The organism is Providencia sp. R33 (assembly GCF_019343475.1).
Taxonomy (GTDB): domain Bacteria; phylum Pseudomonadota; class Gammaproteobacteria; order Enterobacterales; family Enterobacteriaceae; genus Providencia.
Genome location: NZ_CP072453.1, coordinates 1,952,390 through 2,067,732, shown reverse-complemented (window position 1 = coordinate 2,067,732; position 115,343 = coordinate 1,952,390). Strand labels below are relative to the sequence as shown.

General features: G+C 41.5%; 122 protein-coding genes, 1 pseudogene, 1 riboswitch and 1 other annotated feature. Of the genes and pseudogenes, 60 read left to right on the top strand and 63 right to left on the bottom strand.

What is annotated here, in order from left to right; all coding sequences use genetic code 11:
• Positions 1–5: 5 nt before the first annotated feature.
• From J6836_RS09800 to J6836_RS09685, 24 genes are all read right to left on the bottom strand, one after another.
• Positions 6–1,112: a phage late control D family protein gene (locus tag J6836_RS09800; RefSeq protein ID WP_219248886.1), complete on the bottom strand. Its 1,107-nt coding sequence runs from the start codon at positions 1,110–1,112 to the stop codon at positions 6–8.
• Entirely contained in the window at positions 1,109–1,555 is a 447-nt protein-coding gene (locus J6836_RS09795; protein WP_219248885.1) for a phage tail protein, read from the bottom strand. The genes J6836_RS09800 and J6836_RS09795 overlap by 4 nt, the downstream gene beginning before the upstream one ends.
• Before the next feature lie 2 nt (positions 1,556–1,557).
• A complete protein-coding gene (locus tag J6836_RS09790; protein WP_219248884.1) occupies positions 1,558–4,257 on the bottom strand; it encodes a phage tail tape measure protein in 2,700 nt (899 codons plus the stop codon).
• Positions 4,250–4,369 carry a GpE family phage tail protein gene (locus tag J6836_RS09785; RefSeq protein WP_217008467.1) on the bottom strand — a complete coding sequence of 40 codons (120 nt, stop codon included), beginning with the start codon at positions 4,367–4,369 and terminating at the stop codon, positions 4,250–4,252. The genes J6836_RS09790 and J6836_RS09785 overlap by 8 nt, the downstream gene beginning before the upstream one ends.
• 14 nt (positions 4,370–4,383) lie before the next feature.
• On the bottom strand, positions 4,384–4,692 hold the full coding sequence (locus J6836_RS09780) for a phage tail assembly protein (RefSeq protein ID WP_219248883.1): 309 nt from the start codon (positions 4,690–4,692) through the stop codon (positions 4,384–4,386).
• 9 nt (positions 4,693–4,701) lie between these two features.
• Positions 4,702–5,217 (bottom strand): phage major tail tube protein, encoded by a 516-nt coding sequence (locus J6836_RS09775; RefSeq protein WP_219248882.1) that lies wholly within the window; start codon positions 5,215–5,217, stop codon positions 4,702–4,704.
• Between the two features lie 2 nt (positions 5,218–5,219).
• Positions 5,220–6,392 carry a phage tail sheath protein gene (locus J6836_RS09770; RefSeq protein ID WP_219248881.1) on the bottom strand — a complete coding sequence of 391 codons (1,173 nt, stop codon included), beginning with the start codon at positions 6,390–6,392 and terminating at the stop codon, positions 5,220–5,222.
• 124 nt (positions 6,393–6,516) lie between these two features.
• Positions 6,517–7,137 (bottom strand): tail fiber assembly protein, encoded by a 621-nt coding sequence (locus tag J6836_RS09765; protein ID WP_219248880.1) that lies wholly within the window; start codon positions 7,135–7,137, stop codon positions 6,517–6,519.
• A complete protein-coding gene (locus J6836_RS09760) occupies positions 7,137–8,852 on the bottom strand; it encodes a phage tail-collar fiber domain-containing protein (RefSeq protein WP_255586377.1) in 1,716 nt (571 codons plus the stop codon). The genes J6836_RS09765 and J6836_RS09760 overlap by 1 nt, the downstream gene beginning before the upstream one ends.
• The gene (locus J6836_RS09755) at positions 8,849–9,460 is read right to left on the bottom strand and encodes a phage tail protein I (RefSeq protein WP_219248879.1); all 612 of its coding nucleotides are present in this window, start codon (positions 9,458–9,460) and stop codon (positions 8,849–8,851) included. The genes J6836_RS09760 and J6836_RS09755 overlap by 4 nt, the downstream gene beginning before the upstream one ends.
• A complete protein-coding gene (locus J6836_RS09750; protein ID WP_219248878.1) occupies positions 9,453–10,364 on the bottom strand; it encodes a baseplate assembly protein in 912 nt (303 codons plus the stop codon). The genes J6836_RS09755 and J6836_RS09750 overlap by 8 nt, the downstream gene beginning before the upstream one ends.
• A gap of 2 nt (positions 10,365–10,366) precedes the next feature.
• Positions 10,367–10,708, bottom strand: coding sequence for a GPW/gp25 family protein (locus J6836_RS09745; RefSeq protein WP_219248877.1), 342 nt, complete (start codon positions 10,706–10,708; stop codon positions 10,367–10,369).
• Positions 10,705–11,328, bottom strand: coding sequence for a phage baseplate assembly protein V (locus tag J6836_RS09740; protein WP_219248876.1), 624 nt, complete (start codon positions 11,326–11,328; stop codon positions 10,705–10,707). The genes J6836_RS09745 and J6836_RS09740 overlap by 4 nt, the downstream gene beginning before the upstream one ends.
• Before the next feature lie 3 nt (positions 11,329–11,331).
• Entirely contained in the window at positions 11,332–11,715 is a 384-nt protein-coding gene (locus tag J6836_RS09735; RefSeq protein WP_219248875.1) for a hypothetical protein, read from the bottom strand.
• Between the two features lie 88 nt (positions 11,716–11,803).
• Positions 11,804–12,436, bottom strand: coding sequence for a phage virion morphogenesis protein (locus J6836_RS09730; protein ID WP_255586375.1), 633 nt, complete (start codon positions 12,434–12,436; stop codon positions 11,804–11,806).
• Complete coding sequence (locus J6836_RS09725; RefSeq protein ID WP_219248874.1) at positions 12,418–12,846, bottom strand: phage tail protein; 429 nt, start codon at positions 12,844–12,846, stop codon at positions 12,418–12,420. The genes J6836_RS09730 and J6836_RS09725 overlap by 19 nt, the downstream gene beginning before the upstream one ends.
• On the bottom strand, positions 12,830–13,381 hold the full coding sequence (locus J6836_RS09720) for a DUF2570 domain-containing protein (RefSeq protein WP_219248873.1): 552 nt from the start codon (positions 13,379–13,381) through the stop codon (positions 12,830–12,832). The genes J6836_RS09725 and J6836_RS09720 overlap by 17 nt, the downstream gene beginning before the upstream one ends.
• Complete coding sequence (locus J6836_RS09715) at positions 13,378–13,785, bottom strand: structural protein (RefSeq protein ID WP_219248872.1); 408 nt, start codon at positions 13,783–13,785, stop codon at positions 13,378–13,380. The genes J6836_RS09720 and J6836_RS09715 overlap by 4 nt, the downstream gene beginning before the upstream one ends.
• Positions 13,778–14,083, bottom strand: coding sequence for a phage holin family protein (locus J6836_RS09710; protein ID WP_048606846.1), 306 nt, complete (start codon positions 14,081–14,083; stop codon positions 13,778–13,780). The genes J6836_RS09715 and J6836_RS09710 overlap by 8 nt, the downstream gene beginning before the upstream one ends.
• A gap of 3 nt (positions 14,084–14,086) precedes the next feature.
• Positions 14,087–14,290: a tail protein X gene (locus tag J6836_RS09705; protein ID WP_217008253.1), complete on the bottom strand. Its 204-nt coding sequence runs from the start codon at positions 14,288–14,290 to the stop codon at positions 14,087–14,089.
• The gene (locus J6836_RS09700) at positions 14,287–14,763 is read right to left on the bottom strand and encodes a head completion/stabilization protein (protein ID WP_219248870.1); all 477 of its coding nucleotides are present in this window, start codon (positions 14,761–14,763) and stop codon (positions 14,287–14,289) included. The genes J6836_RS09705 and J6836_RS09700 overlap by 4 nt, the downstream gene beginning before the upstream one ends.
• An 87-nt stretch (positions 14,764–14,850) precedes the next feature.
• The gene (gpM, locus tag J6836_RS09695; RefSeq protein WP_255586374.1) at positions 14,851–15,507 is read right to left on the bottom strand and encodes a phage terminase small subunit; all 657 of its coding nucleotides are present in this window, start codon (positions 15,505–15,507) and stop codon (positions 14,851–14,853) included.
• 10 nt (positions 15,508–15,517) lie between these two features.
• Complete coding sequence (locus J6836_RS09690; RefSeq protein ID WP_219248868.1) at positions 15,518–16,726, bottom strand: phage major capsid protein, P2 family; 1,209 nt, start codon at positions 16,724–16,726, stop codon at positions 15,518–15,520.
• 12 nt (positions 16,727–16,738) lie between these two features.
• Positions 16,739–17,566, bottom strand: coding sequence for a GPO family capsid scaffolding protein (locus J6836_RS09685; RefSeq protein WP_219248866.1), 828 nt, complete (start codon positions 17,564–17,566; stop codon positions 16,739–16,741).
• A gap of 156 nt (positions 17,567–17,722) precedes the next feature.
• Here J6836_RS09685 and J6836_RS09680 point away from each other — a divergent pair, with 156 nt between their 5' ends.
• Complete coding sequence (locus J6836_RS09680; RefSeq protein WP_219248864.1) at positions 17,723–19,480, top strand: terminase ATPase subunit family protein; 1,758 nt, start codon at positions 17,723–17,725, stop codon at positions 19,478–19,480.
• Positions 19,480–20,517: a phage portal protein gene (locus J6836_RS09675; protein WP_219248862.1), complete on the top strand. Its 1,038-nt coding sequence runs from the start codon at positions 19,480–19,482 to the stop codon at positions 20,515–20,517. The genes J6836_RS09680 and J6836_RS09675 overlap by 1 nt, the downstream gene beginning before the upstream one ends.
• A 777-nt stretch (positions 20,518–21,294) precedes the next feature.
• On the opposite strand, the gene J6836_RS09670 is transcribed toward J6836_RS09675, so the two are convergent.
• From J6836_RS09670 to J6836_RS09630, 9 genes are all read right to left on the bottom strand, one after another.
• Positions 21,295–21,912: an HNH endonuclease gene (locus tag J6836_RS09670; RefSeq protein ID WP_219248860.1), complete on the bottom strand. Its 618-nt coding sequence runs from the start codon at positions 21,910–21,912 to the stop codon at positions 21,295–21,297.
• Positions 21,909–23,561: an AAA family ATPase gene (locus J6836_RS09665; protein ID WP_219248858.1), complete on the bottom strand. Its 1,653-nt coding sequence runs from the start codon at positions 23,559–23,561 to the stop codon at positions 21,909–21,911. Before J6836_RS09665 ends, J6836_RS09670 begins: the two co-directional genes overlap by 4 nt.
• Before the next feature lie 156 nt (positions 23,562–23,717).
• The gene (locus J6836_RS09660) at positions 23,718–26,123 is read right to left on the bottom strand and encodes a replication endonuclease (RefSeq protein ID WP_219248857.1); all 2,406 of its coding nucleotides are present in this window, start codon (positions 26,121–26,123) and stop codon (positions 23,718–23,720) included.
• Positions 26,116–26,439, bottom strand: a complete 324-nt coding sequence (locus tag J6836_RS09655; protein ID WP_219248854.1) for a DUF5405 family protein — start codon at positions 26,437–26,439, stop codon at positions 26,116–26,118. The genes J6836_RS09660 and J6836_RS09655 overlap by 8 nt, the downstream gene beginning before the upstream one ends.
• Entirely contained in the window at positions 26,439–27,257 is an 819-nt protein-coding gene (locus tag J6836_RS09650) for a DNA adenine methylase (protein ID WP_219248852.1), read from the bottom strand. Before J6836_RS09650 ends, J6836_RS09655 begins: the two co-directional genes overlap by 1 nt.
• A 1-nt stretch (position 27,258) precedes the next feature.
• Positions 27,259–27,480, bottom strand: coding sequence for a TraR/DksA family transcriptional regulator (locus J6836_RS09645; protein WP_048606886.1), 222 nt, complete (start codon positions 27,478–27,480; stop codon positions 27,259–27,261).
• A complete protein-coding gene (locus tag J6836_RS09640; RefSeq protein WP_255586372.1) occupies positions 27,473–27,733 on the bottom strand; it encodes a DUF2732 family protein in 261 nt (86 codons plus the stop codon). The genes J6836_RS09645 and J6836_RS09640 overlap by 8 nt, the downstream gene beginning before the upstream one ends.
• A 68-nt stretch (positions 27,734–27,801) precedes the next feature.
• Positions 27,802–28,209: a DUF5347 family protein gene (locus tag J6836_RS09635; protein ID WP_255586371.1), complete on the bottom strand. Its 408-nt coding sequence runs from the start codon at positions 28,207–28,209 to the stop codon at positions 27,802–27,804.
• Between the two features lie 211 nt (positions 28,210–28,420).
• Positions 28,421–28,633 carry a hypothetical protein gene (locus tag J6836_RS09630; RefSeq protein ID WP_219248846.1) on the bottom strand — a complete coding sequence of 71 codons (213 nt, stop codon included), beginning with the start codon at positions 28,631–28,633 and terminating at the stop codon, positions 28,421–28,423.
• Between the two features lies 1 nt (position 28,634).
• Here J6836_RS09630 and J6836_RS09625 point away from each other — a divergent pair, with 1 nt between their 5' ends.
• The gene (locus tag J6836_RS09625; protein WP_219248844.1) at positions 28,635–29,060 is read left to right on the top strand and encodes a hypothetical protein; all 426 of its coding nucleotides are present in this window, start codon (positions 28,635–28,637) and stop codon (positions 29,058–29,060) included.
• A 16-nt stretch (positions 29,061–29,076) separates the two neighbouring features.
• On the opposite strand, the gene J6836_RS09620 is transcribed toward J6836_RS09625, so the two are convergent.
• Together J6836_RS09620 and J6836_RS09615 are read right to left on the bottom strand one after the other, a co-directional pair.
• On the bottom strand, positions 29,077–29,307 hold the full coding sequence (locus J6836_RS09620; protein ID WP_219248842.1) for a hypothetical protein: 231 nt from the start codon (positions 29,305–29,307) through the stop codon (positions 29,077–29,079).
• Positions 29,304–29,579, bottom strand: a complete 276-nt coding sequence (locus tag J6836_RS09615) for a Cox family DNA-binding protein (RefSeq protein WP_219248841.1) — start codon at positions 29,577–29,579, stop codon at positions 29,304–29,306. Before J6836_RS09615 ends, J6836_RS09620 begins: the two co-directional genes overlap by 4 nt.
• A gap of 102 nt (positions 29,580–29,681) precedes the next feature.
• Here J6836_RS09615 and J6836_RS09610 point away from each other — a divergent pair, with 102 nt between their 5' ends.
• Both J6836_RS09610 and J6836_RS09605 read left to right on the top strand, forming a co-directional pair.
• Positions 29,682–29,981: a helix-turn-helix domain-containing protein gene (locus tag J6836_RS09610; RefSeq protein ID WP_219248839.1), complete on the top strand. Its 300-nt coding sequence runs from the start codon at positions 29,682–29,684 to the stop codon at positions 29,979–29,981.
• Positions 29,982–30,047: 66 nt separating this feature from the next.
• Complete coding sequence (locus J6836_RS09605) at positions 30,048–31,061, top strand: phage integrase (RefSeq protein WP_219248837.1); 1,014 nt, start codon at positions 30,048–30,050, stop codon at positions 31,059–31,061.
• Positions 31,062–31,167: 106 nt separating this feature from the next.
• Here J6836_RS09605 and J6836_RS09600 read toward each other — a convergent pair whose 3' ends face one another.
• Positions 31,168–31,470 carry a hypothetical protein gene (locus J6836_RS09600; protein ID WP_219248836.1) on the bottom strand — a complete coding sequence of 101 codons (303 nt, stop codon included), beginning with the start codon at positions 31,468–31,470 and terminating at the stop codon, positions 31,168–31,170.
• Positions 31,471–32,574: 1,104 nt separating this feature from the next.
• On the opposite strand from J6836_RS09600, the gene J6836_RS09595 reads away from it, so the two are divergent.
• Entirely contained in the window at positions 32,575–32,901 is a 327-nt protein-coding gene (locus tag J6836_RS09595) for a hypothetical protein (protein ID WP_255586370.1), read from the top strand.
• 54 nt (positions 32,902–32,955) lie between these two features.
• Here J6836_RS09595 and J6836_RS09590 read toward each other — a convergent pair whose 3' ends face one another.
• Together J6836_RS09590 and J6836_RS09585 are read right to left on the bottom strand one after the other, a co-directional pair.
• Positions 32,956–34,575, bottom strand: a complete 1,620-nt coding sequence (locus J6836_RS09590) for an FGGY-family carbohydrate kinase (protein ID WP_219248833.1) — start codon at positions 34,573–34,575, stop codon at positions 32,956–32,958.
• A gap of 40 nt (positions 34,576–34,615) precedes the next feature.
• The gene (locus J6836_RS09585) at positions 34,616–35,344 is read right to left on the bottom strand and encodes an SDR family oxidoreductase (RefSeq protein ID WP_219248831.1); all 729 of its coding nucleotides are present in this window, start codon (positions 35,342–35,344) and stop codon (positions 34,616–34,618) included.
• A gap of 234 nt (positions 35,345–35,578) precedes the next feature.
• On the opposite strand from J6836_RS09585, the gene J6836_RS09580 reads away from it, so the two are divergent.
• Complete coding sequence (locus J6836_RS09580) at positions 35,579–36,607, top strand: LacI family DNA-binding transcriptional regulator (RefSeq protein ID WP_219248829.1); 1,029 nt, start codon at positions 35,579–35,581, stop codon at positions 36,605–36,607.
• A 60-nt stretch (positions 36,608–36,667) separates the two neighbouring features.
• On the opposite strand, the gene fetB is transcribed toward J6836_RS09580, so the two are convergent.
• Both fetB and fetA read right to left on the bottom strand, forming a co-directional pair.
• Positions 36,668–37,399, bottom strand: coding sequence for an iron efflux ABC transporter permease subunit FetB (gene fetB / locus J6836_RS09575; protein ID WP_442959475.1), 732 nt, complete (start codon positions 37,397–37,399; stop codon positions 36,668–36,670).
• 54 nt (positions 37,400–37,453) lie between these two features.
• Entirely contained in the window at positions 37,454–38,107 is a 654-nt protein-coding gene (gene fetA / locus J6836_RS09570; protein ID WP_219248825.1) for an iron efflux ABC transporter ATP-binding subunit FetA, read from the bottom strand.
• Positions 38,108–38,599: 492 nt separating this feature from the next.
• Here fetA and J6836_RS09565 point away from each other — a divergent pair, with 492 nt between their 5' ends.
• Positions 38,600–39,361 (top strand): SDR family oxidoreductase, encoded by a 762-nt coding sequence (locus J6836_RS09565; RefSeq protein ID WP_219248823.1) that lies wholly within the window; start codon positions 38,600–38,602, stop codon positions 39,359–39,361.
• Positions 39,362–39,498: 137 nt separating this feature from the next.
• Here the strand turns inward: J6836_RS09565 and tkt are convergent, their stop codons facing one another.
• Together tkt and rpiB are read right to left on the bottom strand one after the other, a co-directional pair.
• Positions 39,499–41,508, bottom strand: a complete 2,010-nt coding sequence (gene tkt / locus J6836_RS09560; protein ID WP_219248821.1) for a transketolase — start codon at positions 41,506–41,508, stop codon at positions 39,499–39,501.
• 32 nt (positions 41,509–41,540) lie between these two features.
• Positions 41,541–41,993: a ribose 5-phosphate isomerase B gene (gene rpiB, locus J6836_RS09555; RefSeq protein ID WP_219248819.1), complete on the bottom strand. Its 453-nt coding sequence runs from the start codon at positions 41,991–41,993 to the stop codon at positions 41,541–41,543.
• Positions 41,994–42,316: 323 nt separating this feature from the next.
• Here rpiB and J6836_RS09550 point away from each other — a divergent pair, with 323 nt between their 5' ends.
• The 6 genes from J6836_RS09550 to crcB all read left to right on the top strand — a co-directional run bounded on the left by J6836_RS09550 (position 42,317) and on the right by crcB (position 48,440).
• Entirely contained in the window at positions 42,317–43,429 is a 1,113-nt protein-coding gene (locus tag J6836_RS09550) for an MDR/zinc-dependent alcohol dehydrogenase-like family protein (RefSeq protein ID WP_273804641.1), read from the top strand.
• A gap of 123 nt (positions 43,430–43,552) precedes the next feature.
• Complete coding sequence (locus tag J6836_RS09545) at positions 43,553–44,818, top strand: MFS transporter (RefSeq protein ID WP_219248816.1); 1,266 nt, start codon at positions 43,553–43,555, stop codon at positions 44,816–44,818.
• 11 nt (positions 44,819–44,829) lie between these two features.
• Positions 44,830–45,831 (top strand): dihydroxyacetone kinase subunit DhaK, encoded by a 1,002-nt coding sequence (locus J6836_RS09540; protein WP_219248814.1) that lies wholly within the window; start codon positions 44,830–44,832, stop codon positions 45,829–45,831.
• 11 nt (positions 45,832–45,842) lie between these two features.
• A complete protein-coding gene (gene dhaL / locus J6836_RS09535) occupies positions 45,843–46,496 on the top strand; it encodes a dihydroxyacetone kinase subunit DhaL (protein WP_219248812.1) in 654 nt (217 codons plus the stop codon).
• A 157-nt stretch (positions 46,497–46,653) separates the two neighbouring features.
• On the top strand, positions 46,654–47,616 hold the full coding sequence (locus J6836_RS09530; RefSeq protein WP_219248810.1) for a sugar-binding transcriptional regulator: 963 nt from the start codon (positions 46,654–46,656) through the stop codon (positions 47,614–47,616).
• 194 nt (positions 47,617–47,810) lie between these two features.
• Positions 47,811–47,882, top strand: a riboswitch (Fluoride riboswitch).
• A 177-nt stretch (positions 47,883–48,059) separates the two neighbouring features.
• A complete protein-coding gene (crcB, locus tag J6836_RS09525; protein ID WP_206083973.1) occupies positions 48,060–48,440 on the top strand; it encodes a fluoride efflux transporter CrcB in 381 nt (126 codons plus the stop codon).
• 51 nt (positions 48,441–48,491) lie between these two features.
• Here crcB and J6836_RS09520 read toward each other — a convergent pair whose 3' ends face one another.
• On the bottom strand, positions 48,492–49,442 hold the full coding sequence (locus J6836_RS09520; protein ID WP_219248807.1) for a sugar-binding transcriptional regulator: 951 nt from the start codon (positions 49,440–49,442) through the stop codon (positions 48,492–48,494).
• 176 nt (positions 49,443–49,618) lie between these two features.
• On the opposite strand from J6836_RS09520, the gene dalD reads away from it, so the two are divergent.
• The 8 genes from dalD (at position 49,619) to J6836_RS09480 (ending at position 60,293) form a co-directional block, all read left to right on the top strand.
• Positions 49,619–51,007 carry a D-arabinitol 4-dehydrogenase gene (gene dalD / locus J6836_RS09515; RefSeq protein WP_219248805.1) on the top strand — a complete coding sequence of 463 codons (1,389 nt, stop codon included), beginning with the start codon at positions 49,619–49,621 and terminating at the stop codon, positions 51,005–51,007.
• A gap of 11 nt (positions 51,008–51,018) precedes the next feature.
• The gene (gene xylB / locus J6836_RS09510) at positions 51,019–52,485 is read left to right on the top strand and encodes a xylulokinase (protein WP_219248802.1); all 1,467 of its coding nucleotides are present in this window, start codon (positions 51,019–51,021) and stop codon (positions 52,483–52,485) included.
• A 91-nt stretch (positions 52,486–52,576) separates the two neighbouring features.
• Positions 52,577–53,866 carry an MFS transporter gene (locus J6836_RS09505; protein WP_219248800.1) on the top strand — a complete coding sequence of 430 codons (1,290 nt, stop codon included), beginning with the start codon at positions 52,577–52,579 and terminating at the stop codon, positions 53,864–53,866.
• A gap of 611 nt (positions 53,867–54,477) precedes the next feature.
• Positions 54,478–55,701, top strand: a complete 1,224-nt coding sequence (locus tag J6836_RS09500) for a hypothetical protein (protein ID WP_219248798.1) — start codon at positions 54,478–54,480, stop codon at positions 55,699–55,701.
• A 6-nt stretch (positions 55,702–55,707) separates the two neighbouring features.
• The gene (locus tag J6836_RS09495; RefSeq protein ID WP_219248796.1) at positions 55,708–56,943 is read left to right on the top strand and encodes a Zn-dependent hydrolase; all 1,236 of its coding nucleotides are present in this window, start codon (positions 55,708–55,710) and stop codon (positions 56,941–56,943) included.
• A gap of 51 nt (positions 56,944–56,994) precedes the next feature.
• Positions 56,995–58,179 carry an amidohydrolase gene (locus J6836_RS09490; RefSeq protein WP_219248794.1) on the top strand — a complete coding sequence of 395 codons (1,185 nt, stop codon included), beginning with the start codon at positions 56,995–56,997 and terminating at the stop codon, positions 58,177–58,179.
• Positions 58,180–58,406: 227 nt separating this feature from the next.
• A complete protein-coding gene (locus tag J6836_RS09485; protein WP_219248792.1) occupies positions 58,407–59,072 on the top strand; it encodes a hypothetical protein in 666 nt (221 codons plus the stop codon).
• 99 nt (positions 59,073–59,171) lie between these two features.
• Positions 59,172–60,293 carry a hypothetical protein gene (locus J6836_RS09480; RefSeq protein WP_219248790.1) on the top strand — a complete coding sequence of 374 codons (1,122 nt, stop codon included), beginning with the start codon at positions 59,172–59,174 and terminating at the stop codon, positions 60,291–60,293.
• Between the two features lie 60 nt (positions 60,294–60,353).
• On the opposite strand, the gene J6836_RS09475 is transcribed toward J6836_RS09480, so the two are convergent.
• Together J6836_RS09475 and J6836_RS09470 are read right to left on the bottom strand one after the other, a co-directional pair.
• On the bottom strand, positions 60,354–60,530 hold the full coding sequence (locus J6836_RS09475) for a DUF2526 family protein (RefSeq protein WP_219248788.1): 177 nt from the start codon (positions 60,528–60,530) through the stop codon (positions 60,354–60,356).
• A 67-nt stretch (positions 60,531–60,597) separates the two neighbouring features.
• Positions 60,598–61,158, bottom strand: coding sequence for a helix-turn-helix domain-containing protein (locus J6836_RS09470; protein ID WP_219248786.1), 561 nt, complete (start codon positions 61,156–61,158; stop codon positions 60,598–60,600).
• Positions 61,159–61,239: 81 nt separating this feature from the next.
• On the opposite strand from J6836_RS09470, the gene J6836_RS09465 reads away from it, so the two are divergent.
• Positions 61,240–61,908, top strand: a complete 669-nt coding sequence (locus J6836_RS09465) for an AzlC family ABC transporter permease (RefSeq protein WP_219248784.1) — start codon at positions 61,240–61,242, stop codon at positions 61,906–61,908.
• A gap of 2 nt (positions 61,909–61,910) precedes the next feature.
• On the top strand, positions 61,911–62,228 hold the full coding sequence (locus tag J6836_RS09460; protein WP_219248782.1) for an AzlD domain-containing protein: 318 nt from the start codon (positions 61,911–61,913) through the stop codon (positions 62,226–62,228).
• Positions 62,229–62,285: 57 nt separating this feature from the next.
• On the opposite strand, the gene J6836_RS09455 is transcribed toward J6836_RS09460, so the two are convergent.
• Both J6836_RS09455 and J6836_RS09450 read right to left on the bottom strand, forming a co-directional pair.
• Positions 62,286–62,474: a YegP family protein gene (locus J6836_RS09455; protein WP_219248780.1), complete on the bottom strand. Its 189-nt coding sequence runs from the start codon at positions 62,472–62,474 to the stop codon at positions 62,286–62,288.
• 293 nt (positions 62,475–62,767) lie between these two features.
• Positions 62,768–63,085 carry a hypothetical protein gene (locus tag J6836_RS09450; protein WP_219248778.1) on the bottom strand — a complete coding sequence of 106 codons (318 nt, stop codon included), beginning with the start codon at positions 63,083–63,085 and terminating at the stop codon, positions 62,768–62,770.
• A gap of 275 nt (positions 63,086–63,360) precedes the next feature.
• Between J6836_RS09450 and J6836_RS09445 the strand changes: the two genes are divergently transcribed.
• Positions 63,361–64,365, top strand: coding sequence for a luciferase-like monooxygenase (locus tag J6836_RS09445; protein WP_219248777.1), 1,005 nt, complete (start codon positions 63,361–63,363; stop codon positions 64,363–64,365).
• Positions 64,366–64,460: 95 nt separating this feature from the next.
• On the opposite strand, the gene J6836_RS09440 is transcribed toward J6836_RS09445, so the two are convergent.
• From J6836_RS09440 to hxpB, 4 genes are all read right to left on the bottom strand, one after another.
• On the bottom strand, positions 64,461–64,847 hold the full coding sequence (locus J6836_RS09440; protein WP_219248775.1) for a YkgJ family cysteine cluster protein: 387 nt from the start codon (positions 64,845–64,847) through the stop codon (positions 64,461–64,463).
• Positions 64,848–65,094: 247 nt separating this feature from the next.
• The gene (locus tag J6836_RS09435; RefSeq protein WP_219248773.1) at positions 65,095–66,486 is read right to left on the bottom strand and encodes an L-cystine transporter; all 1,392 of its coding nucleotides are present in this window, start codon (positions 66,484–66,486) and stop codon (positions 65,095–65,097) included.
• Between the two features lie 180 nt (positions 66,487–66,666).
• Positions 66,667–67,242, bottom strand: a complete 576-nt coding sequence (locus J6836_RS09430; protein WP_219248771.1) for a metal-dependent hydrolase — start codon at positions 67,240–67,242, stop codon at positions 66,667–66,669.
• A 191-nt stretch (positions 67,243–67,433) separates the two neighbouring features.
• Positions 67,434–68,099 carry a hexitol phosphatase HxpB gene (gene hxpB / locus J6836_RS09425; protein ID WP_219248769.1) on the bottom strand — a complete coding sequence of 222 codons (666 nt, stop codon included), beginning with the start codon at positions 68,097–68,099 and terminating at the stop codon, positions 67,434–67,436.
• Between the two features lie 365 nt (positions 68,100–68,464).
• On the opposite strand from hxpB, the gene J6836_RS09420 reads away from it, so the two are divergent.
• Complete coding sequence (locus tag J6836_RS09420; RefSeq protein WP_219248767.1) at positions 68,465–69,004, top strand: YniB family protein; 540 nt, start codon at positions 68,465–68,467, stop codon at positions 69,002–69,004.
• 432 nt (positions 69,005–69,436) lie between these two features.
• On the opposite strand, the gene J6836_RS09415 is transcribed toward J6836_RS09420, so the two are convergent.
• Complete coding sequence (locus J6836_RS09415) at positions 69,437–70,303, bottom strand: fructosamine kinase family protein (protein WP_219248765.1); 867 nt, start codon at positions 70,301–70,303, stop codon at positions 69,437–69,439.
• 268 nt (positions 70,304–70,571) lie between these two features.
• On the opposite strand from J6836_RS09415, the gene J6836_RS09410 reads away from it, so the two are divergent.
• The 4 genes from J6836_RS09410 to J6836_RS09395 are packed head-to-tail and all read left to right on the top strand — an operon-like array spanning position 70,572 to position 80,687.
• Positions 70,572–72,410 (top strand): AAA family ATPase, encoded by a 1,839-nt coding sequence (locus tag J6836_RS09410; RefSeq protein WP_219248763.1) that lies wholly within the window; start codon positions 70,572–70,574, stop codon positions 72,408–72,410.
• A gap of 4 nt (positions 72,411–72,414) precedes the next feature.
• Positions 72,415–73,044, top strand: coding sequence for a 4Fe-4S single cluster domain-containing protein (locus J6836_RS09405; RefSeq protein WP_219248761.1), 630 nt, complete (start codon positions 72,415–72,417; stop codon positions 73,042–73,044).
• Between the two features lie 15 nt (positions 73,045–73,059).
• The gene (locus J6836_RS09400; protein WP_219248759.1) at positions 73,060–79,338 is read left to right on the top strand and encodes a protein kinase domain-containing protein; all 6,279 of its coding nucleotides are present in this window, start codon (positions 73,060–73,062) and stop codon (positions 79,336–79,338) included.
• Positions 79,335–80,687, top strand: a complete 1,353-nt coding sequence (locus J6836_RS09395) for a hypothetical protein (protein WP_219248757.1) — start codon at positions 79,335–79,337, stop codon at positions 80,685–80,687. Before J6836_RS09400 ends, J6836_RS09395 begins: the two co-directional genes overlap by 4 nt.
• Before the next feature lie 85 nt (positions 80,688–80,772).
• Here J6836_RS09395 and J6836_RS09390 read toward each other — a convergent pair whose 3' ends face one another.
• The 4 genes from J6836_RS09390 to J6836_RS09375 are packed head-to-tail and all read right to left on the bottom strand — an operon-like array spanning position 80,773 to position 84,313.
• Positions 80,773–81,639 carry a metal ABC transporter permease gene (locus J6836_RS09390; RefSeq protein WP_206083998.1) on the bottom strand — a complete coding sequence of 289 codons (867 nt, stop codon included), beginning with the start codon at positions 81,637–81,639 and terminating at the stop codon, positions 80,773–80,775.
• On the bottom strand, positions 81,632–82,513 hold the full coding sequence (locus J6836_RS09385; RefSeq protein WP_219248755.1) for a metal ABC transporter permease: 882 nt from the start codon (positions 82,511–82,513) through the stop codon (positions 81,632–81,634). Before J6836_RS09385 ends, J6836_RS09390 begins: the two co-directional genes overlap by 8 nt.
• A complete protein-coding gene (locus J6836_RS09380; RefSeq protein WP_219248753.1) occupies positions 82,510–83,400 on the bottom strand; it encodes a manganese/iron ABC transporter ATP-binding protein in 891 nt (296 codons plus the stop codon). The genes J6836_RS09385 and J6836_RS09380 overlap by 4 nt, the downstream gene beginning before the upstream one ends.
• Before the next feature lies 1 nt (position 83,401).
• A complete protein-coding gene (locus J6836_RS09375; protein WP_219248751.1) occupies positions 83,402–84,313 on the bottom strand; it encodes a metal ABC transporter substrate-binding protein in 912 nt (303 codons plus the stop codon).
• Positions 84,314–84,598: 285 nt separating this feature from the next.
• On the opposite strand from J6836_RS09375, the gene J6836_RS09370 reads away from it, so the two are divergent.
• The gene (locus tag J6836_RS09370; RefSeq protein WP_219248749.1) at positions 84,599–85,258 is read left to right on the top strand and encodes a transglycosylase SLT domain-containing protein; all 660 of its coding nucleotides are present in this window, start codon (positions 84,599–84,601) and stop codon (positions 85,256–85,258) included.
• On the opposite strand, the gene J6836_RS09365 is transcribed toward J6836_RS09370, so the two are convergent.
• The gene (locus J6836_RS09365) at positions 85,252–85,956 is read right to left on the bottom strand and encodes a MarC family NAAT transporter (protein ID WP_219248748.1); all 705 of its coding nucleotides are present in this window, start codon (positions 85,954–85,956) and stop codon (positions 85,252–85,254) included. The genes J6836_RS09370 and J6836_RS09365 overlap by 7 nt on opposite strands.
• Positions 85,957–86,418: 462 nt before the next feature.
• Here J6836_RS09365 and fos point away from each other — a divergent pair, with 462 nt between their 5' ends.
• The 14 genes from fos (at position 86,419) to ihfA (ending at position 97,489) form a co-directional block, all read left to right on the top strand.
• Positions 86,419–86,832, top strand: a complete 414-nt coding sequence (gene fos / locus J6836_RS09360) for a fosfomycin resistance glutathione transferase (RefSeq protein WP_219248747.1) — start codon at positions 86,419–86,421, stop codon at positions 86,830–86,832.
• A 17-nt stretch (positions 86,833–86,849) separates the two neighbouring features.
• Complete coding sequence (locus tag J6836_RS09355; protein ID WP_219248746.1) at positions 86,850–87,359, top strand: GNAT family N-acetyltransferase; 510 nt, start codon at positions 86,850–86,852, stop codon at positions 87,357–87,359.
• A 149-nt stretch (positions 87,360–87,508) separates the two neighbouring features.
• A complete protein-coding gene (locus tag J6836_RS09350; protein WP_219248744.1) occupies positions 87,509–87,910 on the top strand; it encodes a hypothetical protein in 402 nt (133 codons plus the stop codon).
• 100 nt (positions 87,911–88,010) lie between these two features.
• Positions 88,011–88,460, top strand: coding sequence for a methyltransferase family protein (locus J6836_RS09345; RefSeq protein ID WP_219248742.1), 450 nt, complete (start codon positions 88,011–88,013; stop codon positions 88,458–88,460).
• A 69-nt stretch (positions 88,461–88,529) separates the two neighbouring features.
• On the top strand, positions 88,530–89,117 hold the full coding sequence (locus J6836_RS09340) for a hypothetical protein (protein ID WP_219248740.1): 588 nt from the start codon (positions 88,530–88,532) through the stop codon (positions 89,115–89,117).
• Positions 89,118–89,375: 258 nt separating this feature from the next.
• Complete coding sequence (gene thrS, locus J6836_RS09335) at positions 89,376–91,304, top strand: threonine--tRNA ligase (RefSeq protein ID WP_219248738.1); 1,929 nt, start codon at positions 89,376–89,378, stop codon at positions 91,302–91,304.
• Positions 91,305–91,307: 3 nt separating this feature from the next.
• A complete protein-coding gene (gene infC, locus J6836_RS09330) occupies positions 91,308–91,847 on the top strand; it encodes a translation initiation factor IF-3 (protein WP_219249471.1) in 540 nt (179 codons plus the stop codon).
• A gap of 381 nt (positions 91,848–92,228) precedes the next feature.
• Entirely contained in the window at positions 92,229–92,768 is a 540-nt protein-coding gene (infC, locus tag J6836_RS09325; protein ID WP_219249470.1) for a translation initiation factor IF-3, read from the top strand.
• 95 nt (positions 92,769–92,863) lie between these two features.
• Entirely contained in the window at positions 92,864–93,061 is a 198-nt protein-coding gene (rpmI, locus tag J6836_RS09320; protein ID WP_004263702.1) for a 50S ribosomal protein L35, read from the top strand.
• A gap of 45 nt (positions 93,062–93,106) precedes the next feature.
• Positions 93,107–93,463, top strand: coding sequence for a 50S ribosomal protein L20 (gene rplT, locus J6836_RS09315; RefSeq protein WP_219248736.1), 357 nt, complete (start codon positions 93,107–93,109; stop codon positions 93,461–93,463).
• Positions 93,464–93,551: 88 nt separating this feature from the next.
• Positions 93,552–93,679 (top strand) — a sequence feature (Phe leader region).
• Positions 93,558–93,602, top strand: a complete 45-nt coding sequence (gene pheM, locus J6836_RS09310) for a pheST operon leader peptide PheM (RefSeq protein WP_219249469.1) — start codon at positions 93,558–93,560, stop codon at positions 93,600–93,602. Its footprint overlaps the feature before it by 45 nt.
• Positions 93,680–93,802: 123 nt before the next feature.
• Entirely contained in the window at positions 93,803–94,786 is a 984-nt protein-coding gene (gene pheS / locus J6836_RS09305; RefSeq protein ID WP_219248734.1) for a phenylalanine--tRNA ligase subunit alpha, read from the top strand.
• Positions 94,787–94,800: 14 nt separating this feature from the next.
• Positions 94,801–97,188 (top strand): phenylalanine--tRNA ligase subunit beta, encoded by a 2,388-nt coding sequence (gene pheT / locus J6836_RS09300; RefSeq protein WP_219248732.1) that lies wholly within the window; start codon positions 94,801–94,803, stop codon positions 97,186–97,188.
• A 4-nt stretch (positions 97,189–97,192) separates the two neighbouring features.
• Positions 97,193–97,489 (top strand): integration host factor subunit alpha, encoded by a 297-nt coding sequence (gene ihfA / locus J6836_RS09295; RefSeq protein WP_206084012.1) that lies wholly within the window; start codon positions 97,193–97,195, stop codon positions 97,487–97,489.
• A 219-nt stretch (positions 97,490–97,708) separates the two neighbouring features.
• Here ihfA and J6836_RS23170 read toward each other — a convergent pair whose 3' ends face one another.
• The 3 genes and pseudogenes from J6836_RS23170 to J6836_RS09285 all read right to left on the bottom strand — a co-directional run.
• Positions 97,709–97,924 carry a tyrosine-type recombinase/integrase gene (locus tag J6836_RS23170; protein WP_255586367.1) on the bottom strand — a complete coding sequence of 72 codons (216 nt, stop codon included), beginning with the start codon at positions 97,922–97,924 and terminating at the stop codon, positions 97,709–97,711.
• 186 nt (positions 97,925–98,110) lie between these two features.
• A complete protein-coding gene (locus J6836_RS23330) occupies positions 98,111–98,224 on the bottom strand; it encodes a hypothetical protein (protein WP_425299666.1) in 114 nt (37 codons plus the stop codon).
• A 504-nt stretch (positions 98,225–98,728) separates the two neighbouring features.
• Positions 98,729–99,301: pseudogene (locus J6836_RS09285) on the bottom strand (phage portal protein); the annotation flags it as partial.
• Positions 99,302–99,422: 121 nt separating this feature from the next.
• Here J6836_RS09285 and J6836_RS09280 point away from each other — a divergent pair.
• Both J6836_RS09280 and J6836_RS09275 read left to right on the top strand, forming a co-directional pair.
• Positions 99,423–99,611 (top strand): hypothetical protein, encoded by a 189-nt coding sequence (locus J6836_RS09280; RefSeq protein ID WP_219248730.1) that lies wholly within the window; start codon positions 99,423–99,425, stop codon positions 99,609–99,611.
• A complete protein-coding gene (locus tag J6836_RS09275; RefSeq protein WP_219249468.1) occupies positions 99,554–99,823 on the top strand; it encodes a tail fiber assembly protein in 270 nt (89 codons plus the stop codon). Before J6836_RS09280 ends, J6836_RS09275 begins: the two co-directional genes overlap by 58 nt.
• Positions 99,824–99,866: 43 nt before the next feature.
• Here J6836_RS09275 and J6836_RS09270 read toward each other — a convergent pair whose 3' ends face one another.
• On the bottom strand, positions 99,867–101,378 hold the full coding sequence (locus tag J6836_RS09270) for a phosphoethanolamine transferase (protein WP_219248728.1): 1,512 nt from the start codon (positions 101,376–101,378) through the stop codon (positions 99,867–99,869).
• Positions 101,379–101,702: 324 nt separating this feature from the next.
• On the opposite strand from J6836_RS09270, the gene J6836_RS22735 reads away from it, so the two are divergent.
• Both J6836_RS22735 and J6836_RS09260 read left to right on the top strand, forming a co-directional pair.
• Positions 101,703–102,038, top strand: a complete 336-nt coding sequence (locus tag J6836_RS22735) for a phage tail tape measure protein (RefSeq protein WP_255586366.1) — start codon at positions 101,703–101,705, stop codon at positions 102,036–102,038.
• Entirely contained in the window at positions 102,035–102,250 is a 216-nt protein-coding gene (locus tag J6836_RS09260) for an ogr/Delta-like zinc finger family protein (RefSeq protein ID WP_219248726.1), read from the top strand. Before J6836_RS22735 ends, J6836_RS09260 begins: the two co-directional genes overlap by 4 nt.
• Before the next feature lie 113 nt (positions 102,251–102,363).
• Here the strand turns inward: J6836_RS09260 and J6836_RS09255 are convergent, their stop codons facing one another.
• Positions 102,364–103,293 carry a Rho GTPase-activating protein gene (locus tag J6836_RS09255; protein WP_219248724.1) on the bottom strand — a complete coding sequence of 310 codons (930 nt, stop codon included), beginning with the start codon at positions 103,291–103,293 and terminating at the stop codon, positions 102,364–102,366.
• Between the two features lie 115 nt (positions 103,294–103,408).
• Between J6836_RS09255 and btuC the strand changes: the two genes are divergently transcribed.
• The 11 genes from btuC to J6836_RS09200 all read left to right on the top strand — a co-directional run bounded on the left by btuC (position 103,409) and on the right by J6836_RS09200 (position 114,395).
• A complete protein-coding gene (gene btuC / locus J6836_RS09250; RefSeq protein ID WP_219248722.1) occupies positions 103,409–104,410 on the top strand; it encodes a vitamin B12 ABC transporter permease BtuC in 1,002 nt (333 codons plus the stop codon).
• 5 nt (positions 104,411–104,415) lie between these two features.
• Positions 104,416–105,183: a vitamin B12 ABC transporter ATP-binding protein BtuD gene (btuD, locus tag J6836_RS09245; RefSeq protein ID WP_219248720.1), complete on the top strand. Its 768-nt coding sequence runs from the start codon at positions 104,416–104,418 to the stop codon at positions 105,181–105,183.
• A 128-nt stretch (positions 105,184–105,311) separates the two neighbouring features.
• Entirely contained in the window at positions 105,312–106,457 is a 1,146-nt protein-coding gene (gene arnB / locus J6836_RS09240) for a UDP-4-amino-4-deoxy-L-arabinose aminotransferase (RefSeq protein ID WP_219248718.1), read from the top strand.
• Positions 106,457–107,449 (top strand): undecaprenyl-phosphate 4-deoxy-4-formamido-L-arabinose transferase, encoded by a 993-nt coding sequence (gene arnC, locus J6836_RS09235; protein WP_219248717.1) that lies wholly within the window; start codon positions 106,457–106,459, stop codon positions 107,447–107,449. Before arnB ends, arnC begins: the two co-directional genes overlap by 1 nt.
• Positions 107,449–109,434, top strand: a complete 1,986-nt coding sequence (gene arnA / locus J6836_RS09230) for a bifunctional UDP-4-amino-4-deoxy-L-arabinose formyltransferase/UDP-glucuronic acid oxidase ArnA (RefSeq protein WP_219248715.1) — start codon at positions 107,449–107,451, stop codon at positions 109,432–109,434. Before arnC ends, arnA begins: the two co-directional genes overlap by 1 nt.
• Positions 109,434–110,327, top strand: a complete 894-nt coding sequence (gene arnD / locus J6836_RS09225) for a 4-deoxy-4-formamido-L-arabinose-phosphoundecaprenol deformylase (protein WP_219248713.1) — start codon at positions 109,434–109,436, stop codon at positions 110,325–110,327. The genes arnA and arnD overlap by 1 nt, the downstream gene beginning before the upstream one ends.
• Positions 110,328–110,334: 7 nt before the next feature.
• Positions 110,335–111,993 (top strand): lipid IV(A) 4-amino-4-deoxy-L-arabinosyltransferase, encoded by a 1,659-nt coding sequence (arnT, locus tag J6836_RS09220; protein WP_219248711.1) that lies wholly within the window; start codon positions 110,335–110,337, stop codon positions 111,991–111,993.
• Complete coding sequence (gene arnE, locus J6836_RS09215) at positions 111,990–112,337, top strand: 4-amino-4-deoxy-L-arabinose-phosphoundecaprenol flippase subunit ArnE (protein WP_219248709.1); 348 nt, start codon at positions 111,990–111,992, stop codon at positions 112,335–112,337. The genes arnT and arnE overlap by 4 nt, the downstream gene beginning before the upstream one ends.
• Positions 112,334–112,738 (top strand): 4-amino-4-deoxy-L-arabinose-phosphoundecaprenol flippase subunit ArnF, encoded by a 405-nt coding sequence (gene arnF, locus J6836_RS09210; RefSeq protein ID WP_219248707.1) that lies wholly within the window; start codon positions 112,334–112,336, stop codon positions 112,736–112,738. Before arnE ends, arnF begins: the two co-directional genes overlap by 4 nt.
• Positions 112,739–112,826: 88 nt before the next feature.
• Positions 112,827–113,315: a C40 family peptidase gene (locus tag J6836_RS09205; RefSeq protein ID WP_219248704.1), complete on the top strand. Its 489-nt coding sequence runs from the start codon at positions 112,827–112,829 to the stop codon at positions 113,313–113,315.
• Between the two features lie 63 nt (positions 113,316–113,378).
• Entirely contained in the window at positions 113,379–114,395 is a 1,017-nt protein-coding gene (locus tag J6836_RS09200) for a lipoate--protein ligase A (protein WP_219248702.1), read from the top strand.
• Between the two features lie 87 nt (positions 114,396–114,482).
• Here the strand turns inward: J6836_RS09200 and J6836_RS09195 are convergent, their stop codons facing one another.
• Positions 114,483–114,854, bottom strand: a complete 372-nt coding sequence (locus tag J6836_RS09195; protein ID WP_206084025.1) for a helix-turn-helix domain-containing protein — start codon at positions 114,852–114,854, stop codon at positions 114,483–114,485.
• Between the last annotated feature and the right edge of the window lie 489 nt (positions 114,855–115,343).

Sequence of the window (115,343 nt, the reverse complement as noted above, 5' to 3'; positions counted from 1 at the left end):
AAAAATTATTCATCAGCGATATCCAAATCCGAAATTTTTACCTCTAACTCCAAAGCTGAAGTAAAGCCACTATCATTCAATGAATGGACTATTCGCGTTAATGTCCAATCTGCATTGTCAATTTCAGGCTTAAACCCACTGACTGTGATCGGCATTTCAGGGTAAAGCTCTGCGCGGCCTACTGCCAGTTGAATTGAAAATGAAGCCACACCACGTTGGATTTTTTCCCATTGGGCTTTCGCTGCCCTAGCGGCGTTCTCTTTCGTGGCGTAAGTGTGGGATAGCGTTAAGACATTCCCTTGTTCACCTGCTAAATATTCCCCTTGTTTTTCTTTAGGTTCTGTCGGCTTTGCAGGTTTAGTAGGCTTTTTGCTTTTTCGTTTTCGCTTTACTGTGACTTCTTTTTTCTTTTTGGGCTCGCGGGTGTTTAGCCAATTAGCCACAACGCCAGTGTATGCGCCGCGGTCTGCCAGTGAAAAGCGGTGTCCGTCTCCCACTGAACGGGTAATGTGCATGGCCTGAATGGGCTGACCACTGGCGGTTAAGCCTTGACCTTGCTTCATAAACAGTAAATTTCCATTTTTAACCGCGACGATTGCCCCCTCGGGTTTCGCCACTCGCGTTAAAAATGAACCGTCCGATTCGTTGGTTTGGTCAATATGGGGAAGCTTGATTTTATCTAATTTTTCATCAATGACAGGCTTCAGCTTGTTTCGCTCTGCCAACGTTCGCACAATATCGCCAAGTGTTTTTTGATGATAGGACTGCTCGCGCTTAACGTTTAAGGTGTCCCGAAAATCCGCACTGCGCCCACGAATAGTGAGTTTATCAGGCACGCCGCTATGCTCAACCTCATCAACGGTAAATGTGCCCTTGTAAATCAACGGTGAATTTTTCCAGCCAAGGTGTAATGACAGGGTTTCGCCTCGCTTGGGTAAGGCGAGTTGTCCGTCGCTGTCGTCCAATTCAATATCTAACTGATCAGCTTCAAAGCCGCGATTGTCCGTCATGGTTAATGACATTAAACGCCCTTGAATCTGAGCATTAATATTTTCACCACCTGCCGCAAGGGCGAAAGCGGGGGTTAGCTCATCTTTGGTTAAAAAACTCATAGTGGCAGAGCCCCGCGAATATCATTTAATTGTTGATTTAAATCCCCAAGCATTTCAGACAGTGACTCATCCGTGCGTTTAAGCTTTAAGGTGAAATCAATTTTTCTGGGGGCTCCATCAACAAAAAACTCACTTTTTGACTGAGTGATTTCTTCAATCACATACATACCGTAAATATTTCCCGTTCCATCAATCAGCGACCATGCGCGGCCTGTTTCTGCCATTTGCTCTAGTACGAGCAATGATAACCTACCGCCTGTCAGTGATGGCAATAAGGTGCCACTGAGGGTGATATCGTCGTTATCAAGGCCAATAAATTGAACCGCGGGGCGCTTCCCAACACGGTTATTCACCCCATAACGGTATTTTTGGTTAATCTGCATCATTTGGTAGGGGGTTGTATTGAGCTGAAAAACGAACAAGCCCAGCGCTGCCATTGCCATAATTAATCGTCCTCACTGTCTTGGTAGCGGCTTAATTGCCTTGCTTGCTCTCGCCGTTGGTTTTGCGCTAATTGCTTGGCTACTTCACGGGCAATATCGTTTGCTGACTGGTTAGGTAATGGGTAAACATTAATAGTCACTGACGCCGCATTTGTCCTATGACTATTCTGATTAACGGTGACAGGGGCGGACTGATATTCTCTGGCTGGCAATGCATAAGGGTGGGTAGGCTTAGCAATGGCATTCATTGAGCCGAAAGTCAGCGCGGCGGCTGCAAGGGCGGCAGTGCTTTTTCGACTGGTAATATGTGCAGGCCCATTGACAATTTCAGGGCCATATTCCCCCGCAATGCCAAATTGACCACGGGGAATAAACCCGCCGCTGTCGAACATGCCCGCATTCTTCATGCCTGCTTGAATGACGGTGACTTGTGACATGGCACGAACCGCCTTGGTTTCATCTGAAAGCATCCAGTCTGGCAAAATATTCGTGGCCATTTGCTTAAGCTCGGCAAATTGTGCTTTCAGTGCGTCCCATTTTTCAAGAATACCGTTTTTTAGGCTATCGATAATCTCGCCGCCGATTTGTTTGAAACGTTCGGGCAGCGCTTGTACATCAGCAACAATCTGATCCCATTTATCCGAAATGGTTTTCTTGACGAGCGAACACATACGGATGGTAATAGACACAATGCTATCCCAATGTTTATAAATCCACCCAGCTGGCGTCCAATTTAAAATGAGTGATTTTATCGCCTCAAATGCATCTTTAAAAATGGTCGTAACTAAATTCCACAGCCCTTTCGCGTAAGGAACAATATCATCCCAATATTTATAAATTAGGTAAGCCGCGCCAGCAATGGCGGTAATAATTAAGATAATCGGGTTAGCTAATAGCGCACGGCCTAGCATCATAAATGCCACCCCAATTAACTTAATCGGCTTAATTAGTAAGGCAAGAAATCTGCTCCCCTTGATACCCAAAACAGACAGGCTTAATTTCGCCATGGCAAGTGGCCCTATTAACGCCGCAATCATGAGTGAAATACTCCCACCAACGGCTAACACGGCACCTAAACCTAACGTGATTAAGGTAATTTGTTTAACCAGTTCAGGGTTTTTCTTCGCCCATTGACCAAATTTTGAAATCAAATCTGTCACGCGCTTGGTGATATCTCGCAACGGGCTATCCGCACCACCGAAAACCTGTATCCCCACATCTTCATAGGCAGAGGTTAAGTTTTTTAAATCACCGTCAAGGTTATCCGTCATGGTTTTAGCGACTTTTGCCGTTTCCCCTTTGGCTGCCTTGATTTCGGCAATCATGGCTTGCAATTGACCGCTTCCCGCTTGGTCAACTAATACTGAGAGGGCAGAAAAAGCCTCTTCGCCTGCAATGTGCTTGAACAATCCCGCACGCTCAGCCGTTCCCATTTTTTTAGTTTTCTTGTCTAATTCGGTGAGTATGTCAGTAAATTGGCGCAAGTTACCTTTTGCGTCACGGGTTTTGATTTTTAGCTTATCAAGGGCTTCACCTGCCATTTTTGGCGGCTCCGCTAATCGGCCAAGAATAGAGCGCAACCCTGTACCTGCCATGCTACCTTGAATACCTGCATCACCCAATTTACCTGCAGCAACGGCGGCGGTTTCTAAATCAACACCAAGGCCTGACGCCACGGGTGCCACGTATTTCATGGTATCACCAAGCATCGTAAGGTTGACGTTTGAACGGGTAAAGGTAGCAACAAGGGCATCACTCACGCGGTTCATCTCGTTAGAATTCAGCTTAAATCCCGTCAGAATATTTGAGCCGATATCTGCCGTAGTGGCTAAGTCGATATCACCCGCCAGTGACATGGATAATGTCCCCGACATGGCATTTTTAATTTGCTCAGGTTTAAACCCTGCCATGGCATAGAATGCTTGGCCTTGGGCAACTTCATTGGACGTAAACGCCGTGGTTGCCCCTAATTCGCGCGCTTGCTCTCTCAGCATTTTATAGTCGGCTGAATCTCTATCAAGGCGAGTTAATGCCTGTACTTTCGACATGCCGATTTCAAAGTCATAGCCTGGTACTAATACTTTTTTAGCGGCATAGCCTAAGCCCACGCCTGAAGCGAGCATACCCGCGCCGCTACCCGCTATTTTATTGCGCATGCCCATGGTGTTTTGATAGCTGTTTTTTGCTGCCGACATGCGTTTTTCTTGGCTGGCAACCCGTTTTAGTTGCTGCTCTTGCTGCTGCAATCGCCGACTGGTGCTGGCAATGTCGCTATTTAATTTTACTTGGGCTTGGCTTAACTGGCGCGTTGAAATCCCACTGCCTTTTAACGCTTCCCGTTGGCACTGCAATGAGGTACTCAGCACGCCCGTTTCGGCTTTGAGTTTCGCAGCGGCAGCTTTTGCGCGGTCAAGCTCCCGTGACTGGGCTTTTGTTGGGTTCTGAATGGTGGATAATTCACGCGCAAGCTGGCTTACTTTTGCTGTTGCTTGTTGGTAGGCGTTATTGGCTGCATCAAGGGATTGTTTAGTTTTCTTAAACCCATCAACTTGCTTGGCTTGGTTATTCAGCTCTTTAAGTTGCTGGCGAGATTGGCGGAGAGTTTCCGCCAGTTTTTTATTCGAGGCTTGGGCGCTCTTAAACGGCTTTGTGAATTTATCAACGGCGCTTAAAATTACCTGTAAACGCAAATCTTTACTCATCTTCTGCACCGCTACGTTTAAGGGCGTGATAACGCCATTCTAATAATTCGGTTAGGGAAAATTCATCTGTGACAGTCGGTGACCAGTGAAAAATAGTGGCAATATCTGCCACTAAATCATTCACAGTTAGTCGTTCTGGAAATCCATAGTCACCGACTTCGGCAACAAAAAAAGCACTAACTCTTTGGTTAAATTGACCATGTCAGCGGGTGCCATCATCAGTAATTCGGCTTTGGTCAGCGCTGGCGCGGTGACACGTGGTAACACTAAGATTGCAGAGTCCACATCCATTTCCATCAGCGCCGCTAAGCGAACGCCGCGTAACGCACCTGAATTGGGCTTGCGCACCACAACCTCTGTTACGGTGGTTGTTCCTCGCGTGATAGGCTCATCTAATGTGATAGTGATTTGATTTTTTTCTACTGGTTCAGTCATTTACTTTTCCTATAACCCTAATGCGGCGCGTTGTTCGGCTAGACGGTCAATACCGTCAACGTTTTCAATCATATTGAGTAAATCAATTTCAATAAGCGTTTCACCATCCCAAATAAGTTTGTAATAGGTGGCATTAAAGGGGGTTTTGACTTGGGTATTTTCGCCCGCTTTGCCATTACCTGAATCAATTTCACTGAATCGACCACGCAGTACCACCTCAACGGCAGTTACTTCTGCAGTATCTTCACGTTGATACGCGCCATTAAAACGCAACATCACGCCGTCAATTTGCGTAACGCCCCATTGCTTATAGAGCTGCGCTTCTAGTCCACCAAAAGTAATTTCCGATGAAAGCGCATCCGCCTCCAACCCCATATCCACTTTAACGGCACCATTCATGCCGCCCCCGCGATATTCTTCGAATTTACGGGTGATTTTTGGGAGTGTCATTTCTTCGACACGGCCTAAGTAACTTTGCCCGTCGTTGAATAAATTCATGTTTTTAAGCTTGCGTGGTAAGGCCATGGTTATCCCTTAATTTTTGAGCCAAAATCTAATAAATAGCGGTCTGTAATACGCTGGCGTAATAGCAGATTTTCCATTGGTGGCACTGCCGTATAGTCATAATCAATGTATAACTTGCCGCTTTTCAGCTCTTCTTTGGTGTTCACGTCAGGGTCGAACCAACATTCACCGCCCAATAAATAACCCTGCGTTGTCATGCTGCGCAGTTTTGCATTGATACTTTCAATAATATCGCGAGCCAGTGAGGGATTGAGCGCACCGTCAATTGACCAGTCGAGCCCCTCGGCGATGGTGTCGGATAACACCTGCGCGGTGCGGGTGTAGGACTCAAAGGCAAATAACGGATCATCTGAGCAAGTACGGGAGCCCCAAAACTTGAAGCCGTTATTGCGAATTAGCGTGGTAATGTCGTTTTCGTTGAGCAGGCCAGCATCGGTGGCGGGGTCTTGTAAATCCCATGACACATCGGCAGAAATGCCCGTAACACCATTAACACCAACGTTTGATAGGGTTTTGTGCCAGCCGATGTCATTATCAATTTTGGCACGTAAGCCCAAGGCGCATGCGGTGGCGTAGGTATTACTCTCTGCGTTCGCGACGGTGTCCCAGCTTTGAAATTCAGGCCAAATTAACATTAATTCGCGCTGACTGAAGTTTTTACGGTAATCAATCGCATCGGAAATGGTTTTACTGCCATAAGCGCTGACATAGGCCATGGCGCGCATTTTTTGCGCGATACCCGCAAGCGTTGAGGAAACGGCCTGTGTATCGTGAGCGGGCACGGCTAAAATGCGAGGTTCAACACCTAAGCGGCTTTGCGCCACAGTTAATGCCTGCAAGCCTGTTTTGCGTCCATCAGGCGTGGTGCCACCAATGATATTCGACGTGGTTTCTGCTTCGCTTTCGCCTTGCTCAACACGAACAATGACTGTGACAGGTTTTGATTGGTTGCCAATGGCATCTAATGAGCGAGCCAGCGTGCCTGTTTCGCCCGCTTTACCCGCGGCATTTTTAACATCAGTAATTAAAACGGGGGTATTGAGTGGAAAGGCTTTTTCGTCTGCATCATCGGCAGTACACACCATTCCGACAATGGCAGTGTTGATGGTGCGAATAGGTCGCGTGCCTTCATTGAGTTCAATCACTCGCACGCCGTGGTGATAATCTTGAGCCATTACTTAGCGTCCTCTATTTTGCAATGGCTTAATTTTGGGTTGGGGTTAATGCAAATGCACGGAATGGGCGTTGTGTGGGGGATAGAACAAAGCCCCATTGATTGGGGCTCAGAATAGATTAATCTTATTCGGGTTTTACAGGCCAATCAATGTCAGGGGCGAGGGAAGTATCAACACGATTGAGATAAACACGGTATCTTTTCCAAGCTTTCAATTTTGCTTGGTAATCGTCATCATCAAGACCGACTTCAATCGCATCTTGTAAATATGTGATAGTGCTATTCGCTTCATCTAATCGCTGCGCCTTTTCCTGCTCTGCTTGTGTAACCAATGCCGCTTTTTGTGCTTCGGTATCCGTCACCCATTTTTTGCCATTCCACTTATCAAATTCAGTTTTAGGCTCTAACAACGTTAAATTTGCTGGCAATTCACCAATAAAATCAATTTCCAGTGGTTGACGATTTTCCGAGTGGTAGGCTGTTTTTCCTCTGTTATCTGTGACAATTTCCCACTTAGCACCATCTTCACTGCGTACAACCGCAAAACCTGCTTTTGTTGGTAATTCTGGCGCGTCAACATAAGCGCCTGCCGACACACTCACATCAAAATAAATATTTTCCATGCCTGCGCTTAAATACTCACGCGTTTGTGGGTCTGCGATATAGACTTTAATCCAACCCGCTTTTGTTGCTAATCCATTAATACCGATTTCGGCTTGTTCAATCTCTAATTTATAGTTTTTCATTATGCTGCTCTCACAATATATAAAAATGCAATGTTGCGTGATCGATTTTCGTTCGCTGTAGGAACGACGCGGGAAGCATCGAAAGAATAAGTACAACCAACAAAGTCGACTTCTCTATTAGAACGTACATTAGATGACCGTTTTTTAGCGAATGCGCCAACACCTGCCGAATATGAGTCATCGGACATAGTGTTACCATTATTAGCAAACTCACCTGTGATATTTCGAATTGCATCCCCCTGTGCTGATAATACGACTCGGTTTGCATCGACGCCGCGCCCGTAGTCGACACCGCGAATAAACTCGCCTCGGAGGTCAGGCAAAACCCCTGTTGGGTATGCTTTTGCTAGAAGTGGATACGTTGTTTTATTAAACGACTGACCGTTACAGACTAAATAACCAGCGGGCGCTGTTGATTGAGGCCATGGTATCGGGGCACCGACAAGATAATCTTGTCGCTCAAGATAACCCTTGATTTTTACATTACCGTTATGGTCTGTTTGCGTGTTCTTCTCAGTATAGAAACGGAAGAAATCTCCCCATCCCGTTTCTGCGGTTTTAACACGCACAGCAATATCATCTCTATGTGCCGTGATGATAAAGCCTTCGTTTGCGTATCTAAACGCTGCTATGGCGCCGCCATATCGAATTTGTCCCGGTGGTAAGTTAGCTCCATTAGCGCCAGTTCCACCATAAAATCCTGATAGTGCAATGTTGTCATAATCAGCGTCTGGAATTGGCTTCCCATATCCAGAACCGAGACCGAAGTCACCTTGTTGTAAAAGTGTCCCTGTTGCATCTGGAAGGGTGTGTGTAAACCATGTTCCCCCATTTTTTCTATGTTCAATACGAGGGCCTGAATCAATCGGATTTAATTGAACAGCGCTGTTATTTATTGTTTTCGCTGCAATTTGTGATGCGATGACAGCTGAACTTACATTAACTTGCCCTGTGATATCTCCACCTGTTTTATCAAACTTCTTACTGAGTCCATCACTCAAAGCTTGGCTTGTTGCATATTCCGCTTTGGGTTGATATCTACCGTCTGATTCAGTTTTAGAATAACTGTATCCAGTAGGGGCATAATCGCCTTTAGGCTGTAGCTTGCCAATCTCGCCAGTGAACAAATGTAAACTAGGAACTTTAGCTGTATCGTTGCCTTTAACGTCAGAAATATTCTCTTTATCGAATTTTTTATTTAAATCAAGCTTGGTTTGCGCGGATAGTGCATCAATCTTTTTATCAATAATGGTAATTTCAGTATTCACATACTCGCGGGTTGCCAGTACAACTGATGGGTCAATTTTTAACGTGACCGATTCAGTGTGACTGACAATTAATACCATTCGGATAGATTGCGTACGGCCTGAACCTTCCTCTAATTGAGGTTTATAGGTCTCGGGGCAGTTTGCTACCGCAATTAAATTACCTGCTTTATCAAATAATCCAATCTCGCGTATCCACCAACCGCCGTCTTTTTCAGGGATAATTTGCTCTGCAATGATTTGATTTTTATTTTGTTCATCAATAAACAGCGTATTAATGGCAGCTCGGCGCTGTTCTTTAATCAGCTTAGTTTGATTGGTATCTGGCGTCGGTAAACTCCCGCCACCATCGCCAACCGCCATATGTGTTAATTCAAGCTTTGTGCCTAACGCTGTCGCTTGGGCTAATAAGTTCTCACCTAATTTTGTGAGTAAGGCAAAGTATTTCATTGTGGATTAATCCTCATTTCATCAATTAAGTGAATTGCAACGCCTTGAACGTCAAGGCCAGAAACAGAAATCAAAGGCGGCGTATACGCATAAACTGTCAGTGAATCACCCGCGTAACTGGATGCCGCGCAATAAAATTCACCTCGGGTTTCAAGTTGAATAGTGAGCCCAACTAAATGACGGCTTGCAGGCTTCGCATCAAAAATTAACGCTTCTAACTCTTGATACATTTCTTCAGTGATACCCGTTTCAAGTACGCCAATATCAAGGCGAAACGTGCCCGCGGTTTCATTGGTTTTCCACCACTCAATCACTCGGATTAAATAGCCCAATGGCTCAACAACACGGCGCAATGCGCCGATCGTGCCTTTGTGTTTATGAATAAACATCGCGGCTTTAACGGCATCACGCTTGGCTTTTTCCGTCCAGTCTTTATCCCATCGGTCAACACTGAACGCCCACGCCAAATACGGTAGTAAGTGCACAGGGCATAAATCAGGATTCCAAAGTTTACGAATGGGTATGGGGACGCGCTCAATCTGTGCTAGTGATTCAGCGGCTGCAAGCTCGAACGGGGACGAACCCACAGGCAATAAACGATTATTCATCTGAGCCCCCTAATGCCACATTGATTTGTGTGCAGAAGCTTGCCTGTGTTTTATCTAGCTTGATATCTGCGGTGGGCTTTTTTAGCTCGACACGTTGCACACCCTGAACATGCAATGCGGCATAAATAGCACTAAGCACAATGTCACGGCCTAAGCGGTGTTGCTGTGTCGCATAGCGTTTCACTTGTTCCTCTGCCTCCGCCATAATGGGTTCGTATTCTGGCGAGGGATAGCAGTAGATCATCGCGTCGATTTCATAGTTAACGATAGTTGCTGATTGCACGGTCACGCGGTCAGCAACAGGCCTAACATCCTCATCGTTTAATGCAATATTCACTTTTTCGATTAAATCCGCTGGCGCACTGCCGTTCCCCTCGCGGGATAAAACGGTAACCGTGACGTGAGCAGGTAATGGGCTAATGACAGAAGCGTCAGAAACCCGACCATCGGCAGAACGGGCATGATATTCATAACTGCCAATAGGACCCGCAACGCTTAATGCCTCAAAAGCTGCAGGGATACGCAAGCGTAAATTGGCATCAGACTCATACACTGGCGCAATCGGTGGAATAGCGTTTTCATCGCCCGCTGATAACATCAGGCGTTTCACGTCATTATTGGCGGCGAGCTGGTCAAGGTCGGCACCCGTAGCAAAGGCCACCATACTTGCGCGAGCGGCTTCATTGACGCGCTGACGTAAAATCAGTTCACGGTAACAGTTTTCTTGCAACAACTTGGTTAGCGGATCAGATTCTAATTCTAATGTACGGGCGATAACTTCCCGTTGCTCTTCTGGCATTGCAGCGATTAACGCGGTTTTGCGCTTGGCAAATAGCGCCTCAAAATCTAATAGTTCGACAACATCGGGGGCGGGTAACAAACTTAAATCAATACTGGCTGCCATAGTTACCTCACATTGACCGAAAAATTAAATGACTGGTTGGTGTCTTGGTTTGTGGCTTCAATATCAATCACCATTTGCGCGGCCTCGGAGCTGCTTAAATTAATTCGGGTTAACAAAATGCGCGGCTCCCATTTTATGAGTGCGGTATAACAGGCTGACATCAGCTGCAATTTCAGGGCAGGATTTTGGGGCTGGTCGATAAGCTCTGATAATAGCGAGCCATAATTTCGCCGAGCGATGCGTGAGCCAATAGGGGTGATCAAAATATCGCGCACGGATTGGCGTATGTGGTCAATATCGGAAATGAACATTCCATTCTCTCGACTCATACCGCAATATCTCATTGTGGTTTTCCTGTGGATTCACCACCGCTACGCACGCCGCCATGAATATGATCATGCACCGTAACACCATTGGATGTAATTGCGCCGCCAGTGTGTGTGAAATCGCCCGTCATTTCACCGCCCTCGGTGACATTGAGCGTGGCGCAGGTCAGATTTTCTGAACAAATCACCGTTGGTGTGGTGAGCTCAATTTGTTTGCTGGCATTGACGACAACCACTTTTGTGGTGGCGTTGATTTGCTCACTGGCCTCAATCGTCGCAGTTTTAACCCCTGTTGCTTTCAGTGCACCCGTGGCAGGCTCATACTCAATGATTGCCCCATCTGAATAGGTGCAATGGTCTGCTGTCAGTGAATCCGTCGGTTCGGCATGCTCATCGGAGAAAATGCCTGTCAGGACAAATGCCGTGGTAAGCTCACCACCTATCGCCAAAATAATCACTTGCTCGCCCACACTAGGGGCATTCATGGTTCGAGTTACACCAGCACGTAAGGTGATCCAATTTAGCCAGTCGGTTTCTAGGTTTCCAATTTGCACCCGACAGCCTTTTTTGGCATCAACGGCAACCACCACACCTACGCGGATAAGATTATTAATAAGGCGGCGAATTTCGGCAGACATGATTTATTTACTCTCTGCCTTGACTGCGGATAAGAGTACTCCACGAGCCAGCCCCTGCCAAAAACACCAAAATACAAAGAACGGCACGACAACCCACTGACTTGTTATGATTAAGATAATTACACCAATCGTTGTCAATAAAATCGCCATTCGATAAATCCACTCATCAAACGGTATGAGGAGTTTTTCTGCACCCTCAAATGTATATTCATAATCTTTATTGGATAAAAAAGGTGCGAGAGTGAAAAACAATTTAAAGCCGTGAAGTGAAACGCAGGTATTGATGATCACCACAGAAATATAGTTTCCTACACCCATATCAAAAAAAACAACCAGTGAATAAAAAATGACAAATAGAGCAGGGATCAGCGGAATGTATTTGCGCATGGCAACCTCAAAAAAATAATTTTCTTAAGCGTGCCATTGATAGCGCATTGATTGCAGCCAATGCCTTTTGTGCTGTCTGTGATACAAATTATCGTGAGAGAAAATCAATAATCTGGCTTTCGATATGCCTGATTTCTTGTGGCGTCAGCCCTAGCAACTGGCGGGATGGGTAGGTGATTTTTGCATTGCCAATACGTTCTGTTAAGCCAAATTGATGCACGCCTGCAATATTTCCCGCAGAGGGTAAAAAATAAATCGCGGCTTCTTTATCGCTGCTAAAGGCACGTAAAAAACGGGCAGTGGCGAGCTTTTTAAACATGCGGGTTTGCTTGGTTTTACGCGCTGTACTGATTTTATCTTTCTTGATGCTGATATAACGCTGAATATCTGACTTGCGAAATGAGCGTTGGGCTTTTTTATTCGCATCTTGCCCTGTGATTGTTTTGCTATTACCGCGCCAGTTACGCAAGGTACGTTTTTGACCGTGCCACATAAATTGGATTTCGCGCTGCACGGTGACAAAGCTGGCCTTGCGTTTGGTGTATGGGCTACCATCGGGGTTTTTCTGCTGTTGAATGCGCCTAATTTGAGAACGACGTAAATCTCGGGTGATTTCTTTGGCAAGCTGCCTGCGCTGGCCTTGTGACATTCGATTTAATAAATGTGTTAACTCACTATCAAGCTGCCGCAATGTGTCGTCATTCATCGTGTTGTTTGCCATTCATCAAAGGGATCCACTGGCTCAGGTATTGCCTCAATCACATATTTACCGTCTTTATCAATAGCAAGCACACGCTCAGTAAGATTTAATTCAATACTGATATGGGCAGTGGTGTTATCTAAAATCACGGCTTCAAATTTAAAGTCTTGTTGGCGCTTTGTCGGGTTTGCTGAAATATCGGATTGATTTTTTCTTAGCCAATCATTTACCACGGCAATTAACACATTTTGGTCACCGCTGTAGTGTTCGATAATAATATTGGCGGTGTATTCATATTCAAAGCTGGGCGTTTCTTCCAACGTGGAAATAATCCGTCCATTTTCAACAAATAAATACAGGTTTTCAGGGTTATCTTTGAGAAAAGGGACTTTGCTGTCTATGTAGCCCCTCAAGCTAGTGAGTTTTTTCACCGTTCCGCTCCTCATCAAATCGCTCAATCGCACCCAGTTGAATATTGGTGGTTTCTAAGGCCGCGAGCAAAGGGTCAACCATCAACGCTAAATCGCAATAGGTTAGAACCCGTCTGGTAACGGCGGCGGGACTTGTTGCGTTAAGGTTTTCGGGATGGGGACGCATTGCGCTTGCACGGATACGGTAGGCGTTGTTGAGCACCCGATCAGAAAGAGACTCAGGCACAGGTAAATCACACGTTGGCTCGTTTTTAAGAATGGTTCTATATTCAATTTTTCTTTCCTCGGCGGCGGCACGTTGAATAATGCCGCGGCGATAGGCATCACCCGCGATTTGATTCGCACGGTGAAAACTTAAAGATTGGTCAGTGATCAGTGCGGATTTTTTATCCACGTCTAACAATAGCTGTTTGTTGTCTGCAGTTAATGTGCCGACTATTTCATTAAGCCTTTCTATTTTATTGATACCTTGCCAGCCTGCGATAACCAGACTGGCAACAAGGAAAACCGCGGTTCCTATCGCCCATTTTTTCATAGCAATCGATAGGCCTCATCGTACTGAGTCACGTTGTAAGGGTGCTGATTGCTGTTTTCCATTTTAATAATGGCCTCAGATAGTGCATAAAGCGTGGTTTTGTCTCCCACTCTAATTTCATCATCTGCACTGACCTCTAATTTTTTTGCTACAAATTGAATGTAATTTTCCGTATGGTTTTCATTCGGTGGGGCGTAACGGTCAATGATTTGGCGGATGGTTTTTTTATGGTGTTTATTTTGGTATGTAAACAGCACTTTAAATAATGCACGAATACCCCATACAGGGTTGATAAACTGACAAAAATCCTTATCGGTTTGGGTTGGGCTTAGCCCTTGCCATTTTTCGCCATGGCGAATATTGCCCGCATTATTGTTGCGTATACCGCGCGGTAGGTTAGACATGTTTTCCTCCTGTAAAACGTGACCAGAAATAAGTGAGGGCGACACTCCCCATAGCGCCACAAACGCCAGTTGCAAACAGCGTAATGTATTGGCTTTGGTTGTACTCTATGCAGAGTAGCCCACCGAGTAACCCTGTGAAGCCAGAAACAACCATTTGCATAAAAGCCGCAAACCAGCTCCACGGGGCATTATTTGTTTTAACATCAATGATGTATCTCACAACACCTCCCCACATTGAAATGAAGAGCATCAATAACCACTGTGCGATACCGAAACTGTTCGGATCTTTATCAAACATGTATCAATCCCATAATTGTATAAGTGGCTGTACTGGCTCTTCGGTGACTTCAGGTAATTCAATCACTATCCCCGCAGGCATCACGGCACCTTGTTCGGCAAGGTTGGGATTCGCCAACAAGACAGCCTCAGTCATGCCCGTGGTTCTGCCATAAAATCGCCAACATATCCCATCCACGGTGTCACCTTTCATCGTTCTGATTTTCATATCAGCTCAACAATGTTATGTGTCGTTCCCTTAATGCGCTGGATAGCCCAAATCGCATCACGCTGTAAATCATCAATATTGGGCTCAAGGGCATCGGCTTTTTTGCTGCCGTTTGGCGTGGTATCAATATCGCGGTAACGCTCGGTCAAATTTGCTTTGGCGGTGCTGAATACCGCGCGGCGATAAAGGATCACTAATTCGGATACGTCAATCTCCCCATGCGTGATTTTACTGGCGGGGACGGCCTCTAAGGTTGCATAACCTAAGTGGATTTCTTGCTGTTGAAAGCTGGACAGTTCACGATTGGTTTCAATGATGGCGTTTTTTAACGCTTCAATTAACCGACTTTGGGTAACTGTGCCGTCAACTCGCATTGACTCGCGAAATGCACGAGTCTTAATCTCAGGCCAAAACACACCACTGGTGAGCGTTTCGTCTTTTTCGTTGGCGGGTTCGGGTGAAACAAAATCCATAAAGGCACCTTTAAAATAGGTAGGCGGTGGGCGAGAGTCCGAAAACAAATTTCTTATCTCGCGCCGCCTTGCGCGTTGGCACGTTCTTTATTCGTCAGCGCTGTTTTTCACTGACAAAAATTTTTCAATATTCTTAATGTCCTGCTTAACACCGCAGCGTTCATTAAGCTCAAGGGCACGCATTAACTCACATAAGGCTGGCTGTGGAAAATCGTTGTCTCGCAAGCTGTAACCGAGCCATTTATGCAGTTCACCACGCACTTTATCGGGCATATCTTCATGCTCAATCAATGACATGGTGCGCTGCAATATATCCAATGGAATGGGATTTTTTGCGGTATAGGATTCTTTAGCTCTATCGCCCATTTCCTCGGCAATGGCGCACCCCGTTGTGCGGGATTGACCTGCGGGCATGTTAAGATTGTGCTGAAGGGCATACTCCGCAATATCGAGCCCTTGCACATAAACGCCCGCGTCAAAACTCCACAACATCAGATACATCAACACATCATCTTGAACGCCTGAATTCCCCTTAAGGGTTTCCGTGATCCACGTTTCGTAAAGCGGCAAGGCTTTTCGCTTATAGACCGCTTTGCGTTCAAATGACTGTGTTTTACTGAGGTCTCGCATGTGCTGGCGTAGCATCAATTTAACTTGCGTTGCTACCGATGGGTCAGCAAGAACGCCATAGGCGCTGACGTTCTTGGCTTCCACTTGCATGCGCTTTTTTTCCCACAGGTTCACGACTTACCCCTTATGCGCCTTTGTTTTCTTTACCTGTTTTTTCGGATTCTGCATTTTTCGGTTGCTCAACGCCTTTTTTCAGCGCGTCCAGTTCCGCTTTCAATGCTTCGTTTTCTTCCAATGTCGCGAGCATCTTTGCTTTTTGCTCTGCATCATCACCCGTCGGTGCATCTGGCTCTTGCTTGCCTTTTGTAAGCTCAATGTTTTCAATCAGCGCTACGCAGTCGTAATCTTCAATGATGTAATCTTCATTCACGGATTCGTAGTTTTCGATACGATCACGTTTTGCATTATCAACCACTTGGCGGCGGCGTGAGTCGATTTGCCAGTAAATGGATAAATTATCTAATCGCGTGATAAGCATTCCATTTTTTGGGAAATAAGGCACACGCACTGCGGGCAATCCACCGAGGCGTTTTTGGCTAATAATCACATCGGCAGCTAACGCCTCGGTATTGGCCTGATCACGATTGACGATAGGGAAATATTTATCGGCTAATAATGAACGACCACAGATAACCACTAAATCAGTATCATCGGCATACACTTCGGAAATGGCGTGGTCGACAGCTTGCATAACTAGTGCATCAAGGTTTTCATAATCTTCACCTTTACCCACTTTGATTGGCTCAGGTGTGATTTTGTTGGTGTCTTTATCCGTGGATGAACCTAAAACATGATCAGGGGCTTCAAGGCGGATTTTATGTAACCAACCGACATTCACGTCCTGTAGTAGCTTGTTGACTTTGCGGTCTGACGTTGCCGCGCGGCTCGTACCGTTAAAGCCAATCATGATTCGGTCAAGGGCTTGGCGTTGGATAATCGCATCGCGGATACGGCGCTGGAAATCTTCAAAAATTGCCCACATATCCAGTTTTTCATAACGAATAGCGGTATCGAAATTTGTTTGGCGGCAGTGATAACCTTGTTTTTCCAATTGTGTCGGGTCAGTCGGTTCACGGTCTTGTTTGTTGGTGTCTGTCGTGCCTGCAATGGTTGTTCCAATACCGATGCCTATTTTGTCACCGACTTGGTCTTTTACTGGCACGATATTAATTTTGGTCAGAAAGACGGCGCTTAACTGAATTTTACTTTCCAGCTTTTGGGCTGCTGAAGGCTCAATTTCCACTTTTGCTGCGAATTCGTGTGGCTGAACACCGTAAATTTCACCAAGGCGGGTCATGTAACCGTTAAATTTAACTTTTGTTTCTTTTCTCATTATCGTTCCCGTTTAGCAATCAGTCAGGTTTTCAGTATTAGTCGTGTTACCACCAAAAGACGTGGGGCGATGTTGCCCATTATCTTGCTGGCTTAAGTCTTTTTTGAGTTGGTCCAACTCGCTGCGCAGGGTTTCATTTTCTTTTTTGACACCCGATAACGCTTTGACTTGCGATTGAAGCTGGCTGACCTTTTCCGCAGTTTCGGTCTGCTCTTCTGCGCAAAGTTCAATAGCTTGATGCACATCATCTAGATTGGCATCACTGCGTTTACGCTCTTGGCTAAACTTGGCTTTGATGCGTTCAAATAAATTGGGCTTATCGCTTTTGTCTTCTTCATCAGTAAATTCAATGGACGTTTCTTCCGCCGCCGTAAAGACGTTGTCCTTATCTTGCTTACGTTCAGAGAATGCAGTCGTTTTGCCTGAGCCTGCACTAAACTCAAGCATGCTCGTGCCAAGACTTGCAGGGTTATCGGTGACCGCCAAACCCACTAAATAAGCAGCGTTCATATCGGAGAAATTCGGATTGATTTCGACAGAGGTATAGACTTTCTGGCGTTTTTTATTCATTTCGATTAATGAATCAGTAGGCGTTAACACGCCATACAAAGCCAGTTTGCCTTTTAATGCCCCCTCGCTTATTTCTTCGGTATAGACCGACTCCACATCGCCATAACGTGGCATCCATGAGTAATTCATATGCTCCATGTTGATACGGGCACCGTAGACATTTTTGTCATAATTTTTTTCGATGTCCGTTAACCATTGGCGCTGTACTTTGCGTCCATCTGTAGTGGCTCCCTCAACACAAAGGCGCACGGGTTTGGATTTTTTTGTCATTGCTTAGGCTCCAGCAATTAAATGGATATGAATATAAAAAATTGTGAGCCTATGTGTTCAGGGATGGGGGTTAAGAAACAATGCTTTGCCATTGTGTGGGAAATGGTACAACGGCGACACAGGGCGAGAGGACGAGTGAGTCAGTAATCTGGCGACATGAAAACATTACACGATTTTGACCCAAGAAAACGCGCTATGCACATGTACTTTAGTGGGTATCGCATCGCGCGTATTGCCGAGGCTCTCAAGGAAAAAGCCGCGACAATCCACAGTTGGAAGCGCCGCGATAAATGGGATGAAATCACCCCCGTTGAGCGCGTGGAAATGACGCTGGAAATGCGACTTTGTACGCTAATTAGTAAAGAAAATAAAGAGGGTAAAGACTATAAAGAAATTGACTTGCTTTACCGCCAAGTCGAACGACACGCCAAAATTCATAAGTATCAAAACGGTGGCAATGAAGTGGATTTAAACCCCAAACTTGCCAATCGAAATAGTGGTGAGCGCCGCGCTCCTGAAAAGAATCTGTTTAGTGAAGAGCAGATCGAAAAGCTGGAAGAAATCTTTCGTGAAAATATGTTTGCCTACCAAAAGGTTTGGTATGGCGCAGGCCATCAACACCGCATTCGTAATATCTTAAAATCACGTCAAATCGGGGCGACTTACTTTTTTGCCCGTGAAGCGTTTATGGATGCACTCACCACAGGCCGAAACCAAATATTTTTATCGGCGAGTAAAGCCCAAGCGCACGTATTCAAAGGCTACATTATTGACATGGCGCGGGAAGTGGATGTGGATTTAAAAGGCGACCCCATTGTTTTGCCCAATGGCGCGACAATGTATTTTCTTGGCACCAATGCTCGCACCGCCCAGAGCTACCACGGTAATTTGTACCTTGATGAATATTTTTGGATACCCAAATTCCAAGAGTTACGCAAGGTAGCGTCGGGTATGGCCATGCACAAAAAATGGCGTCAAACCTACTTTTCGACCCCATCGGCTTTGACCCACAGTGCGTATCCGTTCTGGTCAGGAAAATTATTTAATCGTGGTCGCCGTAAAGGGGATCACGTTGAGGTAGATATCAGTCACCAAGCGTTAGTAAATGGCATGATGTGCGGTGATGGTCAGTGGCGGCAAATTGTCACCATCGAAGATGCCATGCGGGGTGGGTGTAATTTATTTGATATCGACCAGCTGTATTTAGAATACAGTCCTGATGAATTCGAAAACTTACTGATGTGTGAGTTTGTTGACGATATCGCGTCCATTTTCAACTTGCAGTTAATGCAAAAATGCATGGTGGACAGCTGGGAAATATGGGACGACGTTCAACCGTTAATGATACGCCCTTATGCCTATCACCCTGTTTGGATTGGTTACGACCCCGCGAAAGGCACGCAAAATGGCGACAGCGCAGGTTGCGTGGTGATTGCGCCACCACTACATAAAGGCTGTAAGTTTCGCATTCTTGAACATCATCAATGGCGCGGCATGGATTTTCGCGCGCAATCGGATGCGATAAAAGAACTTACCGAGCGTTACAACGTGCAATACATCGGGATTGACTCTACGGGTATTGGTCACGGAGTCCTGAAAAATGTGCAGGAATTCTTCCCTGCCGCAAAAGAATTTATCTATAACCCTGCATTAAAAAATGCCTTAGTGCTTAAGGCCTATGACGTGATTAGCCATGACCGCCTTGAATATGATGCGGGAAGCAATGATATCACCCAATCTTTCATGGCTATTCGCCGTGCGACCACTGCCAGTGGTAACCGCCCAACCTATGAAGCAGACCGCAGCGAAGAGGCCAGCCATGCTGACTTAGCGTGGGCGACCATGCACGCCCTTTATAACGAGCCAATCACTGGTGAAAATCACAATCAACACAATATTGTCGAGGTATTTTAATGAGCCGTAGAAATAAAAAACGCCAGCCACAAACACTGGCACAAGCCGCAGACCATGCACCCGCTGAGGCGTTCACCTTTGGCAGTCCAATACCCGTGTTAGACAAGCGTGAGATTTTTGATTACCTCGAATGTGTACAAATTGATAATTACTATGAGCCGCCCATCAGTTTTAATGGCCTTGCGCGCACGTTCCGCGCAGCTCCACATCATAGCAGTGCGATTTATGTAAAACGTAATATTCTTACCAGCACCTTTATTCCCAATAAATATTTAAGCCGTCAGGCGTTTGATAGCTGGGCGTTAGATTTTTTACTGTTTGGTAACGGCTATCTTGAATTGCGTGATAACCGATTAGGGCAAGCATTGAACTTTAAGCACACCCCCGCAAAGTTTACCCGCCGCGGTGTTGACCTTGAAACTTACTGGTTTGTGCAATATGGGTATGATATCAAACCGTATGAATTTCAAACGGGCAAAGTGTTTCACTTAATTGAGCCTGATATTAATCAGGAACTATACGGCTTACCTGAATATCTTGCGGCAATCCCATCGGTGCTACTGAACGAGGCCGCAACACTATTTCGCCGCAAGTATTATCTCAATGGTTCGCACGCGGGTTATATCTTGTATATCAGTGATGCGGCACAAAAAACTGATGATGTGGATAAAATTCGTGAAGCCCTGAAAAGCAGCAAGGGGTTGGGTAATTTCCGCAATTTATTTTTGTATGCACCAGGGGGAAAGAAAGACGGCATCCAAACAATCCCACTTTCTGAAGCAGCGGCAAAAGATGAATTTCTCAATATCAAGAATGTGAGCCGCGACGATATGTTAGCGGCACACCGTGTGCCACCACAAATCATGGGGATCATTCCTGAAAACGTGGGCGGCTTTGGTGATGTTGAGAAAGCGGCAAAGGTGTTTGTGCGTAATGAGTTGATGCCGTTACAAAGTAAGATGATGCAATTGAATGATTGGTTTGGCGGGGAGATTATTAAGTTTAATAAATACTCGCTGGATTTAGACGATGAATAATATTACTCGTTAATTCAATGATGCCGCCCACTGAGGCGGTATTTTTTTACCTGTAGGTCGGCTTTCTCGATGCTCTAAATAATAATAAGACCCCACTTTATTATACCAAACCTATCTCACCAAGACGAATTCGCCAGAAATCAGGCCCATCAAATAGTGGTTTAAACGCACCATACGCCACCACAACACACGCAAAAATAATTGCTATCTAGTTATATAAATTTGATTTTAACGCCGTGACGGCTCGGAGATTTTGCGGACGGATATTTAACAATAAACACCTCGCCGCGCAATCGTGACCCCGCCACGCCTGCCCACTAAATAGGTCGGTTTTCATGCACTCGCAAGAAATCGTCTGAACTGCGCCAGTGGTGGCGCTTCGCACAGGTAACGATCCTTTTTTGTTCATGCAGATTTGGGCGGGAAATTGCGAATTGACACAAATATAATTTGAAATTATACGAGTAAATTAAAAATCTATTATAAAAATAGGAGGGGCAAGAGGGAATGACAGCAGTAATTAGAAATTTTAATATTTGAGTATTCATTTAAAAATAGAAAATATAGAAATGAAATAGTGAAAGTTAGGCTTAAGCCACTATATTGAGGCTTAAGCTATATTAGTTCGTCAGTTTTTCCAGACAGAATATTGTATAATCTGACAGTTGGTTTTGAACGTGAAGCCGAAATTGCTCACATCGCGCTATGTTAACCAATTAGAAGTGTGTCATAACTTATTGATAAAGAAATTTCTATCAAATTTACTCAACAAAACGACTATTCTCCTTGAACACTCTTCAAAAGAAAGTTAAGAGCATTTTGCAGTGCTTCTGGTGTTTGTATGTTAGCAGCATAAGATAGTACGGCCTGTAATGTTGGGTCTATATCCTTCCTATCGCCTATTTTATGGTACCTAAGAAGGCCACAAATCTCTATCGTACGCTTCCCTTTTTCTGTTTTATATCGATAAGTTACACCTGGAACAGCAGCCTCAATATGATCCACGTAATTATCAAAATGAGCATGAACTATATAATAATTAGCATCTTTACTAGGGAATTTTTTATAATAATTTGATTTAATTACATTTTTATTCCATTTGGCCTGATTGCAATCCTTACATGAAACACATAAGTTTAGAGACTCGAATGTCCATTGAGGGAAAGAATCTTTATCAATAATATGTTCAGTATCCCACACCATTCCATGGTTAGTGTGAAGTTCCACTTTACAGTATGCACACTTCTGTTTTTGCTCCATGATATAGTGTTTTTTTAGGCGTGATTTTATATCACTTACACTATTATCTTCCCACATGTCTTTCGAAGATAGGTTTTTGCTTTGCAATGCAGTTATAATTTTCAATTCTTCTGCATTAAATAAATATGGATTCATTTTATTTTTAATGCCTCCATTGTCTTTTTTAAAATATTTAACAGTGTTTTTACCTTATCATCATCCTCTAATTTATTTTCAAAAGTCAAAAGCCACTTTGCCGTAGTTAACGACTCATCATCAAATTCTTTCGATTTACATAGATTATCTAACACCTCAATAACTTGACTAAGCAGATATTCATTGTTGTTACCGGGTGAGTTAAATACCTTCGCAAGTTGAAAGTCCGCTGACCTATTGTGGTACAATTTTGAAGGCATTAAATCTGTTTCATCTGTTTCAATATTGACAATATATGCATCATTTTCTGGGAGAGACGAAATTATATTTGGAGAGTGTGTGGCTATTATAAAATGACAGGCTTTGTAATTAGAAAAAACATCTGTGAGTAAAGATAAAAACTCCAATTGCCATTTGGGATGCAAGCTTATTTCTGGTTCATCAATTAAAATAAGTGAGCCATCTTGTATTTCACCAGCAATGGAGGACATGGTAAATAGCAGGCTAAGTTCTCCAGAACTTGCTTGCGAAAGTAAAAATTCTTGCTTTGATTCTGATTTAGAGAAAATGACATCATCAAGCTCAACTATCCCATACTCAGATAAAAGCTCTAATGCGTTTAAACGTAACCTATCATGCCCTCCTTTAGTCAAGTCAACTTCGTATGAAATTTCAATCGGGTTAAAGTAATGATCATCTTTTCCTAATTCGTCACCACCTATATATCTTACGGCTTCAAGAAGGCGTTTCGATAATTCATCTTCATCAATTTCATTACTTTTTATTTCATGGCCTTTGCCTTTAAAGAAACTAATACTACGAACAGACTCAAGAATATTTTCTTGGGTCAAATCCTCTTTTCCAACTCTTTCACTTAAAAATAGTTTCAATGTAAAAGAGCTGGATATATTTAAAAAATCAAGCATTTTTGAAAAGTCAAAATACTCTTGTTTCGGTTTTAAAAGTAACTTAATAAAAGATGCACCTAATTGATCAAATTTATAACTGAGATAACCATAATTATGTCTGTATCCTGCTCGTTGCTTTTCTCTTGCTCCCAAATAAACATATGGAGATAAGCTGAATGATCCTGAATGCGAGTTTAAAAATGGAAATTTGTCGTATGGACTACTTGTAACTGCTAAAACTTTATTAGGCATATTAAGCCTGCTACATACTTCTCCATTTTTATTAAATTGAAAATTTTTGCTGTGGCGTTTAACATCTTGAAGAAAAATATAGCTTAACTCGTCAATAAGATTTTCTTCAATTAGCTTATCTGCGTTATATTTACGAATCTGTTCATATGGATACAACGACATGAAAGTAATGGATGCATTGTCGCCAATACTATACGTACAAGTAATCGGAGCACTAAAGCGGCTTAGAGAATAAAGGTCACCATCTTTCTTATAAGATAAACTGCCAAACCCATCTAGATGAGAATGATTAGTTATATTTTTCAAGTTATACGTAATTATGTCATTGTGGAGGACGTGTATAAATGCTGAACATATTGTCTGGAAGATCCTGCTTTTTCCAGAACCATTATTTCCCATTAGTATAGTTATAACATTTGAATCCTCATGAGATTGGTCATCGGCAAGATTGATAGATTTTCCTAAAAAAGAAATATTCTTCAACAACATTGTACTTTCCTAATTTGTCATGATATCTATAGCATAAAGCTTTTTTTACATAGTTGCTATTGTGATTCAATATGACTTGCTTCCTACTAATTAATGAAAAGTTGACTCAGCAACAAGCCCCCAAACGATTAAAAAAATAATCATTCCATCACTCATTTACTTTCCTCTCAATTTATTAATTCTGACCAATGCATGCTCATATCGTTTCCGATGTTTATTACTGACAGATGCTTTCTGCACCTCCAACTCGTGCCTTTGCACTTCTTTCCCGTCCTCGTTTAAACTCAATCTCAATCGTTTCCCATCAACTTTTATAAAATGGAGCCCATCACTCACGCCTAAACCGTTAATGAACATGGTTTCAATCTGTGGAATATCGAAATTAATGCCGACTTCGTTGGCAAAATTGATAATTTCCGACTGAATTTCTTTATCGACCTCACTTACTTCAATGTTTGAAATCTGTCTTTGTTGATTTCCCTGTGATATTTCGCTCTCTGCTGTGTTCTGTGCGTTTGTTTCTATAAACGCGAAACCATATTCCTTAATGTTGCATACTTCACCTGAGCCGTGCTCAGGCTCGTAAAATTGCACATCTGATAGATTGGATGTGATCCGCGATCTACAGTTATTGACAGGACTCCGAGTCGCTCCGCTGTCGCTCTTTAAAAGATTAAAATCAACGTCAACGGCACTTTTCTTGACGATTTGGTACTTTCTTTCACGGGTTTTAAGTACTGGTGCATCGGCTTTGAGTTGATGGTAAACACCCACAACCTTTTGAACCTCCTCTCCATAAACATTCACGTCACTGACTTCACGGGCAACACGGATGGTTTCTTCTCTTCGGCGAATACATGGGCCACCTTGTGACATGATGTATTCATCAAATTTGCCTTGGTCTGCGGCAGCTCTAACACGCTCAGCAACATCACCAAGCTTGTCAGCAATAGATACACCACGAGGCAAGCGGCGGCATTCACGGTACGCGCCTTTAGAGGGAAGCTTATAGAATTGAAATTGTGGAATGCGCCACGTAGACGCCCATGCAGTCACGGCTGCCGCCATGCTTTTTAAATCTTTGCCTGTTTCGTGGTCTACTTCACCATCAAGGGCATACCCATCGATATTTTTTGCAATATATTTCGCGATGTAACCTACGGCACCGCCGCGGTTCATATGTTTACACTCAAATCGGTATTTTTGTGCGCCTGCTTCGTTACCATCTTCTTTCAGGGCACGTTTACGCATAATATCAATGGCTCTTGCACGGCTGGCTTTATCAACAAAAAGTAACATGTGCCAGTGCGGGGTGCCGTCATGATGCGGCTCAACAACACGAACACCGTAAATATTGATATTGTTATCATTGAAAGCGGAACGAATGCGCGACCACACTTTGACTAAATAACGCTGCCCGTCTTTTGGGGTGTAAGCCTCATCTTTCCATTTATGATTGAGCACAGCGTGCAAATCGCTTTTATTTTTACCTTTGCGTTGCTTTGTCGGGTGGTACTTTGACGGGCACGTTAACGTGATAAACATCCCGATATCTCCACGCTCTTTCGCTACGCGCTCAATCCCTGCCATTTGCGCCATTAATTCCATGCGGCGAATTTCAGGGTTTGACACGCTCGCCATGACTTTTTCAAACAGATCAAAACGTTCACCCGTTTCAATATCTTGAATATCCATGCCCTGTAAATATTGCATGTTGGATAAACGCTGCGCTTGAACGGCGCGGATCGCTTGCTTGCTGGCGTATGGGTGGCGATTGATGCACACGTCCATATTGGCAATCATGATTGCCTCAATCCATTGTGTTCTATGGGCTTTTAGCTTGCGATGCCAATAGTCTGCATTTACAAGGCGGGAAACAGCCGCAATCACTTGGCGCGTGGTTAAATCCTGTTTTCCTCTGCGGCGGTTACGGTTTTTTAAGACTTTGAGATAGCTTTGATAATAAAGTGGGGCAACATGTAAACCACAAGACAATTCAGCCAGAGCCCCGTAAATTTGGGTCTGTGCCGAATCTTCATAAATGATTTCGCGGTCACCGCCGTTTTGCTCAGTTAACTGGTCGCAATAGGCTTCATACAATGTGAAAAAGCCACTAGAAATGTGTTCAGCAAGCTTTTTGATTGGCTTGTCATAAAGATCAAACAGGCGGTTAAATTGACTAATTTCAGGGGTAAAACGAGTTGAAAGCGTCAATAGCGCTTTTGTATCCAATTCATATCGTGCATTAACTGCCGTAATTCGCGGAAATATTCGTTTATAAAAATCAGAGCGCAAAAACTCATAGGCTTTATATTCGCCAGACTCTTGAATGATGTACTCATAATGTTTTTGAATGCGATAACGTAAAATACGGGGTAAAGATTCAACCTCACCTAAAATCGCTTGCGCATGAATTTGTTGTTCATGGGTAAGGAATTTTTCAAGCGCGTCAATATCGGCTTTGTAATAGTTATTTTCTTTGGGTTTATTCCACGGATACGGAAAAGTCATATCCGCGGTATAAGTCATCGGGAAAATAGAAAAATTCATCGCCTTAGACATTAAGAGCACCGCCTAATGTTTCGGGCCTTAATAAATTAATTGCCGTTTCACAACGGCGTGAAATGATGTCAACTGTTTCACGATAAACATCAAGTGTCTTGATGCCTTTACCTCTAACACGATTAACGTGATAAGAGGTTAATTCAATCGCAAGCAGCCACGGGTCAGAATGGCAACAAACCAATTCATAACAACGAGCTAGTTTATTGATTTGCAATAGTCGCCATTGAACCGCGTTTGAATCTTCGTCAACATGGCGTTGAATAGCAAAAGCCGTTCCGCTGATATAAACACCGTCTTTAGGGTCGAGAGTCATTAATTAACCCCCGCTAAAACAGCGATAATTTCAGTGGCTAATTTACGATTACCGTTCGCTGCAATTGTTCGTGGGGCTTCGATTTCATGGATAGTAAAACCGAGGTCAGCGTAAAGCACTTTTGCTTCTGGTGAGTTGGATACAGTGATCGGGTTGCCTTGGATATCATTAATATCTTTTAGCGCAATCGCTAATGCTTCGTGATCAGAATTAGTAAAGCCCGCAGTATGATATTGAGTAAAACTATCGCGCCCGCCCATGTAGGGTGGATCACAATAAACACCATCACCGAAATCAACCAGTGAAAGAGTATCTTGCCATTCAAGATTTAAAATTTTGGTTTTGGTGAAGTAAGCCTTATCACAAAAACTATCAATTTCATTTTTAGGAAAGTACGGTGCTTTGTATTGTCCAAAGGGGACGTTGAATTTACCTTGTTGGTTATAACGACATAACCCGTTGAAGCAATGTCTATTTAAATACAGGAATAAACTTGCTTGTCTTAGCCGTGATAATGCTTGTTTACTATCATTAAACTCTGATCTAGCAAGATAATAATCAGCGCTATTATTCCTTCTAAAAAGTGGCAAAGCCTCTATTAACATACTCTCAGGTAAGATAGTGAGAGTTTCATATAAGTTAATTAAATCAGGGTTAGCATCGGCAATTAAATACTGCTCATAGCCTGTATTCATCATCACAGCACATGAACCAGCGAACGGCTCAACTAACCGTTTTGCTTTTGGTAAATGAGGGTGTAATTGGTCCATAATTCGAACTTTCGAGCCTGCCCATTTGAGGATAGTTTTATTCGCCACGTCACACGCTCCGATAATGTTTACTTTTAAGCTCAAAAATCGTTTGGCAATCAATGCAGCGAGTGCAACCCTGTGATGCAATGCGGCGCGCTTCTGAAATAGGTTTGTCGCAGTCTTCACATTCAAAAGCGGAAACACTGACTAGACGATTAGTAATGGTTTTTATTTGCTGTTCACGCATAAGCATTTCGTGCTCGCTAGCGCGGTCAATTTCTTTAGACATGATCTAACTCCGCAGCCAGATTTGAAAAATGGATAGACTCACTCATCAATAACTGGTGAATTTGTTCATCATTTAATTTTTCATTGATGAATTTGCACGCAAGGGCATCAAGGCGAGAGGAAAATTTATCCAGCATCGTTTTGCGTTCATCTTCACGAATCGCCTTAACGCTGATAGTGACAGCGGAATAATCAGGTTCACTGATTGCAGTATCAACGCCGATCAAAATTGGCTTTATCTCTTTACTTTTCATTATCAAACCCTCAAATTTAGAATGTAGAAATCCCTGACGCGCTAACGTCATTAATTTGTTTTTTTACCTTAAATAGGCATGGCGATATGTTTCGGTAATAGCGCCGCGAGTGCTTTAACTTGATTTACTGCTGAAATAATGGACTGTTTTTCCTCTTTATTAAATTCCTCGAAGCCTAAGTGATGTTGATTGCTTTTTATTTCCGCTAAATAAAAAATCATATTTAGCATCCGTTCATCGCTTAGCCTTAAATATTCAATAAAACCAGCTAGCTCTCTATTATCTGGATCGTCCTTATCAGAATGGAATACTGAAGTTCTTAACTTTGCGGCTTGATTTAGTCCATTGACTCGGCTTTCAAAGGTTGCACCTTGGTTCTGATAAAGCTTTATATTCGCTTGGTGAGCAATTGCATCGGCTGACCTTGCGTCTTGCTTTACATTATCTAGCAACTGGATTAACTGTTTAGTTTTCACTAATACAGCCGCGGAATTACCCATTACTATTTATCTAATAGAAACTGAGAATAAATATAAGAAGAACAAAATACCCCCGACCAATAATATTTTATCCATCAATGATAATTGGCGTTTTTTATTTCGTTTACATTCATTAAATGATGAACTTGTTAATTTATGTTTATGCTGCTGAAATTGTAATTGAGTCATTTTATAGTCACCCCTTATGTTATCTACACGACAAAATTTTGTGACCCACTTGATTTAAAACTTCAGCAAGTACATCTGATAAAACCGAAACATCAATATCTGATAATGCAGTCCGCCATACTTTTTGGGCTCTGACTCCGTCCATACTAAGTGATAATTGCATTTCAATTATGGAATGGTATGTTTTATATAGTTCATCATATTTTTCTTTCTTATCTGAAAGGGTATCCATAGTGTCTACTCCAACTAACATTAAAAAATTCAATGAAATAACCGGTGTTGTTTTAGCATCTTTATACGAATCATTTCCTGTAAGAAGAGCTTTTACAGTAGAACGATTATTTCCCGATACAGCGCAAGATCCATTTGAAGAGTCATCAATTAACCATGATGCTATATTTGTTACGGAAACTGTTTCATGGTTAGTAGAGCATGGTTACATTTCCTCAAACATTCAGTATGGCTATTCTTTCTCCGATGCAGTTTTAACAGCAAAAGGTCTTGAATTATTGAAACTTACGCCTAATTCATTAGAACCATCTTTAGGCGACCAACTTGTAGAAGCAGCCAAATCAGGTGTTAAAGATACAATCGTAAACATATCATCATCAGTCTTAACTTCTGGTGTTGCATTGCTATACAAAACACTATCTAACTAGTTTTCTTAGAATTTAATTATTGATGAAAAGGAACTTCATCAATAATTGGGCTAGTGTTACGCCTGATGCATAACTTATCGATATAACCAGTAGCCTCATCCATCGAATCAAATAACCCAAACGAATCACCATTTCGTTGAACATGAAAGCGGGTTACTGGGTTCAATGTTTTAGCGGGTAACATCACAATCAGGAAATTACGATATTTAAAGCTATGGGTTGATATCTGGACTAATTGATTAATCATTGAGGTTCACCCATACCTAACCAAATTAACCAGCCATCACGCAATTCTTTTGGCATTCTCTCCCTAGCCATACGTAAACCTTTATTCCACGCAGTAACGTCGATGTAATATTCACCGCGTGAATTATCAGGGTGCTTTACTTCTACATATGGCAGTTTTCCATCTTTACGCATATCGGACACGGCTTTAGGAGTTTTTCCGATATAGCCAGCAAATTTTGTTTCAGTAACGAATTCCGAATATTCTTTCTGATTTCCGATTTCTTTCGACATCTGATAACCTCTTATTCATGAGCGCCCTTTAGCGCTCTTTTACGCCTAGTTGCGAGACTAGATAAATTCTATTTATCGAAATAATATGGAGATATCGAAACAATGTCAACAAGCCAAGGTCAGAAATTAAAGCTAATCCGTAATTCAGAGCAGCTCACAAAGAGGGAAGTCTCTGATATAACAGAGATTAATTATACTTCATATCATGGTTATGAAACTGATAAAGCCAAGATGCCAATGGAGGCGGGTATAAAGTTGTTTAAGCACCCACGTTTTAGAAAATATAGAGATTGGTTCATGTTTGATGAAATAGATCCCGAGGCTGGTCAAATTGCTCCGGCCCTCGCACACAGTGGGCAAGAGGCAACAACTTCATCCCGCTCAGAAAAGAAAACTGGTTAACATTACATCAAGATTTTTGCGAATTTATTGATTCACAAAGTCTTTCTACCATTGGAGGGAATTCTTATGTCAATTAAGAAACTCGAAGATGGTCGATATGAAGTGGACATTAGGCCGACTGGGCGCAATGGAAAGCGGATCAGACGGAAATTTAATAAAAAGCATGAAGCAATTGCTTTTGAGCGTTATACCTTGGCGAACCATAGTGAAAAAGAATGGTTACCAAAGTTAGTTGATAATAGGAAGCTGAGTGAATTAATTACTCAGTGGTGGGAATTGTTTGGTAAGCATGCAGAACATGGGGTTAGTCACAGAAAAAAAGCAGAGCGAGTTTGCAATGGACTATCCGATCCTGCCGTATCTCAATTGACTAATAGCCGACTTTCTATATATGCAGAAATAAGGCGAGCAAAAGGGATAAAAGCATCAACGGTAAATAAAGAAATAACGGCATTAAGAGGTGTTTTTTCAGACCTTATTAAAACTAATTTTTACAAGGGTACGCACCCATTAGCTGACTTTGGAAAATACAAAGAGCAAGTACCTGAGATGTCTTATTTAACGGATGAAGACATCAAATTACTTTTAGCGAATCTTTCCGGTGACAACTATAACATTGCAGTTTTATGTTTAAGTACCGGTGCTAGGTGGGGGGAAGCGATGAAACTGAAAAGAGAACATGTCATAGAAAATAGAGTCAGGTTTACATATACCAAAACAGGCAAGGTACGGACGGTACCAATATCGCCCGAAGTCGCTGAGCTGATATGTAACAATAAGAAAGGGCTACTTTTTCCGAATGTTCGCTATAAGGATTTTCGCCGCTTACTAAAAGAAGCAAAACCCTCATTGCCTCAAGGGCAGGCCGTGCATTCTCTACGACATACATTTGCTACACATTTTATGATGAATGGAGGAAGCATTATTACACTTCAAAAAATATTAGGTCATAGCTCGTTAAAACAGACTTTAACATATGCGCATTTTGCTCCTGATTTTCTTCAGGATGCCATTTCATACAACCCTTTAAAAGGGCAGGCTGGAATGAATAAAAGTGTCCACACGCTGACCACACTATAGCGTGTTTAAGCACTTTTAAGCGCTTTTATCTATCTAATTAATATATTGTTTTTATTGAATATATTGATTTTAGAGGGATTTAAAAGGCCTCATTATGGGGCCTGTTTTATTTTTTCTCAGCAATTTTCTGCAATAACTTTTGCCTTTCAATATAACGCTTCTTTGCAATGATCAGATACTGTTCAATCGCGAGATAAATTTGTTCGCGAGATACAGCGACTAAATTGTCATCATTTATAGCTTCTGCCATTTTATGCATAAAGTCAGACATAAAGTCTGCAATATTTGCAAATTGATTGGCTACATGTGTGTGGTAATACTGGTAGACATAGGATTCTTGTGAGTGGCTAAGCTCAGTATTATGGGTGAGATTGTTTGTTGCTAGTAATAGTAGTTGGATATTAGTCATGGAATCCCCTTTTTTAGGCTGCAAATGCTACCTGATTTTACAATATTATTTTGTCAATTCTCGTCGGATAATTTTATGTATTCGTTGAATGCTTAGGGAATGTAAGAATATTCTGTATTTTTGGCGATTTATGATAGGTAGCACAAGGGCTATTTACTTTATATTGAAAATACAATAGTACTTTTAAGTAAATTTAAGTTAAATATTCTTATGGGTTAATTGTTAATATATTGTTATTCGCTTTTGTTTTTTACGGTTTCAATAATATCATGCATGAGTGCGGTTTGTTTTTGTTTTTATTAATCAATGTATTATATGATTTTGCTTTGATGGATTTACTGTTATTGTTAGTAGGGGATGTAAAATAAGAAGACGAAAGTATATTTTATAAAAGCTTTTTTTGATAAAAGTGTCAATTGATTGTTTTATTTTATCCAATTGAAATTAAACATGTTTTTGTTTTTATTTGGGTGGTTGAATTTAAATAGTTAATTAAGGAATTTATATTGTAAATTTAATTTACGCATTAATTGAGTATCATTACTCATAATACGGGTTTATTCACAGTTAGCAACACTATTATATACATTGTATTATTTAATAATATATTGAATATAAGTAACATTAAACAGTATTAAACTGTTAAGGCAGATTGTTGTTTCTGGTACGGTAAGTATGAAACCTTTATTGTATAAAAAATACAAATTGCAACAGTTAATCTTTAAGGTACTATTTATATTCAAGGTTCAATACTGGTATACTTACTCATGTAATGGGTAAAATGAAGTATAAATACGGGTTTGATTGTATTGATTAGAGTAAATCGATTTTCTGCCAATCGTGACTTTTATATGAAACAGATATTAGCTGGGGGTTCTTTCTAATAAATTATTCTTATATGGATTGCCAACCCCGTAATTAAAATAATTATTACTTTCTTACAATTAACTAAATATATCTACTTACATACCTTTTATGAAAGGTGTGGTGAACAGTTTTGGTCAATTGGATGTGTTACTGCGTTTATGAGAGCTTAAATATATGAACATAATAAAATTGCTCACAATCCTATTGTTAACAGGGTGCTCTTTTATTTTTGGGGTCATGCTGAACTATTCTCCAACCCCTGATTTGGTCAAAATGGCAAAGGCCAATGTAGAGGATTATTTGTCATATCCTGAATCAGCTTCTTTTCGAAATGTGAAATATAATTTCATTCGACAGACAGCAGATAAAGGGGACTTAGGTTATGTCTGTGGCGAGGTATTTCGAGTGAAGAATGCTCGACTCGAAGGCTATAAAAAGTTTGTCGTGAAAGCCTATAATGGTAAGGACGGACGTGTCATAATGTCCATTCCGCTAGTGGAAGGGGATTATGATTTATTACCCATGGAAATGATGGATGCGCTATGGGACAAGTACTGTTTCTAATTCTACAGTGGGGGATAAAGAAAGCCAAAACGGCTTTCTTTATCGGAAGATATTTTAACCTTTGAGTTCTCTTGCGCATTGCTGAAGCTTTATAAAAGAAGCAAAACGCGTATCATGACAAGTTTTATAGCTTTCATCTGCATGGTAAGTTAAATCAATTTCACTAAATTGATCCATGGCTTGGGCGACATCGCCACAAATTTTACCCGCTACAGCACCTAAGATGGCTGAACCAAGTAAAACAGGTTCACTTGCTTGTGTGGAAATGACGGGGACGCCACATGTATCTGCTAATAACTGGCGAATTAATGGGTGCTGTCCTGCACCACCACTAACGACAATATTTTCAATTGCAGCCCCTGATTTTGCTTGTGCCTCAATGATTTGTCTTAAACCATAGCCAATACCACATACACCAGCAATATAAAATGACAGTAGATTCTCTAAGCTGTTGTCCATGGTGAGTCCTGCAATGACCGCTCTTGCATGTGGATCAGCAAATGGTGCGCGGTTACCTAAAAATTCAGGAACAACATGAATTTTTTCAGCAAGTTCAACAGATTGAGATGCCGACGTAGCTTTTTCTAACACAAGGTCAGCTAAATAGACTGGAAGTGGCTTCCCATGCTCTTTTGCGGTGATTTTTGTGCCTGCGCATGCTGGATGAAGGGAAAGTAGCTGATCAATCGCTGCACCCGCAGCACTTTGTCCACCCTCATTTAACCACATGCCTGGTACCATCGCACTGTAATACGGGCCCCAAACACCGGGTATGAAAACAGGCTCTTTGGTTGTTGTCATGGTGCAAGATGACGTACCAAAAACATATGCCATGTTGGCAGTCGCATCACCATTGACACCCACCGTACCAATCCCCCCTGCGTGGGCATCAATCATACCCGATGCAACAGGTGTACCTGCTAATAAGCCCATTTGCTTTGCTGCATCGTCTGTTAAGCCAGAACCACAAGGAGTTCCCGGTTCAACAATCAATTGGCCAATTCGGGCAAATTTTTCATCAGCAAGTTCAGATAAACCAATTTGATGGAAATAGTCTGCATCCCAGCGTTTCTCATGAGCGAGATAAGTCCATTTGCAAGTGACGGTGCAGGTTGAGCGTGCTAATGAGTCAGTTGATTTCCACGTTAAGAAATCAGCTAAATCAAAGAATTGCCACGCTTTTTCATAGGTTTGAGGCAAGTTTTCTTTTAACCATAAGATCTTTGGCGTTTCCATTTCAGGGGAAATTTTGCCACCTACATAGTTTAAAACAGGGTGTTTTAACAGATTAATACGTTCGGCTTGTTCAGTTGCACGGTGATCCATCCAGACAATAATGTTACGGTTTGGATCTTGACTAGGGCTAACAGAAATAGGCTGTTTATCGTGCCCAATCACCACAAGTGAGCAGGTTGCATCGAAGCCAATTCCTGCCACCTGTTGCGCAGAAATATTTGAAGTCGTGACAGCTTGCTTAACACAGTAGCAAACAGCTTCCCAAATTTGGTTACTGGACTGCTCAGCGAAGTGGGCGCTATCTCGATAAAGGGTAATATCTTGCTTGGCAGACGCCAGCATTTTGCCTGTCATATCAAATACGCCAGCGCGAGCACTGCCTGTACCAACATCAATGCCGATAACCACTTTATCATTTTGAGGGGTTGAATGATGCATTTTACCTCCAAAAATTAACCATTACGGACTGAAAAAAGCGTTAAAGGTCAACACTGTTTGGCACAATGACAAGGTCACGAACCGTGACATGTTTTGGGCGAGTTAGCATAAAGAGAACGGCTTCAGCCACTTCAATCGGTTGCATTAAGCTACCATTTGCCAGCGCTTCTTCCATTTTTTCTTTTGGCCAGTCATCCAACAATGCAGTAACCACTGGACCAGGTAAAACGGCACCAACACGGACACCATGTTCTGCAACTTGGCGGCGAGTCGAGTGAACAAAAGCTTGAACTGCAAATTTAGAAGCTGTGTAAATTGGCTCCCAAATAACAGGTACAACGCCTGCGATTGAGCTGGTGAATAAGACATCGCCAGATTTTTGAGCAATAAAGTGAGGTAAAACGGCACGGACACTACGAAAAGCAGCATTAATATTGAGATTTAACACTTTATCCCAAACATCGGGATCGCCTTCCGCCACAGGACCACCAATATAAGCGCCTGCATTTGCATGGAAAATATCTAAACGGCCTGCTTTTTCGAGAATAGCATCTAACATGCCATCGACTTGTTTTGTGTTCATTAAATCAATGACTAGAGGGATCGCATTTTCGCCTAATTCAGCAACAAGTTGATTTAATCTATCTTCAGCACGGTCAATCAGAACCACTTTGACACCTGCTTTGATGAGTGTACGAGCACATTCAAGACCAATACCAGATGCCGCACCTGTAATTGCGGCGACTTTGTTTTCAATGGAAATAGCCATAATGATTTACTCCAATCGGATTTTAGCAAAAAAGAAAGTGAAAAATAATGAAATCAATGAGATGACAATGAGTCACTGAACTCGTTAAGGTGGCTGCATAGGATGGATTGATATTAATTCTTTTTCATTATACCAACTCATGCTTCATCAATTTCAATATTGCTCAATCGATGTAGCAGTATTGCGACTTTTGTACTTTGGTGTCAAGCTAGGAAAAAATGGAGATATGAATCTGTGACAAAGATCAGACAAAATAAGAAAACAACGATCTACGACCTTGCGGAGCTGGCTGGTGTTTCAGCGAGTGCGGTGAGTGCGGTTCTTAATGGAAATTGGCAAAAAAGGCGTATTAGTGCGCAATTGGCTGAAAAAGTGATGCGTATTGCGCAGGAGCAAAATTATTCAGTTAACAAACAAGCCAGCTTACTGCGCAGTAATAAATCAAAAATCATTGGTATGTTGGTACCAAAATACGATAACCGTTACTTTGGTTCGATAGTGGAACATTTTGAGGAAATGGCGCGAGAAAGAGGGTTATTTCCGATTATTACCTGTACGCGTCGTGATCCTAAATTGGAGTTAGAAGCGGCGCGTACCATGTTATCTTACCAGGTGGATTGGTTGATTTCGACAGGGGCAACGAACCCAGATAAAATCACTGAGATTTGTCAATCTTCAGGTGTGCCAACATTAAATTTGGATTTGCCTGGTACTTTAGCACCATCTGTAATTTCAGATAATTATCTCGGTGCAAAAAACCTCACACTGCGAATTTTAAACAAAAAGGGGTGTTCTGAAACGTTAAATAATCCGCTAATTTTTATTGGTGGGCGTGAGCACGACCATAATACCCGCGAACGTATACGCGGCTTTATTGATGCGCATAATGAAATGGGCATTACTGTTCCAAATGAAAATATTTTAGCTTGTGGGTATGCTCCTGAAAAAGCGGAAAAAGCCTTGTCTACTTTTGTTAAAAAGCACCGTGGAAACTTACAAAAAATAGCCCAAGGAGGTCTGTTTATTAACTCCACTATTTCATTAGAAGGGGTGATGCGTTGGTTAGGGGAGCAAGGTTGTACAGGTGAAAATCAACCTAACTTAGGGTGTTTTGACTGGGATCCGTTTGTGGCACTATTAGGTAATGAGATTGAAATGGTGAAGCAAGATGTGCCAACAATGCTCAACCATATTTTCAAGCTGATTGATGAGGGGGATAATCAACCGCAATTAATCGAGGTATCACCTGTTGGAATAAGATAAAATGCAGGATATAAATGAAGTGCTGCCTGTAGAAAAACAGGCAACACGAAATGTTGAGGGTTATTTATTTAAGGTTTCAACCAATAACTGATGACGTTGATTATAAAATTTAATGTAAGTCATATAGCCTGCTAATATTGTCGAAAGACTGGCAGTGGCTAATAACATAAAAGTCACCATAATTTGGTATTTTACGGCCTGTAATGGGTCGACCCCCGCAAAAATTAACCCCGACATCATCCCTGGTAAGCTGACAATACCCACCGTTTTAGCGGAATCAACAGTAGGGATTAACGAGGCGCGAATACTTTCCCGAATGATTGATGCAGAAGCCACTTTAGGCGTAGCTCCAAGGCTTAACATCTCTTGAATTTGCTGCTGCTGGCTGGCAAATCGTTGCCCCAAATTATTAAAACATAACCCGACAGCTATCATTGCATTTCCCGCAATCATCCCCGTAATCGGTATGACTTGCATTGGGGTAAACGCAATGGCTTTGGTGAGAATTAAGACGAGTAGCGTGAGAAAGGTGCCTGACGTAATCGCAATAAAAGCAGTGAGATAGATTTTATCTAAATATTTACTTCTTTTCTTGGCATTCCACGCAGCATTGACACAAATAAAGAGTACTAAAGCCACAGTGAGAACCGCATGATCAACATTAAAAATATATTTTAAGATATAGCCAGCTATCAATAATTGAATAATGGCACGGCAGGTACTCCAAATAATATCTTTTTCTAAAGACAGCTTTTCTTTATGACTAATAAAAATCGCCACTAAGACTAACATGATAGAAAACGTAAGAGACTCATTGGAAATGGCAGGTTGATGCACGATAGTATCCTATTGTTTAGCCAGATGAACGGGAAGGGTGATGATTTCATTTGCATGGGCAATTTCATCTTGGTCATGAGTCACCCATAAAACCCCAATACCTTTTTCTATCGCCAGTTTATGAATTAATTCATTCACTTTGACTTTATTTTCTTCATCTAGGGCGCTCGTGATTTCATCTAGCAGTAAAATTTCGGGTAGGAACTGTAAATTTCGAATTAATGAAATGCGCTGTTTTTCGCCTCCCGAAAGCTCGTTAATTCCTTTCTCAAGAATAGTTTCAGGCAATGAAAAATGCTGCAAGTCACTGATAATTTTTGTTTTATCAAAAGGTTGTTTTCTGATTTGGTAAGGGAAAACTAAGTTGTCGTAAACTGTAGCCCCGAATAATGCGGGGGTTTGAGTACAATATGACACTTGCTGACGGTAGGTCTCAGGAGAGAGATTATTAATGTCTCGCCCGTTAAAAATAATACTCCCTTGGGTTGGGGAAATCAGTGATGCCACAATCTTTAATAAAGTACTTTTTCCACAACCGGATGGCCCTGTAATGAGTTTAAATTCGCTGGCATGTAGGTTAATCTGCACATTATCAAGAATCGTTTTCTCATCAATCGAATAGCCAATATCCTTTAGTTGCAGTAGTGAACGGTTTTTTTCCATTTTTCCATGACCTATGTAATCAATTCACGTTATTAACGCGAATGAGAGCTATTTCTCTATTTTATCTGATATCAGGCTATTGGCTTTGTTTGATATCAATTTAGATATAACTAATAGTATGCGCTAGTTATTGTGAAATTTACACTGCATTATGTAAAGTCGGATTATCTAAGGCTAGCTAGAATACGATTATTGTGTGTATGTGGTGTTATTTTAAACAATAAAAGAGATTGGATGACTTTAGAATAGATAATGAATATAGACAAATAATCAAATTTAATTTTATTTTGAACATATGTTCTTATGGTTTTCTATTATTATATAAATAATGGGATGTGGCGCTTTATTTTAAATTATGGATGTAGATATTATATTTAAATAATATTATCTTAATTAAATAACTAAACATTCATAGGTTATTAAGGGGTTGGATGAACCCAATATCTATATCTCCCAATGTTAAATATCACCTCATGATATTAAGGAATCAAAATGGCAAAATTTAATGGTTTTAATACCCAATTTTCTCTTGATGGTAAAGTTGCATTAATCACAGGGGGTGCTGCAGGTATTGGTTTAGCAATTGCACAACTCTATGTGGAAAAAGGCGCCAAGGTTGCTTTGGTTGATAAGTCTGAGAACGTCATTGATGTTGCTAACGGAATGAAAAATACCATTGGTATTCAATGTGATATTACAAAGAAGGATTCTGTATTGCAAATGGTTGAGCAAGTGGTAAATCATTACGGTGCATTGGATATTGCAGTCAATAGTGCGGGGATTGTTGCATTGGCACCCGCAGAGCATTTAAGTGAGCAGGACTGGGATTTGACCATGAATGTCAATCTTAAAGGTACATTCCTTGTGTGCCAAGCAGCAGGTAATATCATGATTAAACAAGGAAAAGGTAAGGTAATTAATATGGCATCACAGGCCGGAGTTATTGCATTGGATCAACATGCTGCTTATTGTGCAAGCAAGGCCGCGATTATTGGTTTAACCCAGGTTTTGGCATTAGAGTGGAGCCCTAAGGGCATTCAAACCAATGCGATATCACCGACTATCGTTCTCACTGAGCTGGGCAAAAAAGCATGGGAAGGGCCAAAAGGCGATGAAATGAAAGAGAAAATCCCAGCAAGGCGTTTTGCGGAACCGTCAGAAATTGCTGCCTGCGCGCTCTTTTTAGCTAGTGATGCTTCCGATATGATCACGGGACATAATTTAGTGATTGATGGCGGATATAGTATTCAGTAATTAAATGCAATAAGCGGATAAAATAGATTATTCGCTTATTTATGATAAGAAAAAATAAGCCAAATAATGATTTTATTATTTGGCTTGTAATATAAATTACAAAGTAGGATAACAGATTTAAATAACTTCGCTATTGGTTACGCTTTGGGCTGTAATAATGATAACGATTGCTGAATAAGTTTCTCCACCGTAAAACCAAAATAATCAAATAATTGTTCAGCGGGGGCAGATTCACCAAAACTATTCATTCCCATAACTAACCCATCAAGCCCTACATATTTTCTCCAGTAATCACTGATACTGGCTTCGATAGCAATTCGGTTGCGAACATGATTGGGCAATACACATTGTTGGTAGTCAGTGGACTGCTTATCAAAGGTGTCCGTTGATGGCATGGAAATAACATTGACTTTAAAGCCTTGGTTGGTGAGATATTGCCATGCTTCAACGGCTAAAGTGACTTCGGAACCCGTTGCAATCAGCAATAATTCAGGGGTTTGGCTATTACTGCGTAATATATAACCCCCTCGTTGGATATTGGCTAGCTGTTCAGCGGTACGGGAGTGTTGCTGTAGATTTTGCCGTGATAGGATCAGCGCTGTTGGTGTTTGTTGGTTGGTGATGGCTTGTTGCCAAGCAACCGCCGTTTCCACTTGGCAACACGGACGCCAGACGGACAGGTTCGGTGTTGCACGCAAAGAAACAAGTTGTTCTACTGGTTGATGTGTTGGCCCATCTTCCCCTAACCCAATGGAGTCATGCGTATAAACAAGTACTTGGGGTAATTTCATCAGTGCTGCCATGCGCACAGCATTTTGTGCATATTCGCAGAACATCAAAAAGGTTGCGGTATAAGGGCGAAAACCACCGTGTAAGGTAATACCGTTGGCAATGGCGGTCATGCCAAACTCCCTAACACCGTAATGAATATAGTTACCTGCAGGTTGTTCATTGATTGGGACGGAACCAGACCAATAGGTGAGGTTGCTGGGTGCTAAATCTGCGGAACCGCCAATTAATTCAGGTAAAACAGGACCAATTACATTGAGGGTGTTTTGTGATGCTTTGCGGGTGGCGATTGTTTCAGGGTTATCATTCAACTTTTGAATGTAATCTGTCATCACAGAAGCAAATGAACTTGGCGTTTGGTTAGATAACCGCGCAGTGAGTTGTTCAGCAAGTTCTGGGTATTGCTTTGTATACTCTCTAATCGCTTGTTCCCACTGTAATTGCTGTTGCGAGCCACGGGCGATGGCGTTCCATGGTTCATAAATTTCTTCAGGTATTTCAAATGGTGGGTATTTCCAGCCTAGTTGCTGGCGTGTTAACGCAATTTCTTCCGTACCAAGTGGCGCGCCGTGTGAATTTGCAGTTCCGGCTTTATTTGGTGAACCATAACCGATGGTGGTGCGGCAAATAATCAGTGTCGGTTTATCCGTTTGTTGGCGAGCTTGCTCAATAGCCGCTTTGATGGCGGGCCTTGAATGGCCATCAATGCGGCGAATAACATGCCAGCCATATGCTTCAAAACGTTCGGCAGTGTTATCCGTAAACCAACCTTTAGTATTTCCATCAATGGATATTTGGTTGTCATCATAAAAAGCGATGAGTTTATTCAGCTTTAATGTGCCCGCAAGAGAGCACACTTCGTGGGAGATCCCCTCCATTAAGCAGCCATCCCCGAGAAAAACATAGGTGAAGTGGTCAATAACAGGGAATCCAGAACGGTTAAATGTCGCGCCAAGAGTTTTTTCTGCAATTGCCATGCCGACTGCGTTGGCTATGCCTTGGCCAAGGGGGCCTGTCGTTGTTTCCACTCCAGGGGTATAACCTAATTCAGGGTGCCCAGGCGTTTTTGAATGCAATTGCCTAAATTGCTTTAAATCGTCAATGGAAACATCGTAGCCCGTTAAGTGTAATAAACTATAGAGCAGCATTGAGGCATGACCGTTTGAAAGGACAAAGCGGTCACGGTTTGGCCAAGTCGGGTCGGCAGGGTTATGTTGTAAGTAGTCTCGCCAAAGCACTTCAGCGATATCCGCCATACCCATTGGCGCACCTGGGTGGCCAGAGTTGGCTTTTTGCACTGCATCTATAGAAAGAAAACGGATGGCGTTCGCTAACGGGTTTTGTGCCTGTGTGTACATAAAAACACTCCTAGAAAACTGTCTACGTGAAACTAACGTTTCCCATTTTCATATTCACTAATGCGAGCGACTTTTGGCGCTGAACGTCCACCTTCATAATGGGAAGCCAGCCAAGTATCGACGATAGCTTTTGCAAGTTCAGAGCCAATGACACGCGCACCAAAGGTAATAATTTGCGCATCGTTACTTTTTTGTGCGCGTTCCGCTGAATAGGTATCGTGGCAGAGTGCGGCACGAATCCCCGCAACTTTGTTGGCAACGATAGACATTCCAATACCTGTCCCACAAATTAATATCCCACGTTGATGTTTTCCTTGTGCAATAGCGGTGGCGACGGCATGGGCAACATCTGGGTACATTTCATCCTTAACCCCTGTATTTAAACAATAGTCGGTGACTTGAATATTCAGCGCTGCGAGATGTTGTTTGATCAAATCTTTCATTTCAAATGCGGCGTCGTCTGCACCAATGGCAATAGATAGCATGATTGAGATCCTTATGGTTGAACAAAAGTTCATTGTTGATTCAAATGTACTATTTAGAAAATAGGATTTTATGAACAAATAATCAATAGGTGAACATATGTTTTTAATTTGGATAAGCAAAATTTTGTGATCTATGGCCTTAAAATCAATTTTTTTTGCTAAAAAAGCGCAATGTCACCATTTTATACCGATTTTATATGAATATTTGCTCTGAATCACACTTTGAGAATCTGGTGATGTGCATAGGTGATTAAAAGAAGGTATGGTTAATTTGTATCTTCATTGAACTTATGTTCATTTAACAAACCGCCGAGGGTAAGACTATGTGTGAACACTGTGATCAAAAAGCCACGATGAGCGAAGGCATTCCAGAAAAAATGAAAGCGGTAGTGGCTTATGCACCGAAAGATTACCGTTTAGAAACTGTCGATGTTCCAAAAATTGGTGAAGAAGAAATTTTAGTTCGCGTCGAAGCTTGCGGGATTTGCGCAGGTGATGTGAAAGCGTTTGAAGGCGCGCCAAGCTTTTGGGGGGATGCTGAGCAACCTGCCTATATTAAAGCGCCAATGATCCCAGGGCACGAATTTATCGGCCACGTTGTTGGGTTTGGCTCAAAAGTAGAGGGGTTCGCATTAGGTGACCGCGTGATTTCCGAGCAAATAGTTCCTTGCTGGGAATGTCGTTTCTGTAAACGCGGTGAATATTGGATGTGTGAAAAACACGACCTGTATGGTTTCCAAAATAACGTTAATGGCGGTATGGCTCAGTACATGAAGTTTACGAAAGAAGCCATCAACTACCATGTCCCTGTGGATATGCCGATTGAAGACGCGATTTTGATTGAACCGTATGCCTGCTCATTACACGCCGTGCAACGTGCGAATGTGAAACTGGGCGATGTGGTTGTGCTCTCGGGCGCAGGAACGCTAGGTTTAGGCATGATTGGCGCAATCAAAAAATCGGGCGCGGGCAAATTAGTAGTATTGGATTTATTCGATAAACGTTTAGAACTCGCTAAAGAATTTGGCGCAGATATGGTACTGAATCCAAAACGTGATGATGTGGACAAAATCATCAAAGGGATGACGGAGGGGTATGGTTGCGACATTTACATTGAAGCAACAGGTGCACCGAAATCCGTTGAGCAAGGGCTAAAAATGATCCGTAAGCTCGGCACATTTGTTGAATTCTCTGTCTTTAAAGACCCTGTAACTGTCGATTGGAGCATTATCAGCGACCGTAAAGAGCTGGATTTATTAGGTTCTCACTTAGGCCCATATTGCTACCCATTGGTTATCGAGGGTATCGGCAATGGTGATTTCCCAACCAAAGGTGTGGTAACGGATATTTTACCATTGGATAAATTTGCAGAAGGTTTTTCCATGATGGCGAAGGGCGACCCGCATATCAAGGTGGTCTTAGACCCGAACCTGTAATGCTGTAGTGGGTTCACAAGCAAATAAAACAATAATGAGAAAAATTGGACCTGAATAAATGTCACCCTACCAAGGCTTGTTATTCAGGTCCTAACCCAGCGAACAAGCACTGAGGTTAACGATATGATAATCAATAAACTGTCTAAAGTAACGGGATTTTCGCCAAAGTTGCTCCTTGGCTATTTTGGTGTCCTTATCTTCATGATGGGGGAAGGGCTCGAACAAGGGTGGCTTTCACCTTTTATTATTAGCCGCGGAATGAGTATTGAACAATCTTCATTACTGTTCAGCGTATATGGCTTTTTTGCCGCGGTTGCGGCGTGGTTGTCTGGCGTTTTAGCGGAAATTTATACCGCTCGCCGAGTGATGATTTTCGGGTTTGTGATGTTTGTGATTGGCTCCGTCATTTTCTTATCCATTGGCCTGCCAAGTAACAGCTTATCCATCATGATACCTACCTATGCATTACGTGGATTTGGCTATCCCATGTTTGCCTACGGTTTCTTAGTTTGGGTAGCGTATGAAGCGCCCATTAAAAAATTGGGTTCCGCCGTGGGGATCTTCTGGTTCGTCTACAGTGGCGGGCTAGGTGTGTTGGGGGTGATGTACTCAAGTTATGCCTTACCAATTTTAGGTGAGATGGCAACGCTATGGAGTGGGCTGATTTTTGTCACCATCGGGGCGTTTATTGCGATTGCCCTTAACCGAAGCCATGAGGGCGGCGAACAACCAAAACAAAAAGTATCGCTTAACTATGTGTTTAAAGGGATCACCATTGCATTTGAAAACCCAAAAATTGGTTTAGGGGGAATAGTTAGAACCATAAATACATCAGCGGCTTATGGTTTTGTGATCTTCATGCCAATGTTTCTCGGTGACTTTGGCTTTTCCCGCACAGAATGGTTACATATCTATGCTGCACTTTGGACCGTGAATATTGCCTTTAACTTGATTTTTGGTGTGGTGAGCGACCGCATTGGTTGGCGCAATATTGTCATTTGGTTCGGATGTGTCGGTTGTATGCTTTGTACTCTAATGTTCTATTACGTGCCGTATTACTTCGGCCATAACTATACCCTGATGATGATAGCGGCAGGGTTATTTGGGGCGTGCCTTGCCGGTTACGTACCGCTCTCTGCCATCATGCCATCACTCGCACCTGAAAATAAAGGCGCTGCCATGTCCGTACTGAATTTAGGTGCGGGGCTAAGTACCTTTGTTGGGCCAGCACTGGTTGGGATTTTTATTAGCAGTGTTGGGGCGTTTGGTGTGATTTGGATTTTCTCAGGGCTTTATTTGTTCAGTGCGATATTGATGAGGTTTATCACGGTACCGCAAGAACTTCTTGATCAGTCAGCAAAAATGCAGCTAACACCAGAAAATAAGTAAAAGAGGGAATTATGAACAGAATCATTAATGAACCTGACCTAGTTGTTGAAGACGCTATCCAAGGCTATTTAAAAGCGCACCCAGAATATTTTGCGCAAACCGATAATGCCCGCGTATTGAAATACCCGAAAGCGCCAATCCAAGGGAAAGTGGGGATTGTCACGGGGGGAGGGTCAGGTCATGAGCCCGCATTTTTAGGCTATGTGGGAGAAAACATGTTAGATGCGGTGGCTATCGGTGAAATTTTCTCCTCACCAACCGCAGGGGCTTTTTTAGATGCGTTCAAAGCCGCTGACAGTGGTGCTGGTGTTGCCTGTTTATACGGTAACTATGCTGGCGACAACATGAACGTGAAAATGGCAATGAAAAAAGCCGAAAAAGCGGGCATGAAGATTAAAACTGTCGTAGCGACTGACGATGTTGCTTCTGCACCAGCGAGTGAGAAAGAAAAACGCCGCGGTGTCGCCGGTGAAATTTTAATGTGGAAGGTTGGCTCGGCAGCAGCCAGTAAAGGCTATGACCTAGATGGTGTGATTAATGCGGCACAAAAAGCTATTAATAACTGCCACTCCATTGGTGTTGGATTAACATCTTGCACAATTCCTGCGGTGGGTCACCCGAATTTCCATATCGAAGATGGCATGATGGAGCTTGGTATCGGTCACCATGGTGAGCCGGGCATTGAAATTATGCCAATCCAATCAGCGGCGCAAATGGCGCAAACAATGTTAACGCCAATTTTAACCGATATGCAGGCAAAACAAGGGGATGAAGTTGTCGTGCTGGTTTCTGGCTTGGGTGCGACCCCAGTGATGGAACTGTATATTTATTATGCTGAAGTTGAAAAATTATTGAGTGAGAAAGGTGTTCGCATCGTGCGTAACTATGTGGGCAATTATTTTACCTCACTCGAAATGATGGGTGTCACACTGACACTAATGAAAGTAGATGAAGAATTAAAGACGTTAATGGATGTCCCTGCGTATTCATTAGGTTTAACACAGGTTAAGTAAAGGAGCCCATTATGCAAGTTATCTCGACGGAACGTGGCAATGAAATGACACTGGACTTAGTCCATATCATTGTGTCTAACCGCGAATATCTCAGTGAAATCGACGGTGCAATTGGGGATGGTGACCACGGCATTAATATGGCGAAAGGTTTTAACCTATGCGCCAAAGCGATTGAAGGGCGCGAATTATCACTCAGTGAAGGCTTTGAAGAGATTTCCGATGCGTTAATGGAAGGCATTGGCGGTTCGATGGGGCCGCTGTACGGCAGCTTCTTTATGGGGATGTCTGACAGTATTTCAGGCAAAAACGAGCTTTCACAGCACGATTTTCTGGCGATGCTACAAAACGGTTTATCAGAGTTGCAAGACATTAGTAGCGCGAAGGTCGGTGATAAATGCTTGATGGATACATTGATCCCTGCGATTAATGCTTTTGAATCTGCAACCAATGCAGGCAAGGATTTCAAGCAAGCGTTAGATGCAATGCAAGCTGCGGCCATCGCGGGGCGCGATTCAACCTTAGATTTAGTGGCAAAAATTGGCCGTGCCAGTCGCTTGGGCGAACGTTCTCGCGGGGTATTGGATGCAGGGGCAACGTCTTGCTGCTTATTACTCTGCCAACTTGCACAAAGTGTTGAAAAACATGGCGCTGTAGCCAACGCATAGCCGTTTATTTTAGTTTTTTAGTGGATATAGAGCCGAAAACATCGCTTTATATCCACTGTCTTTGACAACTCGCTTATTAATTGCCACTAGAAACGCTATACTAAAACCTTATTATCCTTGTCGCGATTAACACCAATTGAGAGGAAATCACTACCTTATGGATAGATCACAAACATCTTCCGACATCGAGCTACTGACTGAAATTGCGATTGCGTATTATCGCGATGAAATTACGCAGGAAGAGATCGCCAATAAGTTTGGGATATCGCGAATTAAGGTTGGGCGCTTATTAAAACGCGCAAAAGAAGAGGGGATAGTTGAAATTAACGTTCGCTATCACCCGATTTTTAGTACCCAACTCGAACAGCAATTACTTTCTCGGTTTCCGATTTCCCGTGCATTAATTGCATTGGATCACCCTGATGAAGAATCGCAGCGTAATCAGGTAGGTACGTTGGTTGCTAATTATTTATCAACCACACTGCGGGACAATATGATTGTCACCGTAGGGCAAGGGCGTAATGTTGCTGTTGTTGCCGATAGTGGTGGAGCTGTGCCTGAAAAAGATTGCCGGTTTATTTGTGGCATTGGCGGAACGCATCGTCCCGGTGATTCGATAAACGCTGACCATATCAGCCGTCGCCTTGCGAAAAAATTTGGCGGAACAAGTGAAACACTGTATGCCCCAGCTTATGTGGAAAATAACGAACTTAAACAAGCTTTTATGAAGAACGGTACCATAAAAGAGACACTAGACCGTGCCCGTAAAGCGGATATTGCCTTGATTGGTATTGGTGATATGAATGAGGACAGTTATATGGTCAAACTGGGCTGGTTTACACCCCGTGAAATCGTGGATGCCAGTTTAAACCAAGGCGTTATTGGCGATATCGCAGGGTATGACTTTTTCAATGCACAAGGGCAGCATGTGGATACTGTTATGAATGACCGAGTGATCGGCTTGAGTATTGATGAGCTGAGAAAAATTCCGTGTGTGATTGCGATTGCTTCTGAATCCTCCAAGGCAATGGCGATTATGGGCGCATTGCGCACCGGGGCGATTGATATCATCGCAACTAGTGCGAGTAATGTGCGGACGATATTAAAAATGTCCCAATAGCTTGTCATCCCCGTCATATTTCAAACCGCAGCGTTGTTGTCTGCACTCAGTTACCTTAGTCACATACTTGTGTATGCTCCTAAGGGTACCTTCGTTTGACGCCTAGCTGCAATTTGAACTATTTAGGGGATGGATCTCGCATGTTATAAAATAGGTTTACATCTCCTAATGAGTTGCCTTATTATTTTAAGGTGATTATTTAGGGAGATGGCATTCCTCCTGCTGTTAAGAAACCGCCCTGTTGGGCTAATGATGCCTACGTTAACCTGTTCATTCGACGGGGTACGTAGGTTTATGTGCCCTGAATTTAGGGCATAAATGACCGATACTCGCCATACTTTAAGTTACTTCGCTTGTCGCCTACATGTAACTCGAATTATTTAGAGTATAATAGGGAGACTTTCCGTTCATTTATCCCGCCTAACGTTTTATGGGAAGTTTCTATGTACGCCTCTTTATTTGCAATTGCGATTGGTTCTGTTCTCGGTGGTTGGCTGAGATGGTTTGTTAGCCTGAAAATGAATCACCTCTATCCGAATATTCCCCTTGGTACTGTTGCGGTTAACCTTGTTGGTGGCTTTGTCATTGGCTTTGCCATTTCCTACTTTGCCAGCGCTAACATCAGCCCTGCGTATAAGTTATTTATTGTGACGGGTTTTTGCGGTGCTTTTACCACCTTTTCGACTTTCTCATTAGAAGTGTTAGTGCTCATCCAAGAAGGGAAATTGGGCTTTGCGATTAGCACTATTGCTATCCACGTGATTGGCGCATTGATCTTTACCTTACTCGGTATGCTCTGTCATAACTGGCTGGCACAGGGGTAAGTTTGAGTAATAAAATATCCAAGCGACATTATTGCCGCTTGGATATTGGGGTTAATTATTCGCTAATAATTGTTGAGCAGTGGCTTCATCGGTGACTAAACCCGTTACCCAACCGCCGTTGAGTACGGCTTGAATTGCCTGAGTTTTATGCGCTCCCCCTGCAAATGCAATCACAGGGTGATTTGGTGGGGAAAATAGCGGCACACTCGTGTGGGTTTCATCTAAGCTGGTGGCTAAGCGTTCACCGTTGGCTTTAATAAAGTGGCCGAGGAGCTCTCCTGCGACACCTTTATCCAGCAGCATTTCAAGTTGCTCATCGGTGACAAACCCTTCTGAATTTAATGGGCAATTTTTTCCCACTTCGCCAATCCCAATAAAGGTGATATCGGCATTTAAACCTTTTTCAGTGACCTCTTTATAGACGCGGTGTTGACACCACATGGCTTTGTCTTCAGGGCTATCCGCGTACAATGGTGCGGGGAGGATATAATGGCGACATTGCAGTTTTTCTGCAAAACGTAAGGGGATATCATAGCGTGTCGCAGAGCTATCACGGGCAATTGCACCAATTAATGAGACACATTGGTGCTGCGGCATCTCAAGGTAAGGCAGTGCATCAATAATACTGCGTAATGTTCTTCCTGAACCGATACCTATAACTTGGGGTTTATCCTGCTCAATTAGCTGTTCCATCAATTCTGCGCCCGCAACGGCGATCATATCCAGCGTGGCATTCGTATCAAGCTGCCCCGAAGGCACAACATAACAATGGGTGAGATTGTATTTTTGCTGTATCTCGTTGGCGAGTCGCAAGCACTCAGTGACCGGGTGGGTGATTTGTACATGCACCATACCTCGCTCTTTGGCTAAAGAGATCAATCGCTGAGCGACTTGGCGTGATAGCCCTAATTCCTGCGCAATTTCTTGCTGCGTTTTACCTGCCACAAAATACAGCCACGCGGCTCTCGCGGCTTGTTCCATTTTTTTTAATTCTTTCTGCATGGACGGTCTCCTGCCTTTTTCCATCATTGTAATTCTGGGCAATTGCTTATTAAAAGGGCAAAAGTCATTACTGTGACCATTATCGCAGTAATTCTTGTTCGATTGAAACTAAAATATAACAAACGGGCATATGCCCATGAAAATGGCAAATATTTATTTTAAGTTAAGGAGTCACAATGCTAAAGCAGAAATCCGTATGGATGCACATTGGTGCAGGGTCGTTCCATCGTGCTCATCAAGCTTGGTATTTACACCGTTTAATTGCGCAGGGGGATGACAGTTGGTCTATTGCGCTCGGTAATATTCGCAATGATGCGAATGCATTGCTTGATAACTTAGCGAAGCAAAATGGCGAATATACCCTTGAAACGGTTTCGCCAGAAGGTGAGCGTCACTACGAAAAAATCACGTCAGTGCGCAAAATCTTGCACTGGGATGAAAATTTAAGCCAACTTGTTGAACAAGGCCGTGATAAAGCCACTCGCGTAATTGCTTTTACCGTCACTGAGGCAGGCTATTATCTGACACCTCAACATGAGCTAGATACCCAACAACCAGATATCAAAGCGGATTTATCTGGGAAAATGACCACAATTTACGGTGCATTGACTGAAATCTTACGTGCGCGACTTGCTGCCCATGGTGAACCAGTCACCTTATTAAACTGTGATAACTTGCGTCATAACGGCGAACGTTTTCGCCATGGTTTCTTATCGTTTTTACAATTAAAAGGCGAAGATGAGCTATACCAATGGGTGAAAGACCATACTCGCTCACCAAATACCATGGTGGATAGAATAACGCCTCGTCCAACTCCTGATGTAGCAGAACGCGTGAAAGAACACACTGGCTGGGACGATAAAGCACCTGTAATGGGGGAAGCTTTCATTCAATGGGTTATTGAAGATGATTTCATTAATGGACGCCCTGCATTAGAAAATGTCGATGTTGAGATGGTGGAGTCGGTACTGCCGTGGGAAGAAGCCAAAATTCGTATCCTGAATGCAAGTCACAGTTGTATTGCTTGGGCAGGGACGTTAATCGGCTTGAGTTTTATCGACGACAGCACGCGAGAATTGCCAATCAAACAAATGGCGTGGAATTACGTCACACAAGATGTGATCCCCTCGTTATCACCAAGCCCGCTGGATTTAGAACAGTACCGCGATGTGGTACTCGATCGTTTTAGCAATCCTTACATTAAAGATACCAATCAACGTGTTGCGGCTGATGGTTTATCAAAAATCCCTGGGTTCATTACACCGACACTGCAAGAATGTTACCAGCGTAATCAAGCGCCAGCGGCAACGGCGGTATTGCCCGCGCTCTTTTTTGTTTACTTGCAACGCTGGGCAAAAGGTGAGCTACCTTATGAATACCAAGATGGTGTATTAGATGGCGAATATTATCAAAAAATGATGAATTCCGCGGATGCATTAACACAATTTGTCTCGAGCGAGATGTTATTTGGCTCCCTTGCGCATTCACCTGAATTTCATGAACTTATGAGCAAAACCGTTGCCAGTATCGAAACTTGGCTGAAATCACCGCAGCAATCGCTGTAAGGAGAAAGGCAATGTACCTTGGAATTGACCTTGGCACTTCTGAGCTAAAGGCTGTTTTGATTGACAGGCAAGGGGAAATTGTTGCGTCCAGCCATATGGCACTAACGGTACAGCGACCACACCCTCAGTGGGCTGAGCAATCCCCAGATAGCTGGTGGGAAGCCACAAATGCAGTAGTCGCAACCTTAAAACAAAAAGCGCCAGAAGCGTGGGCCGCAGTCAAAGGGATTGGCCTATCAGGGCAAATGCACGGCGCTGTTTTATTGGATAAGCAAAACAAGGTGCTGCGTGATTGCATTTTGTGGAATGACACTCGTAGCGCTAAAGAGTGCGAATGGCTGATGGAGCAGTACCCAGAATTCCTGACCGTTGGGGCAAACTTGGTGATGCCTGGTTTTACGGCGCCGAAACTCTTGTGGGTTGCGCAACATGAGCCACAGATTTTCCGCGAAATTGGCAAAGTATTGTTACCGAAAGACTACTTGCGTTGGAAGATGACAGGTCAATTTGTCAGTGAAATGTCAGATGCGTCTGGCACACTGTGGCTTGATGTCGCTAAACGTGATTGGTCTGATGAATTATTAGCAGCCACAAATTTAACTCGTGAACAAATGCCACTTTTAGTAGAGGGCGCTGAAAAAAGTGGTGTGTTGCGTGCTGATTTAGCCTCTCATTGGGGGCTGAGTGCAGACGTGATTATTGCCGGTGGCGGTGGTGATAATGCGGCTTCTGCGGTAGGTGTCGGAGCCATTAATGAAGGCGATGCACTGATTTCCCTTGGTACTTCAGGGGTGATTTTTGTGGTGAATAACCAGCTACAAGCGGACCCTCAACATGGTGTTCACGCCTTTGCCCATGCCTTGCCAAACCGTTGGCACCAAATGAGCGTGATGCTGAGTGCGGCAAACTGTTTGCGCTGGGTTTGCCAGCTATTGTCAACGACAGAAAACCAACTGATGGACGAAGTAGGTCAATTAACGGATGAGCAGAAAAAACGCGCGCCGATATTTTTACCTTATCTTTCAGGGGAAAGAACACCACACAATGACCCTTATGCGACAGGTTCCTTTTTTGCGCTGCGCAATGAAACAACCCGAGCGGAGCTGGGTTACGCAGTGATTGAAGGTGTTACTTTTGCTTTAGCAGATGGTATGAATGTGCTACAGCAAACGGGCACAATAATGCCACGCTGTAGCCTCACGGGGGGCGGTGCTCGCAGCCCAATTTGGGCGCAATTAATTGCCGATGTGATTAATGTGCCTATCGTCACACACCCAGCAAGTTCTTCAGGAGCATTAGGTGCGGCACGCCTTGCATGGCTTGCCGATGGAGGCGAAGTGGATAAGGTATGTCAAAAACCAGACATTCTTAACACCTATTTGCCTCAAGTGATTAATCAACAAGTTCTCAATCAACGGCTTGATGTATTCCGTTTATTGTACCAGCAACAAAAACAAGCAAGAGAGCTTATGCCGTAATCGGCCGAAAAGGAGGTATTCCCTACCTACCTCCTTTACCGTTCTTTCTTCGCAACTGATTAAAATAACAACATAAAATGAGGAAACTGCAATGGAACAACAGCAGTATTGGCTTGGTTTACCTAAGCATTTGTTCTGGGGTTTTATCGCTATCGCTATTTTTATGAGCGGTGATGGCTTTGAAATGGCTTTTTTATCGAAACATATTACTGACTTAGGTTTTACACCAACACAGTCCGCAATGGTATTCACAGTTTATGGCTTGATGGCTGCGGTGGCAGCTTGGGCGTCGGGTGTGGTTGCTGAAATTATCACACCTTTAAAAGCCATGATGATCGGCTTTGTTTTATGGATTGTCATGCACGCATTATTTATGGCTTTCGGATTAGGCATGAAAAGCTACAGTATGATGTTGCTGTTTTATGGTATTCGTGGGCTAGCTTATCCGTTGTTTATTTATTCCTTTATGATGATGTTGGTACAGGTTATTCCCCGTGCTCACCTTGCGGCGGCTACAGGCTGGTTCTGGGCGATGTATTCGGTGGGAATTGGTGTCATCGGCAGCTATTTGCCAAGTTTCTCAATCCCAATGATGGGGGAAACAGGCACACTCTGGATGGCAATCGGCTGGGTCGCCATCGGCGGTATGATTGCTTACTTTAGTTTGCGTAATATTCCTGTTGACCGCTCGAAAGTTGATTTGCCAATGAAAGACAAAATGGCGGAGTTATCCCGTGCGGCGACAATTCTGTTTACTAATAAAGATATCTTTATGGCGAGCTTGATCCGCATTATCAATACTATTTCGTTATTTGGTTTTGCGATTATCATGCCATTGCTATTTGTTGACCGCTTAGGCTTTACTATTTCTGAGTGGCTACAAATTTGGGCGGTGTTCTTCTTTGTGACCATTTTTACCAATATCTTTTGGGGCATTGTTGGGGAACACATTGGTTGGATCCGCCAAGTCAGATGGTTTGGTTGTTTGGGGATGGCAGTTTCTAGCCTACTGTTTTACTACTTACCGGTTTATTTCGGGCATAATTTTGCGATTGCCCTGATCCCTGCCATTTTACTGGGTATTTTTGTTGCGGCCTTTGTACCAATGACGGCGGTATTCCCAAGTATTGAGCCACACCATAAAGGTGCCGCAGTTTCGATTTACAACTTATCTGCAGGTTTAAGTAACTTTGCTGCTCCAGCGATTGCCAGCTTGGTGCTGCCTTTCTTCGATATTGTCGGGGTTGTGTGGGCATACACTGGGTTGTATATCTTTGCAGGAATTCTGACGTTCTTTATAAAAGTTCCTCAACCTGGCTTTGAAAATAACCGCAAAATTAAACCAACTAAGGTAATTGCACAGCAGCAAACCAATAACTAAAGCTATTTTTGTATCAAACCCATAAATCGTGATTTATGGGTTTTTTATTTTACTGTCAATAATTCTATACAAGGATAAAGGGCTATCCACCTTTATTCATCTGAATTGTAGGTAAATTAGTCAATAATAAAATTAAGTAGAATATTTTATTTAAATATAAATATTAGTCATATTTATCAGGTATTTCTGCTGTAACTTGCGTGAATTATTGAAATTTGTTTGCTTAGCGATAGAATATAATTTTAGAGATTAAAAAATAAGCTAAAGTGAATTTGATTATTAATTAAGTTTATAATGACATTATCTATCGTTTAATTGATTTATTAATAAACGAATACTGATGTTTAAATGCTTTTCGGTGTAATAATTCACTACTCAATAAATTTACTGCCTGTATTCCTGCCTGATTTAATCCTGTTCAGTTATCTATACATCTGTATTTTCAATGTTATGATGAATTTTGTTGCAATTTTGTATGTTTGCAGCGAAATGCTCTTTATATTGATGATTTATCATCCATAAATAGGCTGTAAATTAGTAATTAACTAATATTAATGGCTTCTAATACTAAAAATATAAGTAAATAAAAAGATATACGCGGGGAAAAAGTTATGTCGCAGATGTTAGCTCTGTTTTTGATAGTCGGAATATTATATATCGGGGATGCGATAGCGGTACGAACCAAAGCATGGATCCCATCCGTCTTTGTGTGTGCGGTATTATTTTTGCTAGGGTATTGGACAATCTTTCCGAAAGATATTGTCAGCATTGCCGGTATTCCACAGGTCGTTGCTGTTTCCCTAATGTATTTATTAATTACCAATATGGGCACCTTGTTGTCCCTGAAAGAATTATTACGTCAATGGAAAACCATCCTTATTTCATTGGCGGGTATTTTAGGCATTATTCTGCTCACCTTTATTATCGGTATAACATTATTTGATATGAATACCGTATTAGTTGCTGTTCCTCCATTAGTGGGCGGGATTGTTTCTTCCTTAATTATGTCAAAAGGCGCTGCGGAAGCAGGGCTGGTCGATCTCTCCGTTTTTGCGATATTAATTTATGTTATGCAAGGGTTTGCGGGTTATCCATTAACGGCAGTGATGCTGAAAAAAGAAGGGCGCCGTGTACTGGAAAAATACCGTAGTGGGCAGTGGGAAGAAACGCTTTCTGTTGAGGGTGCCAAAGAGGTCGAAGTGAAAACTGTGGTATCGGAAGACGAAATGCCGCGTATGTTTAAAAAAATTCCTAGTCACTATAACACGAGCTACTTCAAATTTTTACGTTTGGCGGCAGTAGGGTATTTGGCCTACTTAGCCTCATCTTATGCTGCACCTTACGTGAATATCAGCCCATTTGTTCTGTGCTTATTATTTGGGGTTATTGCATCTTCATTAGGTTTCTTAGAAAGGCAACCTCTGCAAAAAGCCAATGGGTTTGGTTTTGCTATCATGGCATTGATGTTATTTATCTTTGATACCTTAAACCATGCAACACCAGATATGTTATTGCGCCTTGTCTACCCAATGGTAGTGTTAATTAGTGCCGCCGTTATTGGGATGTACCTTGCGTCATGGGTTGTTGGCAAAATGTTGGGTGTCACTAAAGAGATGGCTTTTGCAGTGGCATTAACTGCACTGTATGGCTTCCCAGCGGATTACATCATTACTAACGAAGCGATTAACGCACTAACAAAAGACGAAAAAGAGCGTCAAATTTTAACTAGCCATATGTTAGGGCCAATGTTAGTCGGTGGCTTTATTTCCGTCACCATGGTGTCCGTTGTCTTAGCGGGTATTATGGTCGCTTACATTGTTCCAGTTGCAGGGTAAATAATTATGGAAACAAGTACATCTCGAATTCAACGTCATTTAGAACAGTTGGCAGAGTACACCGCGACGCCAGGCCAAGGCACAACACGTATGAGCTATAGCGAGCAAGATAAACAGGCACGCCAATATTTAAAACAGCAAATGACAGAACTTGGTTTACAGGTTCGTGAAGATGCGATTGGTAATATTTATGGTCGCCTAGAAGGTCAGCAAGCAGATTTGCCCGCGGTGATAGTCGGTTCGCATTTTGATTCAGTACCTCATGGTGGGGCATTTGATGGCCCCGCGGGAATAGTGGCAGGGCTCGATGTAGTTGCGCGTATTCGCGAACAAAACTTAACGCCAAAATACCCACTTGAAGTGATTGCCTTAGTGGAAGAAGAAGGCACCAGTTTTGGTCGTGGTTTGATGGCATCTAGTGTGATCACGGGGTTAATCGGCACGAAAGAGCTCTATCAACTGAAAGATAGGCAAGGTGTTAGCGCCGCAGAACGTATGGCAGCTGCGGGTTTTAATGCAGATAAAGCGGCGGATGCGGTATTAGACCCGAAAAACGTTAAAGCATTTCTTGAGCTGCATATCGAACAGGGCCCTGTGCTTGAGCAGGCTGGCGAAGATGTGGGCATTGTCGAAACCATCGTCGGCATTAGCCAGTTAGAAGTTAAGCTGACAGGCAAAGCGGGCCATGCAGGCACAACGCCGATGGATATGCGTGCGGATGCATTAGTGTGTGCTAGCCTGATTATCAGCCAAATCCCCGCGCTGGCAAAAGCCGCGGGGGACAACACGGTTGCAACGGTTGGGCGGCTTAATGTTCTGCCAAATGGCGCGAATGTTATCCCAAGTGAAGTCATATTTAGCGTCGATATTCGTTCGAAAAATGATGTTGCTTTGCGCAAAGTGATTAAACAAATCATCGAACTGACAGAAAAAACCAGTGAGTCAGCAGGTATTGGTAGCGATATTATTCAGCCGCTTTATGTGCAGCCAACTGAATTGAACAATGAAATTATTAGTACAATGCAACAGCATGCAAATGAGCAAAATTTAAAATTTAGAACCATGGTGAGTGGTGCGGGGCACGACACGATGATTTTTGCGGGGGTAACCCAGACTGGATTGATTTTTGTACCTAGTCGCAATGGGCTTAGCCATCACCCTGATGAATGGACAGATTACGTGCAAATTGCACGTGGCGTTGATGTGATGTTTGCCACCGTGAAGTCACTCATTGAATGTTAATAATCAAGAAAAACACCAAAGTACAGTATTGAAAAGGGTAAAGGTAGAAAAATGATCAGTTCAATTATTACAGCTGCAATCAAAAAACATACACCAGAGATGATTGCTTTTCGTCGTGATCTACACGCTCACCCTGAATTGCCATTTGAAGAAGTGCGTACAACGCAGCGCATCGCTGAAGAACTAGACAAAATAGGCATCGAATATCGCCTGACGGAACCGACGGGGCTAATTGCTGAAATTAAAGGTGGAAAACCGGGCAGAACAGTTGCAGTACGTGCGGATATTGATGCGTTGCCAGTATTGGAACTGAATGATTCTTTAGAATATAAATCAACGATTGAAGGCAAAATGCATGCCTGTGGTCATGATGCCCATACGGCGATGTTATTAACTGCAGCGAAAGCACTGGTTGAGGTCAAAGACCAACTTGCGGGCAATGTCCGTTTGATTTTCCAACCAGCAGAAGAGATTGCACAAGGCGCGCTGGCGATGATCAAGCAAGGTGCCATTGAAAACGTCGATAACGTATTTGGTATGCACATTTGGACAACAACACCTTCAGGGAAAGTGTCTTGCAATGTAGGTGGCAGTTTTGCCTCAGCGGATTTATTAAAAGTCACGTTCAAAGGCCGCGGTGGTCATGGTTCTATGCCAGAAGCCACCATTGATGCAGCGGTTGTTGCATCATCTTTTGTGATGAATTTACAAGCGATTGTTTCCCGCGAAACATCTTCATTAGATTCTGCGGTTGTGACAATTGGTAAAATGGATGTCGGTACGCGTTTTAATGTGATTGCGGAAAATGCAGTATTGGACGGTACGGTACGTTGTTTTGATATTGCGACTCGAGACCGTATTGAAGCTGCAATTCGCCGCTATGCTGAACATACTGCCGCAATTTATGGTGCTACCGCACAGGTCGACTATACCTATGGAACGTTGCCAGTAATTAATGAAGAGCGCAGTGCCTTATTAGCGCAATCCATTATTTCTGAAGCGTTTGGTGAGCAATCATTGATCACTGAAAGGCCAACACCGGGCGGGGAAGATTTTAGTTTTTATATTGAAAATATTCCGGGTTGTTTCGCGTTGTTAGGTACAGGAAATGCAGAAAAAGACACCCAATGGGCGCATCATCACGGTTGTTTTAATATTGATGAAGACACGATGGTCACAGGTGCTGAATTGCACGCACAATATGCATGGGCGTATTTGCAACAAACGGATTTCTAACCGTTAAGTTTTTAGGACTATCTATAGCTAAAGAAGCTTTGAATTAAAATTATATTAGAGTAGTCTTTATTTTAATTTAATCATGAAAATCTAAATTTAGGAGGCTAAGAAAAAATTAGCCCCCTAAACTTTTATTATCAAATTTAATTATGTGATTTATAAAAGGATTATTTTGAAAAATTCTTTTATTGACAAGGCCTTTACTAAGACACTATAAGGAGTTAAAAATGTCTTTTAAACAAGGAAGTATAATTGATGAAAATTTAGTACAAAAAATTCGTGAAACTAAATATGAGTCTAATAAAAAAGAAAGGGATTATTATCGGCGTGAACTAGATAATTTTGATGAAAAATATGGGAATGAGGAACTAATAAAGCTAAAAAATGAATTTGAAGAAATCGACTTAGATGATCCTGCTGTTTACTATGATTATGGCGAAAGGGCGAATAAACCGGTTTATAAATATTTGGAAGATTTATATCCTTATTATGAACGGAAAAAAAACCTAATAGAAAAAATAGCTAAAATAGATAAGAAAATAGCAGAGGGGCATAAAGGAAAAACGTATGATGAATTACTAAAAGAAAGTCTTCAAGAATATTCTATTGAGGTGCGTGATGTTATTTATAATGATTTTTATAAAAGGGATGATAAGGACATTAAAAATGTTAAAAAGGTAAATTACCAACTTGAACTTGATATCTATCATAGTATTTCATTAAATATACCTCAAGATTTTAATTCGTTAAGAGATGCGATGGTTTCATTTCAATTTGGTGATTTTTATACTTTCATAGATGTTAGTGGTGAATGGGAAGCGACAATTAATTATGTTGATAAAAATAAATTGGTGCATCCTATTTATCATTCTGGAAAACACATATTTTATTAATGGTTTTAGCTTTGAAAAATGAGAATAAAAAATAGTGAAATCATTTTGTAACCCTCAATTATAATGTGTATTATTATTTATATAAAGGAATAGATTGAAATGGAAAAAATAACAGACATTTTATCAGATAAAGACATAGAGGGCGCTAAAGAAAATATAGAATCCATCATTTTTCAGTATGTCGGGCTTCTGCCTGATAGCGATATAATCGAAAGTATTGATGAATCATTGTTTGGTTACTCAGCGGAAAATAAAAAGATAGTCTTAAAAGACATTGTGTTCTATCAGAACAAAATAAAAGAAAATGCTATTTTCGAGTATATATATGATAGATCCTATATAAAACATGTTGATGAGCTAAAATATAAACTTGAACACTTTGATTACGATAATGCTAATTTATATTATGATGCTACATCTAAGGCAGAAATGCCATTTTACCGATTATTAGAAGAACTGCAATTCCATCAGATATTAAATAAAGACTTCGATGTTGCTCAAAAGACGTATAATCAACAGCTTCATTTTATTTTGAATGAATATATGATAAAAGAAGAGTGTATTTCCAAGCAGAATGAAGAAGAAATCAGATTTGTTTTTGAACAATATGAAAGTGTTCTGGATTCTATTTATGAAAAATATGAAAATGAATTAAATCCAATTTATGAAAAGTACGAAAAAGAGTACGTGACGATTTCAACATATAGTGATGAAATTTTTAATTCTTTTTTTGAACGACGTGAAAATGAATTGGAACCGATTTATAGTCGGCGTAAAAATGAATTAAATTCTATATTTGGACAGTATGATGAAAAAGTGTTTTCTATTAATTTACAGTATGATGAAAAGCGTAACGCAGTTATTGAAAAAAAGGAAAAAGCATTAAATTCTCTTTTTGAACAGTATGAATTAGTATTAAAACCGATTTTAGAACAGAGTAATAAAGGATGTGACTCGTTCGTTAAGTCGAGAGAAAAAGAGCGTAATCTCGTCACAATGCTTGACGAAAAACGAGCAGAACTAGAGCCAGGCTTTCAACCTGAAAATAAACGTCAATCTGAAGAAAATGACCAATTTTTTGATTCTATACTCGAAAATATGAATAGATTCCTACAAGAAGAAACTATGGCGGTCATGACATACAGTGGAACTTGGACAAGTGAAACTTGTGTGTTTAAAGGCGGCGTAGGAACATGTACGGAAAAATCAGGCCAATTTTAGCCGTGGCTACGTATGTATTTTATAATTTGTTCACATCCTATTTGGGTAGGATGTGATTTTTTATGAGTTGTGATGCACAAAAATAGCATCTCTTAAGCGTTGTTGTTGTTCAAAGCGTTGCTCTTGATTGAGTTCTGTATCATGGGAAAGCTGCATAAGCATTTCATTCATATTGTGAACGGAATTTTCATCAAGCAGTAAATCCACTTTTTGAGCAATTTCATCATAGTGGGACATAGTCACAACTCCAATGTGTTTATATTGGTGCAATGATAACGCAAAATATCATTAAGTGGTTATGCTATTAGTTCTGTTTATCGATGATCATCACTGCCATGGTGTCGGGCTCTAATGCTCGCATAATATGCGGTTCATCACCGGGGTAGTGAATATAATCCCCAACCGCTAACTCAACAGGGTTATCTACTGGGCCCACTAAGGCTCTACCTGCAGTGATAATGATATGCTCACTAACACCGTGCATATGTGGTTCTGAAATACGATCACGCCCTGGTTGTGCAATGACAGTATAGATATCCCGACGAGAATCATCAGGGGCGGAAGACAATAAAAAGGCTAAATAATTGGCGTGTTCAGCGCTGACTGGAACGGCTTCACCGTGGCGGATCACCGTTACGGTCTCTTGTTTTTCTTCAATTAAGCGCGCAAAAGGAATATCTAACGCAACACAAAGTGCCCACAGCGTTTCAATGCTCGGGTTTCCGCTGCCTGACTCCAGTTGGGATAGCGTTGATTTAGCAATACCGGCTTTGCGTGATAATTCAGAGAGTGATAACCCACTTTTTTGCCGTTCGCGAGCGAGTGCTTTTGAAATAAGGTCAATAGGGGGGGCAGGTAAATTCAATTTTCATATCCTATATAGATTGCATTTTACAGTAGCGATCGCCATAATGAACAAACGTATTATATATCGAACGGTTTAGGAATGCTAACGTCTACCTTAAATTCCACGCTTAATAATAGCACAGTGAAAAATATTGCTCTGGTGTGTCTTGCTGACTTAATTGTGGGGATTTCATACGGTGCGCTCGCTCATTCTCAGGGCTTTAATTTCTGGGTGCCTTTGACACTATCAATACTCGTGCTTGCGGGGGCATCTGAGTTTCTCTTTATCGGCGTGATCTTTACAGGGGGAAGCCCTATTTCCGCTGCGCTAGCGGGCTTGCTGGTTAATTCACGCCATATTCCGTTTAGTTTTGCTGTCGGGGATTTAACCGGCAAAGGGGCAAAAGCGCTTTTGGGATATCACATTATGAATGATGAAAGTGTGGTTTTTGGCCTTGCGCAAGAAACAGAAAAAGAGAAGCGTGCGGCTTTCTGGTTGTGTGGTATTGGTATTTTACTTTGTTGGCCACTCGGGGTAATTATCGGCGAAGTGCTGGGCAGTTTTGTGAATGATACCCACGTATTTGGTATGGATGCGATGTTCCCTGCGATTATTTTAGCCCTTTCGCTGCCAGCACTAAAAGATAAGCGTTTGAGAATAACCGCCATTATTGGCTCGGTAATTGCGGTTGCAACAACCCCTTATTTAGCTGCTGGGATCCCTGTTTTATTAGCATTATTAAGCTTAGTTATTTATATAAGGAAATAATCATGATGGAGAATCCGTGGTTAATCTTCAGCGGCATCATGATATTAGCTGTTGGAACATATCTTATGCGAGCATCAGGAGCTTTGCTGAAAGGCCGCGTAGTGCTTTCAGAAAATAGTAAAGCCCTATTTTCCGCTGCTGCGATTGTGATTTTATTTTCGGTTGCGGTGACCTCTACCTTATTTTCTGGGGAGTCATTTTCAGATTGGCCGAAGATCATTGGTGTTTTGGTGGCAGGAATGCTGACTTGGTATAAAAAACCATTTATTTTAATTGTGTTATCTGCTGCTGTTGTCACTGCACTGTTACGATTAATGTAATAGAAGTGTGGTTAATCTAATAAAAATTGCCCCTATTGGTTGATAGGGGCAAAAGAATTACACTGTGAGGTCTTTAATGGTTTCTGTAGGGCCATTTTTTTGTACTGAAGCGATACCTTTTAGCGCAGATTGTTTAGAAGCATACATCTCACTGGTAGCAATAATTTCATGATTAGCCGCTTTTAATACAAAGTAATAAGGCTGAGCCACATCTTTCGTGGATTTTTTCAATTCATAATAGCCCATGATAAGCTCCTGCGTTTAAATGGAAAACTAAATATCTAATAAGGAAATAAGCAGAAAAAATGTTCTACTTAAAATAAGATTAGCTGCTGTTAGGTATTATTACTAGTGAGGAACAGGCATTTAGGAGAAACTACAAAAAAAAGCCCCTGCTAAACAGAGGCAATCGTAGGATATATAGAACTCTTTATTGTCCTTTTAGGATATCTGTATCTTATTGATTAAGCTATTTGGTTATGCTTATCAATAAAAAAGGTTTTACCGATATCATCAACAAGGTTAATCAATATTCCTTTCTATTGCGCTGCGGGTGCGTTAACAGGTTTTGGCATTGGTATGTTATTCATATTAGAAAAGTCAGGGACTTCCATTACAGTGACTTTCACAACATAGCGTTTGCCATCTTCAATTTTAGGGGCACTGTTCGCCAGTTTTTTCACTGTTTCATTCGGTGTTGTGGTCTGTTCAGCTACGCTATACACCATATTATGGTGATTGCCCATATGCGGGCGCTGCATGTGATTATTTCCACCATTGCCAATATTGGCTGCAGTTGCTGCAAATCCGACTGACATTAACGCTAAAGCAAATAAACCCGCATTTAATTTTTTCATTTCGATTTCCTCTGTATGGTTGATGAAGCCATCATTCACGAAAAGTTTTTGTGGCTCAATCGCTTTTACCTCCCTTGACTGAAGCTTCATAATTACTGCACTTTTTGTTCATGCTTAATTCATAATTTAGTGAAAACAGTGAGTTAGTAGACTGAAATTTACATTTTTATTCCAGTTGTGCTAATGCGAGTTTCAATTGTGGAGGCCAAGGACACAATAGACTAGGATGGTAAGTTAGCTTCAATATCATCACAATCCTAACAAAGTGAGCATGTATGTCAGATAAAAAAATCCTTCTTTCTTTGCTCGATCTTGCTCCGATCACCCAAGGGTCAACGGCAAAAGAGGCTTTTTCCCATTCTCTTGACCTTGCTAAATTGGCTGAAAAGCTAGGTTATCACCGTTATTGGCTTGCTGAGCACCACAATATGACAGGGATCGCTAGCGCAGCGACATCGGTACTCATTGGGTATTTGGCGGCAAATACAGAGTCTCTGCGATTAGGCTCTGGTGGCGTGATGCTGCCGAACCATTCACCATTAGTGATTGCAGAGCAGTTCGGTACGCTCAATACACTTTATCCTGAACGTATTGACTTAGGGATAGGGCGAGCACCGGGAAGTAACCAGCAAACCATGCAGGCACTACGCCGCCACATGAACACCGATATCGACAATTTCCCGCAAGATATTGCCCAAATAGTTAATTGGTTTGATGCGACTAATCCAGACCCCGCCGTACGTCCTGTTCCTGGGTTTGGTGAAAAAATCCCTGTTTGGTTATTAGGTTCAAGCCTTTATAGTGCAACCCTTGCGGCAAAATTAGGCTTACCTTTTGCGTTTGCTTCCCATTTTGCACCAGATTTATTATTGCAAGCGCTAGAGGTTTATCGCAGCAACTTCCAGCCATCGAAAAGACTCGCTAAGCCTTATGCGATGGTATGTATTAATATCATTGCAGCGGATACGCAGCGTGAAGCTGAATTTTTATTTACCTCAATGCAACAAGCCTTTGTGATGCTACGTCGTGGGCAGACCTCCCAATTACCACCGCCAGTTGAAAGTATGGCCGATATTTGGTCTCCTGCAGAGGAATACGGCGTCCAACAAGCACTTGGCATGTCATTAGTGGGGGATAAATCGAAAGTCCGTCATGGGCTAGAAACCATTTTGCGTCAAACACAAGCCGATGAAATTATGGTTAATGGGCAAATTTTTGATCATCAATCTCGTTTGTACTCATTTGAACTGGCGATGCAAGTTATGAATGAATTGAGTTAGGCTATTTGGAAGGGCGATATTTTGCAGGGAAGCAAGCATTTGATTTAATAAATAAGAAAAGAGATAACCCAGAAAAAATCTGGGTCATTGACGGGTTAGCAAGCGATTTGCGGGTGGTGTGGTTCTAGCGGTGGTAACCCATGAGCAGCACGCGCTCGGTCACACGCCTCATTATAGATACCATCTTGCCAAGATTGCTCAAACTCACGACAAGGCGTTGGCCTTTGTGCGTAAATGGAGCAAGATACACATTCCCCTATCGTGCCTTGTAGCGCGCTACAGCGCGTGTTTTGCTTTTGATTGGTGCCATGCATACAACTCATAAAAGGGGTAATTTGCTCGGTTAAATGTTGTGGCACAACGCCGCCGCCACTTTCAGCCTCTGCCCAATAAAAAGAGACACGAAAATAGGCGCAACAAGCACCGCAGCTTACACAAGGGTTATCTGAAGGATCGGTTTTTAGAATATGAATATTTGACATAACAAAACCAGATATTGATGTTGATAATATCCCCGTAGAATACGGGTTGACGCAACACAAGCAGGAAGCTCAAGAAAACGTTGCTCAAATTTTATTATCTTATGTAAATCCAGTAAATTGCAATAGTGTCTAGCAGAAAAAACTATCTTTTATACGTATGTTTGATTTTAATGAAATTAAACGGCAATTTTTAGCAATAAAAAAACCTGCCTAAATGGCAGGTCTTTGAATCAATACAAGCGAGCAGTTAAACGTGTTTTAATTCAGTATCATCGTCTTGATTAAACACTGTTTTATCTGTTTCACCCATCAGTTGGCTAGTCACTGTACCTGCTGTCATTGAACCGCTAACGTTCAGGGCAGTACGGCCCATATCGATTAATGGTTCAACTGAAATCAACAGAGCAACTAAGGTTACTGGTAAGCCCATCGCAGGCAGGACGATTAACGCCGCAAATGTTGCACCACCACCGACGCCAGCAACACCTGCTGAACTCACAGTGACAATACCGACTAACGTTGCAATCCACAGTGGATCAAACGGGTTGATTCCCATTGTTGGAGCAACCATGACTGCCAACATGGCTGGGTAAATACCCGCACAACCGTTTTGGCCAATCGTCGCGCCAAATGAGGCGGAGAAACTGGCAATGGATTCTGGAACACCAAAACGGCGTGTTTGCGTTTCAATATTCAGCGGAATACTTGCAGCGCTCGAGCGGCTAGTAAAGGCGAATGTGAGTACTGGTCCCGCTTTCTTAAAGAATTTAATTGGGTTTAAGCCCGTTGTTGCAATAAAAATACCGTGGACAATAAACATGATGCCCAGTGCCACGTAAGAGGCAATAACGAACGTACCTAAGTTAATGATATCGTGAAGATTCGAGCTTGCGACTACTTTGATCATCAGCGCCATCACACCATAAGGGGTTAAACGCATGACTAAGCGAACTAATTTCATCGCCCAAGCTTGCATAACATCAATCGCAGCTAAGGCTTTTTCACCGCGTTCTTTATCATCTTTAAACAGCTGTAATGCAGCTACCCCTAAGAAGGCCGCAAAAATAACCACACTAATGATTGATGTTGGGTTCGCACCAGTTAAATCCGCAAATGGATTTTTGGGAATAAACGACAGGATCAATTGTGGTACGGTTAAGTCAGAAACTTTACCAATATAATTAGTTTCAATAGCACTCAGACGGGCAGTTTCTGATTGCCCTTGTACTAAGCCTTCAGCCGTTAAGCCAAACAGGTTAGCAATTAAAATACCCACTAAAGCAGCAATTGCGGTTGTTAACAGTAGCGTTCCAATCGTTAGGAAACTAATTTTGCCAAGAGAGGAGGCTTTATGCAGTCTTGCAACCGCACTCAAAATAGACGCGAATACCAATGGCATAATCACCATTTGTAATAGCTGCACATAACCATTACCAACAATATTAAACCAAAGAATGGAGTCTTTTACCGTTTGGTGACCACTACCGTAAACTAGGTGTAGTACAACACCATAAGCAACACCAAAGACTAGACCGACTAACACTTTTTTAGACAGACTCCAGCCTTTCGCTCCCAGTTTTGCTAACAGTATCAGTAGTGCTACAAAACCGAGCACATTAATAATTAGAGGAATATTCATTCCGAACTCCAAATCGTTTTTTATAAGGTATGTGACTAGCCCTTTAATCCTTAATGGTTATAAGGATTTCGTTGCTTCTAACAACTGGTTATATGTTATCAATAGAGAAAATACATTTCTTATACTAAATAGTAATAAGGTAGTATTATTCATGCTTACATTATATTACAAAACTGAGAATTATGTAGGAAAGCGTATATCTAGCTGATTTTGAATGTATTTTATTGTGCTTTCTACCTGAGAATAAAAATCAAAGTGATATCCTGCAGGTAAGAAGCAGGCACAAACCGTCAAAACTACGGCAATAAAACGCTCAGTACGCTTGCTGTTTTTTCCACGAATGACAGGAAAACAGAAACGTTGGGGCAATGGCCATAAAAAAGGCACCCCTGACGGTGTTAGCATATCAGCCACTAAATGGCTCAAATAACCCAATAAAAAGGCTTGAATAAGGTCATTAGGAATAGGCCATTGCGCTGGGATCCACTGATAACACGAAAGCATGAGTAGCAACCATGCCAATAAACTGTGGGTGAAACCGCGGTGTCCACAAAGCTTAGAGATAGGCAGCGAAAAAATACGCAGCAGCCGACCGGGTAGGGAAGAGGGGTGATCAATATCGGGCAATAATGCACCTAATAACGCGCCGGGGACCAAGTGCAGCCAATCACCTTGAGCAAGCTCAGGGGTGACTTGGAGTTTATGGGCCATTATCAAAGAGGCGACGGAAAAAAGCAGATGCCCTTCAGCGGTCATGGTGGATAAAATACCATCTGTTTATCTATACAGTTGATTGGCAGTATAAAGTGTTTAAAAAGAATATGATAGAGGGGGAAAGGTAAAAAAACTCTTATTTATTAGCAAATAAGGAAAGGATTTTATATTTTTTGGTAATTCCCCTACCTAAGTCAGATAGGGGTGAACACAAATTACACAATTCGCTATAACTAGCGTAAATGTTTTGCTTCTAATTCATTTAAAGAACTTAATTTAATATCCGCTAAGCCAAAGCGTGGGTCATTAAAATGCTTGTTATCTGGTACGACAATGGAGCGCATTCTTGCAGCTTTTGCTGAAATCATACCATTGAACGAATCTTCTAAAGATGTGCAATGGATAGGTTTGGTTGATAGCGCAGAAGCAGCTTTAAGATAAACTTCAGGGTGTGGTTTACTTAATGGTAAATCAGCTGCTGAAATAACCGCAGAGAAATAGTCGCGTATATCCAGTAAATTTAACACTTTTTCAAGCATATACAGTGGTGATGCAGACGCTAGTGCGATTTTTAAATCCATCGAGCGGCAAAGTTCCATTGCATGTTGTACACCTGGTAAAATAGGGCGAGTTTCTTCAACTAAGCCAACAACACGGTCAATGATCCGCTGTTTGGCTTCTTGTTGACTGCATCCATGCCAAGGCGAAGCTTGGTACCAAAGTTCAACAACATGGTCAATACGTAAACCCAATGTATCAGGCAGAGTGTTGGCAATTGCAAGGTCAACGCCTAGCTGTGAAAAAACTTCAAGCTCAGCTTGCTCCCAAAAAGGTTCCGAGTCGATCAATAAGCCATCCATATCAAAAATAACGGACTGGATGGGAAGGTTATGGTACATGTCAAAACTCCATTCATGTAAACCCTATTGCCAATGAGCTATACCCTTGTGGCAGTAGGAATTAAGGGAACTTACCCAGCAACGATAGTATTTATTTACTAACTAGCTATGATATCAGCAAATGAATAAATATTCGTATTAATTGCACGAGTGATTGTAACAACTCAACACTAAAGCGAATAGACACAGATGGTAAAAGTTGTGTATCCAATGTGTCTTTAGTAATGTTTAAAATTCTGAAAGTCGTTACGCAATCATCATTTTACAAGGTAAATTTGGAGGCATTTAATAATTTCGGCTATTATTACCCCTGAAAAGTCACCATGAAAATTTATAGAGAATAATAACTCTAAGGAAGAGCAGTAATGAATTACCACAATGCTAATTATGTCGCAATCGGCAAACGTATTCTGGGTTGGGTTGTTTTTCTGGTAGCATTAATTTCGACGTTGGCGTCTTTAGTTAAGCTTGCAGGGATGAAAGGGCTGGCAGGTGAAGGGATCAATGCCGTTGCCAATGACTTTATTAAACTGATGGCGGAAATGACTCGTCAAACGACACCATTTCTCAATTTCTTCTGGAATAACTCACCTGTACCGCAAGTTGCCAATGGTTTTTCAGGTAGCAACCTCGGTTTTATTATCATCTTTATCTTTATTTTTGTTGGCTTAGCACTCAGTGCGTCAGGTCTGAGAATGTACCGACAAATTAAATTTATTCGCGAAAGCCTTGAAGACCATGTCATTTTGGAAAAAGCCAAAGGTATTGAACTGTCCAAAGCAGAGCTCGAAGCAAACGTCACCATTCCACGCCACACAATTTTTACCCAGTTTTTTATTCTCTATTTCTGGCCAGTTGTGCTTTTGATAGGACTGTATTTTATCCTTAAACTCCTTAACTGGTAATTTTCGTCATACTTCCCATTATGCGGGTGTTATCTTCGTTTGCTAACGCTAGTCACATACTTATGTATGCTCCTAGCGATTAGCGGCACTTGATGCCTACGTATAATAGGAATTATTTAGAAAATTAAATGTTGGTCATACTTCCCATTATACGGGTGTTATCTTCGTTTGCTAACGCTAGTCACATACTTATGTATGCTCCTAGCGATTAGCGTCACTTGATGCCTACGCATAATAGGAATTATTTAGAAAATTAAATGTTGGTCATACTTCCCATTATGCGGGTGTTATCTTCGTTTGCTAACGCTAGTCACATACTTATGTATGCTCCTAGCGATTAGCGTCACTTGATGCCTACGCATAATAGGAATTATTTAGAAAATTAAATGTTGGTCATACTTCGAGCTGTAGCGGTGTTGGCTACACTCAAATCTATTCCTTTAATAGCGAATCAATAATTTTTTGAGCGTGCAGATAGCTTTGTTCATTACCAAAAATATGGGCTTGATTAAGCAAATAATATAATTGGTAAATAGGCTGCCTATCTAAAAAGCCATTAGGGAGTGGCCAAATGCTTTGGTAGCCATCAATAATTTGGATAGGAATATCTTTATACAATGGCAACATTGCGATATCACATTCCCTGTCTCCCCAATAACACGCAGGATCATAAAGAACGCCATCAATTTGATGCGTTATGGCGCAGTTAGCAGGCCATAAATCGCCGTGCAATAAAGAGGGTTGAGGTTGGTGACCCGTTAATTTGTTTTTAACGACATCGACAATTTGCTGAATATCACCAAATACCATACCTTTTTCAGAGGCTAGTTGTAATTGAAGACCAATGCGCTTTTCTGCAAAGAATGAATTCCAGCGTTTTTCCCAACCATTAGGTTGAATAATAGTACTGAGCATGGTGTCAAAATCAAAACCATAACTAGGTTGTTCTTCCCATTGGTGTAAACGGGCAAGCTGTTGGCCAAAGTGCCAAGCGTTGGTAGAATCGAATGGTTTTAGTGGGAAATATTCCAATAATAGAAAACTGTGGTTTTTATTGTTACCGACGCCATACACCTTAGGGACGGCGATGGTTTGGCTTTTGGCGAGCATTTCAAGCTGTTCAGCTTCTTGTTTAAATAAGGGAAGGAACTCACGCCGGTTTTGTTTTACAAAAACAGTGTGCTCACCATAGTCAATTCTTAACGTATGGTGAATATCACCACCAGAGAGAATGACTTTGTTACGCAGCTCTGCTTCACCCAAGTGTTCACTTAATAAACGACTCATTGCTTGCCACATGACTCACCTCGCTCTGCTTTGGTCTTCACTAATACCATACTATAGCGACAGTTTAGGAATTAACAGTGATAATTGTTTAAAAAGAAACGCCTATCACGAAATAACTGTTTAAGAATTTTATTCATTAAAATTAATTATCATAAACTGAAAGATAGTGGTTCTTTATTAAATTGAGAATGTTCAGATATTTGTCTATTAAATCGATATGCCAGCGCGCTCCTCGGTTTATTCAGGTAAACTGCAAAAAATGAATTAATAAGGGAAAGCCATGCATACTGATTTTCAAAATCCACGTTGGTTAAGGGACTTGCTGCGATTTATTCCGCTAAAAAGTCAGTTTGTATTGTTTGGTAATGTGCGTGATTTACAAGCCAGTGAAATAGCCCCCTCGATTGTGACGCCTTTGCCATTTAACCAGTCTTTATTTAATAGTTTATTTAAAGCAGGTTATGCATATGTGCTGACTTACACGCCATTGATCGGTTTTCAATGCTTAGCAAACCCTGCGCAAAACACTCAAGAAACCGATACGGTTATGCAACGGCTAGGGTTAAATGTTGCAGAGGGTAAAGCGGCTGGTGGTATCGATATATTGAATCATCTGCTTGAGCGGTTTATTAATGATAAACAACAGCCTATTGCATTATGCATCGACTTTGCTTCTTGTTTAATTTCCCATCGTGATAACCTTACACCCGCAGAACACAGTTTATTTACCCGTGCGCTCGTCGCATCACACCAAGGAAAGGCAAGGCCAGCAGGGGAGCACAATCAGCCGTTTTTTAATACGGTATTTTGGGTAGTGGAAAAAGAAACAGATTTGCCCGATTGGTTTGTGGTGAATAACCCACGAATTCGAGCCATTCCAGTTGCTAAACCCGATGGTCAAGTACGCCGTTTATTAGCGCCTAGTCTCTTGGCTTCATTGGCAGATTTTAATCGCCTAGAAGAGACAGATAAAACATTGCTAATTAATGATTTTATCGATGAAACAGAAGGGTTATTGTTATTGGATTTAACTGCAATAGTGCAACTGGCACGTATCGAACAGGTGCCTGCAACCAGTATTAGCGATGCCGTTCGTCGTTATAAAGTGGGGATCACGGAAGACCCGTGGAAAAAGATTGATAAGCAAAAAATTCACAACGCCCCCGCAATAATTTCCCGCCGAGTGAAAGGGCAGGAGCATGCGGTGACACACTTATTGGATATTATCAAACGAGCAATGACAGGTGTTGGTAGCCATAAAGGTGGGCGCCCTCGTGGCGTGTTATTTCTTGCTGGGCCGACAGGTGTCGGGAAAACGGAACTGGCTAAAACAGTGACGCAGTTACTGTTTGGTGACGAAAGCGCCTATATCCGCTTTGATATGTCTGAATTTAGTGCCGAACATGCAGACCAACGACTGATTGGTGCACCTCCAGGTTATGTCGGATATGATTCAGGTGGTGAATTAACCAACGCAATCCGCGAAAAGCCATTCAGTGTGGTTTTGTTTGATGAAATTGAAAAAGCCCATCCCCATTTAATGGATAAATTTTTACAGATCATTGATGATGGAGTTTTAACATCAGGGCGTGGTGATCGCGTTTATTTCTCAGAAGCGTTAATTATTTTCACGTCTAACCTCGGTATTTACCGCTTAGATGCCAATGGTGAGCGAGTGGCAAATGTCCAACCTCACGAACCGTTCGAAACCGTGACGCGTAATGTTAAAAATGAAATAGAGCGCCATTTTAAATTGGTGCTTAATCGCCCTGAGTTGCTTAACCGTATTGGTGAAAACATTATTGTTTTTGACTTTATCCGCCCTGATGTTGCTGAGCAAATTTTCGAGCAGATGGTGGATAACATTTTGTCAGGCTTAGAAAAACAGTCTTTGGCTATTTCAATATCTGCGAAAGCGAAAGACGCGTTAAAAGTGAGTTGCTTAGCTGATTTATCCAATGGCGGACGCGGAATACGTAATCAATTAGAAATACATTTGATTAACCCATTATCGAGAGCCATTTTCGACCAAGACATACAAGCCAATAGTGCTTATCAAATTACATCAATTCAGATGGGTGAAAATGCGCAAGTTACGCTAACTGCGGTAGGTTATTAGCCTAATGAATATTAGTGTTTCACGCATTCATTTCCCAGTGACAACATTAGGGCCAGGGAAACGGATTGGTATTTGGTTCCAAGGATGTTCGCTGCGTTGCAAGGGGTGTTTATCCCCTGATACGTGGCATGATAAAGAAAGCTCCCTGACGGTAGTGCAGCTTATTGAACAGATCCAGGAATGGTTCCCTTTCGCTGATGGTATCACTATTTCAGGGGGAGAGCCGTTTGAGCAACCAGATGCCTTGTTCACATTATTGCAGGAAATAAAACGGCAGTTTCAAGGTGATACCTTGGTGTATAGCGGTTATGAATGGGAGGTCATTGAGGGGCGTGCTAATCAAATGAATCCCTATATTGATGCGTTGATCAGTGAGCCGTTTAACGTCGAAATGCCGCAAACATTGATGTTAAGGGGGAGCGATAACCAACGGCTTCATCTTTTAACACCACTCGGAAAGGCATTATTTAAGCAATACCAACGCGTTGCAATGCCAGAAGATAAGAGATTGGATTTAGCCTTTGATGAGCAAGGGCGACTATTTTTAGCGGGGATCCCTGAACGCGATGACATGCTGCGGTTAAGTCAACTCCTTGCCCTACAAGATAACACCTTAAAACAACTCAAAAAATAGCCACGAGAGAGAAGGATGACGATGATACGCTTTTGCTCGCATTGTTTAACAGAACGGCCGCTAACTGAAATATTTTGTGCGGGGCAAATTCAAACACAACAGGGAAATCTGCAACTTTGTGGTTGGGATCTTACACTTGAGCCTATCCATTCTGAAGGGTGGCGCCCTGAAGCGGTTGCCGTAATACCTATTGATACGGCCTCAAATGAGAGAAATGAAATTCCGCGGTTACGTCATTGTGAAAATGGTCATCTTATGGCTGAAGATGATTTTATTTGCCTAGAGTGCGGTGCGGATGTCGCAGCAGAGCCAGTAACTGAAATTTTATCGTCACCCCATCAGCAGATAGGCGCTTGGCACATAGCAAGGCGGATTAATGGCAGTGATAGCCCCCGTGAACGCTACTTCGTTACGCATTGTACTGAAGAAAAAAACGGCGTATTGACGCTCTACCAAAAGGGAGAGGAGCCCGATCCCGCTGTTTACCAAGTCCTCAAACGCATTCCAACAGACCATGTTCCTGAGCTTTATGAGTATGGCCGCTTTGAAAACCGCGCATGGCATGTCACTGAAATGCTTGAGGGCGGGTCACTCAGCCAATTTATCCAGCAAGGTGAATTTTGGCAGGCAGATGAAATTCCTAAACTTGTAGAAGAAATGGGGCAGGCAATTGCCGCATTTGCGGAGCATGGGTTGCGACACCGTAATTTGAGCCCCGCTAATTTGCTTATTCGCAAGCGCCATCCTCTTGATATTGTGGTGATTGAATACGGATCTGCCTGTTTATCTGAGTTTGACCTCGATATTGTCACTCCGCTTGATATTTCACGTTATTCAGCGCCTGAAACTCTCGCGGGTGGTGTTAGTGCAGCGTCCGATTGGTGGAGCCTCGGGATTATTCTCTTAGAACAACTGACCCAAGGGCAGTGCTTCGACCATATCCAAGATAATGCTTTTCTTATCCAAGTGATGACAAATGGTGTTGATTTACCAGAAGATTTATCCCCTAACATCCAATTGTTATTACGCGGGTTGTTGTGCAGAGACCGTTTCTTACGTTGGCAGTGGCCACAGGTATCAGCATGGTTACAAGGGAAGCCCCAACAAGCCCCACAAATTCAAAAAAACGATAGACAAAGCCATTTCCACACACTGGCATTTGCGGGGCAGCAATTCCAGCAATCCGATGTCTTTGCATTGGCGGCGGCGCAAGCTAATCATTGGGATGATGCGTTATCGCTTTTATTGCGAGGTGAAGTGAGTTCGTGGTTAACGCAGTTTGAAAACAGCCAAGATCAATTAGAGAAATTGCAAACATTGCTTGATAGCGACTTTCAGCAAGAAAATCTTGATGATATTAAACTGACTTTTGCTTTAAAAATTCTCAATGAAAACATGCCATTAATTTACCGTGGAGAGATCATCACACCAGCATGGCTGCTAGAGAAACCCAGTTTAGGCTTTGCACTGATTAGCGAGTCGCTTAATCAATACATTCAAGATATCGACCCACAGCATTGGCTAGTGCAGCTTTATCATCGCCAATGTTTGGTGCGAGAGCGAGCCCGCCAACTTAATATTCTCTTGAATGAAGAAAGCCTTCGGTTATATCTATTGATTACGTCAATCAATCAATTATCTGCAAGGTGGGAGCTCTTACATGCGCAATTTCCTGACTCCCATAATGAAAGTTTACAAGGGTTATTTGATAAGCAAAATCCGCAAGAGATTGATTACATTCTGCTATTAAGTGCGGACATTGGCCAGTTTATTTCATTAGACACATTGGTTGAGCAGGCGTTTGAGCTAGCCAGACAAAATGATATTGATAATTTTGATCATGACGCTGCCAAAATGCAGCTTTCGCTATCCCGTAAAGTGCTGTATTCACAGCTTAGCGAGCGAGTGAGTGATTTCAAACGTGTTGGGTTGGCTGTTTTAGACAGCTGGGTTGACCAGTATTTATTGATGCGCAGGCTTTCTCTTGAGAAAACATTGGTGTTGCTGGCGGTGCCAGTAGAGCACTGGCAAGTTCCTGAATCGCAAAAATATGTACTCGAAGTGTTGCGCTTTTTTAACCAAAAACTAACCGCGGTGACACAGCGGGGCAATTTAGTTCGCATGCGTTTAACGCCAAATACAGGGCGCATTGATTTAACGGAGTGTGATAGCACGTTTCGCAGTGCAAGTGCGTTATTGGAGCACTTACTTAACCGTAAAAAAGGGTTGATGACCATTGATAGCGATATGCTGCTACAGCGCAAAGGTGTGAATTCACGGTTAAGAATGCTGCAAGCAGATACGCAATTATATCAAAGGGATACGGGTATTAATGGCATGTATTTGGGCTTTCCTTTTTTGGTATTGAACACCCAGCCAAACCAAATTAAACCCCGTATTGCGCCGTTATTTTTATGGCCAATTTCAATGCAATCGGCAATTGCTCAGCAAAGCTCTATTCAATTGAATTTTGATCACGAGCGTGGTGTCGTCCGCCTTAACCCTGCATTAGCGAGCTTTGTGGGGATCCCCGCAATAAGTAAGTGGCAGGGTGTTTTAGACGCTTTGTTATCAAAAGCAGGGTTGACCATTGATGAAATTATGGAAAGCTTGTCTGCACTGTTGCCAATACAAGGTACGCAACTACTTCCATTGCCTTCGTTAACTGACCCTGTAGAAGAAAACTATGCACAGGTTGCATGCTCGGCGGTGCTATTCCATACATCATTTATTGGTCAGGCAATGAGTGGTGATTTACAGCAAATAGCCAATATGTCCATTGCTCAGACAGCATTGTCTACTTTATTGAAAGTCAATTCAGGTGGTTCAGCAGCGCCTGTTGTTAACTCAGAAAATATCCTGAGCCCATTTGCGCTATCCCTTGCTGATCCTTCTCAGGAACGTGTTGTTCAAGCGGCACAGCAACAAACAGGGTTATTAATTGAAGGCCCGCCGGGAACAGGGAAAAGCCAAACCATTGTTAGTCTTATTGCCGATGCATTAGGCCATCAACAGACAGTGTTAGTGGTATGCCAAAAGCCCGCGGCACTTGAAGTGGTATATAAGCGATTGGTGGCTAATGGTTTAGGTGATAGGGCGCTGATGATTAGTCAGAATCAAAAAAGCCGTGAGGTTATTTTGGCGGTGCGCGAACAAATTGAGCAACTGTGGAATAAAGAAAATAACACGTTATTTGAGCAAGATTGGCAAGCAGAACGCACTCGTTTATTTAGCCGAGTACAGCTTTTTGAGCAAAAACTCGATGCTTATTACCATGCCCTTAATAATGTCGATACCCATTGGCAGCTATCTTATAAGCATATTTTAAGTCGCTTAATTCAGGTTGAAGTTTTAGAGCGCTTGAATATCAATGATGATGCGTTAGTTCATGTATTTACTGAATTTAATCAACCTAAATTAGCCCAACTTCTAGATGACATTAAACAGCATGCCCAAACATGGTGGCAATTAGATTATGAAAATAGCCCATTAAAGGCATTAGCGCAGTTTTCTGTGAACGACCATCAATATATGTTATTTAATCAACATATTACATTATTTATTGATGTGGAAAAGCAACGTGATCAGGCTTACCAATCCGCTTATCACGGTATTACACTCACTGAGCTGACAAACCATGAACGCATTCTGGTGCAGTTAAAGTCACATTTTGGCCAACAAACACCAGCACAATGGCAAAGCTTATCCCAGTGGTTAACGCTGTTTATCAATTTACACGGTTCGGTCACGACGGGCAAAACAGTGATTGAAGAATTAGAACAGCGTTATCAACGTTTATTAATGATTGATGAAGCAAATACGGATTCACTACTTTTCCCGCTATTTAAGGTAATTGAATCAAACAAATTAGCTGAATTATCTCGCGCAACAATGGAGTCAATACAAGGGTCTTGGTTACGATTTTTCAACCCGTTTTACTATGGTCGCCATAATCAGCTACAGCAATTTATGGCTGAAAGTGGATTAAATCAGGATAGCTTGGCTGTATTGCATAAAACGATTGGTGTAGAACAACAATGGCGTTTACTTGAAAAAGAAATTATGCCGATTTATCAAATGATTGGCATGAAACTTCAGCCTAATTGGCGAACTGACTTACCTCAGTTAATCGAACAATTAAAATGGGTGGAGAGTTCGAGCCAGTTATTGGCTCAATACCCTGAAGTTTCCCATTTTTTACCTGCTATTATCGAGGAACAACAGGTCGGATTTGAACGTCAGTGCCATGAAATTCAATCTGCAGTGACAAAGTTCAAAGCAAGAATAGAAAGTGAGAACCAATTAGAGCAAATTGCGCCTGTTTTTTCACCACAAACTATTGAACGGTTCCAACATGCAATGAGTGTAGGACAATCATTTACGAATGAATTAGTCCAAATTGCTGAAAAAAGAAACTCTTTGATCCAATATCAATTATTTAGAGAGGAAACTGCCAATTTTACGCCACAACATTGGCAAATCTTAGCAGTATTACACCCTGTCATTACGCAATATATTCATGAAAACAATCACCAAAAAGATTGGGTTTCAGCACTAATACAGACAGTTAGCTACGGTTTCTATCATTTTGTAAAAAAACAATTTGAGGCTAAATTGCCTGTACTTTCAGCCAATAGTCGGCAATTTATGGCGGATTTAACCGAACTTGAGCAGGCACAAAAAGAACTGCAATTCTTTAACCGTGCGGCGCTAACACGCAATTATGATTTTTCTCAAATGGGAAGCCGCCGTGAATGGGAAGAAATTACGCGCCTTGCAGGGCCAAGGGCGCGCCGTTTACGGGAATTTATTAACGAAGGGCGTGAAATTGGTTTGATGCAATTACGCCCGATTTGGCTGATGACGCCTGATGTAGCAAGCCAAGTCCTGCCATTGCAAGCGGCAATGTTTGATAGTGTGATTTATGATGAAGCGTCGCAAATGCCCATTGAATTTGCATTGTCTACCTTGTTTAGGGGGAAACAAGCGATTGTTAGTGGTGATGAAAAGCAAATGCCACCTTCTAAATTCTTCACAGGGAAACTGGTTGAAGAAGACAATGATGATGAGGTGGATGAACAGCAAATCGATGCGAATGAAGAATGGGATTATCGGCAAATTAGTGATTGTCCTGACTTGCTAAATTTGGCGCGTACGGTATTGCCAGTACATACCCTAGATATTCATTATCGTTCGGCATATCGGGAACTGATCAATTTCTCAAATTTTGCTTTTTATGAAAATCGGTTGAATATTCCAGCGCAATTTTCAGCCAAATTAGTGAGTAAAATTAAGCCATTACAGCTGGTTGTGGTTAATGGTGTATATGTGAATCAAAGTAATGAGGCGGAAGCGGCGGCGGTTGTTGAGCACCTTGCAACCTTGTGGCAACTCCCTTTTGAGCAGCGTCCGTCAGTGGGAGTGGTCACCTTTAACCAAAAGCAGACCTCGTTGATTAACCAACATATTCGTCTGAGGGCGGAGCAGGACGAGCAATTCTTGACCGCTTATACACAAGAAAATCAACGTTTTCGTGATGAAGAGGATATGTCCTTCTTTGTCAAAAATGTGGAAAATGTGCAAGGAGACGAGCGTGATGTAATTTTATTTTCCACCACATTTGGCCGTAATGCGCAGGGGACATTTAGGCGTAACTTCGGTGTATTGGGGCAAACAGGTGGAGAGCGACGTTTAAATGTTGCGATTACACGCGCACGACAACAAGTGGTTATTATGTCATCGATGCCTATCGAGGAAATTTCTGATTTACTGACAACCTACCGTAAGCCTGAGATCCCGAGAGATTATTTGCAAGGCTATTTGGCGTATGCAAAAAATGCTTGCAACCCATTGAGACAAAAAGAAAACCAAAAATTGCTTAACCGCATGTGCCAGACACAGCTGGCCGTGCAAGATACATATGTAGAACAAAGTGCCTTTGTCACTTCAGTGGTTGAATTTATTCAGCAAAATGGTTGGCAGGTGACAGTATCAACGCAAAAAGAAGTGTTTCATTTTGATTGTATTATTGAAGATGAGATAACAGGGCAATTATTAATTGGTATTGAGTGTGATATGCCATCTCATCCACTGTTGCAAACGGCTAGGTCAAGGGAACTATGGCGAAGCAATATTTTAAGCCGTGTCATACCGCAGCGTTATCGTGTTTCTATTATTGAATGGTATAACGATAGAGTGACAGCACAACAGCAACTACAAGATGCGATTGTTAATGCATCAATCAGTTTAACTGGCTCAACGAATAGGGCGATACATCAGGAAAGCGAATTATGAGCTCATCAGTTCATCGTATCAGCGTTAGGGAAATGAATGAAATCCAGTGCCGTCGGCAATTGGCAGTGACGCGTAAAATGTTCCAGCAATGGCAAAAAATGGCCAATACAACACAGTATCACCAGCCACGTATTGAACAAATTTTCACATTATTTCAGCAACTATCAGCGAGTAATACTGCCTCATTGTCTGCACGCCAGTTAACTACATTAGAAAATCAATTAAGTGAATTGAATGGTACACTGAAACACGAAATTCAAACTGTTCGTGAGCAACAACTTGAACAACAGGCATTAGCGGCTAGAACAAACTCACACCGACAACATAATCTAGGATCTTTAGCGGCGTTAGTGCGTGAAAAACTCCCCGCCGAAAAACAATTAATTACAGAGTTGGAAAGTTGCGATGTGTTGAGTGAAAAGGCCTCGAGTTCATTAATTTTCCGTGCACTCTCTGCGCTAAATGACGTTCAAAACCAACTTTCACCTTTTGCTAATCAATTACTTGAACAGTTAAAAGCTCAATCTGAAGATATCCCTCAATTTTGGCAGCACGGTGTGCCATTATCGCCATTTGCCAAGCAATGTGAGCAAATTTTATTGATGATTGAAAAGCTTAAACTGGTGGGAAGCTTGAGTGAGGCGCTAAGCGCGCAGCAACAGCTTGCTGAAATTCAAGCAATGAATGAAAGCTCACAACGCCATTTACGCGCAGACTCACTCATCTTGATCTTGGCCAAACAGTTGAAAGAATGTCAGCAGCATACTGAATTAGTTGAAAAAATCGAACAGCTTTGTGCTGAGCTTGCTATTTTTTCTGATGACGAAAATACAACAATCATTGATGACGCATTAGCTTCGGTACATTCAAGCTCATTTTCTGTGCTGATGCCACTGGCTGAACAATTAGAAGCACAAATTAATTTGGCAGAACAAGCGTTTGTCGCAGAGGCGCAAAGAAGAGTGGTGCTAGATGGTTTAGGTAAGCTGGGGTATCAAGTTCAAGAGACGGATATTAAAGCTTGGATGGATGATGGCAAAGTCGTGGTCAGGCACCCAGCAACGCCGGGGTATGGTTTAGAACTGGGTGGAAAACAAGCCCGTTTTCAAACACGTACGGTGGCGTTATCCTCACAAAGAGACACTCAACGAGATAAAGATGTTGATGCCATTTGGTGTAGTCAACATCAGCAACTGCAAGAGTTTGTGGCACAATCAGACGCCGAGCTGGTGGTTGAGCGTGCATTGCCCGCTGGAAGCGGTGAAATGAAAGTTTATGATATGGAAGAAGACGCGAGGCAGCAAAGAAATCCTGCTGTGCATCAGCAACCTCGCATATTACGTAAATAACGATAATTAATAATTTGAAATTGATAAAAAGGCTGAACCAACAAAAAGTGAGTTCAGCCTTTTTATATGAAAGTATGGTTTCAGCTTAAGCTGTGTGCATACTCTGGGGATTTGTTTGGCTCCGTTTACGAGCTAACACCAACTTACTATAGATTAAGGCAATCACAAAATAAACGGCTTGAGTGACAACAATGGTAGGCCCTGTGGTTGCATTAATATGGAAGCTAAGAATAGTGCCAATCACGCTAGATGTTACGGAAGCGATGATGGCAACAACCAGCATTTTGCCAAAGCTACGACAGAGAACAAACGCAATAATTCCCGGCGAAATCAGCATGGCAATGACAAGGATGATCCCAACGGCTTGCAGAGATGCCACAATGGTCAAGGCTAACAGTGACAATAACCCATAGTGAATTAACTTAACGGGTAAGCCAATCACGCGTGCTTGGTTTGGGTCGAAGCAATACAACATAAAGTCTTTACGTTTTAGCAAGATAATCGCAATAGTAATCCCTGCAAACAGTAAAATCTGTTTAAATTCACTGTCTGTAATCCCCAAAATATCACCAAATAGGATGTGCGTTAGGTGCTGCTCTGTATCGATTTTGGCAAACATCACTAAACCGATGGCAAACATCCCTGAAAACACAATCCCCATGACGGTATCTTCTTTTATTCGGCTATTTTCTTTGAGGTAACCCGTTGCGACAGCGCAGAATAACCCTGAGGCAAATGCCCCGATAGCCAAAGGAATTCCCAGCAATGAGGCAATAATGATCCCCGGTAAAACGGCATGGGAAATGGCATCCCCCATGAGTGACCAGCCTTTTAACACCAAAAAGCAAGATAAAATGGCGCACACTGTGCCTGTTACGATGGCAGTAATTAACGCTTTTTGCATAAACGGAAAGGCGAAGGGGGCCATCAATAAGTCAATAAAATCACTCATGAGAGGCTCCTTGCTGGTGTAATTGAGCCACTTCTTTCTTCGCCTTACGACGAGAGGCAAAAATACCGTGCTTTGGTGCAAAGAAGAAAGCCAATAAGAAAATAATGGTCTGCAATGTAACAATCAGTCCGCCCGTAGCCCCATTAAGGTAGTAGCTAATATACGCACCAACTGCACTGGTTACCGTACCGATGGTTACAGAGATGATTAACAAGCGTTTAAACTGGTCTGTCAATAAGTAGGCTGTAGCACCTGGAGTGACAACCATGGCAATCACCAAGATTGCACCAACGGTCTGCAGTGCGGCAACAGTACAGGCGCTTAATAATGTAAAGAAAATGATTTTTAAGCGTAGTGGGTTTAAACCAATGGAACGCGCGTGGCTTTCATCAAAAAAGACAGCTAAAAGGTCTTTCCATAAGCACAATAAAACGATGAATGATATACCGATAATAATTTCAACCTGAAGTACATCCGCATCCGCAATACCTAAAATATTACCGAAGATAATGCTTTGCACGTTTACTGAGGTTGGGTTCAATGAAACAATTAATAAGCCCGCGGCGAAGAAAGTCGAAAAGATAAAGCCGATAACGGCATCTTCACGTAGGCGAGTTAAATGTTTTATCAATGTCATGGAAAGTGCAGCGAGGATCCCTGTAAAAAAGGCACCCGCTGCATAAGGTAAACCTAATGCATAAGCCCCTGCCACCCCGGGAACAACAGAGTGGGAAAGGGCGTCCCCCATCAACGACCAGCCTTTTAGCATTAAATACGCCGATAAAAACGCGCAGACGGCACCGACAATGGCGCTCACCCAAATGGCTTTTATCATAAAATCGTATTTAAAGGGCTCTAATAACAAATCAATCATTCTTCACCCTTTGGCTGATTTTTTCTCACTGGTGCATCGTGATCATGACCATAGAAAACAGCAGCCCTTTCGTCATCAGTAATAACGGTAATCGAACGCGGGTCATCATCGTCATGCAGTTCTTGCCCTGACAGGTTGATGTGACGTAGAACACCACCAAAGGCTTGCTGAAGATTTCTTTGGGTGAACGTGGTTTCCGTTGGGCCACTGGCTAATACGGTGCGGTTAATCAAAATGACTTGGTCACAAAACTCGGGAACACTACCCAAGTTATGTGTAGAAACCAAAATGAGATGGCCTTCATCACGTAGGCTGCGAAGCAGGTCGATGATGGCATTCTCAGTTTTTACGTCAACCCCGGTAAACGGTTCATCTAAAAGTAACACTTTACCTTGCTGGGCAAGCGCTCGAGCTAAAAAAACGCGTTTTTTCTGACCCCCTGAAAGCTCACCGATTTGGCGTTCTTCAAGGCCTGTCAGGTCGACGCGTGCAAGCGCCATTTTTACCGCATCTTTATCTTCTTGCTTAGGAATACGGAAAAAACCCATTTTACCGTAGCGCCCCATCATGACCACATCGGATACTAAAACAGGGAAATTCCAGTCAACTTCCTCTGTTTGCGGAACATAGGCAATAACGTTTTCTTTTAACGCAGCTTTAATAGGTTGAGCATTTAATGTGACGCTACCAGATGATGGGGTGACGAGCCCCATAATGGTTTTAAATAGCGTAGATTTACCACTACCGTTTACACCAACGAGTGCACAAATGGAGCCACCCGTAATATTAAAACTCGCATCATAAATTGCGGTGTGGCCGTTGTTGTAAGTTACGGTTGCATCGTCAACGACCAAATTTGGGTGCTCAAACTGATTAGAGTGATTCATATTACTGTGAAAATCCTTTGGCTATCGTGTCTACAGTGGTTTTTAACAGGTCGATATAAGTCGGAACAGGGCCGTCTGCGGTAGAAAGTGAATCCACGTACAGAATACCGCCGTATTTAGCTCCCGTCTCTTTGCTGACTTGGCGAGCAGGTTTATCTGAAATTGTACTCTCACTGAACACAACAGGGATGTTATATTGACGTACGGTATCAATCACTTTTTTAACTTGTTGTGGTGAACCTTGCTCTTCCGCATTAATTGGCCATAAGTAAACCTCTTTAAAGCCATAATCCTTCGTTAGATAGCTAAATGCGCCTTCGCTGGACACTAACCAGCGCTCATTTTCTGGAATGCGATTTAAACGTTCACGCAGTGGTGCATCAAGGGCTTCAATTTGTTGCGTGTAGTTTTTGGCATTGGTATTGTAGGTTTCAGCATTTTCAGGATCATATTTAACCAATGCTTGGCGAATGTTTTCGATATAAATTTTTGCATTCGCAGGGGACATCCAAGCGTGCGGGTTTGGATTGTCTTTATATTCACCTTCACGGATTGGCATTGGCTCTATGCCCTCAGTAACAATGACTGCAGGGACATTTTTGAAGTTTTCGAAGAAACGTTGGAACCAAACCTCTAAATTCATGCCATTCCATAGGATTAAATCGGCATCATATGCCTTCATAATATCTTTTGGTGTGGGTTGGTACCCGTGAATTTCAGCGCCTGGTTTTGTAATTGACTCGACAATTGCCGCATCTCCGGCTACATTTTGAGCAATATCTTGAATGATGGTAAAGGTAGTGACCACTTTAAACTTTTTAGCAAACGCCGGTTGGCTAATAAAGAGCATTGCAGCTAATGCGAATACGGTGGTGAGTAAAGGTGCAGATAATCGAGATAAATTCTTCTTCATAAAAGTTGACCCTGACATTTTAGGCTTAACATTTTTTAACAGTATGGTTGTTATGGTTTATAACAATTCCATTTTATAACTCAACTGATAATGATTATCAATATCATTTATAAAAATAAACATAAAAAATGAGGAGTTGCATCTATAGTTATTATTGGTTTTTTATCACTCATTATTAATTTGTATGACTAAAACACGTCCTGAAGTAAAAGTTAAGTAAAAATTATTTTATTTTTCTTGGGATTAGTTATTCTCCCGTTGGCTTTGATAGCAGAGGATACAACAGTGAAAAAAATAATCAGCGGTGCTTTTGTGCTACTGCTACTTGCCGGTTGCTCCAGTGAGCCAGATAGGCAAACAACGAAAACGCGGATGTTGGGTAACCAAAATACGTTGCCAACAACAGCACAAAATAACTCATTCCCACGAACTCCGTTTGATGAATTCATTCGTGACTCTGCTTCGCGTTATAGCGTTGATGAAACGCTTATTAGGGCAATTATTGAGGTTGAATCTAATTTTAGGCCAGAAGTGGTGAGCAAATCGAACGCGATTGGCTTGATGCAAATTAAAGCCTCGACAGCAGGGCGTGATGCTTATCGTTTCCAAGGTAAATCTGGCGAGCCTAGCTCCAGTGATTTAAAAGACCCTCGGAAAAATATTGATATTGGCACGGCCTATATTCGGATATTAAGAGACCAGCACCTTGCAGGAATAAACCACCCTCAAACACTGTATTACGCAACGGTTGTTGCATACGTGAATGGGGCTGGTGCATTGCTAAGAACCTTTGACAACGATAAAGGCAGGGCGATAGCGATGATTAATAATTTATCACCTGAAGAATTTTATCAGCATGTACAAGCTAAGCACCCTGCACCACAGGCACCACGTTATTTGTGGAAAGTTAAAAATGCTTACAATGCCTTAGCGATGCCTTATTGATATTCCGTTAATAAGTGTGGGAGTTGTGCAATAATTTCAACGATACCGTTGATAACAAATTGCACTCCCATACAAATTAATAAAAAGCCCATTACGCGAGCAATCGCATCAATACCACTATTTCCTAACCACCTCATAATTGACGTCGCCCCGCGTAAACCAATCCACACAATTAAACTGGCTAAAAGAAAGGTAATGACGGGTGCCACTTTAAGCACCCAAGGTGCAAAGGTCACATTCCCTTGCAACGACGCGGTCGAACTGATGATCATCGCAATGGTACCTGGCCCTGCGGTACTTGGCATAGCTAAAGGCACAAAGGCGATATTTGGCGATTCTTGGCGCTTTTTGGACACACTAGGATCATCTAATGGTGTTGTTGATGAATCATCTGATGAATCGTTATTTGGAAACAGCATTCCAAAACCAATAAAAGCAACAATTAATCCACCTGCGATACGTAAACCTGGTATTGATATACCAAATGTATTCATCACAAGTTGGCCAGCATAAAAAGCAATGGTCATTATGGCAAAAACATAGATTGAGGCGAGGAAAGCTTGGTGATTGCGTTGCTCTTTAGTCATATTGGCTGAAATACTCAGCATGACCGCAATTGCTGTTAATGGGTTAGCAAGAGGAAGGAGCAAAACAAGGCCAATACCAACGGCTTGAAAGAGTTCTAGGAAATTTGTCATAGTGATTAAATTCAAGCTCCTGATAAATGTAAGTGAGTTTCCTTATCCTAAATAATAACGAAAGTTGTTATAGATCTGTATCTTAGCATTTTTGGTTACATAAATGTTTTATTATTGAATCGGAATAAATGCAATGAATATTAGGAATAAGTGCGTACTATAATTCATCAGAGAATGGCTTGAGTTGTTCACATTAACTGTGGATAACTGCCACGTTCGTTTGTGAATAACCTAGATAACTACTTAATTTACAATTGGATAGCTTCTTGTGCTAAAAGTATGCAATTTTGATAGGCAAAAAAAAACCTTCTTATGGGGGCCATAAAAAGGTCAAGGGCATCTATTAACAGGTTGTCTAATGTCGATGTGTTAAACAGTATATCCTTTGCAATGTGATTTACTGATAATTTATGTAAATTCGTTAAAAGATATTTTTTTAATATATAAAACGAGAAAAACTGTATGTTAAATGGAATTAATCATTTGACCTTAGCTGTAAGTGATATATCAAAAAGCGTTTATTTTTATCAATCGTTATTAGGGATGAAATTGCACGCAAAGTGGAATAACGGGGCGTATATTTCGTGTGGTGATCTATGGCTGTGTTTGTCCGTTGATACATTGCGTCAATATTTATCACCAAGTGAAACAGATTATACTCACTATGCATTTTCCATATCAGAGAGTGATTTCCCTCTGTTGGTTAATACGTTAAAAGAAAATGAAATTGTGATGTGGAAAGAAAATAAGAGTGAAGGGGATTCTTTTTATTTTCTTGATCCTGATGGACACAAATTAGAGTTGCATGTGGGGAATTTAAACCAACGTTTACAAAGCTGCCAAGCTATGCCTTATGAAGGCATGGAATTTTATTGATAAATAGTAAGGTGAATATGAAAATCTTAACGCTTTTTACAATAGGTAATTTTGAGCAGCAACTGGCCCATTTATTAATTGATAGTGTCGAACATGGTGCTTCTGTGGGGTTTCTCGCACCATTATCTCTTGATGAAGCCTTGGGTTATTGGCAACAAGTAAAGTTAGATTTAATGCAAAAAAAACGTTTTCTTATGGTGTGTATTGAAGATGAGAAAATAGTAGGTGCTGTACAAATTGCACTATGCATAAAAGCGAATGGGCTGCATCGTGGGGATGTTGAAAAATTGCTGGTTCATAGCCAATTTCGGCAACGCGGAATTGCAACAGAGTTACTCAATTATGCCGAGAAAATTGCACTGGAAAATCATCGAACTTTATTAGTGCTTGATACCCGTAGCCAAGATGTTGCATCGGTCTTATATCGAAAACAAGGATACACCGAGGTTGGTGAAATTCCACGCTTTGTGGTTAATTCACAAGGTCAATTTGAAGGAACGACACTTTTTTATAAGCAACTAGCTTAAAGCCGTCTCATTGAATTGAAATGATGAGGTTTCTTTAAATAGCCGAAAGTCGCTAGAATTTTCTTTACAAAGTATTTTTAATTTTAAAAATTGCTTTACGCACAATTGTATATCCTATGCTCAAGTTATTTTGAATTGTAGGGTTGAGTATGAAAAAACTGATAGCGACGTTTGCTGGAGGAGCATCAATGCTAATTATTTTAGCTATCTCAATAATGCTCATTGTTTTTCCCCAGCAATGGAAACAAAATATTTACCCCAGTTTGTCACAGCTGATCCCTGCATCATTAAGTTCTGTATTACCCCAAGGCCTTGTCAGCAATAATGTTTGCGATAGTTTGCAAAATAACTTACAAAGTTTTGCAGATTACCTGAAGGTGAATCAGGATGTTGTGGATATAAAAGGCATGAATAGTCTAGATGAACAATTAATGAATATACAGGCTAGGGTAGACTCTATGCCTTCCGATGTCCGTAATATGGTATGTCAACAGGAATACAGCAAATTAGAAGGCTTAAAGAGTGTGTTCTCTTTAGGGCACAGTAATTAATTTTTTGAGTCTGTTATTCCACTTCATAATAGACAACACAAAGTTCCCTCGTTGTTTTATGGTATGCTGATTAACCTCATTTAGAGTTTAAGGCAGCATAATGAGAATTTTAAAATACCCATTATTAAACTGGCTAGTCGCCAATGGTGTGGCAGTTTATTTTTTATTCAAACACGATGCTTTAGTTTGGCAGTTTTCAGGTTGGATGGGGATCCTCGGTATCTTAGTCGCTCTCGAAAGTGTCAGTTGGGTGGCTACGAGCTTATTTTATTTTTATAAACATAAAACGTCGCCAAATCCAAGTGTTCAAGCAACGCACCTTGTTACTAATGGTCCCTATCGACTATCTCGAAATCCGATGTATTTAGCATTTACTTCCATGAGCTTAGCATTGGCTTTTTTTTCACATTCACCTTACTTTTTAGTCTCTGCCTTAGTTTTTTGGTTGATGACAGATTTGTATACCATCCCGCAAGAAGAACGCTTTTTATCAACAGCATTCAGTGAAGAATGGGAACGTTATCGCAAACAGACTCGACGTTGGTTATAAATAATGTTAATGAGACGCTTTCTCAATTATAATGATCGCTACTTTTTGATTTGATAATTAGGAATATCAATGAGCTACCAAGTTGCACCATTTTGGATTAATTCTGGAAAGCTAGCATGCATAATTGTGATAAGTCTTGTTCTTGGTTTTTTTTCAGTTAGTGGGTTTATTATATATTTGCTCGCTATCGGTGTGGTATGGGCGGTAGCCGTTTCTTTTAAAATTCATGGAATGAAAGAAAAGGGAGTTGTTTTAAAAAACAGTGATATTTCGGATTGGATGGTTTATATCCAAGGCATTCCTGTCGAAGAGAAAAGACAATCTTTAGCAAATCCTTGTTTTGCTATTTTACAACAGGGTCAATCGTTCTTTGGTAAAGCATTTATTTTAAGGGCGCTTATTCAAGCTGTTTTTTGTGTGTATATTCTTCAGCAAATCTATTTTGTGGATAATATTTATGTGCAGATATTCGCATTGATGTTTGTGGCATATATTTTGTACTCGTTATGGAATACCCTTAAAAATTATATCGCGATTAAACAGAATAAGATTATTGCTGAAGAATTAGTCGCACCTAGTGGATCGCATTGGTATCGGCTTTCATTTGAGAAAAAAGAAAAACGAATTCCTGCTTTGGAGAGCTTATTTGCCATTTAATCGGGAAGGTGTTGATTTTTCATATATTGAGGCACAATAAACGCCTTTGCGCTATCGCCATAAAATATGTCTGTGTTATCATTGATAGTTGAGTAACTAGCGATGTATCAAATTATGTTGACTTGAATTGCCTATAATTGTGTACATATCTCGCACAGTGAAGTGAGAAATCGTTAGTAACGTATTGATTTATAAACTTTGGAATCATCAAGCAAGTGATCTGGCGTGTGGGTCACCACTGCTGATAAGGATTTTTTAATGCCTGTTATTACTCTTCCTGATGGAAGTCAGCGTCAGTTTGACCATCCAGTTTCTGTGATGGACGTGGCTCGCGATATTGGCGCGGGTTTAGCAAAAGCATGTATCGCTGGTCGCATCAATGGCGAACGTGTTGATGCATGTGAAATGATTGAACATGATGCAAACGTGTCCATTATTACGAGTAAAGATGATGACGGACTCGAAATTATTCGTCACTCTTGCGCTCATTTATTAGGTCATGCAATCAAACAATTATGGCCAAACACCAAAATGGCAATCGGTCCAACTATCGATAATGGTTTTTACTATGATATCGATTTAGACCATATGCTGACGCAGGAAGATTTGGAAAAGCTTGAAAAGCGTATGCTTGAGCTTGCCAAAACAGATTATGACGTGGTGAAAAAACGTGTTTCTTGGGCTGAAGCTCGCGAGACATTTGTTGCCCGTGGCGAAGACTATAAAGTCGAAATTTTGGATCAAAATATTAGCCAAGATGACCGCCCTGGTTTGTATCATCACGAAGAATATGTGGATATGTGCCGTGGCCCGCACGTACCGAATATGCGTTTTTGTCACCACTTTAAATTACAAAAAGTGGCAGGTGCCTACTGGCGCGGCAATAGCGACAACAAAATGCTGCAACGTATTTACGGCACAGCATGGGCTGATAAAAAACAATTAGCGGCTTATTTATTACGTTTAGAAGAAGCGGCTAAACGCGACCACCGTAAAATTGGTAAACAGTTAGACTTATACCATATGCAAGAAGAAGCGCCAGGTATGGCGTTCTGGCATAATGATGGTTGGACAATTTTCCGTGAGCTGGAAACTTTTGTACGTACAAAACTGAAAGCATATAACTATCAGGAAGTTAAAGGCCCATTCATGATGGACCGCGTACTGTGGGAAAAAACAGGTCACTGGGAAAACTACAAAGATGCGATGTTCACTACATCCTCTGAAAACCGTGAGTATTGTGTTAAGCCAATGAACTGCCCAGGTCACGTACAGATTTTCAACCAAGGTTTAAAATCTTACCGTGATTTACCACTGCGTATGGCCGAATTTGGTAGTTGCCACCGTAATGAACCATCAGGTGCACTGCACGGTTTAATGCGTGTGCGTGGCTTTACTCAGGATGATGCGCATATCTTCTGTACAGAAGAGCAAATCTTAAGTGAAGTGACCAGTTGTATTGAAATGATTTATGACGTTTACGCGACGTTTGGTTTTGAGAAAATTGTCGTTAAACTGTCAACTCGCCCTGAAAAACGCATCGGTACCGATGAGATGTGGGATAAGGCGGAAGAAGATTTAGCGAATGCATTGAAATCTAAAGGTATTGAATTTGAATACCAGCCAGGTGAAGGCGCATTCTACGGCCCGAAAATTGAGTTTACACTGTATGACTGCCTTGACCGTGCATGGCAATGCGGTACTGTTCAGTTAGACTTCTTCTTACCGGGTCGTTTAACAGCTTCCTATGTGGGCGAAAACAATGAACGCATCGTTCCTGTTATGATCCACCGTGCGGTTTTGGGTTCATTAGAACGCTTTATCGGGATCTTAACCGAAGAATATGCAGGTTTCTTCCCAACATGGTTAGCACCACAACAAGTGGTTGTTATGAACATTACAGACGGCCAAGCCGACTATGTTCAAGAATTAGTAAACAAGCTGCAAAGTGTTGGCATTCGTGCAAAAGCGGACTTACGTAACGAGAAAATCGGCTTTAAGATCCGCGAACACACACTGCGTCGTGTCCCTTACATGTTAGTCTGTGGTGATAAAGAAGTTGAATCAGGTAAAGTTGCCGTACGTACCCGTCGTGGTAAAGATTTAGGCAGCATTGATGTCAACGAATTCACGACTGAACTGCTAAAAGAGATCCGCAGTCGTCAACTCAATCAGATGGAGGAATAAGGTATTAAAGGCGGAAAAAAACTCCCAACAGCACGTCCAAATCGTATTAACGAAGAGATCCGTGCGACTGAAATCCGTGTCACTGGTTTAGATGGTGAGCAACTTGGTGTCATGAGTGTGCGTGAAGCACTCTTTAAAGCAGAAGAAGCGGGTGTCGACTTAGTCGAAATCAGCCCAAATGCTGAGCCGCCAGTTTGCCGCATTATGGACTACGGTAAATATCTTTATGAGAAGAGTAAGTCTCAGAAAGAACAAAAGAAAAAACAAAAAGTTGTTCAAGTGAAGGAAATTAAATTCCGTCCAGGAACAGACGAAGGGGACTACCAAGTTAAACTGCGTAGTTTAATTCGCTTTTTGGAAGAAGGTGACAAAGCCAAAGTTACACTGCGTTTTCGTGGTCGTGAAATGGCACACCAACAGATTGGTCTGGAAGTGCTTAACCGCATCAAAACTGATCTGGATGAACTGGCGTCAGTGGAGTCATTCCCTTCAAGAATTGAAGGTCGCCAGATGATCATGGTATTGGCACCAAAGAAAAAATAATTAAGCCAGTATAGTAATAGTTAAACAGCGTTCATTTGGGCGCTGTTTAACGTATTATCTCAATAAAATGAGATGGTTTGACGTATACTCGTCGCGTTTTTTTGAGTGTAAAACCGAGTATGAAATTGACAGTTTCGACCCTCCTAAGATTAAAAATCTTACGCAAATGCTAAGTTTTCAAATACGTTAGCGCGATTTATTTCAATATTTACTTGAGTAATCGGGCAAGAAGCATTAAAATCCGCGGTCGAATCGCTTTGTCGGTTTTTATAAGTGCTGACAAACAAAGAATATCGTACGCACGTTAATTTTTAATAAAATAACGGGTGTATATGCTTGAGAGAATATGCAAATCTCTTTATCCAGTTGGAGGAATGAAGTATTAAAGGCGGAAAAAGAATCCCAACAACACGTCCAAATCGTATCAACGATGAAATCCGTGTTCCTGAGGTCCGTTTAACAGGTTTAGACGGTGAACAGTTAGGCATTATGAGCGCGCGTGAAGCGCTTGAAAAAGCTGAAGAAGCAGGTGTAGACCTTGTTGAAATCAGTCCAAATGCTGAACCGCCAGTTTGTCGTATTATGGACTACGGCAAATTCCTTTATGAGAAGAGCAAGTCTCAAAAAGAGCAGAAAAAGAAACAAAAAGTTGTTCAGGTGAAGGAACTTAAATTCCGCCCTGGTACGGATGAAGGCGACTATCAGGTCAAACTACGCAACCTGATCCGCTTCATAGAAGATGGTGATAAAGTTAAAGTAACGCTGCGTTTTCGTGGTCGTGAAATGGCTCACCAACAGATCGGTATGGAGATGCTTAACCGCATCAAACAAGATCTGGAAGAGTTAGTTACTGTTGAATCATTTCCTTCAAGAATTGAAGGGCGTCAAATGATCATGGTGCTAGCACCGAAGAAGAAATAATTAGGCCTGCAAGTAATATTCATTCATAGCAATATGAACGTTATTCGCCTAGTTAATTCGTAGTTAATAACAATGCGAAGTTGGAAATTAAAGAAATGCCAAAGATTAAAACTGTACGTGGCGCAGCAAAGCGCTTTAAAAAAACTGCAGGCGGTGGCTTTAAGCGTAAGCATGCAAACCTTCGTCATATCCTGACTAAAAAGTCAACTAAGCGTAAACGCCATTTACGTCCGAAAGGAATGGTATCTAAAGGCGATCTGGGTCTGGTAGTTGCTTGCCTGCCTTACGCATAAGTAAACAATTTAGTTAATTAAGATAAAGACGATAGGAGATAGCTTATGGCTCGCGCAAAACGTGGTGTAATCGCACGTGCACGTCACAAAAAAATTCTGAAACAGGCGAAAGGTTACTATGGTGCACGTTCACGTGTTTACCGCGTAGCGTTTCAAGCGGTAATCAAAGCTGGTCAATACGCTTACCGTGACCGCCGTCAACGTAAACGTCAGTTCCGTCAACTGTGGATCGCGCGTATCAACGCTGCGGCTCGTCAGAACGGCCTGTCTTACAGCCGCTTCATCAATGGCTTGAAAAAAGCTTCAATTGAAATCGACCGTAAGATCTTAGCAGACATCGCAGTTTTCGATAAAGCAGCATTCACTGCTTTAGTTGAAAAAGCGAAAAGCTCTTTAGCTTAATTGTTTGCTTGAAAAGAGGAGGGTAACTTCCTCTTTTCATTTATAGTTATTTGTGTTACTACTTTAATAACGTATTTTATTGGAAAGTTATCACATGCACGCTGTTATTTTTCGTTTCTTTTTTTACTTTAGCACCTGAGGTTCGGGGGCTTTTTCGCGTAAAGAAAGAAGAAACGAAAAGTTACGCTAAAGCCTCCTTAGGGAGGCTTTTTTGTTTTTAGTTTTAGATTAAATACAGTAAAATCAGTTAGGTACTCATCCATTACATAATGGAATGTGGAGCTTAATAAATTTAGTGAATAACTAGCAAAAAGACCAAGTGGTCATAAAGGGGAAACAATGCCACATCTCGCTGAGTTGGTTGCACAGGCAAAAGCAGCCATTGAACAGGCCCAAGATGTTGCTACGTTGGAGTCAGTGCGTGTTGAATTTTTAGGCAAAAGCGGCCATTTCACACTCCAGATGAAAACGTTGCGTGATCTGCCAGCTGACGAACGTCCAGCGGCAGGGGCTGTGATAAATGAAGCCAAAGTACAGGTTCAAGATGCGCTGAATGTCCGTAAGGATGCTATGCAAGCTGAGATCCTCAATGCACGTCTCGCATCTGAAAAAGTTGACGTGTCATTACCTGGGCGTCGTATGGAAAATGGTGGGTTACACCCAGTGACCCGTACAATTCAGCGAATTGAAGAGTTTTTTGGCGAGTTAGGTTTCTCCGTAGAGACTGGCCCTGAAATCGAAGATGATTACCATAACTTTGATGCACTGAATATTCCTGCTCATCACCCTGCACGTGCAGATCACGATACATTCTGGTTTGATGCGAAACGTTTGTTACGTACCCAAACCTCTGGTGTGCAAATTCGTACTATGAATGGGCAACAACCACCAATCCGTATTATTGCTCCGGGCCGCGTCTATCGTAATGATTACGACCAAACCCACACTCCAATGTTCCATCAAACAGAAGGTTTGATAGTTGATAAAGACATTAGCTTTACCAACTTAAAAGGCACATTGCATGATTTCCTGAATAATTTCTTTGAAGAAGAAGTTCAAGTGCGTTTTCGTCCATCTTATTTCCCGTTTACTGAGCCTTCAGCCGAAGTTGATGTGATGGGCAAAAACGGAAAATGGTTGGAAGTATTAGGTTGCGGAATGGTACATCCAAATGTATTACGCAATGTGGGTATTGACCCAGAAGTTTACTCCGGATTTGCATTCGGTATGGGAATGGAACGTCTGACAATGTTACGTTACGGTGTTTCTGACCTACGTGCATTCTTCGAAAACGATCTTCGTTTCCTCAAACAGTTTAAATAAGGCGGGTTTATCTCATGAAATTCAGTGAACTCTGGTTACGCGAGTGGGTGAACCCGGCGATCAGTAGCGAAGCATTATCAGACCAAATCACTATGGCAGGTCTGGAAGTTGATGGCGTTGAAGGTGTTGCTGGTGAATTTCACGGCGTTGTTGTCGGTGAAGTGGTTGAATGTGGTCAACACCCAAATGCAGACAAACTGCGCGTGACAAAAGTCAACGTGGGTGGTGAGCGTTTATTAGATATCGTTTGTGGCGCACCAAACTGCCGCCAAGGCCTGAAAGTTGCAGTAGCAACAGTCGGCGCGGTATTACCGGGTGACTTTAAAATTAAAGCCGCTAAATTACGTGGTGAGCCATCTGAAGGCATGCTGTGCTCGTATTCAGAACTGGGCATTTCAGATGACCACAGTGGCATTATTGAGTTACCACTCGATGCAACCATTGGTACTGATATCCGTGAATATCTAAAATTGGATGATAATGCTATCGAGATTAGCATTACACCAAACCGTGCAGATTGCCTAAGCATTTTAGGGGTTGCGCGTGATGTGGCGGTTATTAATAAGTTAGAATTAACTGAACCTGCAATTAATACAGTTTCAGTCACCACGAAAGACACTTTCCCAATTCGTGTTGAAGCGCCAGAAGCCTGTCCACGTTTTGTGGGCCGTGTGATTAAAAATATCGATGTTTCTGCACCAACACCATTATGGATGAAAGAAAAACTGCGCCGTGGCGGTGTTCGTTCTATTGATGCAGTTGTTGATATTACCAACTATGTCTTACTGGAAATGGGGCAACCGCAGCACGCTTACGATTTAGACCGTTTAGACGGCGCTATCGTTGCGCGTATGGCGAAAGATGGTGAAAAACTAGTTCTGCTTGATGGCAGTGAAGCTACGTTAAAATCAGATACATTAGTGATTGCCGATGAGTCTAAAGCATTGGGGATAGCGGGTATTTTTGGTGGTGAACACTCTGGTGTGAACACGGAAACAAAAAATATTTTATTGGAATGTGCATTCTTTAATCCACTGTCGATTACTGGCCGTGCACGTAACTATGGCTTACATACCGATGCATCACACCGTTTCGAACGTGGTGTGGACCCGCAACTGCAATTTAAAGCGATTGAGCGTGCAACAGCGTTGATCGTGGAAATTTGCGGTGGTGAAGTCGGTGAAATTATTGATGTTACTAGCGAACAGCATTTACCAAAAGCGGCAAATATCAAACTGACTCGTCATAAATTAGACCGTTTAATTGGTCATTTTATTGAAGATAATTTAGTCACCGATATTCTAACTCGCTTAGGCTGCAAAGTGACTGTTGCAGAAAATACGTGGGATGTTGTTGCTCCGAGCTGGCGCTTTGATATGCAAATCGAAGAGGATTTAGTCGAAGAAGTTGCACGTGTTTATGGTTACAACAGCATTCCTGATGTGCCATTACGCGCTGACCTCATTATGACTGATCATAAAGAAGCGAATCTGCCGTTAAAACGCATTAAAACGATGTTAGTAGACCGTGGTTATCAAGAAGCGATTACTTATAGCTTTGTTGACCCGAAAGTTCAGGCGTTATTACACCCTGGCCAAGATGCGTTGCTGTTACCAAATCCAATTTCGGCAGATATGTCTGCGATGCGTTTATCGCTCCTGACTGGTTTATTAAGTACAGTTGTCTATAATCAAAATCGTCAGCAGAATCGAATTCGTTTATTTGAAACAGGTTTGCGCTTTACGCCTGATAATCAAGCAGAATATGGAATTCGCCAAGAACCTATGCTTGCAGGTGTGATCACGGGCAATAGATTTGAAGAACATTGGTCATTAGATAAACAAGTTGTTGACTTCTTTGATTTAAAAGGTGATCTTGAAGCTGTTTTTGAATTGACTGGGAAACTAAATCAAATTACATTTAAATCTGAAGCACATCCTGCATTGCATCCGGGGCAAAGTGCTGGGATTTATCTGGAAAATGAACATATTGGCTTTATCGGTGTTGTTCACCCAGAATTAGAACGTAAACTCGATTTAAATGGTCGTACGGTGGTGTTTGAGGTTCGTAGTGATGCGATAGCACAACGTGTCATCCCTGAAGCTAAGGCGATTTCACGCTATCCATCGAATCGCCGTGACATCGCTGTGGTCGTGCCGGAAAATGTAGCAGCTGCAGAAGTTTTGGCAGAGTGTAAAAAAGTTGGCATAAATCATATAGTTGGCATAAACTTGTTTGATGTGTATTGTGGTGAAGGGATAGCGGAGGGTTATAAGAGCCTTGCTATCAGTCTCGTTTTCCAAGATACCCAGCGTACGATGGAAGAAGAAGAGATTACCGCTACCGTTGATCTGTGTGTTGCTGCGTTAAAACAGCGATTCCAAGCCTCCTTGAGGGACTAAACCTATGGCGCTTACTAAAGCAGAAATGTCAGAAAATGTGTTTGAAAAATTGGGTGTTAGCAAACGTGATGCTAAAGAACTGGTCGAAACTTTCTTTGAAGAAGTTCGCCTTTCTTTAGAAAACGGTGAGCAAGTAAAATTATCTGGATTCGGTAACTTTGATTTACGTGATAAAAATCAACGTCCCGGACGTAACCCAAAAACTGGGGAAGATATTCCAATTACTGCACGACGTGTTGTTACTTTCCGCCCAGGCCAAAAATTAAAAAGCCGCGTGGAAAAAGCAACGCCAAAAGAGTAATCATATCAATTCAATTTGGTATAGAAAAAGACCGCCTAGGCGGTCATTGCCAGCCCCAGAACATCGGGGCTAGCAATATTTTTCAATAACTTACGAATGTTATGATAAGTTAATTCGCATCATTGCACCCCATATCGGTGGATGGAATGTGGATGCCTCCCCTTAAAGGGTTGCATGAAATGGCCTCATTTAAATAGTCAGGGGCAAATTGTGTGTATGTCATTGTTTTTGCTGAATACTCGCATGACCCATGATTTTTTGAAGAGTGAGAATATTGCCACCATTCATCATAAAGTGCGCTGCAAAAGAATGCCGTAAAACATGCACGGCCTGACCATGCGGCAAATCTGGTTTAACTTCTTTCAGTATTGATCTGTACTTGACGTAATCAACATCGAAAAGTAATCCAGAATCTTTTACTTTTACAGTTCTCATTACATCATCAGAATGGGAACAGTTCTATGCCTACCATTTTTCGTTTTCATAAATGTAACTCGTCCATGTAATAAGTTTTCAGCCTTTAAACTAATGGCTTCACCCCATCTTACCCCCGTACTTAGACATAAAATAGTTATGCGTAAGTAATCATCGGTCATGACATTAAGTAATTTTTCAATATCACTATTTTGTCAAATAGGCCATTTCTGGTTTTTCTTCTTTCAACTTACCAAGAGACTTAATCGGGTTATTTTTAGAGCACTCGCCAATTTCGTCCAATGAAGTAAAAATGCTCATTAGCAAATTAAACTCTCTATTGATAGTTGATGCTTTCATGCCACTTTGTAATCTATCAGAGCCACATCATGATGGCACCCCACACTGGCATATGCTGCTTTTTGTTGATAAAGCCAGCCGCACTAAGCCCCACCACTGGCACGATTTGGACTTACTTATGCACCTGTATGAAAACTACCTTATTTAGTGGGCAGGCGTGGCGGGGTCACGATTGCGCGGCGAGGTGTTTATTGTTAATTATCCGTCCGCAAAATCTCCGAGCCGTCACGGCGTTAAAATCAAATTTATATAACTAGATGGCAATTATTTTTGCGTGTGTTGTGGTGGCGTATGGTGTGTTTAAACCACTATTTGATGAGCCTGATTTTTGGCAAATTCGTCTTGGTGATATAGGTTTGGTATAATACAGTGGGGTCTTATTATTATTTAGAGCAGCGAGAAAGCCGACCTACAGGTAAAAAAATACCGCCTCAGTGGGCGGCATCATTGAATTAACGAGTGATATTATTCATCGTCTAAATCCAGCGAGTATTTATTAAACTTAATAATCTCCCCGCCAAACCAATCATTCAATTGCATCATCTTACTTTGTAACGGCATCAACTCATTACGCACAAACACCTTTGCCGCTTTCTCAACATCACCAAAGCCGCCCACGTTTTCAGGAATGATCCCCATGATTTGTGGTGACACACGGTGTGCCGCTAACATATCGTCGCGGCTCACATTCTTGATATTGAGAAATTCATCTTTTGCCGCTGCTTCAGAAAGTGGGATTGTTTGGATGCCGTCTTTCTTTCCCCCTGGTGCATACAAAAATAAATTGCGGAAATTACCCAACCCCTTGCTGCTTTTCAGGGCTTCACGAATTTTATCCACATCATCAGTTTTTTGTGCCGCATCACTGATATACAAGATATAACCCGCGTGCGAACCATTGAGATAATACTTGCGGCGAAATAGGGTTGCGGCCTTGTTCAGTAGCACCGATGGGATTGCCGCAAGATATTCAGGCAGGCCGTATAACTCTTGGTTAATATCAGGCTCAATTAAGTGAAACACTTTGCCCGTTTGAAATTATAAATATTAAGGAAAGACTTATTTATACAATTACAAACTAGAGTGGTGATCTTACATGAATCTCTAACTGGGCGAGTTTATTTCGATCCTACCCGTATCTATGTATGGGAGTAATAAAATGAATCAGTATTTTTTTGATGGTACAGGTTTCATTAGCGAATCTGAAACTTTCAGTGCTGAGATTGAAAATGATTTAAAAGGTGTTTGGGTGTCCCAGTCTACTTATGATGAGTTTACAAAAACCGAGAAATTAGGTTTCAAATTAACGGATTTCCAGAATGGAAAGAGCATGAAGAGGCTGAACTGAAGGAAAAAGAAGTTTACATAGCCTATAAATGTAAAGTTAAACTAATCAATCATGCAGATAAAATCATAGCTCCATTACAAGATGCATTAGATTTAGGGATTGTTTTAGAAAGTGAGAAATTACAATTAAGCGCTTGGAAAAAATATCGGGTAATATTCAATCAAGTAGACACTTCAACCTCACCGAATATTATTTGGCCAGTTTATTCGTAATATTTTAAGGGTGCCTTATGAGTGAAGGCATCCCATTTTATTTTTATTTGGAATAATCATCGGGTAAGTCATCAAATATGAGATAATTTCTATTAAAGTCAATTATTTTATTTTGGTTAGGGCAGTCATTTTCAGACAACATATCACAATTGCTTTCAATATTACTTTCTTCTATTCCTGTCCATTGTGAAAATAAAGACATAAAATTTAGCCCACTACGACGACTATTTATCATTTCTTTATGCTTAGAATTATAAGATGTGATGAAAAAAGGCACTTCATAGTTCTGTTTGTATTTATCACTATGTGCCAATTCATTTTTGTCATATGTTAAAGATAAGGCATGATCAGAAAAATACATCATTGACCATTTTGATTTAGTTTTACTTAAATCAGAGTATATTTCTGATAACAAGTTATCTGTGTTTTTTATGCTTTGGACATAACAAGAAAATTTTTTATTCTGATAAAAATGATCATACTGCTCCTCTGTTCTGGTACAAAATGGCGTATGACTCCCCATAAGATGAACAACAATAAGTTTTTTGGGTTTTTGTGATTCCAGCGCCAATTTAAATTCAGGTAATAAAACACCGTCTGGAGAGACTAATTTATCATCAGAGCTTCCTCTCTTAACAAAGAAGCTATTATTTGCTCTTCGCCCTATAGCGGCAACTGAACCATCATATTCACCAACAAATCCTTGATTAGATAACCAATAAGTATCAAAACCTGCTCTGCTAGCTAATGTGATGATATTATTACCTATTTTAGGGTATACGGATAAGCTATGTGTTAAAGACGGTTGTGTTGAACTCGCCGCAGAGATGTAGTTAATGAAAAAAATCCCATTGATTGAGCTCATAAAAGGCGTGTTTTGCATTTTAAAACCGTATTCTTGCATAAAATCCTTTCGGACACTTTCACCAATAACAATAACGTAAGTATCATATTGGTTATTAACTTCTGTAATCTTAAAAGTATCATCACTTGTATATAATTCAATCTCATCGATTAAAGAATAAACAGAATAAATCAGCTCTGTAAAAAAACGAGTTTCTGGTGTTCCTGAATTAGCCGCTCTCTCATATTTACCACTTAAGGCATATTTTGAAGGAGTGAAGAAAAAAACTACCATTGCGATACTTAACATCGTCTTTTTATGATAGTTCATCGGGTTTGTTTTAATAAAGCTAACTAAAGTTCCAAAAGCGAGTATTAAGATAGAATAAATAAAATACTTGTTATCTATATTTGATATAAATTCTCGTGATTCTTGTATATCAGTATAATAAAAGGAAGCAACTGTATTATATGTAGGGGGGCCATAGATCAATCCGACTGGTAAATAAATAGCAGCTAAAATGGTGAAAAATAAAACAACAAAACGGTAGGCGCTATTTTTCACATAAAGCAAACCAATGCTTATAAAAAAGATATACAGTGGCTTGAATGGATAGCCCATTACCTTGTGTAACAAAGAAAAGAGAAAAAATAATGCGATAAACTTCAGCATTATTTTGCTTAAAATTACATTTTGTATTTTCTGGATCATAACTCGATTTTTAAAAATTCACTCTTAATTTTTGCCGCGTAGACTAGCACAAATAGAGTAAACGAAACATAACAATAGGATTGAATTTTTAATATAATTAGAAAAGTTTATCATTAATTGAGCTGTGTCACGTACTACACATTCCCATTCCGTGCATTTACGTTTACAGGTTTTTAAGCGCCGTTGATAAATTTACGAAACCGTTTAAGAGTGCTCAAGCCTCGAATAAAAAACTGGCGAAAACCCTCCGCCAGTCTCGCCAGCACCAGTCGGCAATTGCAGCAAGAGCAGTAACTAAAACGGGTTGCCAGCCAAGAAAAACGCATGTCAGCAGCAAAAAACAGCTATCAAATCACCATGGGCATGCGCAATAAAATAGCGGGTGGCAGCGCGGGTATGCTCGCATCAGGCGTGGGTTTAGGTTATGCCGCTAAAAAAGTATTAGTACCAAGCTATGACTTTGAAATCGGCATATTAAAAGTGCAGGCCTTAACTCGCCTTGATAGAGATTCAGCCGATTATAAAATGCTCAGAGAGCAAGCCCGCGAATTAGGGGCAACCACGGCGTTTACGTCTAATGAAGTTGCCCAAGGCCAAGCATTCTATGCCATGGCTGGGTTTAAGTTTGAAATTGATAATGCAGATTGGACATTAACGTGAATCGCCCTCTTTGTTATTTTTCTGCACATACACGTAGTTCCTATCAAGTTTCATCCGAAACCAAAGAGCGTTATAACCAGTGCCAGAATATCAATTGTGGTTGCACATTTGTCAGCCATGAATCAGTGATAACAATCGTGGTAAAGCTTGCACAGGTTAATCTAGTTGAAGCGCATCCGAACAAATACCAGCAAAAAACGCTTTCACTATAAAATTAGCCCCTATTAATGAAGGGGCTAGTGCTAAAGATGTGTTACGTGTGGATGTAATGTAGATGATGTTTTATAAATTCATCTAAAAACTGTGAAGATAGATTAAAAACTCACTAAACATCATAGGATTGCAGTTTTAAATCGTGATTAATTAAGGCTTCTAAATAGATTATTGAGTCACGATTTAATTTTATTTGAGATGCTGGAGGTAGGTTTGAATCAGTGACTAAATTTGGTGCAAAGCAAGTTGCCAGGTTATAAGCCCCCATTTTATTTGTTTGTTGATTTTTGGTGATTTCAGCAAATAGGGGAATGATTAATTGCAGTGTTAGTGGCGTTTTTTCAAGGGATAAAAACGCATCTTGAAGCCGTGAATCAGCTTCATTCAAGCGTTTTTGGTTGTTTTGACTGATTAAGTTACGAGCGATACTCTCTTTCAAAAGCGCTGATTTTTGTTGTGCTGCATAAGCTAAGTTATGAATAGATTTAGGTATTTCTTCTAATGAATGAAGGTTTTTTTCTATTAGATGAGCTGCTAATTTTTTATAAGCGGATGTAAGAATTTTAATATCAACAATATCTTTTTTTAAAAAATATTCTTTTAATGATTTACCTGCGAGTAAATGTGAAACTAGTCTATCACGTTCTAACGCGTTTCCTGATTTTCGAAAAAGGCCTTCTTGCTCATTATAGTGAGGATGCTTTAAAATTGCGCTACCCAACTGATTAAATTGTAAATAGTTGTTTTTTTCATCGATAGTCAATTCTTTACAGTAATCGATAGCTTTTATATTTTCTTGCTCTATCTTTTTTGCTACGAGTCTGTTTTTTTCACAGTTTGATGAGGTGGGGATAGGGGATGGAGAGTGTTTGATTGTATTTGCTTGCAACTTATGTGAAATATAAATTTTAATCATATTAGGAAAAAGGTAAATCTTTCTAATTGCATGTATAAATCGATTTTCCTTATCACCAGCGGCGGGTTTATTTTTTGGTGAGTTTGTTCTCAATAGTGTAATGGGCGTTTTACCTTCGATTTTCATAGATTTCCATATTGGTAGCATTAGAATTAAAAATTAATTTAAATCTACAGCAATGATACGTCTTACATAAAAAGCTATAATCCCTTAAATCACTAATAAATAAGTTTATCTATCAATGAGCCATTCTCTGTTGCAGCTACAAGAACAACAAAATAAATCAGACATTCGTTTGATTGCTTTTTTGCTGCTTATACTTTGCATTATTGCGATATTTTCCCTCAGTGCTGGAGAAATATGGTATTGGCCAAACCAATGGATGGATGACTCTGCACAGCTATTTGTTTGGCAAATACGATTACCAAGAATGTTTGCTGTCATCGTAGTCGGGGCGGGGTTGGCTGTTACAGGGGCGATTATGCAAGCCCTATTTGAAAATCCATTGGCTGAGCCCGGTCTATTGGGGATCAGTAACGGTGCCGGTGTTGCAGTTGTATTTACGGTGTTAATGTCATCAGGTGTCACACACTATGGCGTACTCAGTGCTAGTGCGATTATTGGTGCTTTGTTACTCACATCGTTATTACTCTATTTTGCCAAACGAAAAAATCTGAACAATGCCAGTTTATTACTGGTTGGTGTCGCCCTCGGTGTGGTGAGCGGGGCTTGTATGACATGGATGGTGTATATGAGCAGTAACCTTGACCTACGCCAACTATTATATTGGATGATGGGCAGTTTTAGTGGTGTTGACTGGCGGCAGGCGGGGCTAGTCATGGCTTGTATTCCATTTTTACTGTGGGTTGTATGCCAAGGTAAAATATTAAATTACCTTTCTTTAGGTTCCCTTCAAGCTTATCAGTTAGGTATATCAGTATATAAGTGGCGTATTGTTCTTATTATCATTAGTGGTGTATTAATTGGTTTAAGTGTTGCTATTGCTGGGGCTATTAGCTTTATTGGTTTAGTAATCCCACATATTTTGCGATTAAGTGGTTTAACTAATAACCGTTTACTTTTACCTGCTTGCGCAATAGCGGGCGCATTAGGCCTGTTATTGGCGGATTTATTATCACGATTATTAATTGCGCATGCAGAAGTGCCTATTGGTGTTATTACCGCCACATTGGGTGCGCCAATATTCATTCTATTGCTTATTCGTCATCAGCAATGGCGGTAAACCTAATGAATACACAAATAATTATTGATATCAAAAATATTACTGCAGAAAATCGCCTCATCAATTTTACTGAGTCTGTATTTGCAAGTGAGCAAATCCATCTTTTAGGAGCCAATGGAGCAGGGAAAAGTACGTTACTTTCCGCGTTAAGTGGCTATCTTCCAATCAGTGGTGAGATTTGGTTTAATGGCGAAAACATTCGTTATTGCTCTCTTACTCAGTTAGCGAAACAACGAGCTTATTTTGTTCAGCTTGCGAGTAATGCACCTATCATCAAGGTGTTCCAATATCTAGAACTGTTTCTGCCTTCAACACCTGCTGTCGCGGATATTTTTGTGCGGCTATGTGATGATTTTCAATTGTCATCGCTTTTACATAAAGGTATTTATCAACTCTCTGGAGGAGAATGGCAGCGAGTCAGAGTTTGCGCTACATTTTTGCAAGTGTGGGACGATAAAGACTTAACGGGGAAAATCATTTTATTTGATGAGCCAACTAATAACTTGGATATTACTCAACAGGCAATGTTAGATAAATGGATTAAATATTTTTGTGATTGCCAAGGAACCGTTATAATGAGTGGGCATGACCTTAATCATTCTTATAAAAATGCATCGCGAATTTGGCTGTTAAAACAAGGTCAATTGTTTGCATCGGGAAAACCTACGGATGTGATGACGGAAAATAATTTATCTGACACTTTTAAAACTGCAATTAAGATAAGTCAGAGCACATCCTATAGACAATGGCAAATTATAAATTTTGACGATTAACCAAAAAGTTGTTTTAATCACTCGTTTTTATGCGGGATAATGCAGCAATGTTCGTCGGTGTTGAGGTTCGGTTAAAGTACAATTAACTAGAATATTCTATTCATAATGAAAACTAGGCTATAAACAATATGAGCAATTTCTTACCATTTTCAAAACCGGCAATCGGTGATGAAGAGGTCAAGGCAGTTGAAAAGGTTCTGCGTTCAGGCTGGATTACAACAGGCCCACAGAATCATCAGTTAGAAGAAGATTTTTGCCAACGTTATGGCTGTAAACATGCAATTGCATTGTCCTCTGCGACCGCGGGCATGCATGTCGTTTTGATGGCATTAGGTATTGGTCCTGGTGATGAAGTGATCACACCGTCACAAACTTGGGTTTCAACCATTAATATGATTGAGTTGCTGGGCGCAACGCCAGTCATGATTGATGTTGATCGCGATACTTTGATGATTCAACCCGACGCCGTAGAAAAAGCGTTAACGGCAAAAACAAAAGCTATCATTCCTGTTCACTATGCTGGTGCGCCTTGCGACTTAGATGCATTACGTTTAATCGCACAAAAGGCAGGCGTTACGTTAATTGAAGATGCAGCTCATGCCGTTGGTACGCGCTATAAAGATGAATGGATTGGGGAAAAAGGTACATCCATTTTCTCATTTCATGCCATTAAGAATGTGACATGCGCAGAAGGTGGTTTGGTTGCAACTGATGACGATGAGCTTGCTCAACGTGTTCGTGCACTTAAATTTCATGGTTTAGGTGTCGATGCATTTGATAGACAAATGCAAGGACGTAAACCACAGGCAGAAGTTGTTGAACCTGGTTTTAAATATAACTTATCCGATATTCATGCTGCGATAGCCGTTGTGCAATTGTCCCGTGTGGAACAGTTGAACCAACGTCGTGCTGAATTAACGGCGCATTACCGCGAATTACTGAAAAGCTTCCCATTACAAATGCTCAGTGTCCCTGAATATCCACATTTACATGCTAACCACTTATTTATGGTACGAGTGGATAAAGATATTTGTGGTATTGACCGTGATACATTCATGGAAAAATTGAAAGTGCACGATATTGGGACGGGTTTACATTTTCGAGCAGCACATACACAAAAATATTACCGTGAAAAATACCCTGAATTAACACTGCCAGAGTCAACATGGAATAGTGCAACATTGTGCTCGTTGCCTTTATTCCCGGATATGACGAATGCAGATGTTGAGCGAGTTGTTAACGCGGTGGAAGCAGTTCTTTTGGAGTCAAAATAGTGTCATACGCAGATGAATTTGATGAGATAAAAAAGGTCTCAGTGGTAATCCCTGTCTATAATGAAGAGCAGAGCTTACCTCAATTGCTTGAACGTACGATTAAATCGTGCAAGCAATTAACACAAAGCTACGAGTTAATCTTAGTGGATGACGGCAGCAGTGACCGTTCAGCTGCGATGTTAACACAAGCGGCTGAAAACCCTGATAATCATGTGATTGCGATTATCCTTAACCGTAACTATGGTCAGCATTCTGCGATTATGGCTGGGTTTAATCAAGCGGATGGGGATTTAGTGATTACGCTGGATGCTGACTTGCAAAACCCACCAGAAGAAATTCCTCGCTTAGTGCAAACGGCGATGCAAGGCTATGATGTTGTTGGAACTCGCCGTGCTAATCGCCAAGACTCTTGGTTCCGTAAAACGGCATCTAAGATGATTAACGCGATGATCACTAAGGCAACGGGTCGTTCAATGGGTGATTATGGCTGTATGTTACGTGCATATCGTCGCCATATTATTCAGGCGATGCTGCAATGTCATGAAAGAAGTACGTTTATACCGATTTTAGCCAATACATTTGCCCGTAGAACCATCGAAATTGATGTGGCGCATGCGGAACGTGAATTTGGTGATTCTAAATACAGCTTTATGAAGCTGATTAATTTAATGTATGACTTACTTACTTGTCTAACAACAGCACCACTGCGTTTACTCAGTGTCGTGGGTAGCGTGATTGCTGCAGGTGGTTTTGTACTGGCGGTGTTATTAATTGCATTGCGTTTAATTTTTGGTGCTCAGTGGGCGGCAGACGGTGTATTCACGTTGTTTGCAGTGCTGTTTATGTTTATTGGTGCACAGTTTGTTGCTATGGGTTTATTAGGCGAATACATCGGAAGAATTTACAATGATGTGCGCGCAAGACCTCGTTATTTTATTCAAAAAGTCGTCGGAGCAGACCTAAAATCCGACAAAAATCAGGAAGAAGACTAATGAAAGCTATTGTTTTTGCCTATCATGATATTGGCTGTGTAGGGCTAAAAGCGCTTGAAAAAGCGGGTTTTGATATTCAGGCAGTGTTTACTCACACTGATGACCCTAATGAGAACCATTTTTACTCTTCCGTAGCACGCCTAAGTGCGGACATGGAACTTCCTGTTTTTGCTCCAGAAAACGTCAATCATCCATTATGGATTGAACGTATTCGCGAAATGAAACCTGATGTGATTTTCTCTTTCTATTACCGCGATATGTTAAGTGAAGAATTGCTAGCAATCGCACCGAAAGGGGCATTTAACCTGCATGGTTCATTATTGCCAAAATACCGCGGCCGTGCGCCAATTAATTGGGCATTATTAAACGGTGAAAGCGAAACTGGCGTAACCTTACATAAAATGGTTGCGAAAGCAGATGCGGGCGACATCGTTGCGCAAGAGAAAGTAGCCATCACCGATACTGACACTGGCTTAACATTACATGCGAAAGTTCGTGAAGCAGCGGAAGTATTATTAGATAAAACACTGCCATTGATTGAAGCAGGTAGCTACAAAACGATTGCTCAAGATGAAAGCCAAGCGACTTATTTCGGTCGCCGTACTGCAGAAGATGGCCAAATTGATTGGAACCGTAGTGCAAAAGAAATTAACTGCTTAATTCGTGCAGTGACTGAACCATACCCAGGTGCGTTCACCTATTTAGGTGCGCGTAAAATGGTTATTTGGCGCGCTCGCGTGTTAGATGATAACCAAGGCAAAACCGCAGGGACTGTTCTGTCTAATGACCCACTGCGTATTGCTTGTGGTCAAGGCGCGATTGAAGTTGTTAGCGGCCAAAGCGAAACGGGTCTTTACATGCAAGGTAACCGCCTTGCAAACGAAATGGGTATCGTGACTGATGTCCGTGTTGGTGCTAAACCAACTGCACAAGTTAAACGCCGTACTCGCGTATTGATTTTAGGTGTGAATGGTTTCATCGGTAACCATTTAACTGAGCGTCTGTTAAAAGATGGCAACTATGATATCTATGGTATGGATATTGGCTCATCTGCAATTGAACGTTTCATTGGTAACCCACGTTTCCACTTTATTGAAGGCGACGTAAGTATTCACACTGAGTGGATTGAGTATCACATCAAAAAATGTGACGTCATTCTGCCACTGGTGGCGATTGCAACACCAATCGAATATACCCGTAACCCACTGCGTGTCTTTGAATTAGACTTTGAAGAAAACCTGAAAGTGGTTCGTTACTGTGTGAAATATAACAAACGTATTATTTTCCCATCTACCTCAGAAGTTTACGGTATGTGTGACGATAAAGAGTTTGATGAAGACGAATCCCGTTTGATCGTAGGTCCAATCAATAAACAACGTTGGATTTACTCTGTTTCTAAACAGTTACTTGACCGAGTTATTTGGGCGTACGGTGCGAAAGAAGGCTTGAAATTTACTTTATTCCGTCCGTTCAACTGGATGGGCCCGCGTTTAGACAGCTTAAACTCTGCACGTATTGGTAGTTCACGTGCGATCACTCAGCTAATCTTAAACTTGGTTGAAGGCTCACCAATCAAATTGGTTGACGGTGGTGCGCAGAAACGTTGCTTTACCGATATTAAAGACGGTATCGAAGCGCTGTTCCGCATTATCGAAAATAAAGACGGTAAATGTGATGGCCAGATCATCAACATCGGTAATCCAACGAACGAAGCAAGTATTCGTGAACTGGCAGAAATGTTGTTAGCCAGCTTTGAAAAACACCCAGAGCGCAGCAAATTCCCTCCATTTGCGGGCTTCCGTGAAATTGAAAGCAGCAGCTACTACGGGCAAGGCTATCAAGATGTTGAGCACCGTAAGCCAAGTGTTGAGAACGCACGTCGTTTACTTGACTGGGTTCCGACTATCGATATGAAAGATACCATCGAAGAAACCTTAGATTTCTTCTTACAAGGTGCTGTTGAAGAGTTAGGTAGCAAAGACTAATGAAAAAGGTTGGCTTGAGAATTGATGTGGATACCTACCAAGGTACGCTAAAAGGGGTTCCACAATTACTCAAAGTGCTTAAAGAGCACAACATTCAGGCCAGCTTTTTCTTCAGTGTAGGACCCGATAACATGGGGCGCCATTTATGGCGCCTTTTGCGTCCTAAATTTCTGTGGAAAATGCTTAGGTCTAACGCTGCATCTCTTTATGGGTTAGATATTTTATTAGCTGGTACAGCATGGCCAGGCAAAAAAATTGCTAAAGATTTAGGCTACTTGATGAAACAAACATTGGATGCAGGCCATGAAGTTGGCTTACATGCATGGGATCATCAAGGCTGGCAAGCCAAAGTGGCTAAATGGAGTGAGGTCCAACTCGCTGAGCAAGTTAAGCTCGGTGTGGATGCACTTGAATGCGCAATTGGGCAGCGTGTTACCTGCTCAGCGGTTGCGGGCTGGCGAGGTGATGAGCGCGTGTTAGAGGTTAAACAAAAGTTTAATTTTGACTATAACAGCGACTGCCGTGGAAAATTTCCTTTCAGGCCTATTTTGCATGATGGCTCGTTAGGGACAGTGCAAATCCCTGTGACATTACCGACATATGACGAAGTTGTTGGTACGGTTATCAGCGATGAAGCATTTAATGATTATATTCTTCAAGCAATTAAAGATGATAGCGGCGTTCCAGTCTATACTATTCACACTGAAGTGGAAGGAATGTCCAAGTCAGAACAATTTTCACAATTATTGGAACGAATTTCACAAGAAGAAATCCAATTCTGTACATTAAGCGAATTGCTACCTGACGATCTGAATTCATTACCAAAAGGGCGAGTGGTGAGAGCACCGTTCCCTGGGCGTGAAGGTTGGCTGGGTTGCCAAGAAGAGGAATAAACACGCGATGTTAAATAATCGAGCGAGCAAAGTAGGAGCCTCTCTGCTGGCTCTTTTTTTTATCCTAACTTATTTGTTGCCGTTGAACAGCCGTTTACTTTGGCAACCAGATGAAACCCGCTATGCAGAAATTAGTCGGGAAATGCTCCAACGTGGGGACTGGATTGTTCCTTACATGTTGGATGTACGTTATTTTGAAAAACCTGTCGCAGGGTATTGGATAAATAACATTAGCCAGATGATTTTTGGTGAAACTAATTTCGCGGTTCGCTTTGGTTCTGTTTTTTGTATTCTTCTTAGTGCGTTACTTGTCTATCGCATGGCAAAAATGATGTGGCGTAATAACCACGTTGCTTATGTCGCTAGCTTAATCTACATCTCAATGTTCCTCGTCTTTTCCATCGGGACATACAGTGTGCTTGACCCAATGTTATCGCTGTGGATTGCGGCCAGTATGTTTTGTTGCTTATGGGCAATGAAGGCGAGGGAGGTCAAGACAAAACTGGCAGCATGGGTTTGCTTAGGGTTAGCCTGTGGCATGGCATTTATGACCAAAGGTTTTTTGGCTTTAGCCATCCCTGTCATTGTCATGTTGCCTGTCACCATTTACCAAAAACGCTTTCTTGAGCTGATCAAATATGGCCCACTTGCCATTATTTCTGCGGTTATCATTAGCTTGCCGTGGGCATTGGCGATAGCGAAGCTAGAGCCTGATTATTGGAATTATTTTTTCTGGATTGAACATATTAAGCGTTTTACCGCTGATGATGCGCAGCACATTGCGCCATTCTGGTACTACATCCCTATTATTTTACTCGGTGCTCTACCATGGGCAGGATTGGTGCCAGGATCAATCATAAAAGGTTGGAAAGAGCGTAAATCAAGCCCTGATATGTTCTTTTTGCTGTGCTGGTTTGTTGTTCCTGTTCTATTTTTTAGTGTTTCACGCGGTAAATTACCGACTTACATGCTGCCTTTTATGGCACCACTGGCGTTACTGATGGCGAAATATGGTGTTGATTGTGTGCGAAATGGCACCATGCGAGCGCTAAAAATAAACGGAATTATTAATGTTGTATTGGGAATTGCCGCAGTTATAGCCGTCATTGTTGTGAGCACCGTGATCAAAAAGCCATTATATGAGCCTGATGAATGGTCGAAAATGGTTTTGGGTGTGGTTGCTTTCTCGATCTGGGCGATAATTGGTTATTTATGCACAGTGTTAAACGCTAAATATTGGTTGTGGGCGGCTTCATGCTCTTTAGCAATTAGCTTATGTATTGGCAGTGCTTTACCTAATAACACTATTGATTCTAAATTGCCACAAAACTTTATTCATCAAAATCATGACTTATTAATGAACAGTAAGTATTTGATGGCGAGTAACGTTGGCGTAGCCGCTGGGCTAGCATGGGAAACACAAAACTCAAATATCTATCTGTATAACAGTAGTGGTGAGCTTAGCTATGGCTTAGAGTATCCGGATAGCCAACATCGTATCGTTAAGCCAGATGCTTTTGCGCAGTGGTTAAGCAAAGCGCGTAAAGAAGGGCAGGTGACAGTGGTGTTCTTATTAGGCCGTAATGAAGACCTCCCAGACATTCCTAAACCAGATGAAGTGATCAAAAACTCACGTATGGCAATCACGGTGTATCATCAACAATGATTGGGCAATTACTGCTGCTATTGCTTGTCAGTGTGCTGACGTGTATTGGGCAAGTTGCTCAAAAACAAGCCGTGGTTAACTGGCAAAGTGAAAAAGAAAATAAAGCAACATCAGCCCTTAAGTGGCTGGTGTTTGCTGTTTTAATGCTAGGTCTTGGCATGCTGTTTTGGTTAAAACTGCTTGAAACCATGCCCCTGAGTATTGCCTACCCAATGCTGAGCATTAATTTTGTCCTGATCACCTTAATTGGTCAGTTTATATACAAAGAAAAAACAGGTTTAAACCATTGGTTTGGCGTGATTGCTATTATGATAGGGATATTGCTCATGAGTATCAGCGTATGAATAAAGGATATTTATGGGTGATTGGCAGTGCGCTATTGGTGACTGTGGCGCAACTCAGCTTAAAGATGGGAGTGGTTGAATTACCATCTTTCTCTTTAGGTTGGCATTGGTTGCAAGTTGATTGGTTGTTAGTAAATATTACCAGCTTAGGCATTATTTTCTTAGGGTTAGTGTGTTATGCCCTATCGATGCTGTGTTGGTTGTTTGCATTAAAATATATTGCCCTGAATAAAGCGTATCCATTAATTAGCTTGAGCTATGTGTTTGTATATATCTTAGCGGTTGTCTTGCCTTGGTTTAATGAGCCAGCATCGTGGTTAAAAGTGGCTGGAATTGTATTTATCTTGCTGGGGGTTTGGTTAATTAGTCGCCCAACTAAATCACATGACAAGCATAAATAGTATAATGTAATGAATTGTTTGTTTTTTATTCATCACGCGTTATGATATAAGTTAAATATAGCAATAAGATGAATGAGTAAGGTGCTTTATGGTGATTAAAATACAACACTTGCCGTTATTACTGTGCTTGGTTTTAATTGGTTGTTCATCAACATCCGTTAAGCGTACAGCACCGCCACCACTAAAAACCCAACTGTCTGATCCTATAATGACTATCGCTCAATTAAAAGACCAGCTAGAACAATGGTATGGTGCACCTTATCATTATGGTGGGATGAGCCAAAATGGAGTTGATTGTTCAGGTTTTGTTTATCGTACCTTTAACGACCGTTTTGCCATTCAACTACCTAGAACTACCGTCGACCAAACTCAACTTGGTACACGCATTGATAAAACAGACTTAATGCCTGGTGACCTTGTGTTTTTTAAAACCGGATCTGGCGAAAATGGTTTGCACGTTGGTATTTATGATACAGATAATACTTTTATTCATGCATCAACCAGCAAAGGCGTGATCCGCTCATCAATGGACAACGTGTATTGGCGAAAAGTGTTCTGGCAAGCCAGACGCATTTAAGCTCGCTATTTTCTTCAGCGATTATGCTATCTTAAGGGCAAGTTTTATTTTTAGGATAGTTTCATGTCAACATTACGTTTACTCATTTCAGAATCTTTTGATCCTTGGTTCAACCTTGCTGTTGAAGAAACCATTTTTAGGCAAATGTCTGCCGACCAACGTGTAATGTTTTTGTGGCGTAATGCTGATACCGTGGTTATTGGGCGCGCACAAAACCCGTGGAAAGAATGCAACACTCGCCGAATGGAGGAAGACAATGTGCGTCTTGCTCGTCGTAGTAGCGGTGGTGGGGCTGTGTTTCATGACTTAGGCAATACCTGTTTTACATTTATGGCGGGCAAGCCAGAGTACGATAAAACAATCTCAACGCAAATTATTGTTGATGGGCTCGCGAATGTGGGGATTGTAGCTGAAATTTCAGGGCGTAATGATTTAGTGCTCAATACCGAAAATGGCCCGCGAAAAATTTCGGGTTCTGCTTATCGAGAAACGAAAGACCGCGGTTTTCACCATGGCACCTTATTGATTAATGCAGATTTGAGTCGGTTAGCCAATTACCTTAACCCCGATCCTAAAAAATTACAGGCAAAAGGGATCACCTCGGTTCGATCTCGCGTCGCAAATCTCTCTGAACTTGTTCCAAACATTAGCCATGAAATAGTCTGTGAAGGTGTCATTAAAAGTTTTTTTAGCCATTTTGGTGAAACTGTTGAAGCAGAGTATATCTCACCTGAAAAGCTACCTGACTTGCCAAATTTTACGGAAACATTTGCCAAGCAAAGTAGCTGGGAATGGAACTTTGGCCAAGCACCTGCATTTTCTCATTATTCAGATACTCGCTTCCCATGGGGCGGGATTGAGTTTCACTTTGATATTGAAAAAGGGGTAATTACCCGTTGTCAGTTTTTTACTGATAGCTTAGACCCAACTCCCCTTGAGTGGCTAAGTGAACATATGCTGGGGAAGGTTTATCAAGCAGAAACGATGAGAATGTTATGTCATCAGATGAAACAGCAGTGGCCTGAGTTGCAAGATCAACTTAGCGATTTAGAGAGCTGGTTAGTGTACGAGTTAAGTTAAAAAATGAGCCGACATTGTCGGCTCAGACATAGACTTCAAAAAATACTAACAACTAAATAGGAAGGAATGATCTTGAAATAGAACTCATTAGTTATGACAACTGCATGTCATAAAACTTTTGCATTCTGGCAGCTCACCTGTTTGGCGGAATTTTGCTGGGGTCGTATCGAAATGTTTTTTAAAGATACGTGTAAATGTAGCTTGTGAACTGAATCCGTATTGCAGAGCAATATCAAGGATTGGCAAGTTGCCTTCACGTAGTGATTTAGCAGCTTCTAGTAAACGACGTTTACGGACGTATTCGCCAAGCGTGCAGCCTTTCATTTCTTTGAAAACACGCTGTAAATGCCATTTAGAATAACCGCTCTTATCGGCTATTGTGTCGATTTTGATGCCTTCATTGCGTTGCAACTGACTTTCCAGCCATTTAACGATATCGTTGACTACACTTTCTGACATGTTTACCTCCTACTCAAGTAGGCTATTGTTCATTAATAACTAATAATAACTCACGAAATTGGAGTCTATTCTTCCTTTTTTTCCGATATATCGATAGGCTAAACGTGCTTTTTTTGAATGAGAATAGCTATCGGTATGATAGCTATTGAAAAAATCAATATTTTAAACATACACTAATGAATGTTTAAATATATTAATAATCAAATGGTTATCGCTTTGTTTTTTGTTATTTGTGCAAAAAAAATTAGGTTGAAAATACTCGTTCAAATTTTTTGTTTGAACTGTTCGATTTTATTAACCAAGTAAATAATTGAAAAATTAATTGTGCATTTTTTATAACAATAGACAGGAAATTCCGAGTTAATTGTATTGATCAAAATGACTGTAACTATTCAAAATTTGAGATTTAATATTTAGTATCTTTTCAATACTGAATTAATTGCTTATTGGCATTATTTGCTAGAAAAAATGGAGAGATTATTTTTTGTT

Coding starts and splice junctions, on each gene's coding strand:
- J6836_RS09800 (WP_219248886.1), bottom strand. CDS start 1,112: ATGAGTTTTTTAACCAAAGATGAGCTAACCCCCGCTTTCGCCCTTGCG.
- J6836_RS09795 (WP_219248885.1), bottom strand. CDS start 1,555: ATGGCAATGGCAGCGCTGGGCTTGTTCGTTTTTCAGCTCAATACAACC.
- J6836_RS09790 (WP_219248884.1), bottom strand. CDS start 4,257: ATGAGTAAAGATTTGCGTTTACAGGTAATTTTAAGCGCCGTTGATAAA.
- J6836_RS09780 (WP_219248883.1), bottom strand. CDS start 4,692: ATGACTGAACCAGTAGAAAAAAATCAAATCACTATCACATTAGATGAG.
- J6836_RS09775 (WP_219248882.1), bottom strand. CDS start 5,217: ATGGCCTTACCACGCAAGCTTAAAAACATGAATTTATTCAACGACGGG.
- J6836_RS09770 (WP_219248881.1), bottom strand. CDS start 6,392: ATGGCTCAAGATTATCACCACGGCGTGCGAGTGATTGAACTCAATGAA.
- J6836_RS09765 (WP_219248880.1), bottom strand. CDS start 7,137: ATGAAAAACTATAAATTAGAGATTGAACAAGCCGAAATCGGTATTAAT.
- J6836_RS09760 (WP_255586377.1), bottom strand. CDS start 8,852: ATGAAATACTTTGCCTTACTCACAAAATTAGGTGAGAACTTATTAGCC.
- J6836_RS09755 (WP_219248879.1), bottom strand. CDS start 9,460: ATGAATAATCGTTTATTGCCTGTGGGTTCGTCCCCGTTCGAGCTTGCA.
- J6836_RS09750 (WP_219248878.1), bottom strand. CDS start 10,364: ATGGCAGCCAGTATTGATTTAAGTTTGTTACCCGCCCCCGATGTTGTC.
- J6836_RS09745 (WP_219248877.1), bottom strand. CDS start 10,708: ATGAGATATTGCGGTATGAGTCGAGAGAATGGAATGTTCATTTCCGAT.
- J6836_RS09740 (WP_219248876.1), bottom strand. CDS start 11,328: ATGTCTGCCGAAATTCGCCGCCTTATTAATAATCTTATCCGCGTAGGT.
- J6836_RS09735 (WP_219248875.1), bottom strand. CDS start 11,715: ATGCGCAAATACATTCCGCTGATCCCTGCTCTATTTGTCATTTTTTAT.
- J6836_RS09730 (WP_255586375.1), bottom strand. CDS start 12,436: ATGGCAAACAACACGATGAATGACGACACATTGCGGCAGCTTGATAGT.
- J6836_RS09720 (WP_219248873.1), bottom strand. CDS start 13,381: ATGAAAAAATGGGCGATAGGAACCGCGGTTTTCCTTGTTGCCAGTCTG.
- J6836_RS09715 (WP_219248872.1), bottom strand. CDS start 13,785: ATGTCTAACCTACCGCGCGGTATACGCAACAATAATGCGGGCAATATT.
- J6836_RS09710 (WP_048606846.1), bottom strand. CDS start 14,083: ATGTTTGATAAAGATCCGAACAGTTTCGGTATCGCACAGTGGTTATTG.
- J6836_RS09705 (WP_217008253.1), bottom strand. CDS start 14,290: ATGAAAATCAGAACGATGAAAGGTGACACCGTGGATGGGATATGTTGG.
- J6836_RS09700 (WP_219248870.1), bottom strand. CDS start 14,763: ATGGATTTTGTTTCACCCGAACCCGCCAACGAAAAAGACGAAACGCTC.
- J6836_RS09690 (WP_219248868.1), bottom strand. CDS start 16,726: ATGAGAAAAGAAACAAAAGTTAAATTTAACGGTTACATGACCCGCCTT.
- J6836_RS09685 (WP_219248866.1), bottom strand. CDS start 17,566: ATGACAAAAAAATCCAAACCCGTGCGCCTTTGTGTTGAGGGAGCCACT.
- J6836_RS09680 (WP_219248864.1), top strand. CDS start 17,723: ATGAAAACATTACACGATTTTGACCCAAGAAAACGCGCTATGCACATG.
- J6836_RS09675 (WP_219248862.1), top strand. CDS start 19,480: ATGAGCCGTAGAAATAAAAAACGCCAGCCACAAACACTGGCACAAGCC.
- J6836_RS09670 (WP_219248860.1), bottom strand. CDS start 21,912: ATGAATCCATATTTATTTAATGCAGAAGAATTGAAAATTATAACTGCA.
- J6836_RS09665 (WP_219248858.1), bottom strand. CDS start 23,561: ATGTTGTTGAAGAATATTTCTTTTTTAGGAAAATCTATCAATCTTGCC.
- J6836_RS09660 (WP_219248857.1), bottom strand. CDS start 26,123: ATGTCTAAGGCGATGAATTTTTCTATTTTCCCGATGACTTATACCGCG.
- J6836_RS09655 (WP_219248854.1), bottom strand. CDS start 26,439: ATGACTCTCGACCCTAAAGACGGTGTTTATATCAGCGGAACGGCTTTT.
- J6836_RS09645 (WP_048606886.1), bottom strand. CDS start 27,480: ATGTCTAAAGAAATTGACCGCGCTAGCGAGCACGAAATGCTTATGCGT.
- J6836_RS09640 (WP_255586372.1), bottom strand. CDS start 27,733: ATGAAAAGTAAAGAGATAAAGCCAATTTTGATCGGCGTTGATACTGCA.
- J6836_RS09630 (WP_219248846.1), bottom strand. CDS start 28,633: ATGGATACCCTTTCAGATAAGAAAGAAAAATATGATGAACTATATAAA.
- J6836_RS09620 (WP_219248842.1), bottom strand. CDS start 29,307: ATGATTAATCAATTAGTCCAGATATCAACCCATAGCTTTAAATATCGT.
- J6836_RS09615 (WP_219248841.1), bottom strand. CDS start 29,579: ATGTCGAAAGAAATCGGAAATCAGAAAGAATATTCGGAATTCGTTACT.
- J6836_RS09610 (WP_219248839.1), top strand. CDS start 29,682: ATGTCAACAAGCCAAGGTCAGAAATTAAAGCTAATCCGTAATTCAGAG.
- J6836_RS09605 (WP_219248837.1), top strand. CDS start 30,048: ATGTCAATTAAGAAACTCGAAGATGGTCGATATGAAGTGGACATTAGG.
- J6836_RS09600 (WP_219248836.1), bottom strand. CDS start 31,470: ATGACTAATATCCAACTACTATTACTAGCAACAAACAATCTCACCCAT.
- J6836_RS09595 (WP_255586370.1), top strand. CDS start 32,575: ATGCTGAACTATTCTCCAACCCCTGATTTGGTCAAAATGGCAAAGGCC.
- J6836_RS09590 (WP_219248833.1), bottom strand. CDS start 34,575: ATGCATCATTCAACCCCTCAAAATGATAAAGTGGTTATCGGCATTGAT.
- J6836_RS09585 (WP_219248831.1), bottom strand. CDS start 35,344: ATGGCTATTTCCATTGAAAACAAAGTCGCCGCAATTACAGGTGCGGCA.
- fetB (WP_442959475.1), bottom strand. CDS start 37,399: ATGTTAGTCTTAGTGGCGATTTTTATTAGTCATAAAGAAAAGCTGTCT.
- fetA (WP_219248825.1), bottom strand. CDS start 38,107: ATGGAAAAAAACCGTTCACTACTGCAACTAAAGGATATTGGCTATTCG.
- J6836_RS09565 (WP_219248823.1), top strand. CDS start 38,600: ATGGCAAAATTTAATGGTTTTAATACCCAATTTTCTCTTGATGGTAAA.
- tkt (WP_219248821.1), bottom strand. CDS start 41,508: ATGTACACACAGGCACAAAACCCGTTAGCGAACGCCATCCGTTTTCTT.
- rpiB (WP_219248819.1), bottom strand. CDS start 41,993: ATGCTATCTATTGCCATTGGTGCAGACGACGCCGCATTTGAAATGAAA.
- J6836_RS09550 (WP_273804641.1), top strand. CDS start 42,317: ATGTGTGAACACTGTGATCAAAAAGCCACGATGAGCGAAGGCATTCCA.
- J6836_RS09545 (WP_219248816.1), top strand. CDS start 43,553: ATGATAATCAATAAACTGTCTAAAGTAACGGGATTTTCGCCAAAGTTG.
- J6836_RS09540 (WP_219248814.1), top strand. CDS start 44,830: ATGAACAGAATCATTAATGAACCTGACCTAGTTGTTGAAGACGCTATC.
- dhaL (WP_219248812.1), top strand. CDS start 45,843: ATGCAAGTTATCTCGACGGAACGTGGCAATGAAATGACACTGGACTTA.
- J6836_RS09530 (WP_219248810.1), top strand. CDS start 46,654: ATGGATAGATCACAAACATCTTCCGACATCGAGCTACTGACTGAAATT.
- crcB (WP_206083973.1), top strand. CDS start 48,060: ATGTACGCCTCTTTATTTGCAATTGCGATTGGTTCTGTTCTCGGTGGT.
- J6836_RS09520 (WP_219248807.1), bottom strand. CDS start 49,442: ATGCAGAAAGAATTAAAAAAAATGGAACAAGCCGCGAGAGCCGCGTGG.
- dalD (WP_219248805.1), top strand. CDS start 49,619: ATGCTAAAGCAGAAATCCGTATGGATGCACATTGGTGCAGGGTCGTTC.
- xylB (WP_219248802.1), top strand. CDS start 51,019: ATGTACCTTGGAATTGACCTTGGCACTTCTGAGCTAAAGGCTGTTTTG.
- J6836_RS09505 (WP_219248800.1), top strand. CDS start 52,577: ATGGAACAACAGCAGTATTGGCTTGGTTTACCTAAGCATTTGTTCTGG.
- J6836_RS09500 (WP_219248798.1), top strand. CDS start 54,478: ATGTCGCAGATGTTAGCTCTGTTTTTGATAGTCGGAATATTATATATC.
- J6836_RS09495 (WP_219248796.1), top strand. CDS start 55,708: ATGGAAACAAGTACATCTCGAATTCAACGTCATTTAGAACAGTTGGCA.
- J6836_RS09490 (WP_219248794.1), top strand. CDS start 56,995: ATGATCAGTTCAATTATTACAGCTGCAATCAAAAAACATACACCAGAG.
- J6836_RS09485 (WP_219248792.1), top strand. CDS start 58,407: ATGTCTTTTAAACAAGGAAGTATAATTGATGAAAATTTAGTACAAAAA.
- J6836_RS09480 (WP_219248790.1), top strand. CDS start 59,172: ATGGAAAAAATAACAGACATTTTATCAGATAAAGACATAGAGGGCGCT.
- J6836_RS09475 (WP_219248788.1), bottom strand. CDS start 60,530: ATGTCCCACTATGATGAAATTGCTCAAAAAGTGGATTTACTGCTTGAT.
- J6836_RS09465 (WP_219248784.1), top strand. CDS start 61,240: ATGCTAACGTCTACCTTAAATTCCACGCTTAATAATAGCACAGTGAAA.
- J6836_RS09460 (WP_219248782.1), top strand. CDS start 61,911: ATGATGGAGAATCCGTGGTTAATCTTCAGCGGCATCATGATATTAGCT.
- J6836_RS09455 (WP_219248780.1), bottom strand. CDS start 62,474: ATGGGCTATTATGAATTGAAAAAATCCACGAAAGATGTGGCTCAGCCT.
- J6836_RS09450 (WP_219248778.1), bottom strand. CDS start 63,085: ATGAAAAAATTAAATGCGGGTTTATTTGCTTTAGCGTTAATGTCAGTC.
- J6836_RS09445 (WP_219248777.1), top strand. CDS start 63,361: ATGTCAGATAAAAAAATCCTTCTTTCTTTGCTCGATCTTGCTCCGATC.
- J6836_RS09440 (WP_219248775.1), bottom strand. CDS start 64,847: ATGTCAAATATTCATATTCTAAAAACCGATCCTTCAGATAACCCTTGT.
- J6836_RS09435 (WP_219248773.1), bottom strand. CDS start 66,486: ATGAATATTCCTCTAATTATTAATGTGCTCGGTTTTGTAGCACTACTG.
- J6836_RS09430 (WP_219248771.1), bottom strand. CDS start 67,242: ATGACCGCTGAAGGGCATCTGCTTTTTTCCGTCGCCTCTTTGATAATG.
- hxpB (WP_219248769.1), bottom strand. CDS start 68,099: ATGTACCATAACCTTCCCATCCAGTCCGTTATTTTTGATATGGATGGC.
- J6836_RS09420 (WP_219248767.1), top strand. CDS start 68,465: ATGAATTACCACAATGCTAATTATGTCGCAATCGGCAAACGTATTCTG.
- J6836_RS09415 (WP_219248765.1), bottom strand. CDS start 70,303: ATGTGGCAAGCAATGAGTCGTTTATTAAGTGAACACTTGGGTGAAGCA.
- J6836_RS09410 (WP_219248763.1), top strand. CDS start 70,572: ATGCATACTGATTTTCAAAATCCACGTTGGTTAAGGGACTTGCTGCGA.
- J6836_RS09405 (WP_219248761.1), top strand. CDS start 72,415: ATGAATATTAGTGTTTCACGCATTCATTTCCCAGTGACAACATTAGGG.
- J6836_RS09400 (WP_219248759.1), top strand. CDS start 73,060: ATGACGATGATACGCTTTTGCTCGCATTGTTTAACAGAACGGCCGCTA.
- J6836_RS09395 (WP_219248757.1), top strand. CDS start 79,335: ATGAGCTCATCAGTTCATCGTATCAGCGTTAGGGAAATGAATGAAATC.
- J6836_RS09390 (WP_206083998.1), bottom strand. CDS start 81,639: ATGAGTGATTTTATTGACTTATTGATGGCCCCCTTCGCCTTTCCGTTT.
- J6836_RS09385 (WP_219248755.1), bottom strand. CDS start 82,513: ATGATTGATTTGTTATTAGAGCCCTTTAAATACGATTTTATGATAAAA.
- J6836_RS09380 (WP_219248753.1), bottom strand. CDS start 83,400: ATGAATCACTCTAATCAGTTTGAGCACCCAAATTTGGTCGTTGACGAT.
- J6836_RS09375 (WP_219248751.1), bottom strand. CDS start 84,313: ATGAAGAAGAATTTATCTCGATTATCTGCACCTTTACTCACCACCGTA.
- J6836_RS09365 (WP_219248748.1), bottom strand. CDS start 85,956: ATGACAAATTTCCTAGAACTCTTTCAAGCCGTTGGTATTGGCCTTGTT.
- fos (WP_219248747.1), top strand. CDS start 86,419: ATGTTAAATGGAATTAATCATTTGACCTTAGCTGTAAGTGATATATCA.
- J6836_RS09355 (WP_219248746.1), top strand. CDS start 86,850: ATGAAAATCTTAACGCTTTTTACAATAGGTAATTTTGAGCAGCAACTG.
- J6836_RS09350 (WP_219248744.1), top strand. CDS start 87,509: ATGAAAAAACTGATAGCGACGTTTGCTGGAGGAGCATCAATGCTAATT.
- J6836_RS09345 (WP_219248742.1), top strand. CDS start 88,011: ATGAGAATTTTAAAATACCCATTATTAAACTGGCTAGTCGCCAATGGT.
- J6836_RS09340 (WP_219248740.1), top strand. CDS start 88,530: ATGAGCTACCAAGTTGCACCATTTTGGATTAATTCTGGAAAGCTAGCA.
- thrS (WP_219248738.1), top strand. CDS start 89,376: ATGCCTGTTATTACTCTTCCTGATGGAAGTCAGCGTCAGTTTGACCAT.
- rpmI (WP_004263702.1), top strand. CDS start 92,864: ATGCCAAAGATTAAAACTGTACGTGGCGCAGCAAAGCGCTTTAAAAAA.
- rplT (WP_219248736.1), top strand. CDS start 93,107: ATGGCTCGCGCAAAACGTGGTGTAATCGCACGTGCACGTCACAAAAAA.
- pheS (WP_219248734.1), top strand. CDS start 93,803: ATGCCACATCTCGCTGAGTTGGTTGCACAGGCAAAAGCAGCCATTGAA.
- pheT (WP_219248732.1), top strand. CDS start 94,801: ATGAAATTCAGTGAACTCTGGTTACGCGAGTGGGTGAACCCGGCGATC.
- ihfA (WP_206084012.1), top strand. CDS start 97,193: ATGGCGCTTACTAAAGCAGAAATGTCAGAAAATGTGTTTGAAAAATTG.
- J6836_RS23170 (WP_255586367.1), bottom strand. CDS start 97,924: ATGAGAACTGTAAAAGTAAAAGATTCTGGATTACTTTTCGATGTTGAT.
- J6836_RS23330 (WP_425299666.1), bottom strand. CDS start 98,224: ATGAGCATTTTTACTTCATTGGACGAAATTGGCGAGTGCTCTAAAAAT.
- J6836_RS09280 (WP_219248730.1), top strand. CDS start 99,423: ATGAATCAGTATTTTTTTGATGGTACAGGTTTCATTAGCGAATCTGAA.
- J6836_RS09270 (WP_219248728.1), bottom strand. CDS start 101,378: ATGATCCAGAAAATACAAAATGTAATTTTAAGCAAAATAATGCTGAAG.
- J6836_RS22735 (WP_255586366.1), top strand. CDS start 101,703: ATGTCAGCAGCAAAAAACAGCTATCAAATCACCATGGGCATGCGCAAT.
- J6836_RS09255 (WP_219248724.1), bottom strand. CDS start 103,293: ATGAAAATCGAAGGTAAAACGCCCATTACACTATTGAGAACAAACTCA.
- btuC (WP_219248722.1), top strand. CDS start 103,409: ATGAGCCATTCTCTGTTGCAGCTACAAGAACAACAAAATAAATCAGAC.
- btuD (WP_219248720.1), top strand. CDS start 104,416: ATGAATACACAAATAATTATTGATATCAAAAATATTACTGCAGAAAAT.
- arnB (WP_219248718.1), top strand. CDS start 105,312: ATGAGCAATTTCTTACCATTTTCAAAACCGGCAATCGGTGATGAAGAG.
- arnA (WP_219248715.1), top strand. CDS start 107,449: ATGAAAGCTATTGTTTTTGCCTATCATGATATTGGCTGTGTAGGGCTA.
- arnD (WP_219248713.1), top strand. CDS start 109,434: ATGAAAAAGGTTGGCTTGAGAATTGATGTGGATACCTACCAAGGTACG.
- arnT (WP_219248711.1), top strand. CDS start 110,335: ATGTTAAATAATCGAGCGAGCAAAGTAGGAGCCTCTCTGCTGGCTCTT.
- arnE (WP_219248709.1), top strand. CDS start 111,990: ATGATTGGGCAATTACTGCTGCTATTGCTTGTCAGTGTGCTGACGTGT.
- arnF (WP_219248707.1), top strand. CDS start 112,334: ATGAATAAAGGATATTTATGGGTGATTGGCAGTGCGCTATTGGTGACT.
- J6836_RS09205 (WP_219248704.1), top strand. CDS start 112,827: ATGGTGATTAAAATACAACACTTGCCGTTATTACTGTGCTTGGTTTTA.
- J6836_RS09200 (WP_219248702.1), top strand. CDS start 113,379: ATGTCAACATTACGTTTACTCATTTCAGAATCTTTTGATCCTTGGTTC.
- J6836_RS09195 (WP_206084025.1), bottom strand. CDS start 114,854: ATGTCAGAAAGTGTAGTCAACGATATCGTTAAATGGCTGGAAAGTCAG.